Below are 114,284 nucleotides of genomic sequence, written 5' to 3'. Positions count from 1 at the left end.
ACACGGGTGATGAAGAGGACCGGCTCCCTGGCGGAGATCAACGTCGAGAGCGTCTTGCAGGTGGACAGGCCGAAAAACACGATGCCGAAATAGCTGAGCGCGATCTGGATCGTGGCGATGTCCTTGCCATAGTGCCAGCTGAATGCGAGCGCGCCGCACAGCAGCGTCGCCAGCAGGCCGGCTCCCAGCAACTTGAACAGCCGCGGAAGGGAATAGCCGATCGCAAGGTTGGGCAAGTTCTGACTTAGGGACATTTTGACCGCCACCAGTCATCTGCAACAACCAGGGGTGTACCGACACCCCTCCTTCCAAATTGTTAAAGCGGGAACCTTGCGCGAGGCTGCCCTCGAGGCATGCGGCCAGGAACGCTTGAACGCGACGCTTTCCGCCCGCGACTAACGGCCAATCGGCCCTGATCGTCCTGCCGCGGGCCGTCAACGGCTCACGCGTTCGGTGCGACCATGAAGCTTGCCCTCGTCCTGCCGCTTTTCCTTACCGCGTTCACCGGCGTCGCCCACGCCGATGAGGCCGATAAAGTCCGGGAAACCACAAAGGCCGAAGCCGACGCCTTCATGGGCCGCATCTATGCGGGGACGCCGGGGGACAAGGCCTATGCCTGCTTCGTTCGCCGCTACGATGCCGAGCATCTGGCGCGGCATCCCAAGCAAAAAGGTCGCGTCGATGAAGCTGCTGATCTCCGCGGAGACCGACAAGGAGGACAAGCAGCTGCACAATTCGTTCCGCCTGGGCTTCCGGTATCGCCATCGCAGCGGCGACTTCGACTCCAGCGGGTCGTGCGGCAGCCACGCGGTGCTTCTCAGTCAGGGCGACGAAGTCCGTCTCGGCTGCGGCGTGGACTGCGAAGGCGGCGGGATCGAAGTGGCGCTGTCCAAGGACAACAAGTCCGCCATCATTCGGCTCGAGCAGGTCAGGGTCTGGCAGAACAACAAGCCGGATGACGAGGCCGAGCAATCGCTGGTCGCCGGCGCCGACGACAAGATCTTCCGCCTCGACCGCACCGACAACAGCGAGTGCGCCTCGCTGGTGACCGACCGCAAGGAACTCGCCGCGCTGCGCCACAAGTGATATGGGTCCGGCAAATTCGGGCGCAGCCGAGGGAGATCGCCATGAACCGCCGGAACATCCTGTGGAGTGCCGCTTCAGCGCTAGGTGCGGCGCTCGGCGCCTCCCGCGCACAGGCCGCGACCGAGGCTCCGCCGTCGAACAAGCTCAAGGTCGTCTACCATCTCAGCGACGCCGAGAAGGTCAATTTCGTGCTCGGCAACATCCAGAACCACATCGACGGCGTCGGCCCCGAGCACGTCACGATCGCGCTGGTGATTCACGGGCCGGCGCTGAAGGCGTTTCACTGGGCGCAGGCCAACCCCGATATCAGCAAGCGCGTTGGCGACTTCTCCAAGGACGGCGTCGAGCTTGCCGCCTGCGGCAACACGATGAAGGCGCAGAACGTCACGCTGACGGATCTGCTGCCGGGCTTTGTCAGCGCGGAAAAAGGCGGCGTGGTCCGCCTGGCTGAGCTCCAGTCGCAGGGATATCTGTATCTGCGGCCTTGAGGCGCTACGGTTACCGCGAGATCGGTGCGCCCCCTCTCCCGCAAGCGGGAGAGCTTAAGCCCCAAGCCGCTTGACTTATCCATAACCCTGCGGTTATTGGTTATCCATAACTGAATGGTTATGGAAATCGCATGTCCGCCGCCCACGATCTCCTGTTCAGGACGCTCGCCGATCCGACCCGGCGGGCGATCTTCGAACGGTTGTGCCGCGAGGGCGAGCAGACGGTTGGGGCACTGACGGCACGGTCCGGCGTTTCCCAGCCGGCGGTCTCGAAACATCTCGGCGCGCTGAAGCAGGCCGGCCTCGTCCGCGACCGGCATGAAGGACGCCAGACCCATTACAGCGCGCAGCCCGGTGCGCTCAATCCGCTTGTCGACTGGACCAGCCAGATGGCCGGCTTCTGGCAGAACCGGCTCGACGCGCTCGACGATCTCCTGAAGAGGATGGACCAATGACCGAATCCTCAAGCGAGACCCGCTCCGTCGTCATCGAGCGCGAATTTGCCTTTCCGGCCGAGCGGATCTGGCGCGCGCTGACACAGCCGCATCTGATCGAGGAATGGCTGATGAAGAACGACTTCAAGCCGTCAGTCGGCCATCGCTTCAACCTTCGCGGCGAATGGGGCGGCGTGCTGGACTGCGAGGTGCTCACCATCGAGCCGCAGAAGACGCTCGCCTACACCTGGAATTTCGCGCATGAGGACGCGGCGTTCGACCTGAAAAGCGTCGTCACCTTCACGCTGACACCGACAAGTGCAGGCACGCATCTGCGCGTCGAGCAGGCGGGCTTCAGCCCGACGCAGAAACAGGCCTATGGCGGCGCGCATGCCGGCTGGAAGCAGTTTCTCACCAAGCTGGACGAGCTGCTGGCGCGACCGGATTGAGCCGGCGGCGCGCATCCATTCCGATCATTTCAGAGGAGGTCTCGTTGAACATGTGGATACGACAAATCCATCGCTGGCTGTCCATCGCCTTCACGCTCGCCGTCATCGCGAACATCGTCGCGATGACCATGCAGGTCCAGGCCGTGTGGATCGGCTTCCTGGCGCTCGTCCCGCTGATCCCGCTGCTTGCGACCGGGCTGTATTTGTTTGCGCTGCCCTATCTTGACCGGCGCGGCGGCATGCAGCGCGAGGCGAGGTCATGAAGAAGGCGGTCGCGGTGAAGAAGACCGGCGCGAGCGACGCGGACGGAGCGTCGGCGTCCAAGTTGATCGACGGCAGGATCAAGGAGCTCGGCGACTGGCGCGGCGAGATGCTCGGGCGGATTCGCGCCCTGATCAAGGACGCCGACCCCGACGTGGTCGAGGAATGGAAGTGGCGCGGCGTTCCGGTGTGGGAGCACGACGGCATCATCTGCACCGGCGAGACCTACAAGGCCGTCGTGAAGCTGACCTTTGCCAGGGGGGCGGCGCTCGACGACCCGGCCGGCCTGTTCAATTCCAGCCTCGACGGCAATGTGCGGCGCGCGATCGATATCCGCGAGGGCGAGAAGATCAACGAGAAAGCGCTGAAGGCGCTGATCCGCGCGGCGGTGGAGCTGAATATGTCGAAGACCAAGAAGAAGCCGGCCAAGCGTTCTGCATAGAACAGCAGTTGTGCAGGCACGGACCTCTTCCTTCTCCCCTTGTGGGAGAAGGTGGCGCGTAGCGCCGGATGAGGGGTATCTATCGACACGGGAAAGTGCGGAGAGATACCCCTCACCCCAGTGAGCTTGTGTCTGCCGGCGTCGCTGCCCTCTCCCACAAGGGGCGAGGGCACACCAACGCGCATCTCGCCGCATTGCTACACTTAGCCGGCGGCCTCAGGCCGCCGCCGGGATCGGGCGCGGGCTCACGACATATTCGCGCAGGACCTTGTCGTTGGCATCGACCTCGATCAGCGAGACGTCGTAGGTCCAGAGGTCCGCCAGATGCTGGAGCACGCGCTTGGCGTCGGTCTCGTTGAGCTGTGCGCCCTTGATGACGTGGTGATGCAGGATCAGCCGGCGGTCGCCGGAGAGATCGACGTCGACCACCTCGATATTGGCGTCGATGTAGCCGACATCGTGCTGCCGCGCCAGCTCGCGCCGGACGCGGCGGAAGCCGCGCTCGTCGTGGATGGCATCGACGCGGATGCCGGCACGCTCCTCGGGATCGTCGTGCAGGTGGAACATGCGCAGCTGCCGCATCAGCTTCGGGCTCAGGAACTGGCCGACGAAGCTCTCGTCGCGGTAATTGGCCCAGACGTCGCGCAGCACGCCCATCACGTCGTTCTTGCCGGCGATGTCAGGGAACCATTCGCGGTCCTCGTCCGACGGACTGGTGACGATGCGCTCGATGTCCTGCATCATGGCGAAGCCGAGCGCATAGGGATTGAAGCCGGAGAAGCGCGGATCGTCGAACTCGGGCTGGAACACCACGTTGGTGTGCGATCCCAGGAATTCGAGGAAGTTGCCGTCGGTGATGCGGCCCTGCTGGTGCAGCTTGGTCATGATGCGATAGTGGACGTAGGTCGCCGTCCCCTCGTTCATCACCTTGGTCTGGCTCTGCGGATAGAAATATTGCGCGATGTGGCGGACGATGCGCAGCAATTCACGCTGCCAGGGCGCCAGCCGCGGCGCGCTCTTCTCCAGGAAGTAGAGCAGGTTTTCCTGCGGCAGGCCGAGCAGCTTGCGGCGCCGCTCGACGCTGAGCGCGGAGCGGCTCTTGCTCTTTCCTGCCGGCACGGTGCGCCAGAGGTCGTTGAAGACCTCCTCCTCGTGCTGGCGGCGTCGCCCCGCCCGCTTCTCCTCGGCGCGCAGGTCGAGCTTCTTCTTGCCGGGATAGCGGTCGATGCCGTGCGACATCAGCGCGTGCGCGGCATCGAGCGTACGCTCGACCTCGGCGCGGCCGAAGCGCTCCTCGCATTGCATGACGTAGTTCTTGGCGAAATCGAGATAGTCCAGGATGCCGTCGGCGTCGGTCCACTGCTTGAACAGATAGTTGTTCTTGAAGAAGTGATTGTGGCCGAAGGCGGCGTGCGCGATCACCAGCGTCTGCATCGTCGCCGTGTTCTCCTCCATCAGGTAGGAGATGCAGGGCGAGGAGTTGATCACGATCTCATAGGCGAGGCCCATCAGGCCCTTGCGGTAGGAGGCCTCGTGATAGGCGAAGTGCTTGCCGAAGGACCAGTGCTTGTAGAACAGGGGCATGCCGACCGACGAGTAGGCATCCAGCATCTGCTCGGCGGTGATGACCTCGATCTGGTTCGGATAGACGTCGAGCCCGAGATCGTTCTTCGCCACCTCCTCACAGGCATCGGTGATGCGCTGCAAGGTGTGGAAGTCCCAATCCGCGCCCTCGAACAATCTTTCCGTCATGGAGCGGCTTTCTCCTGAGAGGTTTCGCGGCGCTGGAACAGGTCGTGGAACACCGGGAAGATCTCGCTGCGCTCGCTGACCTTGCGCATCGAGAGCGGTGCGCCGCTGTTACGCAGGCGCTCGTAGAGGGTCCAGAGCGAGGAGTCGGAGAGATCGAAGGCGCTGCCGCCGGACTCGCCGACCTCGAGATAGGCAAAGAACTGGCAGACCGGCAGGATCTTGTCGGTCAGCAGGAGCCCAGTGAGCTCGCCGTCGGAATAGGAATTGTCGCCGTCGGAGGCTTGCGCCGCGTAGATATTCCAGTCCGACGGATTGAAGCGCTCGCGCACGATCTCGTGCATCGCCTGGAGCGCGCTGGAGACCAGCGTGCCGCCGGAGGCCGGGCCGTAGAAGAAGGTCTGCTCGTCCACCTCCTCGGCGCGGTCGGTGTGGCGGATGAAGACGATCTCGACATGCTTGTAGCGACGCTTCAGGAACACGTAGAGCAGCATGTAGAAGCGCTTGGCGAGATCCTTCATGTGCTCGGACATCGAGCCGGAGACGTCCATCAGGCAGAACATCACCGCCTGCGCGACCGGCTTCGGCACCGTCTCGAAGCGGCGGTAGCGGATATCGAGCGGGTCGATGAACGGAATCCGCTTCGACCTCGCCTTCAGCTTTTCCAGCTCGGCGAGAAGCACCACGCGCTCGTCCTCGTCGGTGCACGCGGCGATTGCGGCTTCGAGCTCTTCGATCTCCTCCTTGCGGGGACGCTTGAGCGCAATGCGGCGGGCGAGCGCGAGCTTCACCGTCCGGCTCACCGAGATGTTGGCGGGCGAGCCCGACGTGGTGTAGCCGGCGCGCTGGATGCCCTCGCTCTCGGTCTGCGCGATCTTGCGCTTGGCAAGATCCGGCAGCTCGAGGTCGTCGAGGAAGAGATCGACGAATTCGTCGCGGCTCAGCACGAAGCGGAAGGCGTCCTCGCTGTCGCCTTCGCCGGGACCGGAATCCTTGGCGCTGCCCTGGCCGGAACGCTGGAGATAGTCGCCTTCGACGAACTTCTTGTTCCCGGGCAACACCATGTCGCGCGTTCCGCCTTCGCGGCGGAAACGCGGCTCATGCATCCCGTCGAGCGGAATCGTGACCTCACCACCCTCCAGGACGTCCTTGATGTCGCGTTCCTGCGAGGTCTTCTTGACGGCGCCCTGCACCAGGGATTTGGCCCGACGCAAGAACCGCTGGCGGTTCTCAAGACTCTTGCCGCCTGGATTCAGGCGCCTGTCAATAATGTGAATGGGCACTTTTCCATCCGCCTCAACCGGCCTGCTTCACACGCATGTACCATTCGACGAGCCGGCGAACCTGACGCTCGGTGTAGCCGCGCTCCACCATGCGTGCGACGAACTCGCCGTGCTTCTTCTCCGTCTCGCCGTCCTTCTTCGACCCGAAGGAGATGACCGGAAGCAGGTCCTCGACCTGAGAGAATATCCGCTTTTCGATCACATCGCGAATCTTCTCGTAGGAGGTCCAGGTCGGATTCTTGCCGCCATTCTGGGCCCGCGACCGTAACGAGAATTTGACCACCTCGTTGCGGAAGTCCTTGGGATTGGCGATGCCCGCCGGCTTCTCGATCTTGGTCAGCTCCTGGTTCAACAATTCGCGATCCAGGAGCTGTCCCGTATCGGGATCCTTGAAGTCCTGGTCCTCGATCCAGGCATCGGCATAGTCGACGTAGCGATCGAACAGGTTCTGGCCGTAATCCGAGTAGGATTCGAGATAGGCCTTCTGGATCTCGTTTCCGATGAACTCGGCATAGCGCGGCGCAAGGTCCGCCTTGATGAACTCGAGGTACCGCTTCTCGACCTCCTCCGGCAGCTGCTCGCGCTTGATCGACTGCTCCAGCGCGTACATCAGATGCACGGCGTCGGCAGCGACTTCCTGCGGATCGTGGTTGAACGTTGCGGCCAGGATCTTGAAGGCAAAGCGCGTGGAGACGCCGTCCATGCCCTCGTCGACGCCGGCGGCATCGCGATATTCCTGGACGCTGCGCGCCTTCGGATCGGATTCCTTCAGGCTCTCGCCGTCGTAGACCCGCATCTTGCCAAACACGGTGGAATTCTCGTGCTTGCGCAGGCGCGACATCACCGAGAACCGCGCCATCGTCTCCAGCGTCGACGGCGCACACGGCGCCGAGGCCAGCTCGGAGCCCTGGATCAGCTTCTCGTAGATCTTCTGCTCTTCCGTGACCCGCAGGACATAGGGCACCTTGATCACGCAGATGCGGTCGATGAAGGCCTCGTTGTTCTTGTTGGCCTTGAAGCTCGACCACTCGGCCTCGTTCGAGTGCGCGAGGATGATGCCGGTGAAGGGAATGGCGCCGATATTCTCGGTGCCGATGTAGTTTCCTTCCTGCGTCGCCGTCAGCAGCGGGTGCAGCATCTTGATCGGCGCCTTGAACATCTCGACGAACTCGAGGATGCCCTGGTTGGCGCGGTTGAGACCGCCCGAATAGCTGTAGGCGTCGGGGTCGTTCTGCGCGTAGGTCTCGAGCTTGCGGATATCGACCTTGCCGACCAGCGAGGAGATGTCCTGGTTGTTCTCGTCACCGGGCTCGGTCTTGGCAATCGCGATCTGGCGCAGCCGCGACGGCTGGATTTTTGCGACCCGGAACTGGGAAATGTCGCCGCCGAAGGCTTCGAGCCGCTTGTAGCACCACGGGCTCATCAACCCGGTGAGACGCCGGCGCGGAATGCCGTATTTCTCCTCCAGCATCGGCCCGAGCTGATCGGGATCGAACAGGCTGAGCGGGCTTTCGAACACCGGACTCAATTCGTCGCCGGCCTTGAGCACGTAGATCGGCTGCACTTCCATCAGCGACTTCAGCCGCTCGGCGAGCGATGATTTGCCGCCACCGACCGGGCCAAGCAGATAGAGGATCTGCTTGCGCTCTTCGAGGCCTTGCGCGGCGTGACGGAAGAAACCGACGATGCGCTCAATGGTTTCTTCCATGCCGTAGAAGCCGGCGAAGGCCGGATAGGTGCGGATCGTGCGGTTCAAAAAAATACGGCCAAGGCGGGAATCCTTGGCCGTGTCAATCGTCTGGGGTTCGCCGATCGCCGCTAGTAGTCGTTCGGCCGCATTCGCGTATTTCATGGGATCGCTTCGACACGATTCCAGGTATTCCGCCATCGACATGTCGTGCTGGCTTCTCGCCTCGAACGACCGAGCGAAAGCGTTGAATAGAGAATCGTTGTACATGATCCCTCTCCGCGTGAGTTCCGCTACAAGCTGAAACGAAAGCAGTTACCGGACCGTTCCTCAGGCCGTCTCGAATCAGCGTGAGCACATGACGATCATTGGACACCCGGGGGCCGACTTCACGCAACGCACAACGTAGGCAACCGGGTGAGTTACGAACAGGCACCTGCCTGTTCTTTATGCGAATCTATGTATATCTTCGCTCATTTCCAGCAAATGTCACTCGGCCGCAACATCCGGGCATTACCGGGGATCGGCCTATCCGGCGGTGCAGCATAGCCGTCAGCCGGCGGCAGCTTTATGACGCTTGTACGGCCAAGCCTTGCGAGAGCGGACCTGAGTCTGGCGCACCTTGATCGCGGTCCCGCCGCAATGCGGTGCGTGAGTAGCTGGCAGCATGACAGTCACGGCAGGCGCGCAGCAATGTGTCAAAATCGATCGCCAGTCCGTCGGACCGAATGATGATGCGATCGTCCTGCACACCGCGCGACGCCGACCGCACGCTGGCGTGGATACAGGAGAGCTGCCGCTGCAAGCCCGGCGTCAGCGTCAGCACGATCATCCTGCGGCCGCGCCGCTCCTCGGTCGAAACCTCCGCAATCGCCTCCCACAGCAGAAACTCATTGCCGATGCGGAGGTCACGGATGCCGTAGGGGGTGACGATCACCACCGGCCGGCGTTCGGCGGGGAGCATCCAGATCAGCCGGCTGGTGACCAGGCCAAACACCGCGACGCCGGCATAGCCGACCGTCGTGTCATAGTCGCCGAGGCCATCCCCCCACCAGCCGAAGGCAAGGCTGGCGCTGAGCAGGGTCATCGCAGAGCCCGCCGCGACCAGCAGCCGCAGAGACGTCGCGCATGGGTTGATTTCGAGATCGTGGGCCGCGTCGATGCTTACGGCCGGCGCAACCGATTGCGAACCATCGGTGACGGCGAGCGGTGGACCGTCAGGATGTGCGTGCATGCTTTCCCCCAGCATGGCCATTCGCGACCGGGCGACGAAGCACCAGGCGGATCTGAATCCGCCGATGGCACTCTGTGCAGCGGCCGGCAGACGTTACGCAACGAGACCTCGGCCGAACCTCCTCGGCCAACGCCTTTTTACGCAACACAGCCACAACCGCCTGGATCGCCATGATCGCGACGGAGTTACACTGGAGGGTATGACGCCCATACCCTTGATTGGTTCCCTCCCGGGAGCATGTACGCTAGAGGATAGCGCGTCAGGACCGGCGCGGAAACCCCTCGCCCGCAGGCTTGGAGATAAATAAGCATCATGAATCCCGTCAAAGAACTGGAAAAGCACGGACAAGCCGTCTGGCTGGACTTCCTGGCCCGTGGCTTCATCGCCAAGGGCGACCTCAAGCGGCTGATCGACACCGACGGCGTCAAGGGCGTCACCTCCAATCCGTCGATTTTCGAGAAGGCGATCGGCAGTTCGGACGAGTACGACGCTCCGATCGGCAAGGCGCTGAAGCGCGGCGACCGGAGCGTGGCCGACCTGTTCGAAGCCGTCGCGGTCGAGGACATCCAGAACGCCGCCGACGTGCTCCGCCCGGTCTATGACCGCCTCAAGGGAGGCGACGGCTATGTCAGCCTGGAGGTCTCGCCTTATCTCGCGATGGACACCGCCGGCACGGTCGCCGAGGCGCGGCGGCTCTGGAAGGACGTCAACCGCAAGAACCTGATGGTGAAGGTGCCGGCGACGCCGGAAGGCCTGCCGGCGATCGAGACGCTCATCGGCGAGGGCATCAGCATCAACATCACGCTGCTGTTCTCGAAGGCGGTCTACCTCCAGGTCGCGGAGGCCTATCTCGCCGGCCTCGAGAAGTACGTCGCAGGCGGCGGCGATCCCTCGCATGTCGCGAGCGTGGCGAGCTTCTTCGTCAGCCGCATCGATTCGGTGGTCGACAAGCAGCTCGACGAGAAGATCGCGCGCGCCAACGACCCCAGCGAGAAGGAACGGCTCGCCGCGCTGAAGGGCAAGGTCGCCATCGCCAACGCCAAGGTCGCCTACCAGGATTACAAGCGCCTGTTCTCCGGCCCCCGCTGGGACAAGCTCGCCGCCAGGGGCGCCAAGCCGCAGCGCATGCTGTGGGCCTCGACCGGCACCAAGAACAAGGACTACAGCGACGTCCTCTATGTCGAGGAGCTGATCGGCCCCGACACCATCAACACCGTGCCGCCGGCGACGCTGGATGCGTTCCGCGACCACGGCAAGCCGCGCGACAGCCTGGAAGAGAATGTCGACGACGCAAGGCGCGTGCTGGAAGAGCTGGAGCGCTCCGGCGTCTCGCTCGACGCGATCACCGAAGAGCTGGTCAAGGACGGCGTCAAGCTGTTCGCCGACGCCGCCGACAAGCTCTACGGCGCCGTCGCCCACAAGCGCGCCACCGTGCTCGGGCCTGCGATCGACCACCAGCAGCTCTCGCTCGGCGACGGGCTCGGCAAGGCGGTGGCGAAGAGCACCGAGGAATGGCGCGCGTCAGCCAAGATCCGCAGGCTGTGGCAGCGCGACAAGTCGGTCTGGACCGGTGCCGACGAGGACAAATGGCTCGGCTGGCTCGACAGCGCCGCCAAGGCTGACGTCGCCGACTACGAGGACTATGCCAGCCGCGTGAAGGGCCAGAAATTCTCCGATGCCGTCGTGCTCGGCATGGGCGGATCGAGCCTCGGGCCCGAGGTGCTGGCCGAGACCTTTGCGCGAAAATCAGGCTTCCCGAAGCTGCATGTGCTCGATTCCACCGATCCGGCGCAGGTGCGGGCGATGGAAGCGAAGATCGACATCGCCAACACGGTGTTCATCGTATCAAGCAAGTCCGGCGGCACCACCGAGCCGAATGCGATGAAGGACTATTTCCACGAACGCGTCGCGCAGGCGGTCGGCCCCAAGGTGACGACCGGCCACCGCTTCATCGCGGTGACCGATCCCGGCTCGTCGCTGGAGAAGTCGGCCAAGAAGCTGAACTACGCCCGCGTCTTCCATGGCGAGCCCTCGATCGGCGGCCGCTATTCGGTGCTCTCGCCATTCGGCCTGGTGCCGGCGGCAACCGCAGGCATCGACGTCAAGACCTTCGTCAAGCATGCGCTCGCCATGGCCCGCTCCTGCGGGCCGGACGTGCCGCCAAGTGAGAACCCCGGCGTGCAGCTCGGCCTCGCCATGGGCCTCGCCGGCCTCGAAGGCCGCGACAAGGTGACGATCCTGTCGTCGAAGAAGATCGCCGATTTCGGCGCCTGGGCCGAGCAGCTGATCGCGGAATCGACCGGCAAGGAAGGCAAGGGCCTGATCCCGATCGACGGCGAGCCGCTGGGCGAACCCGCGGCTTACGGCAACGACCGCTTCTTCATCGACATCCGCACCGAGGGCGAAGCGGACGCCGCCCATGACGAGAAGCTTGCCGCGATCGAAGCGGCCGGCCATCCCGTGGTACGCATCGTCATGAAGTCGATCGACCATCTCGGCCAGGAGTTCTTCCGCTTCGAGATGGCAACGGCGGTGGCGGGCAGCATCCTCGGCATCAACCCGTTCGACCAGCCGGACGTGGAAGCAGCCAAGATCAAGACCCGCGAGCTCACCGCGTCGTTCGAGAAGACCGGCGCGCTGCCGGCGGAGCAGCCGGTGGTCAGCACGGACGAGGCCGATCTCTACACCGACGAGGCCAACGCCACGGCGCTGCGCGCCGCCGGCGCCAACGGCGACCTCACCTCATGGCTGAAGGCGCATCTCTCCCGCTCCGGCCATGGCGATTATGTCGCCCTGCTCGGCTACATCGCGCGCGACAAGGCCACCATCGACGCGCTGCAGGCGATGCGGCTCGAAGTGCGCGAGAAACGCCATGTCGCGACCTGCGCCGAGTTCGGGCCGCGCTTCCTGCACTCGACCGGCCAAGCCTACAAGGGCGGGCCGGACAGCGGCGTGTTCCTCCAGATCACCGCAGATGATGCCAAGGACCTGGCCGTGCCGGGCCAGAAGGCCAGCTTCGGCGTGATCAAGGCGGCGCAGGCGCGCGGCGATTTCGACGTGCTGACCGAGCGGGGGCGGCGCGCATTGCGCGTCCACCTGAAGGGCGGGCTCAAGAAAGGTCTCGCGGCGCTCAATGCGGCGCTTAACGACGCGCTGAATTAAGGGAATCTCTCAGATGCAACTCGGCATGATCGGCCTCGGCCGGATGGGCGGCAACATCGTTCGCCGGCTGATGCGCCACGGCCATTCGACCGTGGTCTATGACAAGGACGCCAAGGCCGTCGCCGGCCTTGCCGCAGACGGCGCGGTGGGCTCGGCAACGCTGGAGGAGTTCATCGCGAAGCTCGAGCGGCCGCGCACGGCCTGGGTGATGCTGCCGGCGGGGCGCATCACCGAGACGACGATCGACACGATCGCGGGCGTGATGCAGGAAGGCGACGTCATCATCGACGGCGGCAACACCTTCTGGCAGGACGACGTCCGCCGCGGCAAGGCGCTGAAGGCACGCGGCATCCACTATGTCGACGTCGGCACCTCCGGCGGCGTCTGGGGTCTCGACCGCGGCTATTGCATGATGATCGGCGGCGAGAAGCAGGTGGTCGACCGGCTCGATCCGATCTTCGCCGCGCTCGCGCCCGGCGCCGGCGACATTCCGCGCACGGACGGACGGGAGGGGCGCGATCCCCGCATCGAGCAGGGCTACATCCACGCCGGTCCCGTCGGCGCCGGCCACTTCGTCAAGATGATCCACAACGGCATCGAATACGGCCTGATGCAGGCCTATGCCGAAGGGTTCGACATCCTCAAGAACGCCAACATCGAGGCCTTGCCGGCGGATCATCGCTACGATTTCGATCTCGCCGACATCGCAGAAGTCTGGCGGCGCGGCAGCGTGATCCCGTCCTGGCTGCTCGACCTCACCTCGACGGCACTCGCCGACAGCCCAGCGTTGGCCGAATATTCCGGCTTCGTCGAGGATTCCGGCGAGGGCCGCTGGACCGTGAATGCGGCGATCGACGAGGCGGTGCCGGCCGAGGTCCTGACCGCGGCGCTCTACACACGCTTCCGTTCCCGCAAGGAACACACCTTTGCCGAAAAAATTCTCTCCGCGATGCGCGCGGGTTTCGGCGGCCACAAGGAGCCGAAGCAGCCGGGCGCTTCGAAGCCCAAATAAGACGCCGAAACAAGCCTAACCAAGCGAAGGCCGATCATTCGTGACAAAAGACCCGCAAGCAAAGCGCAAGCCGGAAAATTGCGCCTTCGTCATCTTTGGCGTGACCGGAGACCTCACGCATCGCCTTGTGATGCCCTCGCTCTACAATCTGGCGGCCGAGCACCTGTTACCGGAAAAATTCTGTGTCGTCGGCGTGGCCCGCAAGGGCCAATCGGATGACCAGCTGCGCGACAGCCTGTTGAAGGGCCTGCGCCAGTTCGCGACCCGGCCCGTGGACGACGATATCGCCCAGAAGCTGCTGCAATGCCTGACCTTCGTCGAAGCCGACCCCAAGGACCCGCCGTCCTTCGACCGCTTGCGCGAGCATCTGGATTCGCTGGAATGCGCGCAGGACACCGGCGGCAACCGGCTGTTCTATCTGGCAACGCCGCCCGCCGCGTTCGCACCGACCGCGCGCGAGCTCGGCCGCACCGGCATGATGAAGGAGAACGGCGCCTGGCGACGCCTCGTGATCGAAAAGCCGTTCGGCACCGATCTCGTCTCGGCGCGCGCGCTGAACGCCGAGCTCCTGAAGATCATGGACGAGCACCAGATCTACCGGATCGATCACTATCTCGGCAAGGAGACGGTGCAGAACATCCTGGTGCTGCGCTTCGCCAACGGCATGTTCGAGCCGATCTGGAATCGCAACCATATCGACCACATCCAGATCACGGTGGAGGAGAAGCTCGGCGTCGGCCATCGCGGCGGCTTCTACGATGCCACCGGCGCGCTGCGCGACATGGTGCCGAACCACCTGTTCCAGCTGATGTCGCTGGTCGCGATGGAGCCCCCCGCCCGCTTCGACGCGCATTCCGTACGCTCCGAGAAGGCTGACGTGCTCACCTCGATCCAGCAGCCAAGCCGTGAAGAGGCGCTGAAAAATTCGGTGCGCGCGCAATATCTCGCCGGCCGCATCGGCGACGACGCGATCACGGACTATCGCAAGACCGAGGACGTCAAGCCCGGCAGCACCACCGAGACCTTTGTCGCACTCAAGCTGATGATCGACAATTGGCGCTGGGCCGGCGTGCCGTTTTACTTGCGCACCGGCAAGGCACTGGGCCACAAGCGCACCGAAGTCGCGATCAAGTTCAAGCAGGCGCCGCTGTCGATGTTTTCGGGCACGGACGTCGACCGCCTGTCGCAGAATTTCCTTACCATCGGCATCGCGCCGACCGAGACCATCGAGCTTCAGTTCAACGCCAAGATTCCGGGCCCGAGCATCACCATCGACGGCGTCGAGATGAAGTTCCGCTATGGCGACTATTTCCGCGTCGATCCCTCGACCGGCTACGAGACGCTGATCTACGACTGCATGATCGGCGACAACATCCTGTTCCAGCGCGCCGACGGCATCGAGGCCGGATGGCAGGCGGTGCAGCCGTTCCTGGACGCCTGGAAGAGCGAGGGCACCAACGGCATCGAGACCTATGAAGCCGGCAGCGACGGCCCGGCCTGCGCCGACGAACTGCTCAGGCGCGACGGACGAAGCTGGCGGAAGTTTTCGTGATGGCGGCCGCCGACAAGCCGGAGCTGATCGTCGCGGCCGACGCCGAGGCCCTTGCGCAAGCCGCGGCCGAACGGGTGATGGCGCGGATTGCGGCCAACGCGGGGCGAATCGCGATCTGCCTCACCGGCGGCTCCAGCCCGAAGAAGCTCTATCAGCTGCTCGGCGGCGATGCCTGGCGTGGAAAAATCCCGTGGGATCGCGTGCACTGGTTCATCGGCGACGAGCGCTTCGTGCCTGAGAGCGATCCCCTCAACAACATGGCGGTCGCGCGCGCGACCTTTCTCGATCGCAACGCGCCCTCCGGCCATATCCACCCGATCCCGACCGCGGCCGAAAGCCCGGACCAAAGCGCCGAGACCTATGCGCGCGAGCTGCAGGCCTTCTACGGTTCGGGAAGCCTCGATCCGGCCCGGCCGCTGTTCGACCTGATTCTGATGGGCGCCGGCCCGGACGGCCACACCGCTTCGCTGTTTCCCGGCTATCCCGAGATCGAGGAAATGCAGCGCTGGGTCGTCGGGGTGCCAAAGGCCAATGTGGCCCCCTTCGTGCCGCGGGTCTCCCTCACCCTGCCCGTCCTTGCATCCTGCCGCGAAATGCTGTTCGAGATTGCGGGACATGACAAGCAGCCGATCTTGACGCGCCTCCTCAATGGCGAGACTCTGCCGGCTGTACGCGCGCGCTCGAATGGTGAGACCGTCTGGCTGGTCGACCAGGCCGCGCTTCCGGAGGAAATTCGTGGGCCGCGTTGAAGCACCTTGTGCGTTGATCGTGATGGGCGTGTCGGGCTCGGGCAAGAGCACGGTCGCGGAGGCGCTCGGCGAGCGGCTCGGCTGGCGCTTCGAGGACGGCGATAGCTTTCATCCCGCCAGCAATGTCGAGAAGATGACGGCCGGCCATCCGCTCACCGACGAGGACCGCTGGCCCTGGCTCAATGCCATCGCCGACGAGATCGAACGGGTCTGCAGGAGCGGCAAGCACGTCATCATCGCCTGCTCGGCGCTGAAGCACACCTATCGTGACGTGCTGCTGCGGGGGCGCGACGACGTCCGCTTCGTCTTCCTGAAGGGCACGAAGGAGCTGATCGCCGAACGCCTCGCGCACCGCAAGGGCCACTTCATGCCGCCAGGGCTGCTGACGAGCCAATTCAACACGCTGGAAGCCCCGGAGGCGAGCGAGCACGTCATCACCGTCTCGATCGACGAAACCGTCGAGGCGATCGTGGACGGCGTCGTGCGGCAATTGAAACTGGGCGGCGCAATACCCAAGGTCCTGCCATGACGCAAATCTCTCTCGTGGTGTCCGACGTCGACGGCACGCTGCTGACCAAGGACAAGACGCTGACGGAACCTGCGAGGTCCGCGGTGCAGCGGCTGCACCAGGCCGGCATCGGCTTCACCATCACCTCCAGCCGTCCCGCCATCGGCATGCGCTTCCTGATCGAGCCGCTGGCGCTGTGGCTGCCGGTCGGCCCGTTCAACGGCTCCTCGATCGTCGATCCCGAGATGAAGCCGGTCGAGCAGCACCTCATCCCCGCAGCGGCCGCCGAACGGTCCTTGCAGATCCTCCGGGAGTTCCGCGCCGACATCTGGCTGTTCACCACCGACAAATGGCTGATCGACAACCCCAGCGGCAAATACGTCGCCCATGAGCAGCACACGATCCGCTCCGATCCGACCATCGTGACGGATTTCTCGCCGTACTTTGCGAGCGCCTGCAAGATCGTCGGCGCCAGCGCCGACGCCGCCGGGCTCGCCGCTTGCGAGAAGGCGATGCAGGAGGCGCTCGGCAGCGAGGCGACCGCGGTGCGCTCGCAGACCTATTATCTCGACATCACTCCGCCAGGCTTCAACAAGGGCACCTTCGTCGAGGCGATGGCCAAGCGGCTGGGGATCTCGACCGACGCCGTCGCCACCATCGGCGACATGCAGAACGACCTTGCGATGTTCCGCGTCAGCGGCGTCTCGATCGCCATGGGCAATGCCACCGACGACGTCAAGGACCAGGCCACCCACGTCACCGCCACCAACGAGCAGGACGGTTTTGCCGAGGCGATGGAGATGATTTTGAAGCTGAACGGGATGGGCTGAGCAATCGACTATCGGTGCGCAACCTTGGGACTTGAACAGCTAACTCTGGAGCATGATGGCGCGCAGCTGTTCCGGCAAGCGCTGACTTCTGACAAGTTGCATGAGCTCAAGGCAATCCTGTCCCATCTGCCGCCCGATCACGCCGGACTGAGACTGAGAGGCGTCGAGGGGCTCGCGCCCTTCCTTGCCGCGAGTGGACCTATCGGAAGCTGTGCCGCATCAGTGCTCGGAGAAGCCTGTCATCCAGTCAGAGCCATTTTGTTCGACAAGACGGCCGCGACGAACTGGTCTCTGGGTTGGCATCAGGATCGCACGATTGCCGTGAAGGGAAGTGTCGCCGTTGAAGGCTTCGAGACCTGGAGCGTCAAGGGCGGCATGCAGCATGTCGAGCCGCCCTTTGCTTTGCTTTCGCGCATGGTGACCCTGCGGGTTCACATCGATCCGGTCCCGGCAAGTAACGCGCCGCTGTTGATTGCGCCCGGGTCGCATAAGCTTGGGCGGATTCCCGAGGAGGACGTGCGAGACGTCGTCCAGCGTTGCGGCACTGCCGCATGCCTGGCGAAGGCCGGCGACGTCTGGCTCTATTCGACGCCGATTCTCCATGCGTCGGATGCCGCGACCGCTCCGATGCATCGCCGTGTCCTGCAAGCGGACTTTGCCGTCGGAGAACTCCCCGGCGGCCTGGAATGGCTCGGAGTCTAGCACCTAGGCAGCCGTCACTACTTCGACCGCTGTACCGCCGGCTTCTCGCTCTCCTGCCTTGCCGCCGACAGGTTGTGCGCGGTGTTGACCAGCGCGATGTGGGTCAGCGCCTGCGGGAAATTGCCGGTCTGGCGGCCCGCCACGGAGTCGTATTCCTCGGCCAATAGGCCGACGTCGTTGGCAAGGGCGGCCACGCGGTCGAACAGTGCCTGCGCCTTGTCGAGATTGCCCGACAGCACATGTGCATCGGCCAGCCACAGGCTGCAGGCGAGGAACGCGCCCTCGATCGGCTGCTTTTCCTCGGACATTTCGCGCGGATCGTGCCGCAGCACGAAGCCGTCGCGCATCATGTGCTTTTCGACGGCCGCGATGGTGCCGCGGATGCGCGGGTCTTCCGCCGGCAGGAAGCCGACCGCCGGCAGCAGCAGCACGCTGGCGTCGAGAAGCTTTGAGCCGTAGGATTCGACGAAGGCATTTTCCTCCGCGCCGAAGCCCTTGTTGCAGACGTCGCGATGAATGGCGTCGCGCAGCGCGCGCCAATGCAGCAGCGGCGCCCTGAAACCAAAGGTCTCGGCGCTCTTGATGCCGCGGTCGAAGGCGACCCAGGTCATCACCTTGGAGAAGACGTAGTGCCTCGGCTCGCCGCGCCGTTCCCAGATGCCGTTGTCGGGACGGTCCCAGACCTCGGCGAGATGGTTGAGCACGGCGCATTCCAGCGCCCAACTCTCGTCATCGAGCTTCAGCTTCGCCATGCGCGACTGGTGGAAGGCGTCGATCAGCTCGCCGTAGACGTCGAGCTGGAGCTCTGCATGCGCGGCATTGCCGGCGCGCACCGGCTTGGCGCCCTCATAGCCGTCGAGCCAGCCCGCCTCCCATTCCAGGAGCCGGCGCTGGCCCCAGATGCCGTACATGATCTGCATGTTCGCCGGCGAGCCGGCGGCGGCGCGCAAGAGCCAATTGTGCCAGGCCAGGGCTTCCTCGGTGTAGCCCGAGTTCATCAGCGCCAGCAGCGTGAAAGTGGCATCGCGCAGCCAGCAGAAGCGGTAGTCCCAGTTCCTGCTGCCGCCGAGCTTCTCGGGGAGCGAGGTCGTGGGCGCCGCGACGATGCCGCCGGTCGGGTCGAAGGTCAGCGCCTTCAGCGTGATCAGCGAGCGCATGATGAGATCGTGATACTCGCCGTCCCGCGTGCAGCGGCTGCACCAGTCCTGCCAGAATTTTTCGGTCTCCTGGAGCGCGATCTCCGGGTCGATCGGCGCGGGCGGGTCGAGGTGCGAGGGGCCGTAGGTCAGCACGAACGGCACGGTCTCGCCGGCCTTCACCTCGAATTCGGCGACCGTCGTCAGGTCCTCGCCCCGGGTCTCGACCGGCGTGCGCAGCACGGTCATGTCCTGGCCGGCGACCGCCAGCAGCGAACCATCCTTGCAACGGCGCACCCAGGGAATATCGACGCCGAAGCCGAAGCGGATCACGAGCTCCATCCGCAGCTTCACCGTGCCGCTGACCCCGCGCACCAGCCGCACGACGTCGGACGCCTTGCCGCGCGGCGGCATGAAGTCGATCAAGGCGACAATGCCGCTCCTGGTCTCAAACCGCGTCTCGAGGATGAGAGTGTTGCCGAGGTAGCGGCGCGATGTGCGGGTCGCGTCCTCGCCCGGCGTGATCAGCCAGCGGCCGTTCTTGCGCGTGCCGAGGATCGCGGCAAGGCAGGCATCGGAGTCGAACGCGGGCCAGCACAACCAGTCGATCGAGCCGTTGCGCCCCACCAGCGCAGCGGTCTCGCAATCGCCGATCAGCGCATAGTCCTCGATCCTCTGAGACAATGTTTCCGAGCCCGAGAAAATTCCGGCGCGTCAACTCCCGCCGGACAGTGAACGTTCCCGCGTCGCAGCCTTCAAAGCCGCAAGATTAACCTTGGCGGCGATCTTGTCGAGCGTAACCGGGAGGCGCTGGCGCCAATTCGGGTGTTCGTCGATCGTGCCGGGGATGTTTGGCTGGTCGATCACACCCAAGAGATCCTCCATGGACACCGCGAGCAGCCGCGAGGGCGTGCGCGACAGGAAGGCGAGCACCGAATAGAGATCGTTGGCGTTGATGCCGTTCTGGCGCAGGATCTCGTCGAGCCTGCCGAGCGCATCCCAGCGCGCCTGGTCGTTTTCGCCGGGATCGAGCCCGAGCGACAGCTTCATCTTGAGATCGCTGAAGGAGCGCCAACCCGCATAGGTGCAGAGGTCGTGCGTGTTCAGCGTCACCAGCGCGTTCGGCCGGTAATAGTCGATGTTGCGGAAGTGGCCGGCATCGTCGCGCTCGAACATCATGACGAGGTAGGACCAGATGCCGAAATCCTGCATGGTCTCGCGGAAACCTTCCGGCACCGTGCCAAGGTCCTCGCCGATCACGATGCATTTATGGGCCGCGCTCTCGCGCGCGACCGCGCCCAGCAGCGCCTCGAACGGCATCTGCACATAGGCGCCGTTGTCGGGCTTGAAGCCGCGCGGCACGAGATAGAGCCGCTTCAGCCCGAGCACGTGATCGATCCGGATGGCGCCGGCATGACGCATCGAGGCCGCCAGCATGTCGGCGAATGGCACGAAGGATTGCGCCTCCAAGCCGCCGGCGTTGAAGCCGGCAAGGCCCCAGTCCTGGCCGACGGTGTTGAGCACGTCCGGCGGCGCGCCGACCGCGAGATGGCGCGAAATCGCCGTCTGCTCGTTCCAGGCATCGAAGCCGTTGGACTGCACGCCGACGGCAACGTCGAGATAGAGCCCGACCCGCATGCCGAGCTGGCTGGCCAGCTCCTTGGCCGCATGCAATTGGCTATCGGCGGTCCACTGTACGAATTCGACGAACTCGACCTCGCGCTTGTCAGGCCCGTTGCGCAGCTCGGCGCATTTTGTCGCGTCCGGCTGCCGCCACTCGGGCGGCCATTCCCACCACGGCCCGGTGAAGCGATGCCGCAGCACCTCGAAGCAGGCAAAACGGGACAACAGCGGCGCGCGATCCGCGCGGAAGGCGTCGAACTGGTTGCGGCGGACACCGCTCGCGCTCGTCACGAAGCTGTTGAAGGCAGCGCGCAAGGCCAGCCATTTCAGCGCCGCCATATCCGCATATGGCACACGGTCGCCTTCGCGCAGCCGCGCGGCGGTCGCAGCCGCGTCGGGGACGAGGTCCGGGGAATATTCCGGGATCGCCTCGACGTCGATGTAGAGCGGATTGAGAAACAGCCGGCTGTTCGGCGAATAGGGGCTGCAATCGGCCGGGTGGTCGTCGAACAACACGTGCAGCGGATTGAGGCCGACGCCGTCGGCCCCCAGCTGTTTTGCGAGCCGGACGAGATCGGCGAGGTCGGTGAAATCGCCGATGCCCCAGTTGCGGTCCGACCGGACGCTGTAGAGCTGCACGGCGAGCACCCAGCCGCGGTCGAAATCGCCGCCGAAGGCGCGCTCGGGCGCCACGATCATCGGCACCTCTTCGGTCACGCCTTCGGCATCGGTCAGCGTCAAGCGGTGATAGCCGAGCGGCAGGCCGTCGGGCCAGGCGATGACAGGCTCGCGCGTCTCGCCTCGCGCGATCACATTGCCGTTGCCGGCGATCTTCCATTGCAGCGGCGGCGCGCCGATGGCCGCCAACTCCGTCCGCGGATGTCCCAGGGCGCGAACCACAACGGGCCCGCTGACGAAGCGATAGACCCGCTTCTCAGGCAGGGCGTCGAGGATGGATTTGAGAGCCACGGGATCGGTGACCCGCAGCTTTCCGAGGGCGTCGACGAATTCGGACTGAACACCCTTGATCTGGGCTTGAGCTAAAAGATCCATTCGGCACGCAGCTTGCAGGCCATTGTTTGGCCGGGGGCGGGGATTTTAACGAGGTGGCGGAAGACGTTAGTCAGGGGTAACTCACGAACCGGGCCTGCCGTTCCCAGGGGGAACTAATGACACACAAGCGGCTTTCTATATAGGTATCAAGCGTAGGTTCCCGGCAAGGGAAACGGGCCCTGCTTTCTTGTCAATGGCATCACCGTGAACAAGACAATTCAAACTGTCGAAAGTGCCGCAGCCGGCAGCGCTTTCCTCATCGAAGACGTCTATCCCTTGATCGACGGCGGCCGCTTCGCCGTGAAGCGGATCGCGGGCGAGCGCGTCGAGGTGTGGGCCGACATCTACCGCGATGGCGAGGCCGTGATCGGCGCTGCGCTGATCTGGCGTCGCGAGCAGGACCGGGAATGGCGGAGCGAGCCGATGATCCATCACGGCAATGACCGGTGGTCCGGCGCGTTCACGCCCGTCGAGCCCGGCCAATATGTCTACGCGATCGAAGCCTGGACCGACGAGTTCGCGACCTGGTCTCACGCGGTCGCGCGCAAGCAACTGTCCGGCGCCGATGTCAGCCTCGACGCCATCGAGGGCGCCGGGCTCCTGACCAAGGCGCATGGCGCGCCGCAAGACGCCGCGGCGGTGATCGTCAGACAATGCGAGGACTATCTTCAGACCGGCGATGTCACCCCGCTGCTTTCAACCGAGCTCGGCAACGCCATGGCCGAGAGCCAGTTGCGGCCCGACCTCACCCGCTCGCCGCCCTTCCCGCTGATCGCCGACCGCGACAAGGCGCGCTTTGGCGCCTGGTATCAGATGATGCCGCGCAGCCAGAGCCGGATCGCCGGCCGGCACGGCACGCTGCGCGACTGCATCGCGCGCGTGCCCGATATCGCCGCGATGGGCTTTGACGTGCTCTACTTCACGCCGGTCCACCCGATCGGGCATAACAGGCGCAAGGGCCGCAACAATTCACCGGTCGCCACCGAGGGCGAACCCGGCTCGCCCTATGCGATCGGCGCCGCCGAGGGCGGACACGACGCGCTGCATCCCGAGCTCGGCACCATCGAGGATTTCCGCGCGCTGGTCGCGACCTGCCTCGAATACGGCCTCGAGCTTGCGCTCGACTTCGCCGTGCAATGCTCGCCGGACCATCCCTGGCTGAGGCAGCATCCGGAATGGTTCAAATGGCGGCCCGACCGTTCGGTACGGACGGCGGATGACCCCTATTCGGACATCGTCATCCCCGATTTCGCCTCGGTCGACCGGGCCGGGCTGTGGAACGCGTTCCGCGACGCCATGCTGTTCTGGATCGACCATGGTGTCACCATGTTCGCCATCGACAATCACGATACCGCGCCGCTTCCGTTCTGGGAGTGGCTGATCCGCGATATCCGCCGCCGACATCCCGAGGTGATCCTGTTTTCCAAGACGTTTGCACGGCCGAAACTGATGAAAGGCCTCGCCAAGCTCGGCTTCGCGCAGTCCTTCACCTATTTCCCCTGGCGCACCTCGAGGTGGGAGCTGGAGCAATATCTCGGCGAGCTGACGCGTTATCCCAAACGCGACTTCTATCGCCCGAACCTGTTCGTGAACACGCCCGACCTGCTGCCCTATCATCTGCAGAGCGGCGAAGCCTGGGCCTTCAAGTCACGGCTCGCGCTGGCCGCGACGCTGTCGGGCAATTACGGAATCTATAGCGGCTTCGAATTGCTCGAGCACGAAGCCGTCCCCGGCCATGAGGAATATCTCGATTCCGAGAAGTACCAGATCAAGCAGCGCGACTGGGACAAGCCCGGCAACATCAAGCCTTACATCACCGGGCTCAACCGCATCCGCAACGACAATGCGGCGCTCCAGCAGACGGCGAACTTGCGGTTTCTCGGCATCGAGGACGGCGAGACAATCGCCTTCGTCAAGGAAGCGACCGACCCGGCCAACACCGTCGTTGCCGCCATCGCACTCTCGCGCCATGCGCGCGAATTCTGGTTGCCGCTCGGCGACCTCACCATCGACGTCGGCGGCGAGCGCCGCCACGTCACCGCCCTCGAAAATCTCCTCACCGGCGAACAGTCCCGCATCGAATGGGGCGGGATCAGGTTGCGTATCGATCCCGACCGCGATCCGGCATTGCTGTTCCGCTGCCTGGCGTAAAGGCTGAGCGCCATGAATGTTCTGTCTTCCGTCGACACCAAGAAGATTGAGGCTGCCGAGGTCGTGGATGAGCTCTGGTACAAGGACGCCATCATCTACCAGCTCCACGTCAAGGCGTTTGCCGACAGCAACAATGACGGCATCGGCGACTTCGCCGGCCTGACCGAGAAGCTGCCCTATCTCCAGGAGCTCGGCGTCACCGCGCTGTGGCTGCTGCCGTTCTATCCTTCGCCCGGGCGCGACGACGGCTACGACATCGCGGACTACGGCTCGGTCAATCCCGATTTCGGAACGATGAAGGACTTCAAGCGCTTCATCCAGGAAGCGCAGAAGCGCGGCTTGCGCGTCATCACCGAGCTCGTCGTCAACCACACCTCGGACCAGCACAAATGGTTCAAGCGCGCGCGCCGCAGCCATCCTGGCTCGAGCGCCCGCAACTGGTATGTCTGGAGCGACACCGACCAGAAATACCAGGGCACGCGCATCATCTTCACCGACACGGAAAAGTCGAACTGGACCTGGGATCACGAGGCCGGAGCGTTCTACTGGCACCGCTTCTTCTCACACCAGCCGGACCTCAATTTCGACAATCCGCGCGTGGTCAGCGCCCTCATCCAGGTGATGAAGCGCTGGCTGGACGCCGGCGTCGACGGCTTCCGGCTGGATGCCATTCCATATCTCTGCGAGCGCGAGGGCACCTCGAACGAGAACCTCCCGGAGACGCATGCAATCATCAAGCGTCTGCGCCAGGAGCTGGATTCCTACTCCAAGGGCAAGCTGCTGCTGGCCGAGGCCAATCAATGGCCGGAGGACGTGCAGGAATATTTCGGTCGTGGCGACGAGTGCCACATGGCCTACCACTTCCCGCTGATGCCGCGCATCTACATGGCGATCGCGCAGGAGGACCGCTTCCCGATCACCGACATCCTGCGCCAGACGCCGGACATTCCGGCAAGCTGCCAATGGGCGCTGTTCCTGCGCAACCACGACGAGCTGACGCTGGAAATGGTCACCGACGTCGAGCGCGACTATCTCTGGACCACCTACGCCAACGATCCGCGCGCCCGCATCAATGTCGGCATCCGCCGGCGCCTCGCGCCGCTGATGGACAACGACCGCCGCAAGATCGAGCTGATGAACTCGCTCCTGCTGTCGTTCCCCGGCACGCCGATCATCTATTACGGCGACGAGATCGGCATGGGCGACAACATCTATCTCGGCGACCGCAACGGCGTGCGCACGCCGATGCAGTGGAGCCCGGACCGCAACGGCGGATTCTCGCGCTGCGACCCGGCCCGTCTCTACGCGCCGTTGATCATGGATCCGGTCTACGGCTATGAATCGGTGAACGTGGAGGCGCAGTCGCGCAGCCTGTCGTCGCTGCTCAGCGCCACCAAGCGGCTGATCTCGGTGCGCAAATCGACGCTCGCCTTCGGCCGCGGCACCATGACCTTCATCCGCCCCGCCAACCGCGCCGTGCTGGCCTATGTCCGGCAATATGGCGACGAGGTGATCCTCTGCGTTGCCAACCTCTCGCGGGCGGCGCAGGCGACCGAGCTCGACCTGACGCCGTGGAAGGACCGCGTCCCGCAGGAGATGCTCGGCCGCACCCGCTTCCCGGCGATCGGCGAGCTGCCCTACATGATCACGCTGGGGCCGTACGGCTTCTACTGGTTCCAGCTCATGGAGCGCGACAAGTCCGAGCCGGTGACGTCGCGCGCGGTGCCGGAGTTCGAGACGCTGGTCGTACCGGTGAATTCGAACTGGGTTTCTCTCGCCCGCGAGCGCGGCGTGTTCGAACGCGACGTGCTGCCGGGATTCTTGTCACGGACGCGGTGGTATCCCGAGCACAATCCCAAGCAAATCAAGACCGCGCTGACCTCGGCGGTGCCGTTCTGCGACATCGGTGACAACCGGCCCTGGATCGCGTTCTTCGAGACCAAGGAGGACGTGGCGACACGCTACGTGATGCCGTTACAGATCGAGTGGGTGCGCTTCGACCGCGAGCGCTTCAATCCGAGGGCGCTCGCCGCCGTGCGCCAGGGTGCGCGCGAAGGCACGCTGCTCGACGTCGCGACCGACCAGATCTTCATTGGCCTGTTCCTGCGCAACCTGTCGCAGAACCTGGTGGTGGAAGAGAACAATCTGCGGCTCGAGTTCAAGGCGACCAGCCGGTTCGCCGATTACACCATCAAGGAGCCCGGACGCATCCGCGCGATCGAGCAGGCGAACAGCACCGCGCTGGTCGACAACCAATACGTCGCCAAGATCTATCGCCAGCTCGAAGGAGGCACCAATCCCGAGATCGAGATCGGCCGCTACCTCACCGAGACCGCCCGCTTTGCCAATACGCCGGCGCTGCTCGGCAGCGTCGAGCTGGTCGAGGGCGATCAGCGCAGCGCACTCGGCGTGCTGCACGCCTATGTCGAGAACCAGGGCGACGGCTGGGCGGTGACCACCGGCTATCTCGACCGCTATATCGATGAGCAGCGCGTCTGGTCGGCGGGCGAGGCGCCGCGCGAGACCCAGGAGCAGGCGCCCTACCTGCACTTCATCGCGCAGATCGGCCGGCGCCTCGCCGAGCTGCATGTCGCGCTGGCTGCGGCAACGCCCGATGAACTCGCTCCGGAGCCGATCGGCTCCGCCCACGTCAAACACTGGGTCTCCGACCTCAAGGCACGCGCCGAGCGGGTTTTCGAGCGACTGGCCGACAGCCGCGACGGCCTGCGGGAAGCGGACCGGCCGCTGATCGACCAGCTCACGGCGGTGCGCTCGAGCCTGCCGGACCGCCTGAATGCTCTCTTGCCATCCGACATCGACGGGTTGAACATCCGTCATCATGGCGACTTCCGGCTCGGGCAAATTCTGATCGTGAAGGACGATATTTTCATCATCGACTTCGACGGCGATCCGCGTCTGCCGGTGGCCGACAGGCGGCGCAAGGCGCCGGCCGCCCGCGACGTCGCCGGCCTGATCCGCTCGATCCATCTTTCGGTTAACGCGGCGCTTGGCCGAGCCCTTTCAGGAGGTACCGACGAGCAGAGCCGGCTTGTGGCCGCGCTCGCCGAATGGCGCGTGCGCGCCACCACGACCTTCCTGTCCGCCTATCGCGAGGCCGTGACCGATCGGCGATTGTGGCCGGAAGCTCCGCAGTCCGCGGAAGGCCTGTTAAGGTTTTTCCTGCTTGATCAAGCGTTCGACGAAGTAGAGTACGAGCTGTCCCACCGGCCTGAGGGGCTCCATGCGCCGCTGACCGGACTGCTTCGCATTCTGTCCAATGCCGAGAGCGAAGCCCATGCCTAAACTGCCAGCCGAGGCCTACGCGATCATCGAGGGCCGCCACGCCGACCCCTTCCACTATCTCGGGCTGCATCCCGAGGGCGGCAAGAGCGTGGTGCGCGCCTTTCTGCCCGAGGCCTCCAATGTCGAGGCGGTCGGCGAGCACGGCGAGGTCGCCCGGCTCGACCGCGTCCACGACGCAGGCCTGTTCGTCGGCGCCTTGCCGAACGGCTCGAAGCACTACCAGCTGCGCGCCAAATTCGGCGACGACGTCGTCGAGTTCGAGGACGCCTACCGCTTTCCGCCGATCCTGACCGATTTCGACCTCTATCTGCTCGGCGAAGGCACCCATCAACGCCTCTACGACAAGCTCGGCGCGCATCCGATGCGGCTCGAAGGCATCGACGGCATCGGCTTCGTCGTGCTGGCGCCGAATGCGCGTCGCGTGTCGGTGGTCGGCGACTTCAATTTCTGGGACGGTCGGCGCCATCCCATGCGGGTGCGCGGTGCCGGCTATTGGGAATTGTTCATTCCGCATGCGAAGAACGGCGATCACTACAAGTTCGAGGTCATCGGCCCGCATGGCCATCTGCTGCCGCTGAAATCCGATCCGCTGGCGTTTGCGAGCGAGGTGCGGCCGAAGACGGCCTCCATCGTGTTCGACGAGGCGCACCTGCCGCGGCCGCGCCCGGCGCCTGATGGCGTCAATGCGCTGTCGGCGCCGATGTCGATCTACGAGGTCCATCTCGGCTCGTGGCGGCGCAAGGGCGATAATGAATGGCTCACCTACCGTGAGCTGGCCGAGCAGCTGCCGGCCTATGCCCGCGACATGGGCTTCACCCATCTCGAATTCCTCCCCGTCAGCGAGCACCCGTTCGACGGCTCCTGGGGTTATCAGCCGACCGGCCTCTATGCGCCGACCAGCCGGTTCGGCACGCCGGAGGATTTTGCCGCGCTGGTCGACGCCTGCCATCGCGAAGGCGTCGCCGTGCTGCTCGACTGGGTGCCCGGTCACTTCCCGGACGATCCGCACGGGCTCGGCAGCTTCGACGGCACCTCGCTCTACGAGCACGCCAACCCGCTCCAGGGCCGGCACCTCGACTGGGGCACGCTGATCTACAATTACGGCCGCACCGAAGTGACGAACTTCCTGGTGTCGAACGCACTGTTCTGGCTGGAGCGCTACGCGATCGACGGCCTGCGTGTCGATGCCGTGGCGTCCATGCTCTATCTCGACTACAGCCGTCCGCCCGGCGCCTGGATTCCGAACCAGTATGGCGGACGGGAGAACATCGAGGCGATCGATTTCCTGCGCCGCTTCAACACCGAACTGTTCGCCCGCTTTCCGCAGGCGACCACGGCGGCAGAAGAATCCACGGCGTGGCCGCAGGTCTCGCGCCCGGTCGAATTCGGCGGGCTCGGCTTCGGCTACAAGTGGAACATGGGCTGGATGCACGACACGCTGAACTACATCAGCAAGGATCCCATTCACCGCAAGCATCATCACGGTGAGATCCTGTTCGGCCTGCACTACGCCTTCTCGGAAAACTTCATCCTGCCGCTGTCGCATGACGAGGTCGTGCACGGCAAGCGCTCGATCCTCGGCCGCATGCCCGGCGACGAATGGCAGCGCTTTGCGAATCTGCGCGCCTATTACAGCTTCATGTTCGGCCATCCCGGCAAGAAGCTGCTGTTCATGGGCGCCGAGATCGCGCAAAGCGGCGAATGGAATCACGACCAGTCGCTCGACTGGCACCTGCTCGAATACAAGTATCATTCCGGCATCCAGGCGCTGATCCGCGATCTCAACCGGCTCTATCGCGCGGTGCCGGCGCTGCATCAGATGGACTGCGACCAGGCCGGTTTCGAATGGCTGATCACCGATGACGCCAACCGCAACGTGTTCGCCTGGCTGCGCAAGGGGATCGACGCGCACGCGCGCTGTCTGGTGATCGTCAACTTCTCCCCCAACGTCTATCGCAACTATCGCGTTCGCGTGCCCTTTGCCGGCAAGTGGAAAGAGGTATTCAACTCGGACTCCGCCCATTATGGCGGCAGCAATGTCGGGAACATCGGCGAGGTTCATGCCGTTGACGGCAAGACGCCCGAGCTCCGCCTCACCATCCCGCCGCTCGCCGCGATCTTCCTCGTTCCGGAAAGCTGACCGATGCGCCTGACTGCTGGATCGCCCGCACGCCTCGGCGCAAGCTGGGACGGACGCGGCACCAACTTCGCGCTGTTCTCGGCCAACGCACAGAAGGTCGAGCTCTGCCTGTTCGACACGCAGGGCCGACGCGAGCTCGAGCGCATCGAATTGCCGGAAAGGACCGAGGACGTCTGGCACGGTTATCTCAACGACGTCTCGCCCGGCCAGCTCTACGGCTATCGCGTGCACGGCCCCTACGAGCCCGAGCACGGCCACCGCTTCAACGCCAACAAGCTGCTGCTCGATCCCTATGCCAAGCGGCTCGCCGGACGGCTGGTCTGGAGCGATGCGCATTTCGCCTACCGCACCGGCAGCCCGCGCGAGGACCTGTCCTTCGACCGGCGCGACAATGCGCGCGGCATGCCCAAGGCCGTCGTGGTCGACGAGACCTTCAACTGGGGCCGGCGCGAGATCCGCCCCAACATCGCCTGGGAAGACACGATCATCTATGAGGCCCACGTCAAGGGCCTGACGCAGAAGCGCGACGACGTTCCGCCGAATTTGCGCGGCACCTATGGCGGCCTGTCCTCGCCGGCGATGATCGAGCATCTGAAGAAGCTTGGCGTCACCACGGTCGAGCTGCTGCCGATCCACAGTTTCGTCGACGACCGCATATTGGTGGAGAAGAAGCTCGCCAATTACTGGGGCTACAACACGCTGTCCTTCTTCGCGCCCGAGCCGCGCTACGCCCAGGACAACGCACTCGATTCCTTCCGCACCACGGTCGCGCGCCTGCACGATGCCGGCATCGAGGTGATGCTCGACGTCGTCTACAACCACACCGCCGAAGGCAATCACCTCGGCCCGACGCTGTGCTATCGCGGCATCGACAACGCCTCCTATTACTGGCTGAACCGCGAGAACCCGCGCTATTACGACGATTTCACCGGCTGCGGCTCGTCGGTGAACCTCACCCATCCGCGCGTGCTGCAGATGGTGATGGATTCCCTGCGCTACTGGGTCGAGGTCTGTCATGTCGACGGCTTCCGCTTCGACCTCGCCACGACGCTCGCGCGCGGGCCGAACGGATTTGATCGCGGCAGCTCGCTCTTGACCGCGATCCGGCAGGATCCGGTGCTGGCCGCCGTCAAGCTCGTCGCCGAGCCGTGGGACCTCGGCCTCGGCGGCTACCAGGTCGGCGCGTTTCCCTCGCAATGGTCGGAGTGGAATGACCGCTATCGCAGCGCCATGCGCCGCTACTGGAGCGGCGAAGGCAGCCTGATCGGCGACATCTCCAGCCGCATGACGGCATCATCCGACCTGTTCAACCACGACGGCCGGCGGCCGCGCGCCAGCATCAACCACATCACCGTGCATGACGGTTTCACGCTGGCCGACCTCTTCAGCTACAACGAGAAGCACAACGAGGCCAATGGCGAGGACAATCGCGACGGCTCCAACGACAACCACAGCAACAATTGCGGTGTCGAAGGGCCGACCGACGATCCCGCGATTCTCGGCTTGCGCCGCCAGCTTCGCAAGAACGTGCTGGCCTGCCTGATGCTGGCGCAGGGCGTTCCCCTGCTTCTCGCCGGCGACGAGGTCGGCAATTCGCAGTCCGGCAACAACAACGCCTATTGCCAGGACAACGAGGTCGGATGGGTCGGCTGGGGCAATCTCGGCAAGGACGGCGACGACATGGTCGATTTCGTCGCCGATCTCGCCGACATCCGCCGCCGCTTCTCGCAGCTTCGCAGCCATCGCTGGCTCGACGGCCGGCCCAAGGACGGCCTCTCCTACGGCGCATTGTGGCTGACGCCTGCCGGGGAAGAGATGACGGAGAACGACTGGAAATTCCCGGAAGGGCGGTTCCTCTCCTATGTGATGGGGCCGATGGAACCGGGCGGGGCCGCGATCTTTATCGTACTGAACGCCGCCCCCGAAGAAATCGCATTCAAATTGCCCAAGATGACCGAATACAAGAGCTGGCAGCAGATCCTCAACACGACCAATGCCAAGCTGAACACGATCGACTTCCCGCCAGGGAGCGACAGCAAGGCGCCGCCGCGCTCCGTGCTCGCCTTCGCGGGGGCGCCATGAGGCCATCCTTCGGCGCGAGGCCGACGAAGGACGGCGTGTCGTTCCGCCTGTGGGCTCCCGGCGCACGTCGCGTCGATCTCCTGCTCGACCGAAGGCACGCGATGCAGCGCCGGCAGGACGGCTGGTATGTGGCCGAGATCGCCGGCCTGACCGCCGGCAGTCCCTACAAATTCAGGATCGACGACGAGATCGACGTGCCCGATCCGGCCTCCGCCTTCCAGCCCGAGGACGTGTTCGGCCCGAGCGAGGTGATCGATCATGACGCCTTCGCCTGGCGCGCGCGCGACTGGCGTGGCCGTCCATGGGAAGAGACGGTGTTGATCGAGAGCCATGTCGGCACCTTCACGCGGGAGGGTACCTACCGCGCCATGATCGACAGGCTCGATCATCTCACAGCAACCGGCATCACGGCGCTTGAACTGATGCCGCTGGCCGATTTCGCCGGCCGCCGTGGCTGGGGCTATGACGGCGTGTTGTGGTATGCGCCCGACAGCGCCTATGGCCGTCCCGAGGACCTGAAGACGCTGATCGACGAGGCGCATCTGCGCGGGCTGATGGTGTTCCTCGACGTCGTCTACAATCATTTCGGCCCCGAAGGGAATTACCTCGGCCGCTATGCGCCGAGCTTCTTCACCGACGCGCACACGCCCTGGGGCAGCGCCATCGACTATCGCGTGCCGCAGGCGCGAGCCTTTGCGGTCGAGAATGCGCTGTCCTGGCTCAGCGACTATCGTTTCGACGGCCTGCGGCTCGATGCCGCCAACCACATCATGGCAATGCCCGGCGAGCAGTCGATGCTGCAAGACCTCAGCGTCGCCGCCGGCGAGCTTGCCAAGGCCACGGGACGGCACATCCATCTCGTGCTGGAGAACGGCGACAACCGCGCCAGCCTGCTCGACGCCGCGCAGGAGCCGCCGAACGGCAAATATCGCGCGCAGTGGAACGACGACTATCACCACGTCTGGCATGTGATGCTGACCGGCGAGCTCGCCGGTTATTACGCCGACTACCAGACGCCGCGCATGGATCTCGCACGCGCGCTCGCCTCGGGCTTCGTCTACCAGGGCGAGATCTCGGAGTTCTGGGGCAAGAAGCCGCGCGGCGAGCCGAGCCGCGAGCTGCCGCCGGCGACCTTCGTCAACTTCCTGCAAAACCACGACCAGATCGGCAACCGTCCGCTCGGCGACCGGCTCGAAAGCCTGGCATCACCGCGGCAGATCGAAGCCGCGCTCGCGGTCACGCTGCTGGCGCCGATGGTGCCGATGCTGTTTCAGGGCGAGGAATGGGGCTCGAAGGTCCCCTTCCCGTTCTTCTGCGACTTCCAGGGCGGGCTGGCCGACGCCGTGCGCAAAGGACGCAGGCAGGAATATGCCTGGGCTTATGAGAAATACGGCGACGAGGTGCCCGACCCGCTCGATCCGGCAACGCCATTGTCGGCCGTGCTCGATTGGAGCGGCCGCACGCCTGAGCAGGACGCACGACTTGCGCTGGTCCGTGACCTGCTCGCGCTCCGCCGCAAGGAGATCATGCCGCGACTGAAAGGCGCGAGCTTCGGCGACGCCGAGGCGGCCGACAGCGGCCTGCTCCGTGCGCATTGGCGCATGGGTGACGGCACGACGTTGCGTCTCGTCGCCAATCTCTCGGATCACGAGATCATTGCCACTGACAGCGCGGGCACGCCGATCTGGGGCGGCGCGGCCGGCGATCGGCTTCCGCCCTGGTCGGTGGTCTGGCGCCTCGGAGGTTGACATGCCTCCGGCCATTCCTCTCGCGACCTACCGGCTTCAGCTCACCGCCGATTTCGACTTCGACAAGGCTGCCGCGGTGGTGCCTTATCTCAAATCGCTCGGAATCACGCACCTCTATGCCTCGCCGGTGATGAAGGCGCGCAAGGGCTCGACGCACGGCTACGACACCGTCGATCACAGCCAGTTCAATCCGGAGCTCGGCGGCGAGGCCGGCTTTGCGCGGCTGAGCGAGGCTCTCAGGCAGAACGACCTCGGCCTCATCATCGACTTCGTGCCGAACCATGTCGGCGTGCATTTTGCCGACAATCCCTGGTGGCTGGACGTGCTGGAATGGGGACCGACCTCGCCGCACGCGGTCGCCTTCGATATCGACTGGGATCTGCTGCCCCACCGCGCCCGCGGCGGCGTGCTGCTGCCGATCCTCGGCTCGTCCTATGGCGAGGCGCTGGAGCGCGGCGACATCGAGCTGCGCTACGATGCCGGGGAAGGCAGCCTTTCCGCCTGGTATTTCGAGCATCGCCTGCCGATCGCCCCGGAGCGCTATGGCGAAATGCTGCGGATGTTCGTGAAGGAAGCCGATGCCGCCGAGACGGAGGCCGGCAAGCGCCTGCTCGCGCTCGCGGCCCGCTACACCGGCCTGCGCCGGCCCAACCGCAAGGAAGCCCCCGGCTTCAAGGCGGAGCTGAAGGAGATCGCGGACGCGGCCATCATCGCGCGCGGCCTCGCCGCCTATCGTGCGGCCAAGGACCGTCCGGCGCAGACGCTGGCGCTGCATCATCTGCTGGAACGCCAGCACTACAAGCTCGGCCACTGGCGGCTCGCCTCCAGCGACATCAACTACCGCCGCTTCTTCGACGTCAACGGGCTCGCCGGCCTGCGCGTCGAGGACCCCGGCACGTTCGCTGCCACGCATCGGCTGGTGAAGCAGCTCGTTGCCGACGGCAAGCTGCACGGCATCCGTCTCGATCACGTCGACGGCCTGCGCGATCCCGCCCAGTACTGCCAGCGGCTGCGCCGGCTGGTGCGCGACGCGCAAGGCAACACCAAGCCGTTCTACACCGTGATCGAAAAGATCCTGTGCGAGCACGAGCGCCTGCCGCATTTCGCCGGCGTCCAGGGCACCACCGGCTATGAGTGGATGAACGTCATCACGCAAGTGCTGGTCGACGCCAAGGGGCTGGAAGCGCTGGACGAGACCTGGCGGCAAGTCAGCAATCGCCCACCGCGGCTTGCGCCTTACGTCAAGGAGGCCAAGCGGCGGGTGCTGGAGACGCTGCTCACCAGCGAATTCATCGTGCTGACGCGCCTGCTCGCGCGCATCGCCAACGGGCATTACTCGACCCGCGACTTCTCGGCTGACAGCCTGCGGCAGGCGCTCGAGCTCTACGTGCTGCATTTCCCGGTCTATCGTACCTATCTCACGACCAGCGCGCCGGCCGCGCACGATCGCAAGCTGATCGAGGACACCATCGCGCGTGCCCGTGCCGAGTGGTTCGCCGCCGACGAGGGCATTTTCGACTTCCTGCGCGATGCCCTGACCATGGACCTGCTCAAGCCCGGCCGGCCCCCGCACAGCGCCCCACGCGTGCGCCGCTTCGCGCTGAAGGTGCAGCAATTCACCGGGCCGGTGATGGCGAAATCGCTGGAGGACACCGCGTTCTACCAATTCCACCGGCTGCTTGCGCTGAACGAGGTCGGCGGCGATCCCGCCAGCACCGGCCTTACCATTCCCGCCTTCCACGAGGCCATGCGAGCGCGCGCCAGGGAGTGGCCGCAGGGGATGACGGCAACCGCCACCCACGATACCAAGCGCGGCGAGGACGCCCGCGCCAGGATCGCAGCACTCAGCGAAATCCCCGGCGAATGGACCAGCGCGGTTTCACGCTGGAAAGTGCTGAACGCACCGCACCTCGCGCTCCACGGCAATCTGCGCGCGCCGTCGGCAACGTTCGAATACATGCTCTACCAGACGCTGCTTGGCGCCTGGCCGCTTCAGAGCCCAGCGGATGCGGGTTTCGTCGAGCGCATCCAGGCCTACGCGCTGAAGGCCGCGCGCGAGGGCAAGGAAGAGACGAGCTGGCTCAATCCCCACGAGATCTACGAGACCGGACTACGAGACTTCGTCGCGAAGATCCTCGATCCTGCGCAGTCGGGCGAATTCCTGGGGGCACTGCAAACCCTGGCGCGCCGCGTCGCGCTGCTCGGCGCGTTGAACTCGCTGAGCCAGCTCACCCTCAAGGCAACGCTGCCGGGCGTCCCGGATTTCTACCAGGGCACCGAATTCTGGGATCTGTCGCTGGTCGATCCCGACAATCGCCGTCCGGTGGATTTTTCCGCGCGGGATACGGCGCTGGGTTCGCTGTCCGGTCCGGACTGGAGCAGCCTGATCAAGGCCTGGCCGGATGGCCGCATCAAGCTGGCCTGGACGCGGCACCTTCTCAAGCTGCGCAACGAGCTCGCCGGCGTTTTTGCGCAAGGCGACTACCAGTCGCTGGAGGTCCATGGCGCGCACGCCGATCATGTCATCGCTTTCGCCCGTCGCCACGACCGCGCTGCGGCGATCGTCGTGGTTGGGCGGCTGTTCGCGCCATTCACGCAAGGCGGCCGGGAATGGCCCGCACTCGACGATTTTGACGCCACCATCGACATCACCGGCTACACCGCACCGGGACTTGCGGGCAACGAACTGCTGGTCGCGCAGGCTTTCCGCGATTTTCCCGCGGCCGTCATCGAGGCCCGCACAGCGGGCGCCATCAGGCCTGCGCGGCAGCGCGTGCGCGCCTGAAACTCACTTTCCCTGGTCCTTGGTCAGCAGCAACTGCCCGCGCTTGCGGATAGTCGCCTGCGCCATCTCGGCAAAGCGCTGCAACAGCCAGGGCAGCACGACCTGCACCTTGACCTGGTCGTCGGCGACGTCGACCTGGCCGGTGGCAATCTGCCCGAGCGCACGGATGCGAAAACTCATGCTGTCGCCGCTCCAGCGCTCCTCCTCGACCTGCATCACGGGAATGCTCGCCGCCGCGCGGCCAAGCCCGGTCTTGAGCCGGCGCACCGCTTCCTCGCGGCCGAGACGATGGGGAATTGAAACGACAAGCGGTGCTGACATGGCCTTGCCCTGCGCTGATTGAATCTCACTTCATCATGCCGGCCCGAGCGGCAAAGGTTCCATGCAGCTTGCACCTGTCGCCCCGTTTCACAACCGGAACTTTAAAACCTGCGGCAAGTTGCCCCCGCACCAAGGGACAGGTGCAACGACCCTTTCAACAAAGGGCTGGAGGAGACTAGCATGTCTATCGGTACGATCATTCTGATCATTTTGGTCATCGCCCTGCTCGGCGGCTTCAGCGGCATCGGCGGCGGGCCGTTCTACGGTACCGGCTATTACGGCGGCGGCGGCCTCGGGCTCGTCATCGTCATCCTGCTGATCCTGCTGCTGTTGGGACGGATCTAGCCACTAACTTCGTAGGGTGGGCAAAGGCGCAATGCGCCGTGCCCACCCCTTCGTGGCGATGGAAAAAGATGGTGGGCACGCTTCGCTTTGCCCACCCTACTTCACTACTACTTCACCTTCCCCGCCAGCTTCTTCATCGCGGCCTTGATCGACGCGGCCGCATCGTCATAGCCCTCCCACGCTTTCGAACGCGCCAGCAGCCCCGGCACCGTCCGCACGGTATATCGCTTCGGATCGAGATCGCCCTTCACCTGCGCCCAGGTCACCGGCATCGACACTGTCGCGCCGTCGCGGGCACGGGGCGATAGCGGCGCCACCGCCGTCGACAGGCGATCGTTGCGCAGATAGTCCAGAAAGATCTTTCCGTTGCGCAGCTTCTTGGACATGTTGAGCAGATAGCGCTCGGGATCGTCATCCGCCATCCACTGGCAGACACCTTGCGCGAACGCCTTGGCCTCCTTCCAGCTGACCTTGTCGCGCGCGCCGTGGAGCAGCGGCACCACCACGTGAATGCCCTTGCCGCCGGTGGTCTTGCAGAAGCTGTCCATGCCGACGTCGGCGAGCCGCTGCCGCATCTCCTTCGCGGCCTCGACGACGTCGGCGAATTCGACATCCGGCGCAGGATCGAGATCGAACACCAGCCGGCCCGGCGTGTCATAGGCATCAGGCGCGCAATTCCAGGGATGCAGCTCGAGGCCGCCGATCTGCGCGACCGCGGCAAGTCCCTCGACGCGATCGATCTGCAAATACGGCTTGCGATCGCCGGAAACCTTGGCGAGCTCGAGCAGGTTCGAGGTACCCTGCATGGCATGGCGCTGGAAGAATGTCTCGCCGCCGATGCCGTCGGGCGCGCGCAGGATCGAGCAGGGGCGCCCTTTCAGGTGCGCGATCATCCAGCCGCCGACCGCCTCGAAATAGCGCGCGAGATCAAGCTTCGTAACGCCTTCGCCGTCGCCGCCATCCGGCCACAGCTCCTTGTCCGGCTTCGAAATCACGACGCCCATGACCTCGGCGGCGGCATCTTTCTTCTTTCCGGGCTTCACCGGAGCGCGCTTTCCGGCAGAAGGCCTGGCGAGCTCGGTTTTGGCGGGCGTTTCCGCCTCGACCTCCTCGGCCGGCTTGTCCTGCCGCAGCCCCTTGAAAGCGGCCTGACGAATGTTGCCGTCGGCGGTGAAGCCGGCGAACTCGATCTCCGCGACGAGTTCAGGCTTCAGCCAGTGCACGTCCCGCGTCTTCTTCGGCGCGTTCTTGCCGCCGAAGGGGCTGTCGTTCGACGCCGCCTCCTTCAGGAGCGGCATGATGCGCTTGACCTTATCGGCGCCAAAGCCTGTACCGACCATGCCGACGAAGGCGAGGTGATCGCCACGATGCACACCGGCCATCAGCGAGCGGAATTTCCCCGCCGTCGTCTTCCAGCCGCCGATCACGACCTCATGGCCGGCCCGGCATTTGGCCTTGGTCCAGCTCTCCGTCCGCCCCGACCGGTACGGCGCGTCCAGCTTCTTCGATACGATGCCTTCAAGCTCGAGCTTGCAGGCCGATTGCAGCACGGCGTCGCCGCCGCTCTCGAAATGCTCGACATAGCGGATCTGGTTCGATTTCTGCCTGCGCTGCTCCAGCAATTCCCTGAGCCGCGCCTTGCGCTCCCCGAGCGGAAGGCGACGATAGTCGTGGCCTTCGGCGAACAGGAGATCGAAGGCAAAGAAGGTGAGGTCCTCGGTCTTGCCATCCGACAGCGCGGCCTGGAGCGAAGAGAAGTTCGGCGCGTCGTTGTGGTCGAGCGCGACGATCTCGCCGTCGATCATGGCCTCCGGCAGCGCGTTCGCCTCCTTCGCAATGGAGGCGAACTTGTCGGTCCAGTCGAGACCCTTGCGAGTCTTCAGCGTCGCGTTGCCGTCCTCGATGCGGAGCTGCACGCGGTAGCCGTCGAACTTGATCTCGTGGCACCAGCCGTCGCCGGCCGGCGGATGCTCGACCGGCGTGCAGAGCTGCGGCGCAACGAAATCCGGCATCTCCGAGACCGTTTTGGCATTCGTAGCGGTCGTGGCTCTCTTCCTTGGGGCCTTGTTTACGACCTTGCCGCCCTTCAACGCCGCGCGTGGCGCCGGCGCGACGGTCCGCCCCTTCGTCTCCTCGACGCGGTTGGACTGCCACACCGCATCGGCCTTGCTCTTGGTACCCTTCGCCAGCATGAACGGCTTTGGCGCGCGGCCCTTGCCTTCGGCGATCTGCGCCATTGCGCGGCCGGAGGCGACCGACTTGTCCTCGGCAAGGATGTCCTCGCCCTCGCGGGCATATTCGTCGCGATGCTTGATCAGCAGCCAGTTGGTACGCTTGCCGCCATCGCGATCATTGCGCATGCGGACCAGCACCCAGCTTCCGTGCAGCTTCTCGCCGTGCAGCGTGAACTTCAGGTCACCTTTCTTGAAGCCACGTTCGGGGTCCTCGGCCTCCCAGGTACCGCGGTCCCACAACATGACCGTGCCGCCGCCATATTGCCCTTCCGGAATCGTTCCTTCGAAATCGCCATAGTCGAGCGGATGGTCCTCGACCTCGACCGCCAGCCGCTTGTCGTGCGGATCGAGCGAGGGCCCCTTCGTCACCGCCCAGGACTTGAAGACGCCGTCGAACTCGAGCCGGAAATCGTAATGCAGCCGGGTGGCGTCATGCTTCTGGATCACGAAGCGCCGCTGTTTCGAGGAGGCTACCGCGGCCTCGCCGGAGGGCTCGGGCGTTTTCTCGAAGTCCCGCTTCTGTCGATAGGTGGAGAGTTTTCGCAGCACGACCGGTCCCGCATCACTTTCGGCTTCAAGCCTATCACGTCAAAAGTCCCACCCGGAACCAAAACCCGACGGGCCGGTTGGAGTTCCAAAATGCCTTGAAAACGCTGGAGAATGGAATGGCCCCCCGCGCCTATTGGAAGGGAACGTTGAAGCTGTCGCTGGTCAGTTGCCCGGTCGTGCTCTATCCCGCAACGACCACCGCCGAGAAGACCCGGTTTCACATGATCAACCGCGAGACCCGCAATCGCCTCAAGCAGCAAATGATCGATTCGGAAACCGGCGACGTCGTCGAAGATGGCGAGAAGGCCCGCGGCTACGAGCTGCGCAAGGGCAAATATGTCGAGATCGAGAAGGATGAGCTCGAGGCGGTCCAGATCAAGAGCAACCACACCATCGATATCGAGAGCTTCGTCCCCCGGGACGAGATCGACAGGCGCTATCTCAATCACCCCTATTACGTCGCCCCTGACGGCAAGGCCGCGCTCGACGCCTTCGCCGTGATCCGCGATGCCATGAAGGACGAGGAGCGCGTGGCGCTCGCAAAAATCGTGCTTACCAACCGCGAGCACATCATCGCGATCGAGCCGCTCGGCAAGGGCCTGCTCGGCACCACGCTGCGCTTCCCTTATGAGCTCCGCGACGAGGACCAGTTCTTCGACGACATCAAGAGCCCGAAGATCACCAAGGACATGGTCGAGCTCGCCGGTCACATCCTGCACACCAAGGCTGCGCATTTCGATCCGAGCAAGTTCAAGGACGAGTACGAGACCGCGCTGAAGGCGCTGGTGAAGCGGAAGGCGAGCGGCAAGACAATCGAGCTGCCGGAGTCGGAGGAGCGGCCGAGCAATGTGGTCAGCCTGATGGATGCGCTGAAGCAGAGCCTGAAGGGGCGCGGCGGAGGACGGATGTCGGCCAAGCCGCATGGGCGGCGGACGACGGGACAGCATCGCAGCGCGAAGAAGACGCAGAGGTCCGCGGCGCGGCATCGCAAGGCGAGCTAATTGCTCGGTCATTGCGAGCGCAGCGAAGCAATCCAGAGCCTTGCCGCGGAGGCAGTCTGGATTGCTTCGCTGCGCTCGCAATGACGGTGTCGATGCAGGCTCGCGCCACAACCTCAGTCGTCATGCCCGAGCTTGACCCGCCTGCGCGGCCGAAGCCGCTTCGGCGAGGCGAAGGCCCGGGCATCCACGTTCTTCGTGCCCCGCGTCAAGGCGTGGATGGCCGGGTCAAGCCCGGCCATGACGAGTGTACCTCAAGCCAGCGCTCGATGCTGACGAGGCGACCGCCTAATCCCCCGCCTTCAAGCGGTACCCGATCCCCGTCTCCGTCAGCACATATTGCGGACGTTCCGGATCGGCTTCGATCTTCTGGCGGAGCTGGCGGACATACACGCGCAGATATTGCGCGTCGGTCAGCTCGTCCCAGAGCTCCTTGAGCAGGAAGCGGTGGGTCAGCACCTTGCCGGCGTGCTGGACCAGCACGCGCAAGAGATCGTACTCCTTCGGCGACAATTTCACCTCGCGCTCGCCGACCTTGACGATGCGGCGGACGAGATCAACGGAGAGGTCGCCGGTGCGAAACACCGGGCGCTCGCCCTGGACCTGGAGCTGGTGCCGCAGCGCGGCGCGAAGACGCGCCAACAGCTCGTCCATGCCGAACGGCTTGGTCAAATAGTCGTCGGCACCGAGATCGAGCGCCTGCACCTTGCCGGCCTCGTCGCCCCGGCTCGACAGCACCACGATCGGCACGGCCTCGTTGCGAGCCCGGATGGTGCGGAGCAGCTCGTGCCCCTGGATGTCGGGCAGGCCGAGGTCGAGGATGATCAGTGCCGGCTCTTCAGCAAGCTTTTCCAGCGCAATCTTGCCGTTTGACGCTTCCAGGATCTCATAGCCCTGCGTCGTCAGTCCCATCCGCAGCAATTTGCGGATCGGGGGTTCGTCGTCGATGACCAGAACCTTGATCGGGGCGGCACTCATGCGGCGGTGTCCAATGCGTGGGTCTGTGCCGGAACGGGCAGACGGATGGTGAGGACCGCGCCGCTCCGGTCGCTGCGGTTGGCGGCCGAGATCGTGCCGTGCATTGCCTCGACGAAACCACGGGAAATGGCGAGGCCGAGCCCGGTGCCGGGACGGACGTGATCGCCCTTCTGCACGCGATAGAACTTGTCGAACACGCTCTCGACCTCGTCCGGCGGAATACCGCTCCCCTCGTCGGCGATCTGGAGCACCACTTGATCCCGCTCGCGCTGGCTCTTGATGGAGATCGTCGTCTCTGCCGGCGAATACTTCGCGGCGTTGTCGAGCAGGTTGAACAGCACCTGCTCGAACAGTACGGCGTCGAGCTGGAGCATCGGCAGATCGGCGGCCAGCACCAGCTCCACCTTGTGCGCGGTCAGGATCTTGGCTGCCCGCCGGAGCGCGCTGCCGACGATCTCGCCGAGATCGTGCAGCGCCGTATTGGGCACGATGGCGCCGGATTCGAGTTTCGTCATGTCGAGCAGATTGGCGATGAAACGGTTGAGCCGCTCGGATTCGTCGATCACGGTCGCCAGCAGGTCGCGCTTCTCGGTGTCGGACAGCGCGCCGGCCAGATCGCGCATGGTGGAGGCCGCCCCCAACACGGAAGCTAGCGGCGTCTTCAAATCATGCGAGATCGACGTCAGCAGCGCCGAGCGCAGCCGCTCGGATTCGACGGTGCGCTTGACGCGGTCCATGTCCTCGACCAGCAGCACGCGCTCGATCGCGAGCGCGCCCTGGTCGACCAGCGCGTCGAACAGCCGGCGCTGGTCCGGCGTCAGCAGCGGGCCGGTGCGATCGTTGTCGATGCCGATCACCCCGATCGGGCCGCGTCCCGTGCGCATCGGCAGGAACAGGCGTTTTGCACCCGGCAGCGTATCCGAGCCGCGGCCGGCGGGTCGATCGTTGCTCCAGGCCCAGTTGGCGGCGGCGAGGTCGGCCTGGTCGATCTGGTCCTCGGGCGGATAGCCGGACTTCACCGTGAGCAGCCCTTCCTCCGGCAGCAGCAGGACCACGCGAACCTTCAGCATCAGGGCGGTCTGATAGGCGGTTGCCCAGAGCACGTCGTCCAGCGTGCCGGTGCCCGTGAGCTTGCGGCTGAACGCATATAGCTGTTCGGTGGTCCTGATGCGGCCGATCGCGGTGTCGGCCTGGCTCCGCACCCGCCCCGCAACGTTCGACACCACAAACGCAATCAGCATGAAGAAGAAGAACGCCGCAACGTTGGTTGGATCGGTGATGGTGAAGGTGTAGACCGGCGGCAGGAAGAAGAAGTTATACGCCAGCGACGCCGCGACGCTCGCTAGCAGCGACGGCCACAACCCATAGCGGACGGCCACGGCAACCACCGCGGTCAGGAACATCAGGTCGACGTTCTCTATGCCGAAATACGGCTTGATGGCCACCGCTGCGGCCAGGCCGAGCGCGGTGATCCCGAGCGCCTTCAGATAAGGAAGCACATCGAACGGCTCGGACCGTGCCGCGGTCTGCACCGCAGTCTTCGGCGCCGGCTCGTTCGCGAGCTCGTCACCGGGAATGACGTGAACGCTGATATTGCCGGCACTCCGCACGAGATCATGCACGACGGAGCCGCGCGTCAATTCGAACCACCGCGAGCGCGTCGACTTCCCGATCACGATCTGCGTGACGTTGTTGCCTTGTGCGAAATTGACGACGTCGTCGGCGATGCGGCGGCCGACGGCGGGAATGGTCAGCGCCTCGCCGCCGAGCGATTCCGCCAGCCGCAGCGTGTCCGCGAGCCGGTCGCGCTCGTCGTCGGAAAGCTGGAGCGAGCGCCGGGTCTCGATCGAGATCGCGGTGAACGGCGCGTGCAGCCGGTCGGCCAGCCGCTTGGTGTACCGCACGAGGCCAGCGGCGCGCGGATCCTCGCTGACGCAGACGAGAATTCGCTCGCCCGCGGCCCAGGGACCGGCGATGGCGTTCGCCTGCATGTGGGTGAGAAGCTGTTCGTCGACCCGCTCGGCCGTCCGGCGCAGCGCGAGCTCGCGCAGCGCGGTGAGATTGCCCGGCGAGAAGTAGTGCTCCAGCGCCCGCTCGGCCTGCTTCGGGACGTAGACCTTGCCCTCCCTCAGCCGCTGGATCAGATCGTCGGGCGTGAGGTCGATCAGCTCGATCGCATCGGCGCGGTCGAAGATCGAATCCGGCACCGTCTCGCGTACCCGGACATGGGTGATCTGGGCGACGACGTCGTTCAGGCTCTCGATGTGCTGGATGTTGACCGCAGTATAGACGTCGATGCCGTGGGAGAGCAGCTCTTCGACGTCGAGATAGCGCTTGGGATGGCGGCTACCGGCGGCGTTGGTGTGGGCGAGTTCGTCGACCAGCGCGATTTGCGGCCGGCGCGCGATCACGGCATCGAGGTCCATCTCCTCGATCGTCTGGCCGCGGTAGTCGAGCCTCTTGCGCGGGACCACTTCGAGCCCCCGCACCAGTGCCTCGGTCTCGGCGCGGCCATGGGTCTCGACGAAGCCGACCACGACGTCGATGCCGGCCTTGCGCTTGGCATGGGCGCTTTGCAGCATCTCGTAGGTCTTGCCGACGCCGGGCGCGGCGCCGACGAAGATCTTCAGCTTGCCGCTCGCGCCTTCCTCCCGGCGCGCTGCTTCGAGCAGCGCCTCGGGGGACGGACGTTGTTCGGGATCGCGGCGCTGCTGAACCATCAGGCCAATATAATCATCCTGATATTCCCGGCCTAGAGCGCTACTTCGCAGACGCACGATCCAGAGCGAGGTTCAGGGCAAGAACGTTAACCCGGGGTTCGCCGAGCAGGCCGAGCAGACGGCCCTGGGTGTTGGAGGCAACAAGCTGCCTGAGCTGATCCTCCGATATTTTCCGCGCCTTGGCCACGCGGGGCACCTGGAACTGCGCCGCTTCCGGGGAAATGTCGGGGTCGAGCCCGCTCGCCGAGGTGGTGACGAGGTCGACCGGCACCGCGGCGTTCGGGTTCTCGGCCTTCAGCTTGTCCACATCCTCCTTCAGCCGGTCGGCCAACGCCTTGCTGGTCGGGCCGAGATTGGAGCCGCCCGAGTTGGCGGCGTTGTAGGGAGCCGACACGGTCTTGGTTGAATCATTCGGGTCCGGCGCCAGTGTCGCCGAGGGGCGGCCGTGGAAGTACTTGTCGTCCTTGAACTCCTGCCCGATCAGGGCGGAGCCGACCACCTTGCCATCCTTTTCGATTAGGCTGCCCTGCGCCTGCGCGGGGAAGATCGCACCGGCAATGGCGGTCATGGCGAGCGGATAGGCCAGGCCCGTAATGGCGGTGAGCACCAGCAAAAGCACGATGGCGGGGCGGATTTCTCTGAGCATATGTTTTCTCCTATTTCTCCGTCATTGCGAGCGAAGCGAAGCAATCCGGACGCTAGACCCTCACCCTGAGGAGCCGCGCTTGCGCGGCGTCTCGAAGGGCGAGGCCACCAGCCGGGCCTTCATCCTTCGAGACGCGCGTTCCGCGCTCCTCAGGATGAGGGACTGGCAGTCCCGACCGCCTCGTCACTTGCGTTGACATTTCAAGCCAAATGCAGGGCAACAACGACGAGGTCGATCGCCTTGATGCCGATGAAGGGAATGACGATGCCACCGAGGCCGTAGATCAGCAGGTTGCGGCGGAGCAACGCGCCGGCTCCGACCGCGCGGTAGGCGACGCCCTTCAGCGCGAGCGGGATCAGCGCGATGATGACAAGCGCGTTGAAGATGATCGCCGACAGGATCGCGCTCTGCGGGCTCGACAGGTTCATGACGTTGAGAACGTTGAGCTGCGGGTAGAACGCCAAGAACATCGCCGGGATGATCGCAAAGTATTTTGCGACGTCGTTGGCGATCGAGAAGGTCGTCAGCGCACCGCGCGTCATCAGGAGCTGCTTGCCGATCTCGACCACCTCGATCAGCTTGGTCGGGTTGGAGTCGAGGTCGACCATGTTGCCGGCCTCGCGGGCGGCCTGGGTGCCGGTGTTCATGGCGACGCCGACATCGGCCTGCGCGAGCGCCGGCGCGTCATTGGTGCCGTCGCCACACATGGCGACCAGCTTGCCCTTGGCCTGCTCGTCGCGGATCAGCTTGAGCTTGTCCTCGGGGGTTGCCTGCGCCAGGAAGTCGTCGACGCCGGCCTCCGCCGCGATCGCCGCCGCCGTCATCGGATTGTCGCCGGTGATCATGATGGTGCGGATGCCCATGCGGCGCAGCTCGGCAAAACGCTCTCGGATGCCGCCCTTGACGATATCCTTGAGCTGGATGACGCCGAGCAGCTTGCCGTCCCTGGCGACCGCAAGCGGCGTACCGCCCGCCTTGGCAATGTCGTCCGCAATGGTCTGGACCTCGCGTCCGAGATCCGACAGCGCCGCCGGCTGGATGGCCCGGGCTGTGTTGCCCGAAGCAACCGCCAGCGGCGCACCGCCGCCGACATAGCTGAGCATGGCATCGACCGCGCCCTTGCGCACCGACGAGCCGCCGGCATCGACGCCGCTCATGCGGGTCTGCGCCGTGAACGGAATGAAAGTGGCCCCCAGCTCGGCCATGTCGCGGCCGCGAATGCCATACTTCTCCTTCGCCAGCACGACGATGGAACGGCCCTCCGGCGTCTCGTCGGCGAGCGAGGCGAGCTGGGCTGCGTCCGCCAGCTCCTGCTCGGTCACGCCGCGCACCGGACGGAACGCCGTGGCCTGGCGATTGCCGAGCGTGATCGTTCCGGTCTTGTCTAGCAGCAGCGTGTCGACGTCGCCGGCCGCCTCCACCGCGCGGCCCGACATCGCCAGCACGTTGAAGCGCACCAGGCGATCCATGCCCGCAATGCCGATCGCCGACAGCAGTGCACCGATCGTGGTCGGGATCAGCGTCACGAACAGTGCGACCAGTACGATCACCGAGATCGAGCCCCCGGCATAAGCCGCATAGCTCGGTATGGTGACGGTGGCGAACACGAAGATGATGGTGAGGCCGGCAAGCAGGATGTTGAGCGCGATCTCGTTCGGCGTCTTCTGCCGCTCGGCGCCCTCGACCAGCTTGATCATGCGATCGATGAAGGTCGAGCCCTGCGCGGCCGTGATGCGGACGCGGATCCAGTCGGACAGCACCTGCGTGCCGCCGGTGACCGCCGAGCGGTCGCCGCCGGACTCGCGAATGACGGGCGCGGATTCGCCGGTGATGGCGGCCTCGTTGACGGAGGCAACGCCCTCGATCACCTCGCCGTCGGAGGGAATGGTGTCGCCTGCTTCGACCAGCACGATATCGCCGACCTTCAGGCTGGTGCCCGGCACCAGCTTGAAGGCCTGGCCCGCGCCGGTGAGCAGCTTGGCCTGGCTCTCGGTGCGGGTCTTGCGCAGCGACTCGGCCTGCGCCTTGCCGCGGCCTTCGGCGACAGCTTCGGCGAAATTCGCAAACAGCACGGTGAACCAGAGCCAGAGGATGATCTGGAAGGTGAAGCCGAGATTCGCGCCACCCGTGACGAGGTCGCGCAGGAAGATCACGGTGGTGAGCGCGGCCACGATCTCGACCACGAACATCACGGGGTTCTTCACCATCAGCCGCGGGTTGAGCTTGGTGAAGGAGGCGCGGATCGCGGGCATCACGATCTTGGGATCGAGCATCGCCGACATCGGCGCACGTTTTTGCAGTTTCATCGTATCCATGGAGGTCACTCCAAACCAATCGGAAGATTGTCGATCAGAAGACTTTTCGATCAGAAGACTTGGCCGGCGTTCATCGCGAGGTGCTCGACGATGGGGCCGAGCGCAAGGGCCGGGAAGAACGTCAAGCCGCCAATGATCAGGATGACGCCGACGACGAGGCCGACGAACAGCCCGCCCGTGGTCGGGAAGGTGCCCGCCGACGGCGGGATCGATTTCTTGGCGGCGAGCGAGCCCGCGATCGCCATCGCCGGAACGATCATGAAGAAGCGGCCGACGAACATCGCGCTTGCCAGCGTGAGGTTGTAGAAGAGGGTGTTGCCGGTCAGGCCCGCGAAGGCCGAGCCGTTGTTACCGGTCGCCGACGTGAAGGCATAGAGCACCTCGGTGAAGCCGTGCGGACCGGCATTCGCCATGGAGGCGACCGCCGCCGGATAGACCACGCCGACCGCGGTCCAGCCGAGATACATCAGCGGCAGCACCAGGATCGCGAGCATCGCCATCTTGACCTCGCGCGCCTCGATCTTCTTGCCGACATATTCCGGCGTGCGGCCGACCATCAGGCCCGCCACGAAGATCGCAAGCACGACGAACAGCAGCATGCCGTAAAGGCCTGCGCCGACGCCGCCGACGATGATCTCGCCGAGCTGCATGTTGATCAGCGGAATCATGCCGCCGAGCGCGGTAAAGCTGTCATGCATGGCGTTGACCGCACCGCAGGAGGCGGCGGTGGTGATCACGGCAAACAGCGAGGACGCGACGATGCCGAAGCGGACTTCCTTGCCTTCCATGTTGCCGCCGGTCAGGCCCAGCGCGTGCATGATCGAGGTGCCGTTGGCTTCCGCCCAGTAGGTGACGGCGACGCCTGCGACGAACAGCACGCCCATCACGGCGAGGATCGCCCAGCCCTGGCGCTGGTTGCCGACCATCCGGCCGAACACATTGGTGAGCGCGGCACCGAGCGCGAAGATCGACAGCATCTGCACGAAGTTCGACAGTGCGGTCGGGTTCTCGAAGGGATGCGCGGCGTTGGCGTTGAAGAAGCCGCCGCCATTGGTGCCGAGCATCTTGATCGCGACCTGCGAGGCGACCGGGCCGACCGCGATGGTCTGCTTGGCGCCCTCGAGCGTGGTGACCTCGACGTAGTCGCCGAGCGTCTGCGGCATGCCCTGCCAGACCAGGAACAGCGTGTAGACGACGCAGATCGGCAGCAGCACGTAGAGCGTACAGCGCGTCACGTCGACCCAGAAATTGCCGACCGTGCGCACCGAGGCGCGCGAGAAGCCGCGGATCAGCGCCACCGCGAGCGCGATGCCGGTGGCCGCCGACAGGAAGTTCTGGTGCGTCAGGCCGAGCATCTGCACGAGATAGGACAGCGTGCTCTCGCCGCCGTAGTTCTGCCAGTTGGTGTTGGTGATGAAGGAGATCGCGGTATTGAAGGAGAGATCCTGCGCAACCGCCGACTGCCCGGCCGGATTGAACGGCAGCACGGCCTGGAGCCGCATCACCCCGTAGATGATCAGGAAGCCGCCGACATGGAACAGCAGCATGGCGACCGTGTAGGTCAGCCAGTGCTGCTCGCGCTTCTCGTCGACGCCGGAGAACCAGTAGATGCCGGCCTCGATGGGACGCAGCACCGGCGACAGAAACGTCCGTTCGCCGTTGAACACGCGCGTCATGTACCAGCCGAGCGGCTTGGTCAGCGCGACGATGATCGCGCAGAAAAGAATGATCTGGAGCCAACCGATCACAGTCATGGCATTAACCCTTCAGGCTTTGTGTCCGGCGCAAGAGCGGCAGGAGCATCGCGAGCAGGCCCGCGACGAGCGCAGCGTCAGCCAGCAGAAATTCGACAAGCAGCAGCACGGTCAGAATCGCTCGGGCCGCAGCAGCGCGTAGGTGAGATAGGCCAGCAGGCCGAACGAGACGGCACCGGCGAGCGCATAATCGAAGATCATGGTGTGCTCCGTCACAGCCGTTCACAGGCGTAAGTGTAACCGATCGCAAGGGCAAAGAAGACGAAGCCCAGCGCCAGCATCAGAATGTCCATCATGGCAATTCTCCTCGTTGCGCCCTTGTGTCCGGCGCAACCGCTTCTCAGACCTCCGGCGGGCGCGGGTGAGGAAACACAACGGATTTCCGCGGCACCAGCCGGAACTTTTGACCGTGCTGAAGTGCCAGCACGGGCATAGGTTTTCGAGATGAGGGCTATGGCGACGTTATAGGAATCTCATAAAGGCGCAGAAACTCCGGGATGACGGCGGAGGATGCGTCACGCATTGCGTCCCCGCCCGCCCCCGCACACTTATGAAATCCCTATATCTCTCGCCCGATCCCCATCTCGTTTTCAAATGCCCTTCCGGCCATCTTGGAGACGCCGGCCGACTGACCGACGCCAACTCCGGGAGGCCTGACATGACCGCCGCTCTCCGACGCCTCGACCCACCTTCCCTCAGCCAGCGGCTTCGCGCGGCACCGGCAATGACACGGCCGCTGATGCACGACGTCATCGATCACGCCTGCCGGCGCATCCCCTCGCTCGGCGAGAGCGAACGCACCACGCGCATCATGCGTCTGATCGACGTTGAAGCCTGGGCCGATGCGGCGCTGGCGCTGATCGAGCTCGAGCTGCCGCTATGGCAGGTCCGCCGCATCGCCTATGACGAGGGCGAGTGGCACTGCGCGCTCTCGCGCGAGCGCGAGCTGCCGGACTGGCTGGACGCTGCGGTCGAGGCACGCCACGCCGATCTCGCGCTGGCCTTGCTGTCGGCGTTCGTCGAGGTCCGGGCATTGGCCGTGGACGTGTCGCGGCCGAGCGTTCCCTCCGTTCGCCCTGCGCCGGATCCGCTTTACGAGCCGATCGGCTGCGAGAATTTCGGCTAGAGCAGCCTGACGGGTTCACACCTTGTCACAAGCTCCTGACATGCCGCGCAAGCTGAGCCCGGCGCGCGTGATTGCACGCTTCGCCGTCCGCGTCGCGCTGCTCGCCGCCTTTGCCGCATTCGGCAGCGTCGGTTTTGGCCGAAGCCTTGTCGTTCTGCTCTGGATGTCGATCATCCTGTGCGCGCTCGCCGGCCTCGTCAGGCGCGAACCGCTGTTCGGCGCCGCGCTCAATCATTGGGACGAAGCTGTCGCCTTCGGCGCGCTGTTCGCGCTGGTCCACATTGCCAATGACGTGACCTGAGCGGTCGGCTTTATGACCTTCCTATGAGATCGCCGCGCACCCGCCCTCGAAATCATATTCGCGAGACAGGATATTGAGCCCGCAGGCAGGGACATGCGTCCCGCGCCGGCGTCGTTCAGAAGGAATACATCCGTGAAATTCGTCGAACCTCCCTCGTGCAGCTCCACCTCAACCATCGTCCTCATCGGCCGCAACCGTCGGGGACAATGGGTGGCGCAGGAGCAGAATGGCCTCTATGGCGGCCTGTTCGTCAGCCGTGCCCAGGCCGTCAAGTATGCGCTGTTCGAGAACGGACAGCACCCTGAGACCATCGTCGAGCTGCCGCGCGAGATCGAGCTCGACAAGAGCCCCAGCGCCAACATCTCGCAACGCGCCGCCTGAGCCGGCGCCATCAAGCGAAGCACCATGTTCATTCCTCCCTCAGCCTGGTTCACGGGCTTCATTCCGGACCTGCCGACGCCGTTCGACGCGGCGGACGCAATCGATCTCAAGGCGTTCGACGCGCTCTGCGAGCGCCAGGTCGCGGCTGGCGTCCCCGCGATCGTGGTCTGCGAGACGGCGGGTGAGGCGCCGACGCTCTCCCCGGCCGAGCAGGAGCTGGTCATTCGCGCCGCAGTGGACGTCGCCCGCGGCCGGGTGCGGATCATCGCCGGCGCGATGTCGAACGCAACCAGCCAGGCTATCGCGCTCGCACGGCGCGCGGAGGCCGCCGGCGCCGATGCCGTGATGGCGGTGGTGCCGGCCTACAACAAGCCGATGCAGGAGGGCATGCTGGCGCATTTCCGGGCCATCGCCGGTGCGGCCGGCTTGCCCGTGATCCTGCACGATATTCCCTCCCGCACGCTTCGTCCGCTCGCCGATGAAACGCTGGTGCGTCTCGTCGAATCGCGCCAATTTGTCGGCCTGCGCGACGGAAGCTGCGACATCACCCGTCCGATGCGCCTCGCCCGGCTGCTCCCGGCCGGCTTTCGCCTGCTCTCCGGCGACGACGTCACCGCCTTCAGCTACATCGCGAGCGGCGGCGACGGCGCGATCTCCGAGGTCGCCAACATCGCGCCGGATCTCTGCCGAACGATCTTCTCACAGGTCAGGCAGGGACGCCTGCAATCGTCGCGCTACCTGCACAGGCGCCTCATGCCACTCATCACCTGTCTCTCCAAGGACAGCCCGGCCGCGCTCAAGGGCGCTCTCGGCGTGCTGGGTCTGATGTCACCGGCGACAAGGCTGCCGATCGTGCCGCTGGGCGTCGCCGCACAGGCGGAGGTCGCAAGAGCCTTCGCTGCGATCGCCGACGAGGAGCTGATCGACAGCGTCGGAGCCTAGGCCCCCGGCACTTATGACATTCCTATGCGACGGCCTCGGCGATCATCTCGAAATCCTACCCAGCGATGGCCATCATGGAAGACAGATTGGAGCGGCCGCAGCGCCGCACCACAGACAAGGACTTCCAGGATGTCGATGCTGACACATTGCTTTGATCGGCCCTTTGATGGAACCGAACGGCTGCGGATCGCGAAGGAGCGCAAGGCCCAGCTCAAGCGCTTCGCCCTGCGCGCACTGACCGTGCTTTCGATGGGCAGCGTGCTCACTGCGCTCATCGCGCTGAGGACGGCAATCTATGTCTGGCATCTCCACGCCTGACCGGCGGGGCGGGCATCATGACTTTGCAAATGTGTGAGGAGGCCGCCATGGCCGCAATCGCCCTTTCAAGCCCTCCATCGCCGACCGACATCGGCGGCCGGAAGCTATCCTTCCACGGCGCTCAGACCGCTCGATCCGGACGTCGTCAGCGCTTCGATTCCGGCCTTCTTCATCGGTCGCAACGAGGCCGGGCTCTGGGTCGCGCGCGAGGCATGCGGACGCGTCGGCGGCGTGTTCCTGTTCAAGAGCTCGGCGGTGGATTTCGCCAACCGTCAGTGCGCGCCGGCGCGGTGCGCGCTGGTGTTTCCTGTCGAGACCTTCGAGCTCGACATCGAGAACCGCGGCAATCCCCTGATCGTGCTGGTGGAAGGAGCCAAGCGGCTTCTTTCGCTCGTCGTAGCGAGGCGGCGGACATGATCGAGCTCAAGATCGCGATCCTGGTTGCGTTGATGGGGGCATTGCTGCTCGGCATGCGCATCGGCGCTGCGCCCGCCCCGGACAAATAGCGTGCAGCTCCTCAAGGGAAATATCGAGCACGCGGTCACCACGACGATCCTGACCATGACGCTGAGCCTGGTCTGGGGCGCGATCCTGACGATCGTGATCACGCTCGTCGCGCGGGGGTTCGGCGTCTAGCCCTCACCTCTCCGCTTCCACCTCGATCAGGCGCGCCAGTTCCGCCGCCGTGACCTCGATCGGCCGGCCGCTGAGCGTGAATTGACCATGGCTGCCTGCGAGGCAAGCAGCCGTGCCCGCAAGGAGGTCGCGATGCCGGCTTGAGGCCAGGTATCCCGCGGAAAATACCCGGCCGATCTGGCGCAATATCACGGAACCGTGTAGATCGGTTTCATGAGCACAAGCAGCGTCAATGTCGTCGCCCACCCTCTGGTCCAGCACAAGCTCTCCCTGATGCGGGAGAAGGACCGCTCGACCAAGAGCTTTCGCGAGATCCTGAACGAGATCGGGATGCTGCTCGGCTACGAGGTAACGCGCGACCTGCCGCTGGAGCTGGTCGAGATCGAGACGCCGATCGCATCGATGCAGGCGCCGAAGATCGCCGGCAAGAAGCTCACGCTGGCGCCGATCCTGCGCGCCGGCGTCGGCTTCCTCGACGGCATGCTGGCGCTGATGCCGTCGGCGCGCATCGCCCATATCGGGCTCTACCGCGACCCCGAAACATTGCAGGCCGTGGAATATTACTTCAAGGCGCCGCAGGACCTGTCCGACCGCACCGTGATCCTGATGGACCCGATGCTGGCGACCGGCAACTCGGCCTGCGCCGGCGCGACCCTGCTCAAGAACCGCGGCGCCCGCGACATCCGTTTCGTCTGCCTTCTGGCCGCGCCCGAGGGCATCGCGCAGTTCCAGAGCGAACATCCCGACGTGCCGATCTGGACCGCTGCGATCGACGAGCGGCTCAACGACCACGGCTATATCGTGCCGGGCCTGGGCGATGCCGGCGACCGGATGTTCGGCACCAAGTAGACAGTTTTGCGCGATCGGGTTACTCCGGAGCGCATGAGCCCCAACGAATTTTCCCTGCAATCGCTGACCCGGATCGAGACCTTCGCCGATCCCGCCTTCGTGTTCGACGGCACGCCGGTCTCGCGCGCGGAATTCTCGGAGAAGGTCGAGCAGACCGCCGCCTGGCTTGCGGCCCAAGGTGTAAGCAAGGGCGACGTCGTCGCGGTCTGGCTGGTCAACCGGATCGAATGGGTCGCGCTGCTGTTTGCCGCCGCCCGCGTCGGCGCGATCGTCGCCGCCGTCAATACGCGCTACCGTAGCGCGGAGGTCGCCCATCTGCTCCGCTTGTCCGGCGCCAAGCTGATGGTGGTCGAGGCCGCGTTCCGCTCGATCGACTTTGCCGCCATCCTCGCCGATATCGCCAAGGATGAGGTGCCCGCGCTGCGACAGCTTGCGGTGGTCGGCGCGGATGCGATCCCGGCGCACTGGCCCTGTGTGCGGTTCGATGCGTTCGACAAGTCCTATCCGCCGGCCCCGCCCGCCCAGGATGACGTCGACCTGCCCGTGCTGCTCTACACCACGTCAGGCACGACCAGGGGGCCAAAGCTGGTCGCGCATTCGCAGCGAACGCTGGCCGCGCACGCCGCCTCCATCGCCGCGGCGCTCCAACTCTCGCCGCAACGTCATGCGCTGCTGGCCATGCTGCCGTTCTGCGGCACCTTCGGCATGACGAGCCTGCTCGGCTTCATCGCAGCGGGCGCGACCATTCATGTGCTCGACGCCTTCGAAGCCGCGCCGGCGCTGAAGATCCTCGGCGACCATGAGATCACGCACGCCTTCGGCTCCGACGAGATGTTTCGCCGCATCCTCGCCCTCACCGACCTGGCCCGTCCCTTCCCCCGTGCCAAGGTGTTCGGCTTCGCCGCGTTCCAGCCCGGCTGGCGCGAGCTTGCCGCGGAGGCCGAAGCGCGCGGCATGCCGCTGCACGGCCTCTACGGTTCGAGCGAGGTGCAGGCCCTGTTCTCGATCGGCCGCGCCAGCGACGCGTTCGCCGACCGGATCGAGGGCGGCGGCCGGCCGATGTCGCCGGAAGCCAAGGTCCGCGTGCGCGACACCGAGACCGGCGAACTCGTGGCCCCCGGCGTCTCCGGCGAGATCGAGATCAGTGCACCGTCACGCTTCCTCGGCTACTTCAACAATCCCGACGCGACGCGCGATGCGATCACCGCGGACGGCTTCTTCCGTACCGGCGATATCGGCCGACTGCGCGGCGACGGCTCCTTCGTCTACGAGACCCGCGCGGGCGATGCGATGCGGCTCGGCGGCTTCCTGGTGGCGCCCGGCGAGATCGAGGACGAGCTCAAGTCCTGCACAGGTGTTGCCGATGCCCAGGTCGTCGCGGTCGATCTGAAGGGAAACGCCCGCTGCGTCGCCTTCGTGATCCCGGCCCAAGAACCCCACCATGAGCCGCCGCAGCAGGAAGCGCTGATCGCGCGCCTGCGCGAGCGGCTTGCCGGCTACAAGGTCCCGGCGCGGATCTACGTCGTGGACGCCTTCCCCGTCACCGACAGCGCCAACGGCGTCAAGATCCAGCGCGCAAGACTCCGCGCCATGGCGATGGACCGGATCGCTGCCGAACAGGCTTCGCCTCGTTAAGATAGCTCGCGAGATTCATGCTGAGGAATCCAGGACATCGCCGAATAGGACGCGGTGAGCTGCGCCTGATGGGTCGAGAGCTGTGCGGTGACGTCGACGCCGGGGATGTCATCCGACAGCGTCGCGGCAAATGGCCCTCGCTTCAGCCTAGTACGACTTCGCCAGCCCCAGCACCTTTTCCGCGATGAAGCTGAGCGCAAGCTGCGGGCTGACCGGGGCGATGCGCGGGATCAGGACTTCGCGCAGATAACGCTCGACGTGGAACTCCTTGGCGTAGCCGAAACCGCCATGGGTCATCACGGCCTGCTCGCAGGCATGGTAGCCGGCTTCGCCTGCGAAATACTTCGCGGCATTCGCCCCAGCGCCGCAGGGCAAGCCCTTGTCGTATTGCCAGGCCGCCTGCATCACCATCAGCCAGGCCGCCTCGAGCTCGACCCAGTTCACCGCGAGCGGATGCTGGATGCCCTGGTTCTTGCCGATCGGACGGTTGAAGACGACGCGGGTCTTGGCGTATTCGGTCGCGCGCGCCAGCGCGAGCTTGCCGAGGCCGACGGCTTCCGCCGCGATCAGGATGCGCTCGGGATTCATGCCCTCGAGGATGTACTGGAAGCCCTTGCCCTCTTCGCCGATGCGGTCCTCCATCGGAATCTCGAAATCCTCGAAGAACAGCTCGTTGGAATCGACGACCTTGCGGCCCATCTTCTCGATCTCGTGGACCTTGATCTTCTTGCGATCGAAATCGGTGTAGAACAGGCTCAGTCCATGGGTGGGCGAGCGCACCTCTTCCAGCGGCGTGGTGCGCGCGAGCAGCAGGATCTTGTGCGCGACCTGGGCGGTCGAGATCCACACCTTCTGGCCGTTGACGATATAGCGGTCGTTCTGCGCCACTGCGCGGGTCTTGAGCTGGGTGGTGTTGAGGCCGGTATTGGGCTCGGTGACGGCGAAGCACGCCTTCTCGCGGCCCTCCACCATCGGCGGCAGCATGCGCTTGCGCTGCGCCTCGGTGCCGAACACGACGACGGGATTGAGCCCGAACACGTTGATGTGCACCGCGGAGGCGCCCGACATGCCGGCGCCGGATTCGGCGATGGTGCGCATCATGATCGCAGCCTCCGTGATGCCGAGCCCCGAGCCGCCATAGGCCTCCGGCACGCAGATGCCGAGCCAGCCGGCGTCGGCCAGCGCCTTGTGGAAATCGTGCGGGAAGCCGCCGTCGTGGTCCTTCTTCAGCCAGTAGGCATCGGGAAAGCCTTCACAGATCTTGGCGATGGCGTCGCGAATGGCTTCCTGCTGATCGGTGAGCGCGAAATCCATGTTGTTGATCTCCTTAGCTGGCGGCGCAGCTTTGGCAGCTGGATCCTCGCACCATTTCCTGCTTGAGCTAAACGTACATATATGTGAATTTATCTGTCAAGGTTATGAATAATGTATGGGACGACGAGATCGCCGCCGCATGGCGATGATGCACAAGAGGCCGGTCTGATGCGTTCGATGCTGTTCGTGCCGGGGGATTCCCCGCGCAAATTCGAGAAGGCGAGCGAAGGCAAGGCCGACGCGCTGATCATCGATCTCGAGGATTCCGTCGTCCCCGAGAAGAAGGCGGAGGCGCGCGGGTTGACGCTCGCGATGCTGAAGGCGCGCAGCAAGCCGCATCAGCTCTATGTCCGCGTCAACGCGCTCGACACCGGCATGACGCTCGCCGATCTCGCCGTGGTGATGCCGGGCAGGCCCGACGGCATCGTGCTGCCGAAATCGCAAGGCGGCGACGACGTGCGGCAGGTCGCGACCTGGCTCGAAGCATTGGAAGCTGCGGCCGGCATCACGGTCGGCGCAACCCGCATCGTCTGCGTCGCGACCGAGACCGCCGGCTCGATCTTCGGGCTCGGCAGCTACAAGGGCTGCTCCCCTCGCCTCGCCGGCCTGATGTGGGGCGCGGAGGATCTTTCCGCCTCTTTGGGTGCCACAGAGAAGTCCTCGGGCGGCGTGTTCCACAGTCCCTATCGCCTCGCGCGCGATCTCTGCCTGATGGCAGCCGCCGCGGCCGAGGTCGCGCCGATCGACACCGTCTACACCGACATCGACAATTTGGCCGGCCTCGAGCAGGAAACGCGTGCCGCACGGCGCGACGGGTTTTCCGCGAAGGCGCTGATTCACCCCAAGCATGTCGATGTCGTCAATGCGGCGTTCGAGCCGACGGAAGCCGAGCGCATCTGGGCAGAGAAGGTGATCGCGGCGTTCGCGAGCAATCCCGATTCCGGCACGCTGCGCCTCGACGGCCAGATGATCGACAAGCCGCATCTTCGCGCGGCGAAGAAGATCCTCGGCCAGCCGTAGATCAAGGGCAACGCGTCGCGACAGACGGGACCGGGTCATGATCGTTCGCCAAGCCGCAAACGTCCTGGAGATCATGGAATTCTTCGCGCAAGTGAGGAAGCCGGCGACGCTTGCGGAGATCGCCGATCATTTCGGCTGGCCGCGCTCGTCGACCTTCAACCTGCTCGCGACGCTGTCGGAGAAGGGCTATCTCTATGAGCCGCGGCCGCGCGCCGGCTTCTATCCGACCCCGCGCTGGCTGGCGATGGCGCGGATGATCTCGGAGGTCGAGCCGCTGCCGCCATGGACGCATACGCTGATTGCCGATCTCTCGGCCGAGACCGGTGAGACTGCGTCGATCGTGGCGCCTGCGGGCGTGATGGCGGTGTTCATCGACGTCGTCGAGTCCCAGGCCGCGATCCGCTATTTCGCGACCATCGGCCACCGCGTGCCGATCCACGCGACCGCGAGCGGCCGCGCGCTGCTGCTGCAATATTCGCAGGAGGAGCGCGACTCCGTCTATCGCAAGATCGAGTTCAAGCAATACGGCCCGTCGACGCCCATCAGCATCGACGCGGTGGAAGCCGAGCTGCGCATCTCGATCGAGCGCGGCTATTGCCAGAGCTTCGGCGACTACAGCCGCGACCTCGCGGGCGCTGCGATTCCACTGCCGATCGGCGACCGCAGGCTCTCCGTCGTCGTCGCCGGGCCCGAATTCCGCATCGGCCCGAAAGTCGCCGAGGTGGCCGCGCTGATCGCGCGGACGGTCGATCGGCTGCGGCCGAAGACCACCGCGGCCTGAAGCCGAAGCTTCATTCGAATCCCTGAATGGGCGGCGCCGAAGTCTGCGCCGGCACAGCCGGAGCCGCTTCAACAGGCTGCGCCGCAGGCGCGGCCTGAGCCGGCGGATTGCCGGCAGCTCGCATTTGGCCGTTGGCATTCATCGCCTCACGCGCGCGCGGCGGAGCGCCGGTGGCGGCTGCGCGATACGCCTCGCGGCGCGGCGGCTGCCGATGCCTCGCCGAGCGTGAATCTCTCACGCCCCAGGACCGGGCGATTGCAGGTCCGGCGGTATAACCGATCGCCGCGCCTGCGACGGCACCGATTGGCCCCAGCACGACCGCCCCCGAGACCGCTCCCAGCGCCGCAGCACCGGCGCGCTCTTGCGCGGCGGCGCTTGCAGGCACGCCAGCCAGCAGAACGACGGCAGTGATCAAAGCTTTGTTCATCGGAGCGCCTCCCTCATGGGAGAGATCACTCTTACTGAAATATGGCTGCAGGACGTTAGTTCGTTGCCAAACACGGGGCAATCGCCGATGGAACTCCGGCAATTCAAAGGCCTCGCCTTCAAACCGCGGTTCCAGCAGAGGTCGCGCGGCGCAACTACGGCGCGACCTTGTCGCTGGTAGAGCCGTCGAGCGCGCGATGCGCATTGCATCTGACGATGCAATCCGGCCTCTCCCCGCACGCGGGGAGAGGCGAAGACGATCAGACGATCTTGATCGACATGTCCGGCAATCCCTCGAGCTTGCACAGCAGCACGTCGCCCTTCACCACCGGGCCGACATTCTCCGGCGTGCCGGAATAGATGATGTCGCCGGCCTTCAACTCGAACGCTTCCGAGAGCTTTGCGATCTGCTCGGCGACGCTCCAGATCATCTTGCTGAGATCCGAGCTCTGCTTCACGGTGCCGTTGATTGCGAGCGAGATCGCGCCCTTCTCGAAATGGCCGGTCTTGCTCGCGGGGTGGATCGGGCCGATCACCGCGGCGTGGTCAAAACTCTTTCCGATCTCCCAGGGCTTCTTCTCCGCGGCCATGCCGTTCTGGAGATCGCGCCGGGTCATGTCGAGGCCGAGCGCGTAGCCATAGACGTGGTCGAGCGCTTTCTCGGCCGGGATGTTGGTGCCGCCGGATTTCAGCGCGGCAACCAGCTCGACCTCGTGATGATAATTCTTGGTCAGGGACGGATAGGGATGGTCGGCGACCTCGCCGACCGCGACGTTCTGGATCGCGTCCGTCGGCTTCTGGAAGAAGAACGGCGGCTCGCGGTTCGGATCCGAGCCGCGCTCGATCGCATGCGCCGCATAGTTGCGCCCGATGCAATAGATGCGGCGAACCTGGAACACTTGGGTCTCGCCGACGATCGGGATCGCGACCATCGGCACTGGGAAGATCGGCTTCGGTCCGGCCTGCGCTGCGGCCGGCGCGACCTCCGCGATGGAAGCTGCGGTGACTGCGGCGGCCGTTGCGAGCAGATCCCGGCGCGTGGTCTTTTTCATCTTTTGTGCTCCCTTTTGCTTCGCAGGTCGGCGTTCATGCGCGCCGATCCGGCTGATTAGTCGATATTCAGTATGCCAGCAACGCTGGACGAGCGTGACGTGACATCGTCTTATTGATGAGACCTAGCCGTGCGCGCCGCCTGGACCCCAAGCCGGCTGGCGCAATCTGCTAGCATGGAACTTGCATAAATTCTGGGCGACATGGACGCCGCATGAACCTCATCAGTCTCGATATCCGCATGCTCCGGTCGCTGATCTCCGTGGTCGAGACCGGCAGCATCACCGAGACCGCACGACGGCTGGGCCGCACCCAGCCGGCGATCACCCTGCAATTGCAGCGGCTGGAGGAATTGACCGGCAAGCAGCTATTCGAGCATGCCGGCCGCCGGCTGACGCTGACCGACGACGGCACAACGGTTCTCACCTACGCCAAATCCATCCTGAGGTTGCATGACGAATTGATTTCGCAGCTGGCGTCGCAGGAGATCGAAGGCCAGGTGGTGCTCGGCACGCCCGACCTCTATGCGGCGTTCATGCTGCCCTCGATCCTCAGCGTGTTCCGAAAGTCCTTCCCGCGTGTGCAGGTCGAACTCAATTGCGCGCTGTCGACGCCGCTGGTCGGGCTCGTCAAGCGCGGCGATGTCGACATTGCGCTGGTCACCCGCATGAACGATTTCACCGGCGGCCAGGTGGTGCGGCGCGAGCAACTGGTCTGGATGACCGGCGAGCAATCCGCCGCACACCAGGAACGTCCGATTCCGCTGGCGCTTTTGCCGCCAGGCAACATCTATCGCGACTACGCCATCGACACGCTGGAGCGTGCGAATCTGCGCTGGCGCATCGCCTGCGTCAGCGAAAGCGTCGGCGGCCTGCAAGCCGCAGCCTTTGCCGGCATGGCCGTCACCGTGCTCGGCCGCAGCGCGCTGGTGCCGGCAATGCGCGAGATCGGCCCCAACGAGGGCCTGCCGCCGCTGCCGAAGATCGAGCTGCTGCTCTACAAATCCAGCGGCGCGACGTCGAAGGCGGCCACGGCGCTGCACGACTATCTCGCGCACTATCTGCGCCTCGACGAAGAGCTCAGCGGCCGCGGTGCGCCGATTGAGCTTTCCTGACGTGTATCGCAGAGGTGGTCAAAAATACCCCGAAGCCGACCCCAACTGCGCCCACCCATCACGCAGCAGGTCGGACATTGCTGGGCGTCTGCTTTGACCTTCGCTTTTGACCCATTTCACAAGTAGGCCCTAGTCCAGCAGCGGCCCGGTATGCTTTGATGCGTGGGGGAGGAACCGAGACGCAAGGGTGGCCTGATGTACATACTCATTCGAAAATATACCAAGGTTCGTTCGGTCGCGGATGCTGCCCGCCGCGCCAAAAGCGGCGTCGGTCAGATCCTGAGGGAGTCGCGCGGCTTCAAGTCTTACTATGTGCTGGATGGGGGCGACGGGGTTGGTGTCGCCGTGATGCTATTCGAGGACCGCGAATGCGCCAATGCGGCGAACGATAAGGTGATGGAGTTCATTCAAGCAAGCTTGCACGACCTCGATCTCGGGGATCCCGAGATCATCGCCGGAGAAGTCTTGGTGAATATAGACTCTGCTGCGTAGATGTTCGCAAGGCTCCTCACGCCTTGACATGCACCAGGCTTTGCTCGCCCAGCGCCAGCGACGGCCAGAATTTTGACCAAGGCTGCGCCTGCTCGAACGCCGCCGCGATCTTGAAGATCGTGGGCTCGTCGAGCCACGGCGCCACGATCTGAAGGCCGATCGGCAGGCCATCGCGGTCGAAGCCGCAGGGCAGCGTCGCGGCCGGAAGCCCGGCGAGATTGATCGGCCAGGTGAAGGGCGACCAACCGAGATGCGGATCGACCTTGCTGCCGTCGATCGTGCCGACACCGATCTGGCCGGCCTCGAACGCGGTCACAGCGACCGTCGGTGTCACCAGTGCATCGATGCGCTCGAACAGCTTCACGAAAGCACCACGCGCCTGGCCACGACGGTAGCCAGCCTCGATGTAGTCCGTGCCGCTGTAATGCCGGCCGGCGCTGACAACGTCGCGATAATCGGCTTCGGAGCTTTCGAGATCGGCAATGGTCTTGGTCGCAACCGCCGCCGCCTGCTCGGTAAACGCGATCGGCTTCAGCGTGTGTTCCAGAATGTCGGGATCGAGGCCCGGACCATCCATGGTGACCTGCGCGCCGCAGGAGTCGAGAATGGCGAGCGCCTTGTTGAACGCTGCGCGCACGTCGGGGCTGATCGCGGCATAGCCGAGATCGACACTGGCGCCAATGCGGATGCCGTTCAGCCGCGCGGCGTTGGTATCGAAGCGCCGCGGCGACACCGGCAGGCTCGCGGGGTCGCGCAGATCGTAAGCAGCGATGATCTCCAGCGTCAGCGCGGCATCCGCAACCGTGCGCGTGATCGGCCCGGTATGGGCGAGCGAGGCCCAGGACGGCGGTGAGAAGCCGGGCGAACGCGGCACCAGGCCGAAGGTCGGCTTCAGACCGAACACGCCGCAGAACGACGACGGCACGCGGATCGAACCGACGCCGTCGGTACCGATCGCGATCGGCCCGCAACCGGCGGCCACGCCCGCCGCCGCACCGCCACTCGACCCGCCGCTGGTGCGGCCAGGATTCCAGGGATTGCGCGTGGTGCCGGTAACGGGACTGTCCGCCGTGAGCTTGTAACCGGACTCGCAGGTCGTGGTCTTGCATGTGATGATCGCGCCGGAGGCCTTCAGCGCCGAGACCACCGCGGCATCGACCTCGGGCACGAACGTCCTGTTCATCGGCGAGCCGGCATAGGCCGGCACGCCTGCGACAAAGACGAGATCCTTGATCGTGACCGGCACGCCGGCGAGCGCCCCCTTGGCCTCGCCCGCACGCATCTCCCTGGTGAGACGGTCAGCATCCGCCCTCGCCTGCTCGTACATCGGCGTCACCACCGCGTTGCAGGCTTCGCTCGTCGCTTGAAGCGCGGCGATGGTGTCATCGACGACATCGCGCGGGGTGAACGCCTTGCGCCGGAAGCCGGCCATGATCTCGGTTGCAGAAAGCGCGCCAAGGCCAGTCGGCGCCGGCGGGAAGGCCGTTCGGCCGGAACCATCAGTCATCATCAACCCTGAAAGCTAGCTGAGCGCCGCGTCGACGGCGCGCTTGGCCATGACCGTGACGAGATGCGCCCGGTAATCGGCTTCGGCATGGATGTCGGAGGTGAGACCGTCGGTGTCGATCTTGATCGCCGCGATCGCGGATCGATCAAAATTCTCCGATAGCGCCGCCTCCATCGGCGGCACCCGAAACACGCCTGACCCAGCGCCGGTGACGGCGACGCGGACACCATCGGCGAATTTCGCGACGAAGACGCCGACCAGCGCATAGCGCGACGCCGGTGCCTTGAATTTCGCGTAGCCCGCCCTCAGCGGCACCGGGAAGCGGATCGCTGTGATGATTTCGCCGGGTTCAAGCGCCGTCTCGAACAGACCAAGGAAGAAATTGTCTGCCGCGATCTCGCGCGTGCTGGTGACGATGGTGGCGCCGAGACCAAGAACGCCGGCCGGATAGTCGGCCGCCGGATCGTTGTTGGCGACCGATCCGCCGATGGTGCCGCGGCTGCGCACGGCCGGATCGCCGATCATCGAAGCCAGCGCCGCGAGCCCCGGGACTTTCGTCTGCACGAGCTTCGAGGCAGCCACGACCGCATGCGGCGTCATGGCGCCGATGGTGATGGTGGCGCCGTCGTCGGCAATACCTTTCAGCGATCCGAGCTTCGACAGATCGACCAGCGCGACCGGGCTGGCCAGCCTCTGCTTCAGCGTCGGGATCAGCGTCATGCCGCCGGCGACGAGCTTGCTGTCCTCGATCGAGGTCAGCAGTTTTGCCGCCTCGGGGATCTGGGCAGGCTGATGATAGGCAAACGGCTTCATTGTTGTCCTCCCTATTCCGCGGCGACCGGCAGCGATGCATTCTGAAGCAGGCGCCAGATCCGGTTCGGCGTCGCCGGCATGTCGACATGGGTGACGCCAAGATGCGACAGCGCATCGACCACCGCATTGATGACGGCGGCCGGCGAGCCGATGGTGCCGACCTCGCCGCAGCCCTTCACGCCCATCGGCGTGTGCGTGCAGAGCGTAGAGTGGGTCGCGACCTTCATCATCGGCAGATGATCGGCGCGCGGCATGCAGTAGTCCATCAGCGAGCCCGACAGCAGCTGGCCCGAGCCTTCATCATAGACCGCGTTCTCGAACAGCGCCTGGCCGACACCCTGCACGATGCCGCCGTGCAACTGACCTTCCACGATCATCGGGTTGATGACCGTGCCGACGTCGTCCACCGCCGTGTAGTTCACGAGAGTCACCGTGCCCGTCTCCGGATCGACCTCGACCTCCGCGATGTGGCAGCCGCCGGGATAGGTGAAGTTGACGGGATCGTAATAGGCCTGCTCCTCCAGTCCCGGCTCCAGCACTTCGAGCGGATAATTGTGCGGCACATAGGCCGCGCCCGCGATCTCCTCGAACGTCTTGGCGCGGTCCGTGCCTGCCACCGAGAATTTGCCGGCCTCAAATTGAATGTCCGCCTCGGCCGCTTCGAGCAAATGGGAAGCGATCTTCTTGCCCTTGGCGATCACCTTGTCGGTCGCCTTCGACAGCGCGGCGCCGCCGACCACCAGGGAGCGCGAGCCGTAAGTGCCCATGCCGAACTGGACGCGATCGGTGTCGCCGAACACGATGTCGACATTCTCGAAGGATACGCCGAGCTTGTCCGAGACGATCTGCGCGAACGTCGTCTCGTGGCCCTGGCCGTGATTGTGCGTGCCGATCATGACCGTCACCTGGCCGGTCGGATGCACGCGCACCGTGGCGCTCTCATAGAGACCGCCGCGCGCACCAAGCCGTCCCGCGAAACGCGACGGCGCAAGGCCGCAGGCCTCGACATAGGTCGAGTAGCCGAGCCCGCGGAACTTGCCCTTGCGCGCCGATTCCGACTTGCGGATGCCAAAATTCTTGACGTCGGCTGCGACCAGCGCACCGTCGAGGCAGCCCATCGGATCGCCGGAATCGTACTGCACCAGAACCGGCGTCTGATACGGATAGGCCTCCTTCGGGATCATGTTGCGGCGGCGAATCTCGACGCGATCGATCCCCATCTCGCTGGCGGCGACATCGACGATACGCTCCAGCACGAAGGTCGCCTCGGGCCGGCCTGCGCCGCGGTAGGCATCAACAGGCACGGTGTTGGTGAAGACCACCTTCACGTTGCAGTAGATCGCGGGCGTGGTGTAGACGCCGCCGAGCAGGGGGCCGTAGAGATTGGTCGGGATGTTCGGCCCGAAGGTCGAGAGATAGCCGCCCATATTGGCCAGCGTGTTGACGCGAAAGGCGAGAAATTTTCCGGTTTCGTCCAGTGCGAGCTCGGCCTCGGTGACGTGATCGCGGCCGTGGCGGTCGGAGACGTAGCCCTCCGAGCGGCTCGCCACCCATTTGATCGGCCGCATCACGCGCTTGGCAGCCCAGGTGATCACGGCCTCTTCGCCGTAGTGGAACTGCTTGACGCCAAAGCCGCCGCCGACATCCGGCGCCACCACGCGCAGCTTGTGCTGCGGAATGTTCAGCACCAGCGCGCCCATCAGGAAGCGTACGACGTGCGGAAACTGACTGGTGGTCCACAGCGTGAATCGATCGGTGCCCGGCTCGTATTCGGCGATCGCCGCCCGCGGCTCCATCGGATTGCCGATCAGGCGGTTGTTGACGAGGCTGAGCTTTGCGACATGCGCAGCTTTCCGGAACGCGGCTTCGACCGCGGCCTTGTCGCCGAGCTCCCAATCGCAGCAGATATTGTTCGGCACGTCGTCGAACAATTGCGGCGCACCGGGCCGCACCGCTTCAAGCACGCCGACGACCGAAGGCAGCACCTCGTAATCGATCTTCAAAAGCTCCGCCGCCGCATTGGCCTGTTCCGGCGTCTCGGCTATGACGAAGGCGACCATGTCGCCGACGAAACGCACCTTGTCCTGCGCGAGCATCGGAAATGGCGGCTCTTTCATCGGGACGCCCTTGGCGTCCGTGATGCCCCAACCGCAGGGCAGCGAGCCAAGTCCATCGTCGGCGACGTCATCCCCGGTCAGGACCGCAATGACACCCGACGAGGCCAGTGCCGCGCTCTTGTCGATGCCGCGCAGGATCGCATGCCCATGCGGCGAGCGCACGAAAACGCCCGCGGTCATGCCGGGTCGCTTGATGTCGGAGACGTAATTGCCGCGCCCGGTCAGGAAGCGCTGGTCCTCCTTGCGCTTCGGTGAGGCGCCAATGCCGATCACATTGCCCATGGTCACTCTCCCTTGGCGGCGTTCATGGCGGCAGCGCCGGCCATAACCGAGACGACGATGTTCTGGTAGCCGGTGCAGCGGCAGATGTTGCCTTCGAGGCCGTGGCGGACGTCAGCCTCCGTCAGGTCCGGCTTCTCGGTGGCCAGTGCCACCGCGGTCATCAGCATGCCCGGCGTGCAGAAGCCGCATTGCAGGCCGTGATGCTCGCGAAATGCCTCCTGCATGGGATGCATCCGGTTCGAACCGGGGGCACCTTGCAGACCCTCGATGGTGAGCAGCGTCGCGCCGTCGAGGGCCGGCGCCAGCAGCGTGCAGCTCTTCACGGGAAGACCGTTGAGGTGCACTACGCAGGCGCCGCACTGACTGGTATCGCAGCCGATATGGGTGCCGGTGAGGTTGAGCTGCTCGCGCAGGAGCTCGGCGACGAGCGTCGCCGGTTCGACGTCCACGATGGTGGGCCGGCCGTTGAGTGTGAAGGATATCTGCACGGTCATACTCCTGTGCGCGACGGGTCTCTAGGCGAGTGGAAGGGCGCTGCCGGTGGCCCATGTGGCCATCACGACATCGCCGACGGTGAAGGGATCCGCGAAGAAGGTCTTTTCCGGCACATAGGCCACGAACTCGTCGTCCGGCACGGTGTCGAGCATGACCTTGACGAAGTAGCCCTGGTATTCGATCGCGAGCACCCGGCTCGGCAGCGACGTGGTGCAGCCCGGCGGCAAGTCCTTGCCGGGCCGAACCAGCGCGACATCGTCGCGGCGCACGGCGATTTCGACCTTGTCACCAACACTGACAGTGGATCGCGCCTGAAGCGGCACCTCGATGCCATCGGGCGCGGCCTGCGCCAGCGTGAAGCTCGCGCCATTGACCTTTTCGACCCGTCCCGACAGCACGTTCTGTCCGCCCATGAATTCGGCGACATAGCGGTCATGGGGGTGAGCGTAGACGTCGCGGGCGGCGCCTGCCTGCTTGATCTTGCCTTGCTCCATCACCACCACAAGGTCAGCGAGCGCGATCGCCTCGAGCTGGGTATGGGTGACGTGGATGAAGGTGATGCCGAGCTCCTGCTGCATCCGCCGCAACTCCTGGCGCATCTGCACGCGAAGCTGCTCATCGAGCGCCGAGAGCGGCTCGTCGAGCAGCAACACCCGCGGCTCGGTGATCGCCGCGCGCGCCAGCGCCACACGCTGCTGCTGGCCGCCGGAGAGCTGCGCCGGAAGGCGGTCGGCGAACTGCGTCAGCCGCACCTTCTCGATCATGGCATCCGCCGCACGCAGCCGGTCGGCCTTGGACATGCCGCGCACACGCAGCGCAAAGGCGATGTTCTCGCGTACCGTGAGGTGCGGGAACAGCGCGTAGGATTGGAACATCATCGCGGTGCGCCGCTGCACCGGCGCGAGGCCGACGACATTCTGTCCACCGATCACGATCTCGCCCGCGGTCGGGTCTTCATGCCCGGCGATCATCCGCAAGATCGTGGTCTTGCCGCAACCGGAGGGACCGATGAAGCAGCAATAGGCGCCGTCGGCAATCTTGAGGTTGACGCCGTCGACCACGTAGGTCGCGCCATCAAAGCTCTTGCAGACACCCGCCAGTTCGATATCGCCGCGATCGCTCTTCATTCCAAGCTCAACCTTTTGCGCTGCTGCTGCGCTTCTTCTGGATCAACACGATGCTGCCGAGGCTTGCACCGATCACGACAAAGGAGACCACGGTCGTCACCGTGCCGAGCGCGTAAAGTGAGGGCGAAGTGACGTTCAGCGTCATGCTCCAGATTTCCAGCGGCAGCGTGTTCAACGAACCCGCCGTCTGCAGGCTGCGTGCGAACTCGTCGTAAGACAGCGTGAAACCGAACAGCGCGACCGCGACGAGGCCGGGCGCGAGCACCGGAATCATCACCAGCCGGACCGACTGCCAGCGGCTGGCCCCCAAGTCGTAGGCCGCCTCCTCCCAGACACGGTTGAAGCGCGACATCACCGCGAACATCACGAGCACGCCGAACGGCAGCGTCCAGGACAGCTGCGCGCCGAGCGCCGAGGTGTACCAGCTCGCGTTCAGCTCGAGCGCCTGGAACAGGAGCCCGGTGCCGAGGCCGAGCACGAGGCCGGGCGCAACCAGGCTGCCGATCATCATGTAGAAGACGATGGTGTCGCCGCGAAAACGCTTGCGGAAGCCGAGGCCGGCCAGGAACGAGACCACCACCGTGATGATGGTGACGATGACCGCCAGCTTGATCGAACGGTCGAACGAGCCCTTGACGTCGCCGGTCCGCACCTGGGTGAAGAGATCGACGAACCAGTGCAGCGAGTGGCCCTTCATCGGAAACACAAGTCCGCCGCGAATGTCCTGGAACGACAGGATATAGATGCAGAACATCGGACCGTAGAGTGCGATCACGTAAAGCGCGAACAGCGTCGCCAGCACGTAGAACGTCCAGGGCCGCTGCCCGCGGCTCGGCGCGATTGCCTTGGTGGTCGCGGGCGCGACCGTCTCGGGCATGCCGGCGAGAACCGCGCTCATCGCGTGATCTCCTGCCTGATGTCCACGGTGCGCAGGATCAGGGAGACGATCGCGACCAGCACCAGCGTCAGCAACACGGCGCTCGCCGCGGCGGTCGGGTATTGCAGCACGCCGACGTCCTCGTAGAACGCGCTGACCACCGAGGCCGAGCCGCCGCCGGACATCACCTTGACCACGAAGAAGTCGCCCATCACGATCGACACCACGAAGATGGTACCGAGCGCGATGCCGCTCTTGGACATCGGCACCACGATCAGGCGCATGATGTCGAATCGGCTGGCGCCCGCATCGATGGCGGCCTCGATCAGCTTCTTGTCGATCCGCGCCATGGAATTGAAGATCGGCACGATCATGAAGATCGTGAGCTGGTGGACATAGGCGATGACCACCGCGAGGTCGGAGAACAGCAGCACTTCCAGCGGCTGCCGGATTACGCCCATTGCCAGCAGCGCCTGGTTGATCAGGCCTTCCTTGCCGAGCAACGGGATCCACGAAATCATCCGGATGATGTTCGAGGTCCAGAACGGCACCGTGCACAGCAGGAACAGGCCGATCGCCAGCAACGGGTTACGGACGTGGAACACCAGGAAATAGGCGACGAAGAAGCCGATGATCAGGGTGAAGATCCACGTCAGCACCGTGAACTTGATGGTCGCCAGATACAGCTTCAGCGTCAGCGCCGAATGCAGGACCTCGACATAGCTCGCGAGTGTGAAGCCCGGCGTCAGCCCACCGAAGCCGTCCGTCGCAAAGAAGCTCGCGGCCAGCACGACCAGGATCGGCGCCACGAAAAATGGCACGAGCACCAGAACCAGTGGTGAAACGTAGAGCCAGCCGGCGAGATTGGCGCGTGCCGGAGTTCGAGCTGGACTAAGACTTGGCTGCATATCGGCCTCGAAGTCGGTCTTCTCGCGCCGGCGCGGTTCGCGCGCCGGCGCCTCGCTGCATCAGGGAAAGCAGGTTTCAGGCCACCTTGAAGTCGTTCCAGCGCTTGTTCATGTAGGCCGCCTCGTCCATCAGCGTGTTCCAGCACGAGATGTTCTTGACGCGGTCGAGGAACGAGCCGCCGTCACGCTTGGTGCCGGCCTTCTCCATCGCGACGCCGTAGGGATCGTTGACAACCTCAGGCGCGGGCTGGCCCTCGTACCAGAATGCCCATTCGGCAGGGGTGAGGAATTTCTTCGCGGTCGACGGCACCGGGCTGTAATAGCCGTAGCGCGCGACGAAGCCGCCCTGCCAGCCCGACAGATACCAGTTGAGATATTCGTAGGCCGCATCGAGCTTCTTGCCGGAGAGATGCTTCATCAGGCCCATGCCGTTGCACCAGCCGCGATAGCCTTCCTTGCCGTTCTTGACGTTGACCGGCGCATAGACGCAGGGAATCTCCTTCACGCGAACCGCAGCGACCGCCGGCGACCACATCGACTGGATGACCACTTCGCCCGCCGCCATGAGCTGCACCGACTGGTCGAAGGTGGTCCAGGTCGCGCGGAACTGGCCCTGCTTCTTTAGCTCGATCAGCTTGTTGCAGGTGAAGTCGATCTCCTCCTTCGTCATGTTGCCTTTGTTGCCGTACTTGATCAGGCCCGCGCTTTCGAAGCAGAGCGCGGCGTCCATGATGCCGATCGCGGGCACGTCGAGGATCGCAGCCTTGCCCTTGAACTTCGGGTCGATCAGGTCCTTCCACTCGGTGACTTCATGGCCAACGAGATCGGGGCGATAGCCGATGGAATCGGCGTTGTAGACCTGGGGCAGGAAGGTCGCCCATTCGGTGACGCCGTCATGCAGATCGGTCGAGTCGGGCTTGGAGATGTACATGGCCTCGTAGGGCGAGATGCCCTGGCGCGGGATCTTGTGGCCGTCGATCTCGCCCTTGGTGAAGATCGGCAGGATGTTGTCGAATTCCTTGATCTTCTTGACCTCGATGCCCTGGATCACGGCACGCTTGGCGGCGAGCTTGGCCTGCCAGCCCTCGAGATCGGCAATATCGACCGTATTAGCCTGGCTTATGAAGCGATTGATGGCAGCGGAGGTGTCGAGGTTCTGCATCGTCACCTTGAAGCCGAGATCCTTGGCGGCCTGGTCACCGATCGCCTTCACCACCGAGTAGGAGACGCCGACATGGCGCAGTTCGATGTCCTTGATCTCCTGCGCCCAGATCGTCGGGAAGCCGCGGATCGCGTCCGATCCTGCGGCGGCGCCGGCGACCACGGCCGCCCCCTTCAACAGCGTGCGGCGGCTCAGCTTTTTCTGCCGTACGTCCCCGGTCTCCGACGGATCGGCCGCAGATGTTCCCTTGTCCCTGTCAAGCATGGCAACCCTCGTTGGCTACAATGAACGCTCGCACCGGTCGCCATTGACCGGCTGCGGAATTGATTAGTTGCGCGCGAGGCTATGGGCGGGATTTTGCGAAGTAAAATTGGAAGTAAAAATTCGCGTTATAAGGGGGGCTAATGGTTCGGGCGGCTGCATTTGCTTTTGGCAGCACGCATAAGAAGGCGTCAGGACGTGCATACAAGACGGCGAATTCAACGCGGCGGGCTTTGTCACGCGGCACGTGTGACAAGCCTTGCGCTGCTCGCTGCCGGAACATCGTGCGCGGCGCATGCCGGCGCGGTCTCGCTCGCGCCGGCAGGGCTGCAAGCGATCGGTACCATCGATCCCCGCTTTCAGTCCTACAACATCGAGATGGTGGAGGTGACCGGCGGGCGGTTCTGGAAGCCTTATCCGCAAACGATGCGCGCGCCGGCCGACAAGGATCGCTACAGCTACAGACCTCCGATCGATCTCGGAAACACGCGTCTGCGCAAGCTCGCGGCGGCGTTGGCGCCGGCGTATCTGCGCGTGAGCGGCACCTGGGCCAATGCGACATTCTTCGCCGACACCGAGAGTGCGCCAGCCGCGCCGCCATCGGGATTCAACGCGGTGCTAAGCCGCGCGCAGTGGCGCGGCGTCGTCGACTTTGCGCGCACGGTCGATGCGGAGATCGTCACCTCCTTTGCCATCAGCCCGGGCAGCCGCGATGCGGATGGCCTTTGGAGGCCGGATCAGGCGCAACGGCTGATCGACTATACGCGTTCGCTGAGCGGCCACATCGCCGCCGCCGAATTCATGAACGAGCCGACGCTCGCGGCGACGAACGGTGCGCCGCCTGGATACGATGCGAAGGCTTATGTCCGGGATGTCGGGATATTTCACGAGTGGATGCTACGCGCCGCGCCGGGGACGCTGATCGTCGGACCAGGCTCGGTCGGCGACACCGCTTCCGCCGACGCGTCCGGGCTCCGCACGCGCGACCTGCTCGCCGGCTCAGGCTCCGGTGTCGATCGCTTCGCCTATCATCACTACAACACGATCTCGCCGCGCTGCGGCGGCCGCGATGAGCCGTCAGGCGCGCTGTCCGAAGCGTGGCTTGCCCGCACCGATGCCGCGCTATCGACTTACAAATCGCTGCGCGACGAATTCGCGCCGGACAAGCCGATCTGGCTGACGGAAACCGCGGACGCCGCCTGCGGCGGCAATCGCTGGGACAAGACTTTCCTCGACACGTTCCGCTATCTCGACCAGCTCGGACGCCTGGCCAAGGCTGGCGTTCAAGTGGTGACGCACAACACGCTGGCCGCGAGCGATTACGGATTGCTGGACGAGAAGATGTTCCGCCCGCGGCCCAGTTATTGGGGCGCGCTGCTCTGGCATCGGTTGATGGGCACGACAGTGCTCGACGCGAACGCAGTCGCCGCGCCAGATCTCCATCTCTACGCGCATTGCCATCCGGGCATGCGGGGCGCCGTGTCCGTGCTCGCGATCAACGCGTCGCGGCAAGAACCATCCACCCTGACGCTGTCACACCCCGTCGAGAGTTACACGTTGCATGCGACGTGGCCGCAAGACGCGACCGTGCAGCTGAACGGCAAGACACTCGCGCTGAGTGCTGATGACGAACTGCCCCGACTTGAGCCGCGCGCAACGCCTGCGGGAGCGATCCGGCTTGCGCCGGCGACCATCACCTTCCTGGTGTTTCCAGCGGCCGCGAATCGTGCCTGTAGTTAGCCGCTCTCAGGATTTCAGCGCGTCGCGCGCCGTCTCCGGCGCCATCAGCGTCGCTATGATCGTGATGATCGACAGCGCGATGATGTAGACCGACACCGCCCAATACGAGCCGGCCCATGCGAGCAGCGCGGTTGCGATCAACGGCGAGAAGCCGCCGCTGAGCGCGGCCGCGACGTTGGCACCAAGCGATGCGCCGCTGTATCGCACCTGGGTGCGGAACAGTTCCGGCATGAACGCGGCCTTCGGTCCGAACAGCAGCGCATGCGTCAGCGTCATCGTGACCACGAGCGCGAGCGTGATCAGCGCCGGGTCCCTGGTGTCGAGGAACCAGAACAGCGGAAACGCCAGCGCCACCGAGAACACGCCGCCGGCGAGATACAGCGCCTTGCGGCCGAAGATATCGGAGAGCCAGCCGGCGAGCGGCAGCGTCGCGAACTCGACGATCGCAGCGTAAACGACGGCATTCAGGATCACTTGCCGCGGCAGGCCGAGCTTCGTCGTGGCGTAGAGCACAGTGAAGACGGTGAGGAGATAAGCCAGCCCGACCTCCGAGACCGTGATGCCGATCGCGAGCAGAAAACTGCGCCAGTCGCGGCGCAGCACTTCCAGTACCGGCTGCGCCAGCACCTCCTTGCGCTCGACCACCTCCTTGAAGTGCGGTGTCTCCGCAAGCCTTAGCCGCACGATGAAGCCGACGCCGACCAGCAGAATGCTGATCCAGAACGGCACGCGCCAGCCCCAGCTCAAAAAGTCGGCCTCGGGCAGTTGCGTCATCAGGGCGAAGATGCCGGTGGATGCAGCAACACCGACAGGAAAGCCGATCTGCACCAGGCTGCCGTAGAAGCCGCGGCGATTGCCGGCATGTTCGATCACCATGACGACCGCCCCGCTCCATTCGCCGCCGAGCCCGATGCCCTGGACGAAGCGCAGGATGATGAGCAGGATCGGCGCCCACACGCCGATCTGGCTGTAGGTCGGCAGGCAGCCGATCAGGAAGGTGCCGAGCCCCATCGCGATCATGGTCGCGACCAGCATCGTCTTGCGGCCGAGCCGGTCGCCATAGTGCCCGATGATCGCGCCGCCGATCGGCCGCGCCACGAAGCCGACCGCATAGGTCGAGAACGCCGCGAGCGTGCCGACGAACGGATCGAAGCTCGGAAAGAACAGCTTGTTGAGCACCAGCGCCGCCGCCGTGCCGTAGATCAGGAAGTCGTACCACTCGATCGCGGTGCCGAGCGCGCTCGCCCACACCACATGCGCCGTCGTCGATCTCTCCGTCGCGCCGGAGACCCCCGTTGCTGCCGTCATTCCATGCCCCAAAGATTCCTGGGCGGCATCATGGCCAATCGCGATGGCGGTTGCAACCTGCGGGGTGTTGCTTCTGGCGATGACCACAGCGGGAATGGTGGCGCACAACTGCATCAACACCGTCATTGCGAGGAGCCCTTGCGACGAAGCAATCCAGACTGCCTCCACGGAAAAAGTCTGGATTGCTTCGCTGCGCTCGCAATGACGGGTGTTGAGGCAGTTGCGGTTCCCGTCGTCCGCCAGCACAGCGGAACTTTCCGGGCTACAATTCGCCATTGACAAATTCATTCGCTAATATCTAATTTATCGCCAGGATAATCGGCCGCGCCAAGCGGCCCACCAAAGAGAGGGAACGACGATGAGAGGGTTTTTGGCCTGCGCCATGCTCGCGGCCATGACTTCGGCTGCCATGACGTCGACCGCGATCGCGCAGGTCTCCGACGATGCGGTGCGGATCGGCGTGCTGACGGATCTGTCGAGCTGGGGCCGCGACAACAGCGGGCCGGGATCGGTCGAAGCCGCGAAAATGGCGGTCGAGGAATTCGGACCGACCGTGCTCGGCAAGCCGATCGAGATCATCAGCGCCGACCACCAGATGAAGACCGACGTCGGCGTGCAGATCGTGCGCGGCTGGTTCGACAACGGCAAGGTCGACGCCGTCGTCGACATCCCCAATTCCGGCATCGCGATTGCCGTCCACAACATGGTACGGGAGCGCAACAAGATCGCCCTGCTCTCCGGTCCCGGCGCGAGCTCGCTGACGGACGAGCTGTGCAGCCCCAACACCGTGCATTTCACCTACGACACCTACGCCCTGTCGAAGGTGACCGCCTCCGCCGTGATCAAGGAGGGCGGAAAATCCTGGTACTTCGTCACCGCCGACTACGCCTTCGGCCAGCAGCTCGAGAAGGACGCCACGCGCTTCATCAACGAGATGGGCGGCAAGGTGCTTGGTGGCGTGAAGCACCCGACCAATACCGCGGACTTCTCGTCCTTCGCCCTCCAGGCACAGAGCTCGAAATCCGACGTCGTCGCCTTCGCCAAGGCCGGCCAGGACACCGACAACGCCATCAAGCAGTCCGGCGAGTTCGGCCTGGTCCAGGGCGGCCAGAAGCTCGTCGGCCTGTTGATGTTCGACACCGACGTGCACGCAATCGGCCTCAAGGCCGCGCAGGGCACCTACATGACCACGGCCGCGTACTGGAACATGGACGAGGCAACCCGCGCCTGGTCGAAGAAGTTCTACGAGCGCACCAAGGTGATGCCGACCATGATCCACACCGGCGTCTACGGCTCGGTGCTGCACTACCTGAAAGGCATCAAGGCGGCCGGCACCGACGATCCCGCCAAGGTGATGGCCAAGATGCGCGAGCTGCCGATCGAGGATATCTTCGTCCATGGCGGCAAGTTGCGCGAGGACGGCCGCGTCATCCGCGACATGTATCTGGCCAAGGTGAAGTCGCCCGAGCAGTCCAGGGAACCCTGGGATTACCTGGAGATCATCAAGACGGTGAAGGGCGAGGACGCCTTCCGTCCGGTCTCCGAGTCCAAATGTCCGCTGCTGAAGAAGTGAGGCCCGCATGACCGGCAACGAGCGCAACGCAATTGAGACTTACGAGTGCGATGTGCTCGTCGCCGGATCAGGCGCCTCCGGCATGTCGGCGGCGATCACGGCGCGCTATCGCGGCCTCGACGTGCTGATCGTCGAGAAGGAGCCGCGTTTCGGTGGCACCACCGCCCGTTCCGGCGGCTGGCTCTGGATCCCCGGCACCTCGCTAGCGAAGGCCTACGGCATCGAGGAGACGCCGGAGCAGGCCCGCACATATCTGCGGCACGAGGCCGGCAATAATTTCGACGCCGCGCGCGTCGATGCGTTCCTGAGCGCCGGTCCCGAGGCGGTGGATTTCTTCACCACCAAGACCGCCCTGCGCTTCGACATGCCGCTGGTGTTCCCGGACTATCACGCCGAAGCGCCCGGCGGCGCGCAGGGCGGCCGCTCCATGGTGACGCGCCCGTTCGACGGCCGCGAACTCGGCGAGCAGATCAAGACCCTCGGCATGCCGCTGCCCGAACTCACCGTGTTCGGCATGATGTTGGGCTCCGGCAAGGAGATCATCCATTTCATGCGGGTGACGAAATCGCTGACCTCCGCGGTCTATGTCGCAAAGCGCCTGTCGCGGCATCTGATGGACGTGCTGCGCTACGGCCGCGGCATGACGCTGACCAATGGCAACGCTCTGGCGGGACGGCTGGCCAAATCGGCGCTCGATCTCAAGATTCCGATGTGGTTGTCCTCTCCCGTGCGCGAGCTGACGGTCGAGAGTGGCACTGTCACCGGCGCCGTCGTCACCCGCGACGGGCGAGATATACGCATTCGCGCAAGACAAGGCGTCGTGCTCGCCTGCGGCGGCTTTCCGCATGACGTCGAACGCCGCAAGAAAATGTTTCCGCATGCGCCGACCGGCAATGAGCACTATTCGCCGGGCCCCACCGGCAACACCGGTGACGGCTTGCGCCTTGCGGAAAGCGCCGGCGGACATGTCGAGGACCGTCTGCCGAATGCCGCGGCCTGGGTGCCGGTGTCGCTCACTACGCGCAAGGACGGCTCGAAGGGCGTGATGCCGCATTTCATCGACCGCGCCAAGCCCGGCGTGATCGCGGTGATGCGCGACGGCAGGCGGTTTGCCAATGAAGGCAATTCCTACCACGACTTCGTCCAGGCCATGGTCAAGGCGGCCAAGCCCGGCGAGGAGATCGCGGCCTTCCTCGTCTGCGATCACAAGACGCTGCGGAAATACGGCCTCGGCTGCGTGCCGCCCTTCCCGATGCCGACCGGCCATCACCTCAAGACCGGCTACCTCATGCGCGGCGACACGTTAGAGGCGCTCGCGGCGCAAGCCGGCATCGACGCCACGGCCTTCGCCGCGACCGTCAGGCAGTTCAATGCGACCGCGCCGCTGGGACACGATGCCGCTTTCGGCAAGGGTTCGAAGGCCTACAACCGCTACCAGGGCGATGCGCTGCACGGCCCCAATCCGTGCGTCGCGCCGATCGAGAACGGCCCGTTCTACGCCATCAAGATGGTGATCGGCGACCTCGGCACCTATGCCGGCATCGTCACCGACGAGAACGCGCGGGCGCTCGACGCCGAAGGCCGGGCCATTCCCGGGCTCTACGCCGCCGGCAACGACATGGCGAGCATCATGGGCGGCAATTATCCCGGCGCCGGCATCACCCTTGGGCCGGCGCTGACCTTCGGCTACATTGCCGGCCGTCATCTCGCCGAAAGCGCCGCCAAGCGCAACGCGGCGTAATCGTACGCCAGGAGGCGCATGAAGAGAGAAAGCCGCGGCATCCAATCGATCGAGGTCGGCGGAGAACTGCTCCGCGCCCTCGCCCGCAGCGGCGAGCCGATGATGCTGCGCGACCTCGCGCGCGAGGCCGGCATGACGCCGGCCAAGGCGCACCCCTATCTCGCCAGTTTCTCGCGCATCGGGCTGATCGAGCAGGACGAGACCACCGGCCGCTACGAGATCGGCGCGCTGGCGCTGGAACTCGGCCTCATCAGCCTGCGCCGCCTCTCCGGCGTGCGCATCGCCGGACCAAAGATCGCGGCGCTTGCGAGCCAGATCGGCCACGCGGTCTCGCTGGCCGTCTGGGGCACGCATGGTCCGACCGTGGTGCAGTTAGAGGAGCCGGGCCAGCCGGTGCACATCGTGATGCGGGCCGGCTCTGTGATGGCGCTGCTGGAGACCGCGACCGGCCGTGCCTTCGCGGCCTTCCTGCCGGAGAAAACCATCAATGCCGCGCTCGACAGCGGCCTCGACCGTCACGGCGTCGGCTACAATCCGAAGCGGGCGGTGAAAGGCGCGAAGGTCGCCGACATGCTGGCTGAAGTCCGCAAGCACGGCCTCGCCCGCGCGCTCGGCGATCCCCTGCCCGGCGTCAATGCATTCTCTGCACCGGTGTTCGATCACGCCGGCCATGTCGCACTGGTCATCACCGCGATGGGACCGGAAGGCACGTTCGATGCGCGCTGGGACAGCCCGATCGCGCATGCCTTGCGCGACTGCGCCGGCGCCATCTCGAAGCGGCTGGGCTGCGGGATCACGGTTGCGGCGGAGTGAGGCCTCGCGTTGCCACGTTGCCCCACACAACCACCGCTGTCATGCTCCGCGAAAGCGGGGCATCCAGTACGCTGCAGCCCTTCGGTTCAATCGCAGACGTCACGGAGTACTGGATCGCCCGGTCAAGCCGGGCGATGACAGCGAGAATGGGCCGCCTTCCTACCTCTCCTTCACCGGCACCGTGTAGTTCAGGATCAGCCGGCCGCCGTCCGGATAGATCGTCTGCCCCGTGATGTAGGACGCATCGTCGCTGGCCAGGAACGCAACCACGGAGGCAACCTCGCTCGGCTCACCGCCGCGGCCGGCTGGCGTGCGTGACATCACGGTCTTGCGGGCATCCTCCGAGGTGTAGATGGAAGACGCCACCATGTCGGTCAGGATGGTGCCCGGCCCGACCGCCACGACGCGGATGTTGTGCGGGGCCAGCGCGACGGCAGCAACCGAGGTGAGCTGCTTCATGCCGCCCTTGGAGATGGCATAGGTCGCAAGCGTCGGGATCGCCAGCAGCGCATTGACCGAGGACATGTTGATGATGACCCCGCCACCGCTGCCTTGCGCGATCATTTGCTTCGACGCCGCCTGCACGCCGAAGAACGCGCCTTTCAGATTGATGGCGATGATTTCGTCAAAATCCTGCTCGGAGATATCAAGGATGTTCTGGTTGCGGGCGACGCCTGCATTGTTGACCATGATGTCGAGCCGGCCGAACTCTTTCACGGCGGTCGCAACGAGCTGGTCGACGTCGGCACGCTTGGCGACGTTGCCGGGGACGGTGCGCAAGGCATCCGGCCGCCCAAGCTCGGCAGCCGTCGCGGCGAGGCCCTCGGCATCGACGTCCGAGATGACGACCTTGACGCCGTCGTCCAGGAATCTCTTTGCGCAGGCCTTGCCGATGCCGCGCGCCGCGCCGGTGATGGCGGCGACCTTGCCGGATAGTTTCATAGTCTCACTCCAGAATAGCTGCTTAGACAGCAGGCCATCGCCGGGTGAGATACCCGGCTCAGGCCGCTGCAAATCCGAGATGAGCACGGAACCGGTTCTTGATAAAGACGGCATCGCGCGAGGGCAGCGAGCGCGGCGGATTTTCCGCCAGAACCTTGATGACGAAGAGTCGCGGCCCCTCGCCCGGGGTGGCGATCTGCGCTGCGAGACGTTCCGCCTCGGCGATCGTCCGCGCGATTCCGGTCGCGGCAAAGCCGCAGGCTGTGGCAATCGCGGTGAGATCGACGCCGCGCCCGGTATGGCTCGCCTGCATCCCGGTCTCGCCGAAATGCTGGTTGTCGATCACCACGATGTCGAGATTGCGCGGACGCGCAACGCCGATGGTGGCGAGACCGCCGAGCCCCATCAATTGCTCGCCGTCCCCGGTCAAGGCGAGGACGCGCTTGCCGGGCTGCGCCTGCGCAAGCCCAAGACCGATCAGCGCGGCGCCGCCCATCGCGCCCCAGAGATAAAAATTGCCGTCGTGATCCCCCACGGAATGGAGGTCGTAGGTGGGCGAGCCGAGACCGGAGACGACCAGCGTGTCCTTGCGGTCCTTCAGGAGCGCGGCGACAGCGGCGCGACGATCGAGTTGAGCTTGCATTGGCATCACCACTTCTTCTTGCCGATCAGGCGCTGCCCGATCAGCACTGCGATCTGCTGATCGGATTCATAGGCGAGCGCTGCGGCCGATTCGACCGTCTCGACCAGATCTTCCGGCGTCTCTGCGCGCATCACCTTCAGGCCGATCGCTTCCAGCGAGGGCTGCGTCGCCCGGCTCATCGGCACCTGCCAGGGATTGAACTCGGCCCATTCACCGCGCATCGTCACCAGCATCAAGAGCGGAAAGCGGCCGATCGCCGAGAGCGAGAGCATGTTGATGCAATTGCCGACCCCGCTCGACTGCATCAGCAGCACGCTGCGGTGGCCGCCGAGCCAGGCGCCCGCGGCAATGGCGATGCCCTCCTCTTCCGTCGTCAGCACGTTGGTGGTGACGTCGCGGTCGGCCGAAAACAGGCGGATCAGCTGGCTATGGCCGGCATCCGGCACATAGGACATCTGCCTGACGTCAGCGGCCTTCAGGACGCGATAGAGCTCGCTCGGCCAGTTGTCGCTCGAGCGCGTTTCAAGATTGGGTTGAGGGCTGTGCACCGCGAGGTCTCCGTGAGATTCGGAAGGACGTTAGCGATGTTCGCGCGCGATGGCTCTGACCGTCTGGCACGATCAGGTATCGACGGATTGTATAGCTGCCGTTGGCGGCAGGCAGCGGCGGTGCCTCTGCTCCCTCGCCCCGCTTGCGGGGAGAGGGTTGGGGTGAGGGGGAGTCTCCGCAGGGACGCTAGCAGTTGGACTCGCGGAGAGTCCCCCTCACCCGGATTGCATCTTCGATGCAATCCGACCTCTCCCCGCAAGCGGGGCGAGGTGAAGTCAATTCGCCGCCGACCTCGCGGCCGGCATGTAGATCTGCGCGTAGCCTTCCTTGATCGCGGACGTGATGCGGTCGAGGCGGCGGTCGATGTGCTTTTCCAGCACGGAAACGCAAGCCTCCTCATTGCGCGCCTTCAACCCTTCGACGACGGCGCGGTGCTCGGCCTGCGTGTTGGAGCGGTTGACGCGGTCCATGTCGATCCAGCGCACGAAGCGGATGCGGGCGTTGACGTTGCGCAGCACGCGCAGCATCTCGGCGTTGTTCGACATCGCCATCAGCCGCTCGTGAAAGGTCTCGTCGAGCTCGACCAGCTCGACCGAGGAGCGCTCGCCGGGATCGGGACCGGTCGCTTCGAGGAATTTCAAGAGCGCGTCGATGTCTTCATCTTTGGCACGCTTGACAGCGAGACGGACCGAGGCGACCTCGATCGACTTGCGCAACTCGTACAAATCGAAGATCTCGTGCGCGTCGAGCTCGCGGCAGAAGAAGCCCTTGCCCGGCGTGAAGCGCAGGAAGCCTTCGGTGTTGAGACGATTGAGCGCCTCGCGCAGCGGCGTACGGCTGACGCCGAGACGCTTTGCCAGCTCGCCTTCGTTGAGTCGTTCGCCCGGCTTGAACTCGTAGCTCACGGCCATCGCCTTGAGCTGTTCATAGACGCGATCGACGATGCTATCGGAAGCCAGTTCCACGTTGCTCTTCATAAGCTGCATTCATGCCCGAACACAGCCCAATATACCGGGGCCGTGAAGATGATTGCAATGCAAAGGACAGCTTGGCAGAGCTTGTTCAGAGCTTTGCGACACCTGGAATCAGGCAAAGACGCGCGGGCGCAGTCCAGCATGAAACCAGGTGATCATGGAATAGATATCGTAGACCGGCAGCCCGACCTCGGCCTGCAAGGCTGCCGCGTAAGGCGGCATGTTGGTGCATTCGAGCACGATGGCGCCGACGTCGGGGTTCTTTGCGACGAGCTGCTTGCCCGCCTCGACCACGTCGCGCTCGGCCAAGCCGACGTCCATGTCGTCCTTCTCGGCCTTGATCAGGACGCGGAAGAATTCCTTGCCATGCTCAGTGCCGACCAGCGGCGTGTCGAGCGGCACGCCGGCGCCTTCGAGATGGGCCGGCGTCAGGGTCGAGCCCGACACCGTGACGAGGCCGACGCGCTTGCCGGGCGGCAAGGTCGCCTGCACCCACGGCACCTGCATCAGCGATGAGGTCGCAACCGGCACGCCGACGGCCGCCGCGATCTCCCTCTGAAACAGCGAGAGGAAACCGCAATTGGTGGTGATGGCTTCCGCGCCAAGCCGCACCAGATCCTTCGCCGCATCGATGAAGTCAGGCAGCAGGCCGGCCGCGCCCTTCAGCACCACCTTCTCCGGCGAGGCGCCGCTCACCACGCGATAGAGCACGGGGAACGGCCAGGTCGTGCCGTTGCCCATGTCGCCGGGAATGCGGGGAAAGCGCGCCTCCAGCATCAGGATGCCGAGCGGCGCGCCATAGATGGCCTTGCCACCACGGGCGATGCGGGAGGACGAGCTGGCAGAAGTGGTCATGGTGCGACCTCAGAGGAAGCGGGTGGGCGAGAACGGCGCAAGCGGAATCTCGGGCTGCTTGCCGCTCAGAAGCTGGGCTACGAGACGGCCGGTGCGGGCCGAGCCGACCAGGCCGACATGGCCGTGGCCGAAAGCATAGACGATGTCGCGCGAGACGCGCGCGTAACCGATGCAGGGACGTCCGTCCGGCATGCTGGGCCGATGACCGAACCAGCTCTTGATGCGCGAGGCCGGAATGTCCCTCGGAAGTTTCGGGAACATGCTGAAGAGATGGTCGCGCAGGATCTCGGCGCGCTTCCAGTTGGGCGCGGCCTCGAGGCCGGCGATCTCGACGGTGCCGGCGGCGCGCAGGCCCTTGTCGGTCCAGTTCACCACCATCTTGGCATCCGATGCCATGATCGAGCTGCGCGGACCCGATTCCGGATTCTCGATCATGACGTGATAACCGCGCTCGGTTTCCAGCGGTAGCGGATCGCCGACGGACGCGGTGAGCTGCTTCGATCGGGCGCCGGCGGCGACCACCGCAGCATCGCAAGCAATCTCACCAGTCTCGGTGAGAACAGCGACGAGCCTGTCGCCGGAAAGCTTCAGCCCCGTCGCCTTGGAGCGCACGAGCTTGGCACCGCTTGCCAGCGCGTGATTGGCCAGTGCCGCAACATAAGCGCCGGGATCGCGGCAGCGCCCGGCTTCGTCCACCACCACGCCGAAGGTGTAGCGCGGATGCAGGTCCGGCTCGCGTTGCCGCATCTCGTCGGCATTGAGCTCCAGCCACTCGACCCCGACCTTCTTGCGCAGGCGCCAGCCAAGATCGTTGTCGAAATTGCCGCGCGACGGAAAGGCATGCATCACGCCGTTGCGCTCGATCAGTTCTGGGACGCCGGCTTCTTCCGCAAGCTTCCGGTGCAGCAGCGGTGCATCCTTCAGGAGATCGCGCAGCGCAAAGGCGGTCTTCTCGACGCGCGCCTCGGTCCAGCCCGAGAGCAGGTACTTGATCAGCCAGGGCAACGCCGTCGGCAAATACGACCAGCGGATCGCGAGCGGACCGAGCGGATCCATCAGATAGAACGGCACCTTCTTCCAGATGCCAGGCTCGGCCGGCGGGATCACCGAATGCGAGGAGAGCCAGCCGGCATTGCCGTAGCTCGCCGCCTGTTCGCCACCGGGCTCGCCCGCGTCGATCAGCGTGACGCGATGGCCCTCGCGCAGCGCCTCGATGGCGCTGATCACGCCGACCGCGCCGGCTCCGATGATGGCGACGTGGCGGCCTTCGGGCATCGCTTACGCCTTCACTGACGGCACAAAATCCTTGCCGACCGAGATCGCGCGCGGATCGATGATGCAATGGAGGATCGACGGCTTGCCCGACGCCAGTGCGCGCTCGAATGCCGGCGCAAACTCCTCGGTGCGCTCGACACGCTCGCCATGGCCGCCGAACGCCTTGGCGTACATCGCAAAGTCCGGGTTCTTGAGCTGGGTGCCGACGACGCGACCGGGATAGTCGCGCTCCTGGTGCATGCGGATGGTGCCGTATTGCGAATTGTCGACGACGATGACGACGAGCGGCGCGTCGTACTGCACGGCGGTCGCGAATTCCTGGCCGTTCATCAGGAAGCAGCCGTCGCCGGCAAAGGCAATGACGGTGCGATCCGGATATTGGCGCTTCGCGAGCACAGCCGCCGGCACGCCGTACCCCATCGAGCCCGAGGTCGGGGCGAGCTGGGACGCAAAGCTGTGAAAGCGATGGTGGCGATGGATCCAGCCGGCATAGTTGCCGGCACCGTTGCAGACGATCGCGTCCTTCGGCAGCCGGTCGCGCAGCCAGGTCATGACCTGGCCGTACTGGAACGTGCCGGGCAGCTCGCGCGCCTTCTCGGTCCAGGCAAGGTAATCGGCATGCGCCTTGGCGGCCTCGCCCTTCCAGGCCACCGCCCCGGAGGGCTTCAGCGTCTCGACTGCGGCGGCGAACGCGGCGGGCGTCGCCTGGATCGCGAGCGCCGGCTGGTAGACGCGGCCGAGCTCCTCGGAGCCCGGATGCACATGGATCAGCTTCTGCTGCGGGGTGGGAATGTCGAGCAGCGTGTAGGACGAGGACGGCATCTCCGACATGCGGCCGCCGATCAGCAGAACGACATCGGCGCCGTCAATGCGTGCCTTCAGGCCCGGGCTCGGCCCGATGCCGAGATCGCCGGCGTAATGCGAATGGTCGGCGTCGATCAGCGAGGCCCGGCGGAACGAGGTCGCCACCGGCAGGTCGAACCGCTCGGCAAAACGCGCGATGCTCCTGGTCGCCTCATCGGTCCAGCGCGAGCCGCCGAGAATGACGAGCGGCGCCTTGGCACTCGCGAGCATGGCGCCGACGCGCTCGATATCCGATGGCGCGGGCCAGCTCACCGCCGGCTCGATGCGCATGGCATCGGCGACGGCGGCGGTCTCGGTCAGCATGTTCTCCGGCAGCGAGATCACCACGGGGCCCGGACGGCCCTGCATCGCGACGCGGAAGGCGCGCGCGACCAGCTCCGGAATGCGGTCGGGGCGATCGATCTCGACCGTCCATTTCGTCATGGTGCCGAACACCGCCTTGTAGTCGAGCTCCTGGAACGCCTCGCGCTCGCGCATGCCGGTGTCGACCTGGCCGACGAACAGGATCATCGGCGTCGAATCCTGCATCGCGATGTGGACGCCATGGCTGGCATTGGTCGCGCCTGGGCCGCGGGTGACGAAGCAGACGCCCGGGCGCCCGGTGAGCTTGCCATAGGCCTCCGCCATCATCGCGGCGCCGCCTTCGGCGCGGCAGATCATGACGTCGATCGGGCTGTCATGCAGCGCGTCGAGCGCCGCCAGATAGCTCTCGCCCGGCACACAGGTGACGCGCTCGACGCCCTGGGCGACCAGCTGATCGATCAGGATCTGGCCCCCGGTGCGGGTGTTACGAATGGTCATGACGGCTCCCTGCAGGCTCTGGCGATGCGCTCGAGCGCGTCGCGAAAATTTCGTTCGGAGGTGGCGTAGGACAGGCCAACAGGAGGTGCAAGATCGAAAGGCTTCCCGCTCCCTGCGCATGCGTCATGCCCGCCCCTGCCGTTTGCACTACCGCCCATTCGCCATGATGCGGCGGCAATGATCGAGCGCCGCGCCGATCAGGTTGTCGCTCGCCTCCGGCGTGCGGAACGCCGAATGCGCCGACAGCGTCACGTTCGGCAGTTTCGTGAGCGGATGGCCCGGCGGCAGCGGCTCGACGGTGAAGACGTCGAGGCCGGCATGGGCGATGTGGCCGGAGCGCAGCGCATCACACATCGCGTCCTCGTCGACCACGGCGCCGCGCGCCGTGTTAATCAGGATGGCGCCGGGACGCATCTGCGTGATGCGCTCGCGTGACAGAAACCCCTTGGTCTCCTCGTTGAGGAGCAGATGCAGCGAGACGACGTGGCTGTCCGCGAGAAGCTTCTCCAGGGAGACGAATTCGACGCCGGCATGCGTCTTCGGCGATCTGTTCCAGGCAATCACCTTCATGCCGCAGCCAAGCGCCATGCGCGCGGCTTCCGCCGCGATGCCGCCGAACCCGATCAGGCCAAGCGTCTTGCCGGTGAGCTGCAGCGCGTCGCGGCGCAGCCAATTGCCCTCACGCATGCCGCGATCCATCTCTCCGAAGCTCTTTGCCGAGGCCCACATCAGGGCGATCGCGCATTCGGCGACGGCCGTGTCGCCATAGCCCTTGATGGTGTGAACGGAGATGCCGCGCTGGCCAAGCTCTTCCGGATTCATGTAGCTGCGCGCGCCGGTGCCGAGGAAGACGACGTGCTTCAAGGCAGGACATTTCGCGGCAATCGCCGTCGGCACCGCGGTATGGTCGACGATCATGATCTCCACACCGTCAAGAAGGCCTGGCAGGTCGCCCGGAGTGATTGCGGGGTTGCGATTGATGCCGACCGGAAGGCTGTCCGCGCGCAGCAGTTTCTCGGTGACTGCGGCAAGGGTGTCATTGGCATCGACGAAGAGAGCGCGCACGGGCCTGTCTTTCCTGTCCAGTTTAAAATACCGTATTGCATTTTAGTCTGAATACAGAAATAGTCCAGACGCCGGGTTCGAATGTCCTAAAGCGACTGCCCAGGAGAACTGCCATGAATCGCAGGGATGCACTCACCACTGTCGCCCTCGCCGGAGCTGCGATCGCCGCAACCGGTTCGGCCAAGGCCGACACCGCGCCGGGCTCGACGCTCGAACGGATCAAGAAGAGCGGTGTGCTGCGGATCGCCGTCATCGCCGGCCAGGATCCCTACTTCCACAAGGACCTCGCCACCAATCAATGGTCGGGCGCCTGCATCGACATGGCGAACGACATCGCCGGCAAGCTCGGTGCCAAGGTCGAGACGCTGGAATCGACCTGGGGCAACCAGATCCTGGATCTCCAGGCCGAGAAGATCGACCTTGCCTTCGCCGTGAACCCGACACCGGAGCGCTCGCTGGTCATCGATTTTTCCACGCCCATCCTGGTGCACTCCTTCACCGTCATCACCAAGAAGGGTTTTGCCAAGCCGCAAACCTGGGCCGAGCTGAACAAGCCCGAGGTCAAGATCGCCGTCGACATCGGCTCGACCCACGAGACGATCGCGCGCCGCTATTGCCCGAAGGCGACGATCCTCGGCTTCAAGGAGCGCAACGAGGCGATCCTCGCCGTCGCAACCGGACGCGCGGACTGCAACATTTCGCTGGCGGTGCTTTCGGTCGCGACCTTGAAGAAGAACCCGACGCTCGGCGAGCTCGCGGTGCCACGTCCGCTGCTCACGCTGCCGACCAACATGGGCATCCGCGCCGAAGGCGACCGGCGCTACAAGGACTTCCTCAGCGCCTGGGCCGACTACAACCGCTCGCTGGGCCAGACCCGCGAATGGATGTTGAAGGGTTTTGAAGCCGTCGGTCTCGGCGCGGACGACATTCCCGGCGAAGTGCAGTTCTGACACATTCGTCGTTCGGGTTGCCGCGCCCCCGGTTTCCATGGAAACTGGCGGGAGAAACAGTGATGCTCGAGCGCATGCCGCCCCCATCGAAGCGCACCAACGACCCCGAGCGCACCAAGCGCGACATCCTCGAAGTGGCGATGGCCGAATTCGCCTCGGAGGGCCTATTCCGGCGCCCGCGTCGATGCGATCGCCGCGCGAACGCGCACGTCGAAGCGGATGATCTATTACTATTTCGGCGGCAAGGAGCAGCTCTACCTCGCGGTTCTGGAGGAGGCCTATCGCAGCATCCGCGCGCTCGAGGATCAGCTCGACATCGAAAGCTGCGACGCGCGCGAGGGATTGCGCCGGCTGATCGAGGCGACCTTCGACCATGACGAGCGCAATCCGAACTTCATCCGCCTCGTCTCGATCGAGAACATCCACCACGGCAAGCACCTGAAGCAGAACCAGCAACTGCGCCAGCTCAACGCCAGCGTGATCGCGACGCTCGACGGCATCCTCAGGCGCGGCCGCACTGAGGGCGTCTTCCGCGACGACGTCGACGCCATCGACCTGCACCTGGCCATCAGCTCCTACTGCTTCTTCCGCGTCGCCAACCGCCACACCTTCGGCGCCCTGTTCGACCGCGACCTCAGCGAGCCCAGGGTGCTGGCGAAGAGCCGCACGCAGATCGTGGAGATGATTTTGGCGTGGCTGGCGGCGAAGGCCTAGCGACCGCTACACACGCGCTGTCATGCCCCGGCTTGACCGGGGCATCCAGTACGCCGCAGCCTATCGAGGAATCACTACCGTCTCTGGAATACTGGATCACCCACCTTCGCGGGTGATGACACCGAGAGCGGAGCAGCAGCCCCCTCACCCACTCCTCTTCTGCCGCGTGCTCGCCAGCAGCACCAGCATGAAGGACGCCGCCGTCATCAGCGTCGAGATCGCGGCAATCGTCGGGTCGATCTCGTCGCGGAGCGCGGTGAACATGCGCTTGGTCAGTGGCTGGTATTGGCCGCCGGAGATGAACAGCGCGACGATGGTCTCGTCCATCGCCGAGATGAAGGCGAAGATGCCGCCGGCGACCACGCTGGACTTGATCTGCGGCAGCGTCACCGCGAAGAAGCTGCGCAGGCGGTTCATGCCGAGGCTGCGCGCCACCATCTCCTGCGCCGGATCGAAGCTCTGGAGCCCCGCGAGCACGGAAATGACGACATATGGCAGGCCCAGCATCACGTTCGCCAGCACGAGGCCCGGCAGGGTCGCGACCAGGCCGACCTTGGCATAGACGAAGAAGATGCCGACCGCGGTGATGATGATCGGCACCACCAGCGGCAACAGCAGCGCCATGTGGATGATCCGCATGATGCGCAGCTTCGACTGGCTGATGGCATAGGCGGCGGCAACTCCGAGCGGCGTTGCGATGACCACGGTGAAAAACGCGACCGTCAGCGTCACCCGCGTCGCCTGCATCCAGGCCGGGTTGGCGAAATACTGCTGGTACCAGCGCAGCGAGAAGGACGGCGGCGGGAAGGTCAAAAAGCGCGCGCTGGAGAAGGAGATCGGCGCGATGATCAGCACCGGCAGGATCAGATAGACCAGCACCAGCGCGCTGATCACGTAGAGGACGATCCGGGCGGGGGACAACCGCGTCATTTCTGCCCCAACACGCGATCGAGCGAAATGAAGCGGCTGACGACGAGGAAGATCAGGAGCACGCTGACGAGCAGCACCACGGCGACGGCGCTCGCCGCGCCGAACTGGTTGTAGAGCTCGACATTGCGGCTCACCAGCATCGACACCATCACGGTGCGGCCGCCGCCGAGCAGTTCCGGCGTGATGTAGAAGCCGAGGCAGAGCACGAACACCATGGTGCAGCCCGCGAGCACGCCCGGCAACGACAGCGGCAGGAAGACGCGGACGAAGGTGAGCGACGGGCTGGCCCCCAGGCTGGCGCCGGCCTGCATCAGATCACCGGGGATCTTCTGCATGGTGGCATAGAGCGGCAGCACCATGAACGGCAGCAGGATGTGCACGGTCGCCACCACCGTGCCGAACGTGTTGTGGACCAGCGCGAGCGGCTCGGAGATCACATCGAGATAACGCAGGAACTGGTTGATCACGCCGGTGCGCTGGAGCAGCGCCAGCCACGCATAGGCGCGGACCAGCACGCTGGTCCAGAACGGCAGCACGACCAGCGAGAGGATGAGGATGCTCCATCCCTTCGGGACAGAGTTGGCAAGATAGGCCACGGGATAGCCGAGCAGCAGCGCGATTCCCGTGACCGCGAGGCTGATCTCGAAGGTCAGCGCGAAGCTGCGCCAGTAGATGTCCTCGGTGAAGACGCGGCGGTAGTTCTCCAGCGTGAAGCCGTCATGGTAGATCGACTGCCAGGCCAGCCAGCCGACCGGCAGCACGATCAGAGCCAGGATCACCAGCAGCGCCGGCGACACCAATGCCAGCATCAGGCCGTGCTCGCGGCGCTGATGCTTTTGGGAGGGATCTGGCACTGACATCGTCAACGCTGCCTCGCTTCGCTTAGCTCTACGCCTACTTCTGCATGAACGACGCCCAGCGCTTCTCGGCCGCCTCGCCGGCCGGCGACGACCACCAGGCGTAGGACATCAGCGCCTGCTTGGCCGCATTGGCGGGCTCGCTCGGCAATTGCGCCGCGCGCTCGGCCTTGATCACGTTGGTCTCGAACGCCTTGGGATTGCCCGGGCCGTAGTCGATATGCAGCGGCAGATTGGCCTGGTGCACGGGATCGACGGCCTCGTTGAGGAACTTCACCGCCGTCTCGAGATTTGGCGCGCCCTTGAGGATGCAGAGCGAGGTGCTCTGAAGGATGCCCTGGTTGTAGGTGAAGGACACCTTGGCGCCTTCCTTGGCCACCGCGCTGACGCGGCCGTTCCAGGCCATCTCCATGTCGACTTCGCCGTCGTTGAGAAGTTGCGCCGACTGCGCGCCTGACGTCCACCACACCGTGATGTGCGGCTTGATCTCCTCAAGCTTCTTGAATGCGCGGTCGACGTCGAGCGGGTAGAGCTTGTCGGGCGCGACACCGTCGGCCATCAGCGCGGCTTCCAGCGTGGCGATCGGGTGATTGCGCAGCGCGCGGCGGCCGGGGAATTTCTTGACGTCCCAGAAATCGCCCCAGCTGTTCGGCGCGTCCTTCGGGAAGGTCTTTTGGCTAAAGGCCAGCACGCTGGAATAGAACTCGTAGGATACCGAATAGGGGCTGCGATAGGCCTCCGGCATCGCCGCGGCGTTGGGGATTTTCGAGAAGTCGAGCTTTTCGATCAGCCCCTGCTCGCCGCCGCGCAGGCAATAGCCGGTGGGCGTGTCCACGACATCCCAGATCGGCTTGCCGCTGCCGACCTGGGTCTTGAGCGCGGGCCAGGCATCGGGAATGGAGTCCTGGTTGATGGTGATGCCGAGCTTCTTGGCGGAGGGATCGAGGATCGCCACCGTCTGCGCCTGCTGATAGGCGCCGCCTTGCGAGACGAAGGTGATCTGCTCGGCCGCGCTCGCCGCCGTGCCGCCAAACGCGATCGCGCCCAACAGGGCGTAGCCCAATGCAGAATTCTGTTTCGTCGTCATCCTCGCCTCCTCCATCGCCAAAGAGATCTCACTGACCAATCGCATCGAGAAACTGATACCAGCCGGCGACCATGCGCACGGCAGGCTCGCGCAGCGGATAGAATGGAATCGCCTTCATGCGCCGCGCGTCGAGCAGGCCCACGTCGGGCGCCTCGCCGCGCACGAAGGCGGCGAGATAGCGCCCCATCAGGCTCGACATCGCCACGCCCGCGCCATTGTAGCCCATCGAGAACAGCGTGCGGTCGTCAAGCCGGCCGATATGCGGCACCGAGTCCAGCGTCATGGCGACGAGGCCCGACCATTTGTAGGCGAGCGGCACCTCGGTGAGATCAGGGAAGATGCCGACCATCGCCTTGCGCAAGGCGTCGAACGCGGCTTCGGAGTCCTCTTTGCCGAAGGCGCCGCGGCCACCAAAAATGACGCGATTGTCGACCATGCGGAACCAGCGCATCATGCGCTTGGTCTCGGTATAGGTGCGCCCGGTCGGCATCAATTTTCCGGCGAGATTGCGCGGCAGTTTTTCCGTTGCGACCATGGCGCTGCGGAACGGGATCAGCGTGCGCTGCATCTGCGCGGTGGCGCTGGTGAGGTCCGAGTAGCTGTTGGTGGCGATGATGGCCTGCTTCGCGCGCACGGCGCCATTCGGCGTCTCCGCGACGATGCCGCCCTGCTCTCGCCTCAGCTTGAGCACCGGCGATCCCTGGAAAATGGAGACACCGCGGCGCGCCACGCCGTCGGCGAGGCCGCGCAGATAGTTCAGCGGATGAATGCCGCCCGAGCCGGGATTGAGCACGCCGCCGACGAAGATGTCCGAGCCGGTCTCCTCGCGCACCCCGCGCTTGTCGAGGATGCGGACCTCCACATCGCCCATCTCGCGCGTCATCCAATTGGCTTCGTCGATCGCGGCCCTCAAGGTCGTCTCGTTATGCGCGACCTTGACCTGGCCTGCGCGCGTCAACGCGGCGCTGGTGATGCCGAACTCGGACACCAGCTCCTCGACGATGTCGGTGGATTCATGCGCGATCTCGTACATGCGCCGCGCCATGGCGCGGCCGTGCACGGCGTCGATCTCGCGAAACGACAGGCGGAACTTTGCCGTGATCACCCCGCCATTGCGTCCGCTCGCGCCCCAGCCAGGGCGGTTGGCCTCGAGCACGACAGGGGCAAGCCCGCTTTTGGCGATGTGGTGCGCTGCGGAGAGGCCCGTATAGCCCGCACCGATGATCACCACGTCCGCTTGCAGCTCGCCCGACAGGACCGGAAACGCGCGCGCCGGCTCCGCCGTGGCTTCCCACAGCGAATTGGCCGATGGCAGCGCGCTCCAGTCTCGTGTCATGCCCGCGCTCATGCCTTACGCCGCCGGCCCGATCGCGGCGTCGGCGAGCGCCTTCAGCGTCGGATAATGGAAGTCCGGCTTGGTCAGCGTCTCCACCGCCGGCGTGCCACCGAAACCGGCGATGCCCTGGCGGCGCTCGATCCAGCAAACCTTGTAGCCGAGCTTCCGCGCGATGCCGATGTCGTGGTACTGGCTCTGCGCGACGTGGAGGATGTCGGACTGCTTGTAGCCAAAGGCGGACTGGCGGCCCTTGTTGTAGGCGAAGAATTCCGGGTTCGGCTTGGCAACGCCGGTGTCGTCAGCGCAGACAGTGTCGTCGAAGGGATTGCCGAGCGCGTGCGCGTAACAAGAGAGCGCGACGCGATCCGCATTGGTCATCGCAACCAGGCGGAATTTCGTGCGCAGACGCTTCAAGGCCTCGACCGAGTCCGGGAACGGCCCCCAGCGCAGCACGGCGAGCTGGAACACGTCGCAGGACGCATCATCCGCCGGCAGCCCGAGCTCCTTGGCGAGATGGCGGTAGACGTGGAACATCACCTCGCTCGAGCGCTCGTAGTGCTTGTCGCGGCCGCGCTTGTAGGATTCGAAGATCTTGTCGTCGCTGAGCTCGGCCGGCGACTTGCCCGAAATCCTGCGCACCGCGGAAAGCACGCCGGTCTCGAAATCGATCAAGGTGCCGACGACGTCGAACGTGAGAACCTTGAAATTGCTGAACGCGGCTTGGGACGACATTTTGGTCTCTTCTCTCGAGTTGGATTGGGCTTAAGTTCAGTCCCCCACCCTGGGGACGACGATGGTGTCCTCGGGGTGGAGGGTGACGGTGAGGCTGCCGCCGAGCGGCGGGATGCGGCTGTAGGCCTGGTGATAGCTCGGCTGGCGCAGGCTGAGCGCGACGCCGCCTTCGAGCGCCAGAAAGATGCGCAAGCTCTCGCCCTGGTAGACGATGTCGGTGACGGTGCCGCTGAGCCGGTTGCAGGCGGCATCCTGCGCGCCGTCGTCGATCAGCAGCTTCTCGCTGTGCACGGCCAGCATCAGGGCATCGCCGTCGGGAATGGCGCGGGCACTGCGCAACAGGGCGTTGCCGAGCGCAACGCTGGAGGCATCGACGCGGCGCACCGGCAACATCGTCGCCTCGCCGATGAAGCTTGCAACGAAGGAATCGGCGGGATGGTCGTGCAGGCGCGCCGGCTCGTCGATCTGGATCAGCCGGCCGTCTTTCATCACGGCGACGCGGTCGCTCATGGTCAGCGCCTCGCGCTGGTCGTGGGTGACGTAGATGATGGTGGCGCCGATGCGCCGGTGCAGCGCGCGCAGCTCGATCTGCATGGATTCGCGGAGCTGCTTGTCGAGCGCGGAGAGCGGCTCGTCCATCAGGATCAGCCGCGGCTCGAAGATCATGGCGCGTGCGAGCGCCACGCGCTGGCGCTGGCCGCCGGAGAGCTGCGCGATGCCGCGTTCCTCGTAGCCGGCAAGACCGACCATCGCCAGCGCGGCGCGCACCTTGTCGGGCCAACTCGCCTTCGGCAGGTGGCGCGCGCGCAAGGGGAAGGCGACGTTCTCGCCGACGCTCATGTGCGGGAACAGCGCGTAGTTCTGGAACACGACGCCGATGTCGCGCTTGTGCGGCGGCATGTAAGTGACGTCGCGGCCGCCGAAAAGGATGGTGCCTGACGATGGCAGGATGAAGCCGCCCAAAATGCCGAGCAGCGTGGTCTTGCCGGAACCGGAGGGGCCGAGCAGCGAGACGAACTCACCGGCGCCGACATTGAAGGACACGTCGTCGAGGGCGCGAACCGCGCCGTAAGCCTTGCTCGCGGACCTGATCTCGACGCTTTCCGCTCGTTTGTCCAACGATCGACCTCGCCATGTCCTCAGCCGGCGTGCCTCACTGCGCGCCATAAGCCTGCTTTATAGACAGGGATTTGGAGCACTCCTGGTTGTAGCGTGCACTGCAACCAATCCTTCGCTCGAAGCCCCTGTCTTTAGGCTGTCATGCCAATGACACCAGACTTGGCAAAACTCGGCAATTGCCAAATTCTCACCGCGCCCATAACATGGTGTTATGCCCGAGCTGCGCCGGATGCTGCCCTCCAGTAACGCCCTGTTCGTCTTCGACGCAGCGGCGCGCAATGGCAGTTTCACGGCTGCTGCCGCCGAACTGAACGTCACGCAACCGGCAGTGAGCCGGATGCTCGGACAGTTCGAGGAGCATCTCGGCGTCCGCCTGTTCGATCGCACGGCTGGCCGCGCGGTGCTCACCGAGGAGGGCGAGCTCTTGTATCGCCGCGTGCTCGAAGGCTTTCGCAGTATCGAAAGCGGCCTCGTCGAGATCGAGCGGCGCCGCAAGGGCACCGAGACGGTGACGCTGTCGGTCTCCTCCGCCTTCACAACGCATTGGCTGATGCCGCGCATCGACAAGCTGCAGCGGCAGTTTCCGCAGGTGGACCTGCGCTTCCAGCTTATTTCCGGCGCGCTGCGCGGGCCGGTAGAGAATGTCGATCTCGGCATGCGCTTTCGCGACCGCGACGAGCCGTCGTCCGGCGGCACGCTGGTGATGAAGGAAGTGATGCTGCCGATGTGCAGCCCAGCCTATCTCGGCGCGACCGATCCGGCCGAAGGCAACACCATCATCCGCCTCGCCGAGACGCCGGGCGACTGGGCCACGGACTACGCATCGCTTCTCACGGGGCGCCGCGGTGCGGCCAAGGCGCTGAGTTTCACCGACTATGCCGTCGTGATGCAGGCTGCGCTGCTCGGCCAGGGCATCGCGCTGGGCTGGCTAACGGTCGCCTCGCACTGGCTCTTGACCGGCGCGCTGGTGCCGGCCTCCGACACGCTCACCACCACGCGCCGCATCTGCGAATTCCTGCCGCCGCGCAACCGGCCGATGCGCCCCATCGCCACTGAGATCCGCGACTGGATCATCGCGCAGATGAAAAGCGAGATCGCCGCGATCGACAAGCTCTATCCCAAACTCGGCGCGATGGCGGCGTGCTATTGAGCGGCGAGTGAACTTCACGAGAGGTCGTCATGCCCGGGCATGTCCCGGGCATCCACGTTCTTCGTGCCGCGGGCCAAGGCGTGGATGGCCCGGACATAGGCGAGCGGAAGCGACGCCGTTCTTCGGACGGCTAGGCCCGGCCATGACGCTGTGAAACTTCGGCGCCTCTCCCTCCACGTCATTGCGAGCGCAGCGAAGCAATCCAGAGTCTTTCCGCGGAGGGATTCTGGATTGCTTCGCTGCGCTCGCAATGACGGTGCGGGTAGACTCCCGCCTCTCCCCGCATCCGCCTTCGCTAAAGCTTCGGCGGACCAGCGCGGGGAGAGGCGAAGCTTCCTTCAATGATGCTCGATTGCCCTGATCGCGCCGCGGAGCTCGGCGAGGCCGCGCAGGCGGCCGATCGCGGTATAGCCCGGATTGGTGCGCTTGGTGGCGGCGAGATCGTCGAGCATGCGGTGGCCGTGATCGGGACGGAAGACGATTCTCTTGTCGGGTGCGCGCCGCGCGTTCTCCTTCAGCAGCGCCTTCAGCACCGCGACCATGTCGACATCGCCGTCGAGATGGTCGGATTCGTAGAACGACAGGCCGTCGGCCTCGCGCTTGGTCGCGCGCAGATGCGCAAATGCAATGCGCGGGCCGAAGCGCTCGGCCATATCGGGCAGGTTGTTCTCAGGCCGCACGCCGAGCGAGCCCGTGCACAGGCAGATGCCGTTCGCCTTCGACGGCACCGCATCGAACAGCGCCTGATAGTCGTCGGCGCTCGAGGCGATGCGCGGCAGGCCGAACAGCGGGCGTGGCGGATCGTCCGGATGCAGCGTCAGCGACACCCCGAGCTGCTCGGCCACCGGCGTCACGCGCGCAAGGAATTCGGCGAGATGCTGCCGCAGGATCTTTGGCGTGATATCGCGGTAGGTCTCCAGCCGGTCGCGGAATTGCGGGATGGTCATCGGCTCGGTGGTCGAGCCGGGCAGCGCGCTGGCGATGACCATGACGAGGTAGTCGATGTCGGCCTGGCTCATCTGGTCGAACAGCTTTTTGGCGCGCGCCTGCTGCTCCGGTGAATATTCCTGCGCAGCGGCAGGACGCTTGAGGATGTGCAGCTCGAACGCAGCAAAGCGGTCCTGGTCGAAGCGCATGGCGCGGGCGCCGTTCGGCAGTTCCCATTCCAGATCGGTGCGGCACCAGTCGACGACCGGCATGAAATTGTAGCAGATGATCTTGATGCCGGAAGCGGCCACCGCCTCCAGGCTCGCGATCCACGCTTCGATGGACTTCGTCGCCTTGCCCCCGAGCCGCTTGACGTCGTCGGGGATCGGAATCGATTCCACCACCGACCAGGTCAGTTGCGAGCGGCCTGGCTGACCGTTCTCGATGAAGCTCTTGCGCTCCTCGACGGCCTTGCGTGTCCAGGCCTCCCCGATCGGCACCTGATGCAGCGCCGAGACGATATCACTCGCCCCGGCCTGCCTGACATCGTCGAGCGAGACCGGATCATCCGGCCCGTACCAGCGCCATCCCTCCAGCATCATGGGTCTCTCCGATCAGTTCGCGGTTAGCACGACCTTGACGCTCTGCGAGCGGTCGAGCGCCAGCCGCAGCGCATCGGGTGCGGTCGAGAGCGGTCGCTCGGCGGTGACGAGCGACAGCACGTCGACGCTGCCGGCGCCGATCAGTTCCACCGCCGTCATGAACTCGAAGCCGAAGCGGAACGAGCCACGCAGGTCGATCTCCTTCGCCATCACGGCGTTCGACGGCGTCGGGATCTGGCCACCCGGCAGATTGCCGATCTGCACCACAACGCCGCCACGCCTGATGATGCCGATCGCGCTGGCAAGGCCCGCGGCGGTGCCCGAGACCTCGAATGCGACATCGTAGGGACGCGCAGCAGCCTGGGCCTTCAGACCCTCCGCGCCGGCCGAGACGTTCTCGACATGCGAAGCGCCGAGCCGGGTCGCAAAGGCGAGCGGTGCCGTCGCGATGTCCGCCACCGTGATGTCGGCCATGCCGGCGCGGTGTGCGGCGAGCATGGTCAAAAGTCCGATCGGGCCGGCACCGAAGATGATGCCGCGCTTGCCCTCGATATTGCCGGCGCGCGCCACCGCATGCAGGCAAACCGCGAGCGGCTCGGCAAGCGCTGCCGCCTGATAAGACACGTGGTCGGGAATCTTCACGCATTGCGCGGGGATCGCGTCGAAGTAATTGGCAAAGCCGCCCTGCATGTGCGGCGTCTTCGACGCCGAGCCCATGAAATAGATGTTTTCGCAGAGGTTCGGCCGGCCCTCGCGGCAGGCGACGCAATGGCCGCACCAGCGCGACGGATTGACGGCGACGCGGTCACCGACCTTGAGGTTCGCGGCGGAACCGGAGATCTCCACGACTTCGCCCGAGATCTCGTGGCCAAGAACCAGCGGCGACTTCACAACGAAATCGCCGGTCCGCGCGTGGCGGAAGTAATGCATGTCCGAGCCGCAGATGCCGCCGGCGCCGAAGCGGATGCGCACCATGCCTGATGCGAGCTTGTCGAGCGGATGCTCGATCATGCGCAGATCTTCGGGGCCGAACAGGGTTGCGGCGAGAGCAGTGGAGGTCATTTGGAGAGTCCCATGTATTTAGGCAGCCAGAGGGTCAGTTCGGGGATGTAGGTGATCGCGATCAGCGCGAGCATCAGCGGCACCAGCCAGGGCAGGATCGCAACCGTCGTACGCTCGACCGAAAGCTTGGCCACGCGGGCGAGCACGAACAGCACCATGCCGAGCGGCGGATGCAGCAGGCCGATCATCAGGTTCAGCGTCATGATCAAGCCGAAATGGATCGGATCGATGCCGAGCTTGAGCACGATCGGCAACAGGATCGGCACCAGGATGGTGATCGCCGCCGTGGTGTCGATGAAGCAGCCGACGAACAGGATCAGGACGTTGGCAAGCGCCAGGAACACCCATTTGTTGTGGGTGATGCTGAGCATCCAGTCCGAGAGCATTTGCGCAGCCTGCGACACCGTCAGCAGCCAGGCGAAGATCGACGCAGCTGTCACGATGAACAGCACCGAGGCCGTGGTCTCGATGGTGTCGAAAGTCGCCTTCGCAACGGTCTTCAGCGTCATGGTGCGGTAGCGCACGAGCCCGAGGAACAGCGACCAGATCACGGCGGCGACCGCGGCTTCGGTCGGCGTGAACCAGCCGAGCGTCATGCCGCCGATCAGGATCACCGGCGCCATCAGCGCCATCACCGCCGAGAAGTCGAAGTACCAGTCGATCGCGAGCAGCGCGCCGAGCCCGATGACCACCGCCATGTTGGTTGACATGCCGGCAACGACCATCAGCCAGATCGCAAGCGGGAAAGCGAGCACAATGGCGATCTCGAGCCCGGCCGAACCGAGCTGCGGCCAGGAGAACGGCGTATCGCTGCCCCATTTGTTCTTGTGCGCGAAGTAGGTGACGGTGGCCATCATCAGAAGCGTCATGACGATGCCGGGAATGACGCCCCCGAGGAACAGCGCGCCGATCGAGACGTTCGCCATCATGCCGTAGATCACGAAGGGCAGCGACGGCGGGATGATCGGGCCGAGCGTTGCGGACGCCGCGGTGACGCCGACCGAGAACTCGGTCGAGTAGCCGTGGTCCTTCATCGCCTTGATCTCGATGGTGCCGAGACCGGCGGCATCCGCGATCGCGGTCCCGGACATGCCGGAGAAGATCACCGAGCCGATGATGTTGACGTGGCCGAGGCCGCCGCGCATCCAGCCGACCAGCGCGACCGCGAACTTGTAGATGCGGCCGGTGACGCCGGCGATGTTCATGAGATTGCCGGCCAGGATGAAGAACGGCACGGCGAGCAGCGGAAAGCTCTCGACGCCGGCGATCATGCGCTGCGCCAACGTGACGTCGGGCGTCACGCCGCTGACCAGGATGTAGAGCAGCGACGACGCAGCCATGGCAATCGCCACGGGCACACCGAGCAGCATCAGGAGGAGAAAACCACCAAGCAACAGCAGCATAACGTCACCCTTCAAAACCGTCGTAGGCGCCGGGACGTTCGAGGATCGAATAGCCCTGTCGCAAATGTTGCAGCGCCACCTGCACCGAGCGCACGAACATCAGCACGAAGCCGGCCAGCACGGCGTAATAGACGTAGTCCTTGGGAAGATTGATCGTGGTCATGGACTCGTCGCCGATGATCTGGATGTAGACCCAGACCAGCTTGATGGCGTAGCCGAAGAAGGCGATCCGGATCAGATCGATGACCGTCGACAGCGCGCGCGCCACGAGATGCGGCAAATAGCGATAGATGAGATCGACCTGGATGTGCCGCGACAGCCGCACGCACATCGAGGCGCCGATGAAGACCACGCCGATCAGGCAGTAGGTCGCAATCTCCTCGGTCCAGGCATAGCTGTCGTTGAGGACGTAGCGGGTGAAAAACTGCAGAAAGACGGCGAGCGCCATCACCCAGAAGATCGCCAGTGCCACCCAGTCCTCGAAAGCGTAGATGCCGAGATCGACCTTTGGCGCCGCCTCCTCCTCGAAGGTGTGGGCGATCTCGTCCGCGGTGATCTGCCGGTGTATTTCGGCGGTCGACATGGGGTTACTCCTCAAACAGGCTCACGTCGTTCCGGGATGGTGCGTTAGCACCAGACCCGGAACCTCGAGATTCCGGGTTCGGTCCTGTGGACCGCCCCGGAATGACGACTACGTCGTCACTTAACTTCCTGAATCCGTTCCCAATCCGCCTTGCGATAGCCGAACGTCTCGAACGCGACATTCTTCAGCACGGTGTCGCGGAACTCGTTCTTGTCGACCTCGGTCACGGTCAGGCCCTTCTCCTTGAAGAAGGCGACCAGCTTGGCCTCGTTCTGCTTGATCTCCGCGGTCGCCTTGGCGGCGGCCTCCTGCGCCACGTCGGTGAAGATCTTCTTGTCTTCGTCGCTCAGCTTCTTCCAGAGCGCACCCGCCACCACCGTATTGAGGTGGTCGACGATGTGGCCGGTCAGCACGATGTGCTTCTGCACCTCGTAGAACTTCTTGGCCTCGATCGTGGTCAGCGGATTCTCCTGCGCCTCGACCGTGCCGTTCTGCAGCGCGAGATAGACTTCGGCGAACGCGATCGGCGCGGTATTGGCGCCGCAGGCGCGCGGCATCGCGAGATAGGCCGGAACGTCGGGCACGCGCATCTTCAGGCCCTTGAGGTCGGCGCAGCTCTTGATCGGCTTGTTCGACGAGGTCTGGCGCACGCCGTAATAGGTCACGGCGACGATGTGGTGGCCGCTCTTGTCCTCATAACCCTTGGCGAGTTCCTTGAAGATGTCGCTCTTGGTGTAGGCCAGGAGATGATCGGCGTCGCGGAAGGTGTAGGGATAGTAGGTCACGCCGATCGGCGGGAAGCTCTTTGCCGCGAAGCTGGAGCCGGAGATGATGATGTCGACCGAGCCGAGCGAGAGGCCCTGGTTGATGTCGGCTTCCTTGCCGAGCTGGGACGCCGGATAGACGTCGATCGCATAACGCCCGTTGGTGCGCTTGCCGATCTCCTGCGCGGCCCAGACCGAAGCGGTATGGAACGGCTCAGAGGTCTCGTAGACATGGGCCCATTTGAGCTTGGTCTGCGCCATGCCGACATGGGTCGTCGCAAACATCGCCGCGGCCGAGACCGCGAGCATCATCGTCATCTTCTTCAACACTGACTTTTCCTCCATCGTTCAAGTCTGCTTCTTGTTCGCCCGCCTCCAAGGAATGCGGGCCGCCCAATCTCATCGCCGTCGCGCGCTGCCGCTCGTGGCTTGTTTCTTGGCTTGTTTCTTGGCTTGCTTCTTGGCTTGCTTCTTGGCCTGTCTTTCGGACTGCTTCTTCGGTGCCCGTTCTGGTTTTGCCGGCGCTGCCGGAGGTCGCGCCGAGGACGATCCTGACGCGGCCACGGCGCCGAAATTCTGCGCAAAGCGCGCCTGCGAGCGCGCCAGGTGATTGCGCATCGCCTCGCGCGCGGCGTCCGGGTCGTGCGCGGCGATCGCGTCGCGCACGGCGCGATGCTCGTCGAGCGCGGTGCGCCACGTGCCCGGGTTCTCGAAATAATGCGCAAGCTGCGCGAAATAGGGATTGAGGCGCTGGTCGAACAACTCGCCGACCACGCGCACTAGAACGGCATTGCCGAGACTTCCGGCGATCGCGACATGGAACGCGCGGTCGTGGACCATCGAGGCTTCGCCGGGATGCTCGACATTCTCCATCGCGAAAAGGGACGCGTCGATGCGGGCGAGATCGTCCTTGGTGGCGACGCGCGCGGCCTGCTCGGCGATCGCGCTTTCCAGGAATTCGCGGGCGCGCAACAGCTCGAACGGCCCCTCGATGACGGAAGCGGTTGCGGGCGCCGCAACGGCCGCCGGCTCGATCACATAGATGCCGGACCCGACGCGGATACGGAGGCGGCCTTCGACCTCGAGCGCGATCAGGGCTTCGCGCACCGTCGGCCGCGACACTTTCAGCTGCTCGGCGAGCTCGCGCTCGGTCGGCAAGCGGCTGCCGACCGCGTACTCGCCGCTGTCGATCAGGCTTCGCAATTGATCGGCGACCTGGCGATAGAGCCGTCTCGCCTCCACAGCTTCCAGCGGCACGCTGGCCTCCCCGAAAGGGTCTCGCAGGGAAGCATCGCCCCCGGCGGCCCGCCAATTTTTGGAAAATTGGTCTTACCAATTGACCGGAGCATTGACCGAGGACGGGCGCCATGTCAAGCAGCGGCAAAGCAAAGGGGAGACGTCCATGCGCCTTAATTCGACGCGCCTTGGCCGCGCCAATCTCGACCGGCTGCCACCTGGCATCCGCCGCCCGGCCTATGATCGTTCGCGCGTCACGCCCGGCATCGTGCATCTTGGCCTCGGGGCCTTTCATCGCGCGCATCAGGCCGTCGTCATCGACGATTGCCTTGCCAGCGGGACCGCATCCTGGGGCATCGTCGGCGCGAGCCTGCGCAGTCCCGATACGCGCGACGCCCTCGCCCCGCAGGATCATCTCTACACCGTTGCCGTGCGTGCTGCCGAAGGCACCGAGCACCGCGTCATCGGCGCGCTGCTCGACAGCGTCGTCGCACGCGAGAACCCGGCGCGGCTGATCGAGCGGATGGCCGATCCCGCCATTCGCATCGTCTCGCTCACCGTCACCGAGAAAGGCTATTGCCACACGCCGCAGACCGGCGATCTCGACGAGCGGCACCCGGACGTCGTGCACGATCTGAACAATTTTGATGCGCCGCGCTCGGCGCCCGGCTTCATCGTGGCTGCACTTGCGCGCCGCAGGGCGCAGGGGCTGGCGCCCTTCACCGTCCTGTGCTGCGACAACCTCGCCGCCAACGGCCACACCGTGCAGCGGATCGTGACGCAGTTCGCGGCGCTGCGCTCGACGGATCTCGGCAAGTGGATCGCGGATACCGCGGCGTTTCCCTCGACCATGGTCGACCGCATCGTGCCGGAGACGACGGGTGCCGACCGCGATGCGGTGTCATCGGCGCTGGGCTTTCGCGACGCCTGGCCCGTGATGACAGAGCCGTTCACGCAATGGGTGGTCGAGGACCGCTTCACGGCGGGCCGGCCCGATCTTGCCGCCGCGGGCGTCGAGCTCGTCACCGACGTCAAGCCGTTCGAGCTGATGAAGCTGCGGCTGCTCAACGCCAGCCATTCGGCGCTGGCCTATCTCGGCTATCTCGCCGGCTACGAGACCATCGCAGATACCATGCAGGATCCGCATTTCGCGCGTCTCGCCGCGCAGGTGATGGAAGAGGCCGCGGTGACGCTGACGATGCCGGCTGGCACTGATCTCGCCGCCTATCGCGCCTCGCTGCTCAAGCGCTTCGCCAATCCGGCGCTGCATCACCGCACCTGGCAGATCGCGATGGACGGCTCGCAAAAGCTGCCGCAGCGCCTGCTCGGCGCGATGCGGGATCGCCTGCTCAGGGAGCTGCCAATCGCGACCCATGCGCTCGCGGTCGCCGGCTGGATGCGCTACGTCACCGCCCGCGACGAGCAGGGCCGCGCCATCGACGTGCGCGACCCGCTCGCCGCCGAGTTCGCCGCGCTGGCGCGCGAGGCGGGCCCCGTCGCCGAACGGCTCGCCCCGGCACTGCTCGGGGTCGAGAAGGTGTTCGGGCCGCTGGGTGCCGAGCCGCGCCTGCGCGAGGCCGTGACCGCGGCGCTCGGCCGCCTCTATAAGGATGGCGCGCGGCGGGCGGTGGAGACGCACGTTTCCGCGTGACGGCAATCCCGAACGTCGATGCTGCACTGCGGTCAAAATCGACGGAAGTCTCGCTTGATTTTTGCCTGTCCTTGGCCCACCCGAGAGCCATGGCAAAGGACAGCAAGGTCATCGCCGCGAACGCGGCCTTCTACGCCGCCTTTTCAACGGGCGACTTCGCCGGCATGGAGCGGATGTGGGCGGATGACGACGCCATTTCCTGCATCCATCCCGGCTGGCCGGCGATCATCGGGCGGGCTACCGTGATCGGGAGCTGGCGCGACATCCTGCAAAATCCCGAGCGGCCGCAGATCGTCTGCGCCGAACCGCAGGCCATCGTCGACGGCGACAGCGCGCGCGTGCTCTGCATCGAGATCGTCGACGGCACCGCCTTGGCCGCGGCCAACCATTTTCGCCGCGTCGGCGACGACTGGCGCCTGGTTCACCATCAGTCGAGCCCGATTGCGCAGATTGTCGAACAGGCTGAAGACGATAGAACGAGTCACCGCGTTCACTGAAGGCGGCAGGGACGCAGGCCCGCTCTACTGTGCATGGGGTTGTTTTTCAGTTTTTTAGTTGGCGACCTCATCCCAGCCCCGACAGATCGTCCAGTACGACCCGCGCCGCACTGAAATCATCGTCCCAGAAGAACATGCTGCGCGTGATCAGAGCCGGGATGTTCGCCCGCGACGCCGCGATCAGCCCGTTGGCGGAATCCTCGATCGCGACGCAGTCGGAAGCCTCCAGCTTCAGCCGCGCCAGGACTTCGAGATAGACATCCGGCGCAGGCTTCTTGTCGCGGACGTCGTCACCGGCAACGATCGCATCGAAATCCGCGGCCCAGCGCTTTCCCAGCGCCCGCGACAGCAGCGCATCGATGTTGCCGTGTGAGGTGGTGGTCGCGATCGCAAGGCGCTGGCCGCGCGCCTTCGACGCGGCGAGAAGGTCCGTCACGCCCGGCCGCAGCGGGCAACAGCCTGTCTCGATCAGTTCGGCGTAATGCGCGGTCTTGACGCGGTGGAGTTCGGCGATGTCGGCATCCGATAATGGCGACGCGATCTCTTGCCTTCCATGGTAAGCGCGAATGCGCTCCTTGCCGCCTGTCACCCGCAGCAGGTCCTTGTAGACGGCACGGTCCCAATGCCAGTCGAGACCGTGGCGAACAAAGGCGTGGTTGAAGGCCTGCCGATGCAGTTCCTCCGTCTCGGCAAGGGTACCATCGACATCGAAGATCAGCGCGGCCGCGCGCCGGATCAGCTCCGCGGCGCCCGATGGCACTATCGTGGCCGCTTCTGCCTGCATGATCGACACTTCCCGCATGACGTCTCCGTGACGAGTGATCATCGCCTGCACTGGCAGGCGCGTAAAATTGCAATATCTTTTGCCGGACCCAAAAATCCCTTATGAGCGGAGGCGCGCCGGGGCGCGAACGGGAACTCCGACCTGCACGGGAGCGGCATGCGGCTCTTCATTCTAGGCTTCGGCTACAGCGCCAGGCATTTCGTCCGCAGATTCGGCGGCGCCTTCTCGCACATTGCCGGCACGGTACGCGATCCCGCGAAACGGGACGACCTTGCAGGCATCGAGGTGCATCCGTTTTCCGGGAGCCGTCCGGCCCGTGAGACGGTTGAACGCATCTGCGACGCCGATGTCCTTCTGGTATCGGTCCCGCCCGGCAGCGGCGGCGATCCCGCAATCGCGGCCTTCGCGGACGTGCTGGCCGCGGGCCGTCAGCGCAAGATCATCTACCTGTCCACGATCGGCGTATACGGCGATCACGCAGGCAGCTGGGTGGACGAGAGCACACCGCCGCAGGCCGCCCTCGACCGCACACGCATGCGGCTCGCAGCGGAGCAGGCCTGGACGGATGTGGGGCGCGGCGATGTCGCGATCCTGCGGCTTGCAGGCATCTACGGTCCCGGCCGCAACGCGCTGGTGACGCTGCGCACCGGAACGGCCCGGCGCATCATCAAGCCCGGACAGGTCTTCAACCGCATCCACACCGACGACATCGCAAGCGCAATCATGGCCGCGGTTCATCACCAGGGCAGCGGCACCTGGAACGTCTGCGACGACGAGCCCGCACCGCCGCAGGACGTGATCGCCTATGCCGCGGAGCTCGTGGGCGTTGCGCCGCCGCCCGAAGAAGCGTTCGAGACTGCCGAGATGTCCGCGATGGCGCGCAGCTTCTATGCCAGCAGCGCCCGTGTCTCCAACGCGAAATTGAAGCGCGAGCTCGGCGTCGCGCTCGCCCATCCGACCTACCGGCACGGCCTGGATGCGCTGTGGCGCGCCGGCGAAGGACGGTAGGTTCATCCATCTCCGGCGCGTCCCAGACATGCCCTGCCAGCGCTTGACTTCGCTCCGGTGCGATCGTGATCTACGCATTCAGCGAGCCACTGCATAACGAGCTCGCGCCTTGGGAGGATACAATGAAGAAGACGATCGCCATGATCGCGGCGGCGGCCGCCGTCATCACGTTCGGTGCGGCGCGCGCCGCACCGCTGCCCGAAGCCAACCCTGATGACGCCGGCTTCTCGAAGCAGGGTCTTGCGCGGCTCGACAGTTTCTTCGCGCGCGAGATTGCGGCCAAGCGTGTGCCGGGTGCAGTCGTCGCCGTGGCGCGGGACGGCAAGCTCGTGCACTACAAGGCCTACGGCATGCTCGATCCGGACAAGGGCACGCCGATGCCGGTTGACGCGATCTTCGCACTGGCTTCGATGACCAAGCCGATGGCAGCGGTCGCCGGCTTGACGCTGATGGAGCAGGGCCGGCTGCCGCTCCAGGCCAGGCTGTCCGATTACTATCCCGGCTTTGCCGACATGAAGGTCGGCGTGCCCCAGTCCGACGGCTCGCTCAAGCTCGAGCCACAGGCCTCGCCGATCTTCATCCACGATCTCTACCGGCATACGTCCGGATTGATGTATGGCGGCCGCCCGGACTCATCGAGCCCGGTGGCGCGGCAATACCCTGATGGCGTCGCGCCGGCGATCGAAGGCGAAACCCACGCCTTCATCGAGCGCATCACAAAGCTGCCGCTGGCGCATCAGCCCTCGACTGAGTTCGAATACGGGTTTTCGATCGACGTGCTCGGCGCCGTTGTCGAGAAGGTGAGCGAGCAGCGGCTCGGCGACTATCTCGCCGCCAATGTGTGGCAGCCGCTCGGCATGAAGGACGCGACCTTCCACCCGACCGACGCGCAACGCCCTCGCCTCGCCCGCCCGTTCGCCAACGATCCGCTGACGGGGAAGCCGCAAGCCATCAGGCTGCTGGACACTCCGACCAGGTTCGACTGCGGCGGCGCCTGTTCATTCGCGACCGTCGGCGACTACATCCGCTTCGGGCAGATGCTGCTCAACGGTGGCGAGCTCGACGGCCAGCGCATCCTCGGCCCGAAGACCGTGCATCACATGACGACCAACCATCTCGGCCCCGAGATCAAGAACAACGTGGCGAACGTCGAGCCGCATCGCGGCGGTTTCGGCTTTGGCCTCGCGGTTGCGGTCCGCACCAGCGAAGGGCTGTCGTCGGTCCCCGGCAATCCCGGCGAGTTCACCTGGAACGGCGCGTTCGGGACGCAGTTCTTCTGCGATCCCAAGGAGCGTCTCGTCGTGGTGGTGGGAACGGCGGCGCCCGGTGAACTCCGGAAATACTATCGCGAGCAGGTCCAGGACATCGTCTATGGCGCGATGGTAAAGTAGCGTTAGCGCACCTTGATAGAGAAAGGGCGGCCGATCGGCCGCCCTTTAGAATCCAGCGTCAGCCTAGGACGCCATATTTCTTGAACCAGGCCTCGGCCTGCTTCCAGGCATCTTCCGCGGCGTCCCTGCGGTAGCTGCCGCGGTAGTCGGCATGGAAGCCGTGCGGCGCTTCGGGGTAGATCTTGAATTCAGCCGTCTTCTTGTTCTGCTCGAGCGCCGCCTTGAGCTGCTCGACCTGGGCGACGGGAATGCCGGTATCGGCGCCGCCATAGAGGCCGAGCACGGGTGCCTTCATCTCGGGTGCGAGCTGGAGCGGGCTCTTCGGCCACAGCGGGTTGGCGGGGTCGACCACCGTCCCATAGAAGGCGACACCCGCCTTGAGAGTACCGCCGTGAGCGGCATATTCCCAGACGGTGCGCCCGCCGCGGCAGAAGCCGATGATGCCGAGCTTGGCGGTATCGCCGCCCTGCGATCCCGCCCACGCCACCGTCGCATCCAGATCGGACAGCAGCTCGGCGTCCGGCTTGACATTCACGACCGCCAGCAGATCCTTGATGTCGGTGACCTTGGTCAGGTCGACGCCCTTGCGGAAGTAATAGTCGGGCGCGATTGCGAATGCGCCGAGCTTGGCCAGGCGCCGCGTCACGTCCTTGATGTATTCGTGCAGGCCGAAGATCTCCATCGCCACGATGATCACCGGCGCCTTGGTGTTGCCGGCGGGGCGGGCGAAATAGGCGGGCATCTCCTCGGAGCCGACCTTGATCCTGGCGTCGCCGGCCTGGAGGCCGCTGGTGTCCGTCGTGATGATGTCGGCACGGACTGGACCTGCCGCGAGCGTGTAGCCGGCGGCGACGGCCGCGGTGGCGCTCATGAATCCGCGGCGCGAGACCGGAGCAACTTTCGTCAGCCCGACGACGTCGGATGTCATGGTCGTTTCGAAACTCATCAGTCTATCCTTCCTGCTGCCTGCAATGGTACCCCCGGGGGCGACGCATTCGCCAATAGTCGCCGGGGAAACGCAAATCACCAGCCTGCGAGCATGCGGTCTTCAAGCTTGTCCCTGACGCTGCTCCCCATGTCCCGCATGAGCTGGAAGGAGATGATGCCGCGGGCCGGCGATCGTCCGCGCGCAAGGCCACGCGCAAGCTTTGCGGATTTGATCGTGTGCCCGATTTAACCGCGTGGCCGCGTTGCGGCGCAACATCCGTTAACCGAAAACGGGGGTTCTTCCGCCGCACCTCACGCGGTCAGAGGCTGCAGACGCTCCGCCCCTTCGCGCAATTCGAAACGCTTCGCCGCAACAAATGGGCTCCATGGTGGCCGCAACGACACATCATGTTGCCCGGATGTTGCGCGCTATCGGAATCCCGCACGCGAGCCGCCGTCATTTGACTGAAATTTTCAGAAGAGTTGAGCCGCGCGGTTTACTCGAACTTTCTTTGTGACGCTCTAGTTCCACGGCCGGAAGTTCCATCTCCGGAAACGGAGAGACGTCTTCCAAGTGCGCCCCGCCGTCCGGGCCAAGGATCGCCCGAGAGTTTCATTCTCGTCCACCCAGATTGCGCTACCCGAAGGCTCAATTGAATAAAGCTTTATCCGACCTGGAAGTGAAATGAATTTGGCTCGCGAATCGATTGAACTGTTGGAGCAGGTCGCACGAATCCTCTGGTTCGAAGGCACCAAGCACGGCTTGCGCGACCGCGAGTGGATGGCGCTGCGCTTCCTCTCCCGCGCCAACCGGTTCTCCCGCACGCCCTCGGCGCTCGCGAGCTACGTCGGCACCACGCGCGGCACCGCCTCGTTCATCATCGGTGAGCTCGAGCGGCTCGGCTATCTCGAACGAAAGCGTTCGGCCAAGGACAAGCGGTCGGTGATGCTGAGCGTCACGCAGCAGGGCAAGAAGTTCCTGGCGCGCGACCCCGTCAGCGTTCTCGTCGAGGCGATTGCCGTCCTCGACGACGAGGCCAAGATCCGTTTCCGCGACGCGCTCCGCCACGTGCTCGACCAGTCGGACGCGGCCGAGCAGCGGCACCATACCGACGTCTGCAAGCGCTGCATCTTCCTCCGGGAAGATCGCACCACGGCGGACGCCAAGACGACGGTCGAGTTCAGCTGCCGCCTGTTTCGCGCGCCGATCGCGGAGCCGGAGGTCGATCTGCTATGCACCAGCTTCGAGCATCACCGCCAATAGAAGGCACCGTCGATCAGGGCGTTGCCTTGCGCGACGAATAGATCACGCCCCCGCTGGATTCGACCACCAGGCGCCCGTTCTCGTTCCGGATCTCCTCGATGCGGCCAAGGCCGGGCACCTGCTGCCCCAGCACGGCCTCGATGACGCCGTTCGGGCTTTGCAGGATCGCAATCCCCTCATAGGCCTGGCGCACCGACCAGCCCTTGACCACCTTCCGCGGCACCGATGCGCGCTCGGAGGGAGGCACCGAGCCCGTGACCTCGGGCGCTGCGAGCGAAGCCATCATCGGCGCGGCCTGCGACGACGGTTGCGATTGCGCCAAAGTCGGCGCCGGAGCCTGGGCTTGCGCCTGGGCGAGCTTGTCGAGCTTCACCGTCGAGGACGAGCTCACCCGCTCGATACGGTCCAGATTCTCGGCAAACCTGCCGAAGCGATCATTGGTCGCCTTGCTCGATTGATCGACCGCGGTGCGCAGGCCGTCGAGATTTTCGGACACGCCCGACACCTGCTTGCGCAACTGGGCGACCGTCTCGCGCAGATTCCTGATCTCCGTATTGGCCGCGACATTGTTCTGGGCGGGCTGCGTGGTGAGATAGGCGATCACGCCGGTGCAGGCGCAGACCACCAGCACGGCGGCGACCGCCAATGTCGCGAGCGGCGCGACCCAGGTCGGACGGGGCGGCGGCGGCTTGGCCACGATCACGGCCGGCTTCATCACGACCGGCGTAGGCTTGGGTATCGCCATCTTGTCGAGGCGCGCCTTGGCGCGAATACGCTTCAGCCCCTCGAGCGCCTCTTTCGCCAACGCTTCGTCGCTCGCCGCAGCCGACGCACGCTTCGCGCTCGCGGCGGGCTTGGCCGTTTGCGTCGCGTTGTCCCTTGTATTGCCTGGCGCCGGAGCCGGCTTCGCCGCCGCGGAAACGTCAGCAGTCTCGTTGGGACGAGCTTTTCCATCGGACAACATGCAAGAATGCTCCGTTCGGTTCGATCTATCGAACGACGAATTTATTTGTCGAAGCTTGCCCGAAACGTGCGCATCGAAAACTTTTCATCGCGCCCGACGCGACGTCGCATGAGTCGAAAGCGTCACGCACGTGGCGAGAGTGCGACTCGAAAGACACACCCTCGCCAAGATTTCGCCAAGCTGGAGTCGCCTCGCCGTACATGAGTCGAATTGTCGCATGTGGAAAAGCGGTGGAGAGAGTCAATCCGGGGTTGAAAACCACTCCATGCGCCTACCCCGCATCACCACCCAAAACAGCTGTGATTATACGGGGATGCGGAACTATAGAGCCGTCACGGTGCAAAACTAGTTCGGAATCCAAATCAACTGATACGATTGAATATATCAAGAAACAACTCGAAACAAACCAACAGCATCAAACACGCATAGCAATCGCTTTGTTGCGCGCGCTTGATCGGGAATCGGCAATTGTTACGGTCCTACTCAAGTGATTCTCGCCAGTTGGCGAGGAGATCAGCAAAGTTCGGTAGCGTTCGGACGTGATAAGCAACTTGACGCAACTGTTCTAGGTCGCTGTCTCAATCCGCTCCGCGAGGTGATCCGCAAGACACCCGCCGGGCCTCACGCAGTAAGCGTTCAGTATCGAGTCGAAGTAACAGGCCCGCGGAAAACGCAGGCACTGAGTGCGTAGGGCTGCCCGCGAATATCGAAACCATAACAACGGTTCGCGGGATGGAAATATCGTCAAACAGCATGGTCGCCGAGCCGGGCATCACAACAACCCACCGGCCGCGACAAATGCGAAACAGGGGCGAAAGACTGATGTATATTATCGTTGATGATCGCGAGAGCGTCGCGAACAGCTATGTTGGAGGGCTCGTTCGCGAAGGCGTATCGTCGATCGGCTTCTCCTCCGGAGAATTCTGGGACTGGCTGCAATCTGCGAGTGAATCCGACCTGGCAGCGGTCGACGCCTTCCTCCTCGGGGACTGCGACGCCCGCGGAAGCCTGCCGCGGGCGATGCGCAAGCGCTCCTCGGCTCCCATCATCGCCATGAGCGGCCAGAAGATGCTGAAGAGCACGCTGGAACTGTTCGAATCTGGCGTTGACGACGTCGTGTACGTGCCGATTCACCTGCGCGAGATACTCGCCCGAACGGCCGCGATCGCGCGCCGCCGGGTGGGCGAGCTACCGAGACCCTGCGAGACCAGGATCCAGGTCTTCTTCAACGGACGCGACCCCGAGATCGCGGGCCACGCTCTCACCCTGCCCCGCCGCGAATTGCGCATTCTCGAATATATGGTCAGCAACCACGGCAAGTGGATCACCAAGACGCAGATCTTCAACGCGGTCTACGGCATCTTCGAGTCGACCTTCGACGAGAGCGTGATCGAGAGCCACGTCAGCAAACTGCGCAAGAAGCTTCGCGACCGCCTCGGCTTCGACGCGATCGTGGCCCGGCGCTACGTCGGATACCGCCTCAACATCCCCGCCGGCGAGACCGTCGACGTGCCGATGCAGGATCTCGACGAGGTCGGCATCCTCCTCAACAGGGCGCATGCCGTCCCGGCGGCCTATCCAGCCGGAAACTGACGCGGCAGAGCGCTGCCGCGGAAAACGACAACGGCCTCTGCGGAGCACCTTCGCAGAGGCCGTGCACTTTCAGCGGCGGAGACGGCAGAACGCAAGCCTCGCGGCACGACGCGCCGCCATACCAAAGCGCGACGAGATCAGGCCCGCTTTGGAATCCTGGTCGAGCATGGTCCTCCCGGAAAGCCGCTTCGCGCCTGTCCGGACCACGCTCTAGGGCTTTTGCTGGAATTCTTCCTTCGAGACGTAGTTGAAGTCCTCGACCAGGACGTCCTGGACAACGTCGGCCTGCATCCGCTGGTTGACGCGCTGCTTGATGCCCGTCGTGAGGATCGAGAGGTCGTAACGGGCGAGCTTCCTGAAATCGAGGCGGTCGTCGGCATAGATCCTGCGGAAGGCCTCGTCGACGACGAACGGCTCCGGCGGAACGTTGAGCTGGTGCATGGTCCGCGCCTCCACGGTGTAGACGAAGCGCGCGACGATGTAGCCCTGCACATTGCCGTTCTCGACCATGGGCACGCTCAGCGCCCGCGTCTTCTGGTATTGGAGCCCGTCGAGATATGCGTCCTTTGCCGGCAGCAGGCTGCCGTTTTCCTTCCAATAGGCCACGGCGTAGCTCGTGCCTGCCGTGAGGATGCAGACCCAGAGCCCGGCAAGCACGAGTCTGATCATTTTCCGTCCTGCGCTTCGCGACCGGTGTAGGTGCCGTCCGAATCGGCATCCCTGATCGCCTTGACGATGATGGTCGCGACCTCGCGCACCGCGTCGTAGTGCATTTCGAGGATGGAACGATTCCGCTCGAGCTTCTCGCGCAACCGCTGGATCTCCTCGGTGATCTCAACCTCGCTGCCGAGATACATCCGCGCCCGCATCAGGCGGACGAACTCGAGCATGCTCCGGCTCTTGCGGGCGCTGAAGTCGTCGAAATCGATCTTCTTGCCCGTAGCGAGCGCAACCGTCTCTTCCTCGACGATAGCCTCGAGCCGGCGGATCGCCGCCAGAAGGCCGCGCACCTCGTCCGCTCTCGCCGCCTCGGTGCCGTCGACCACCGCCTCGCCGCCGACATTCGACAGCAGCACGGGCAACAGCGCATCGTCCGATGCTGCTTCAACCGTCATTGCCCCGGTGTCCACGACCGGCTGCTCCATCACCAGGGCTGCTGCGCCTTCTTGTGCCTGCATTGGAAATTCACCCCTCAACTTCTGTCACCCATTCCCGGATCATCATCCGGCCTTCGCCACAGCATCCGCGTTTGCGGCGGCTTCCGCCTTCGCCGCATTCGCGGCCTCAAGCTGCTTGGCAATGCCGATACCCTTACCCTTGGCCAGCTGCGCGCCGAGTTGCTCCGCCAGCATCGACTTCCAGACGCCGCCGGCCGTGCCCTTGCCAAAGATCTGCTCGGATTCCTTCGGCAGCATCGTTTCGACGAAGGTCTGCAGAATGAAAGCTTCGAACTTGCGGTAGACCTCGCCGGAGGCCGGCGCCTTGATCACCTTGACCGGCGCTCCGTTGATCGCTGTCGACTGGGTCTCGGCAAGCTTCGCCGCGGACTGATCGGCCGTTGCCGCCTTGGCCTTGCCGGCCTCCGCGTCCATCGTGGCGGCGAAATCGGCGTCCGACGATTTCAGCGCATCGAGCTTCGCGGTCGCCGCGCGTTGCGTCACGGGGTCGGCGGCCTCGAGAACGTCGAGGACGAGGTCGGGTGTCGCTGTCACGATCATGTCTTGTTCCGGTTGGCTGGCCGCGGCATCCACTCGCGCACGGTGAGGCTTGTTCCCGTCATCTCCTCGAGCGAGCGCTTTTCCGCCTCGCGAAGCTTGTCCGCGAGCGCCGCCTTGGCGACTTCCTCGAGCTGTTTCACACGCCGGCTCTCCGAGCGAACCTGGTCGAGCTGCCGCGAAGCCTGCTCCTTCACGGCGCGCGCACCGACGCTCGTCCTGTTGAGGCGCCGCGCGATCGAATCGCTCGACGATCCCACCGGCGGCCTCCCCTCGTTCAGCGCCCCGACCAGCCATTCCTGCTCGTCCTGCAAGCTGCGCTCCTGCTGCCGCAAGTGTGCGAGCTGCCATTCGGACAGCCGGAGCTGGAGCTTCACGAGCGAGACCATCCGACCGAGCTTGTCTGCGCGCGACCTCATGATGGTCATTCCGCCAGCCAGGACGAGACGCCGAGCATGAATTGCGTCAAGAGCTCGTCGCTGGTGAGATAGAGCAGCAGGAAGCCGCCGAACAGCACGAAAGGCACGGAGATGAAGTAGACGGGAATCGCCGGCGTCAGCTTGTTGATCAGGCCGACCGCCAGGTTGACGATGACCGAATAGACGATGAACGGGCTGGTGATCCGCAGTGTCAGCACGAACGCCTCCGACAGGCGGCCGACGAGCTGGTCGAGCGCCATGCTGCCGCCGAGCCTGCCGCCGGGATGCCAGACGTCGTAGGAGTTCATCAGCCCGCGCAGCACCTGCCAGTGCTGGTCGGTCATGAAGAACAGCGTGGTGACGGACGCCATGATCAGCGGCACCAGGGCCGGCGCCGGATCGGTGTCGGCGACCGGCGTGCCTGGGATGTTGCTCAGCCCGATCGCACTGGCCATCACGGTCGCCATGGTCTGAAGCGCGAGGAAGAACACGCGCCCGCCGAGGCCGATGACGCTGCCGACCAGGATCTCGGAGCCGATCAGGAGTGCCAGCGTCAGCGGCGCCGCGTTGTCCGTCAGAGGCTTCAGGACCGCGATCAGGATCGGCGTCAGTGCAAACGTCGTGACGAGCGCGATGAACAGGCGGACCTGGGCCGGAACGTTGACGCTGGAATAGCCGGGCACGAACATCAGGCAGGCGCCGATTCGGCAGAACACGATGAACGTCACCAGCACGCTGTCGGCGAGGCTGCTGATCACGATATGGCTCCGAGCGCCCTGATCTCGGCGCTGCGCGCAACCTCTACATGCGACAGGACCGGGAGTGTCGGGAACACCCGCTCCAGGATCATCCGGACATAGGGACGGGCTTCCGGGGTCACTGCCAGCACCACGCTGGTGCCGTTCTCGGTGAACTTGCGGATCGCGGCGCTGGCTTCCGTCGCGAACTGCTCGATCAGGCGCGGATCGGCGTCGAATTCGACGACGTCGCCCTTGGGGTCGCGCTTCAGGCTCTGGTGGAAGGCGAGATCCCA

Annotated in this window: 103 protein-coding genes and 3 pseudogenes (2 of these 106 only partly in view); 48 read left to right on the top strand and 58 right to left on the bottom strand. The window is 64.9% G+C overall.

Annotated elements, in window-relative coordinates; translation table 11 throughout:
* Window positions 1-254, bottom strand: partial view of an STM3941 family protein gene (locus XI08_RS40885; protein ID WP_027546885.1) — the 5' portion only. Its footprint begins 316 nt before the window's first position; only the first 254 of its 570 coding nucleotides appear in the window; its start codon is at window positions 252-254; its stop codon lies beyond the left edge, outside the window.
* Between the two features lie 207 nt (window positions 255-461).
* On the opposite strand from XI08_RS40885, the pseudogene XI08_RS40880 reads away from it, so the two are divergent.
* The 6 genes and pseudogenes from XI08_RS40880 (at window position 462) to XI08_RS40855 (ending at window position 3,160) form a co-directional block, all read left to right on the top strand.
* Window positions 462-1,086: pseudogene (locus XI08_RS40880) on the top strand (hypothetical protein).
* Window positions 1,087-1,127: 41 nt separating this feature from the next.
* The gene (locus tag XI08_RS40875) at window positions 1,128-1,574 is read left to right on the top strand and encodes a DsrE family protein (RefSeq protein ID WP_271578782.1); all 447 of its coding nucleotides are present in this window, start codon (window positions 1,128-1,130) and stop codon (window positions 1,572-1,574) included.
* 131 nt (window positions 1,575-1,705) lie between these two features.
* Entirely contained in the window at window positions 1,706-2,029 is a 324-nt protein-coding gene (locus XI08_RS40870) for an ArsR/SmtB family transcription factor (RefSeq protein WP_027546888.1), read from the top strand.
* Window positions 2,026-2,457 carry an SRPBCC family protein gene (locus XI08_RS40865; RefSeq protein ID WP_271578781.1) on the top strand — a complete coding sequence of 144 codons (432 nt, stop codon included), beginning with the start codon at window positions 2,026-2,028 and terminating at the stop codon, window positions 2,455-2,457. The genes XI08_RS40870 and XI08_RS40865 overlap by 4 nt, the downstream gene beginning before the upstream one ends.
* A 50-nt stretch (window positions 2,458-2,507) precedes the next feature.
* Window positions 2,508-2,720 carry a hypothetical protein gene (locus XI08_RS40860; RefSeq protein WP_049823728.1) on the top strand — a complete coding sequence of 71 codons (213 nt, stop codon included), beginning with the start codon at window positions 2,508-2,510 and terminating at the stop codon, window positions 2,718-2,720.
* A complete protein-coding gene (locus tag XI08_RS40855; RefSeq protein ID WP_271578780.1) occupies window positions 2,717-3,160 on the top strand; it encodes a DUF1801 domain-containing protein in 444 nt (147 codons plus the stop codon). The genes XI08_RS40860 and XI08_RS40855 overlap by 4 nt, the downstream gene beginning before the upstream one ends.
* 216 nt (window positions 3,161-3,376) lie before the next feature.
* Here the strand turns inward: XI08_RS40855 and XI08_RS40850 are convergent, their stop codons facing one another.
* The 4 genes from XI08_RS40850 to XI08_RS40835 all read right to left on the bottom strand — a co-directional run bounded on the left by XI08_RS40850 (window position 3,377) and on the right by XI08_RS40835 (window position 9,134).
* Window positions 3,377-4,912 carry a SpoVR family protein gene (locus XI08_RS40850; protein ID WP_027546892.1) on the bottom strand — a complete coding sequence of 512 codons (1,536 nt, stop codon included), beginning with the start codon at window positions 4,910-4,912 and terminating at the stop codon, window positions 3,377-3,379.
* Window positions 4,909-6,186, bottom strand: a complete 1,278-nt coding sequence (locus tag XI08_RS40845) for a YeaH/YhbH family protein (protein ID WP_027546893.1) — start codon at window positions 6,184-6,186, stop codon at window positions 4,909-4,911. Before XI08_RS40845 ends, XI08_RS40850 begins: the two co-directional genes overlap by 4 nt.
* A gap of 19 nt (window positions 6,187-6,205) precedes the next feature.
* Window positions 6,206-8,149: a PrkA family serine protein kinase gene (locus tag XI08_RS40840; protein ID WP_027546894.1), complete on the bottom strand. Its 1,944-nt coding sequence runs from the start codon at window positions 8,147-8,149 to the stop codon at window positions 6,206-6,208.
* Between the two features lie 298 nt (window positions 8,150-8,447).
* On the bottom strand, window positions 8,448-9,134 hold the full coding sequence (locus tag XI08_RS40835) for an STM3941 family protein (RefSeq protein ID WP_271578779.1): 687 nt from the start codon (window positions 9,132-9,134) through the stop codon (window positions 8,448-8,450).
* Window positions 9,135-9,425: 291 nt separating this feature from the next.
* Between XI08_RS40835 and XI08_RS40830 the strand changes: the two genes are divergently transcribed.
* The 7 genes from XI08_RS40830 to XI08_RS40800 are packed head-to-tail and all read left to right on the top strand — an operon-like array spanning window position 9,426 to window position 17,628.
* Window positions 9,426-12,275: a bifunctional transaldolase/phosoglucose isomerase gene (locus XI08_RS40830; protein ID WP_271578778.1), complete on the top strand. Its 2,850-nt coding sequence runs from the start codon at window positions 9,426-9,428 to the stop codon at window positions 12,273-12,275.
* 13 nt (window positions 12,276-12,288) lie between these two features.
* Complete coding sequence (gnd, locus tag XI08_RS40825; RefSeq protein WP_271578777.1) at window positions 12,289-13,287, top strand: phosphogluconate dehydrogenase (NAD(+)-dependent, decarboxylating); 999 nt, start codon at window positions 12,289-12,291, stop codon at window positions 13,285-13,287.
* 40 nt (window positions 13,288-13,327) lie between these two features.
* Window positions 13,328-14,839, top strand: a complete 1,512-nt coding sequence (gene zwf, locus XI08_RS40820) for a glucose-6-phosphate dehydrogenase (protein WP_271578776.1) — start codon at window positions 13,328-13,330, stop codon at window positions 14,837-14,839.
* Window positions 14,839-15,588 (top strand): 6-phosphogluconolactonase, encoded by a 750-nt coding sequence (gene pgl, locus XI08_RS40815; protein WP_271578875.1) that lies wholly within the window; start codon window positions 14,839-14,841, stop codon window positions 15,586-15,588. The genes zwf and pgl overlap by 1 nt, the downstream gene beginning before the upstream one ends.
* Window positions 15,575-16,117, top strand: a complete 543-nt coding sequence (locus XI08_RS40810) for a gluconokinase (RefSeq protein ID WP_271578775.1) — start codon at window positions 15,575-15,577, stop codon at window positions 16,115-16,117. The genes pgl and XI08_RS40810 overlap by 14 nt, the downstream gene beginning before the upstream one ends.
* A complete protein-coding gene (locus tag XI08_RS40805; RefSeq protein ID WP_271578774.1) occupies window positions 16,114-16,926 on the top strand; it encodes an HAD family hydrolase in 813 nt (270 codons plus the stop codon). The genes XI08_RS40810 and XI08_RS40805 overlap by 4 nt, the downstream gene beginning before the upstream one ends.
* 24 nt (window positions 16,927-16,950) lie before the next feature.
* On the top strand, window positions 16,951-17,628 hold the full coding sequence (locus XI08_RS40800; protein WP_271578773.1) for a phytanoyl-CoA dioxygenase family protein: 678 nt from the start codon (window positions 16,951-16,953) through the stop codon (window positions 17,626-17,628).
* A gap of 17 nt (window positions 17,629-17,645) precedes the next feature.
* On the opposite strand, the gene XI08_RS40795 is transcribed toward XI08_RS40800, so the two are convergent.
* Window positions 17,646-19,448 (bottom strand): glycoside hydrolase family 15 protein, encoded by a 1,803-nt coding sequence (locus XI08_RS40795; RefSeq protein ID WP_271578772.1) that lies wholly within the window; start codon window positions 19,446-19,448, stop codon window positions 17,646-17,648.
* A gap of 30 nt (window positions 19,449-19,478) precedes the next feature.
* The gene (malQ, locus tag XI08_RS40790) at window positions 19,479-21,440 is read right to left on the bottom strand and encodes a 4-alpha-glucanotransferase (protein WP_271578771.1); all 1,962 of its coding nucleotides are present in this window, start codon (window positions 21,438-21,440) and stop codon (window positions 19,479-19,481) included.
* Between the two features lie 204 nt (window positions 21,441-21,644).
* Between malQ and XI08_RS40785 the strand changes: the two genes are divergently transcribed.
* The 6 genes from XI08_RS40785 to treY are packed head-to-tail and all read left to right on the top strand — an operon-like array spanning window position 21,645 to window position 35,649.
* Complete coding sequence (locus tag XI08_RS40785) at window positions 21,645-23,591, top strand: maltotransferase domain-containing protein (protein ID WP_271578770.1); 1,947 nt, start codon at window positions 21,645-21,647, stop codon at window positions 23,589-23,591.
* A gap of 12 nt (window positions 23,592-23,603) precedes the next feature.
* On the top strand, window positions 23,604-26,894 hold the full coding sequence (treS, locus tag XI08_RS40780) for a maltose alpha-D-glucosyltransferase (RefSeq protein WP_271578769.1): 3,291 nt from the start codon (window positions 23,604-23,606) through the stop codon (window positions 26,892-26,894).
* Window positions 26,887-29,034: a 1,4-alpha-glucan branching protein GlgB gene (gene glgB, locus XI08_RS40775; RefSeq protein ID WP_271578768.1), complete on the top strand. Its 2,148-nt coding sequence runs from the start codon at window positions 26,887-26,889 to the stop codon at window positions 29,032-29,034. Before treS ends, glgB begins: the two co-directional genes overlap by 8 nt.
* Window positions 29,035-29,037: 3 nt before the next feature.
* A complete protein-coding gene (gene glgX, locus XI08_RS40770; RefSeq protein WP_271578767.1) occupies window positions 29,038-31,116 on the top strand; it encodes a glycogen debranching protein GlgX in 2,079 nt (692 codons plus the stop codon).
* On the top strand, window positions 31,113-32,864 hold the full coding sequence (treZ, locus tag XI08_RS40765; protein ID WP_271578766.1) for a malto-oligosyltrehalose trehalohydrolase: 1,752 nt from the start codon (window positions 31,113-31,115) through the stop codon (window positions 32,862-32,864). Before glgX ends, treZ begins: the two co-directional genes overlap by 4 nt.
* Before the next feature lies 1 nt (window position 32,865).
* Window positions 32,866-35,649: a malto-oligosyltrehalose synthase gene (gene treY / locus XI08_RS40760; protein WP_271578765.1), complete on the top strand. Its 2,784-nt coding sequence runs from the start codon at window positions 32,866-32,868 to the stop codon at window positions 35,647-35,649.
* Window positions 35,650-35,652: 3 nt separating this feature from the next.
* Here treY and XI08_RS40755 read toward each other — a convergent pair whose 3' ends face one another.
* Complete coding sequence (locus XI08_RS40755; RefSeq protein ID WP_271578764.1) at window positions 35,653-35,970, bottom strand: polyhydroxyalkanoic acid system family protein; 318 nt, start codon at window positions 35,968-35,970, stop codon at window positions 35,653-35,655.
* A gap of 180 nt (window positions 35,971-36,150) precedes the next feature.
* Between XI08_RS40755 and XI08_RS40750 the strand changes: the two genes are divergently transcribed.
* Window positions 36,151-36,315 carry a DUF3309 family protein gene (locus XI08_RS40750; RefSeq protein ID WP_007595743.1) on the top strand — a complete coding sequence of 55 codons (165 nt, stop codon included), beginning with the start codon at window positions 36,151-36,153 and terminating at the stop codon, window positions 36,313-36,315.
* Between the two features lie 107 nt (window positions 36,316-36,422).
* Here XI08_RS40750 and ligD read toward each other — a convergent pair whose 3' ends face one another.
* Window positions 36,423-39,098, bottom strand: a complete 2,676-nt coding sequence (gene ligD / locus XI08_RS40745) for a DNA ligase D (protein WP_271578763.1) — start codon at window positions 39,096-39,098, stop codon at window positions 36,423-36,425.
* Window positions 39,099-39,214: 116 nt separating this feature from the next.
* On the opposite strand from ligD, the gene ku reads away from it, so the two are divergent.
* Complete coding sequence (gene ku / locus XI08_RS40740; RefSeq protein WP_271578762.1) at window positions 39,215-40,099, top strand: non-homologous end joining protein Ku; 885 nt, start codon at window positions 39,215-39,217, stop codon at window positions 40,097-40,099.
* Window positions 40,100-40,384: 285 nt separating this feature from the next.
* Here the strand turns inward: ku and XI08_RS40735 are convergent, their stop codons facing one another.
* From XI08_RS40735 to XI08_RS40710, 6 genes are all read right to left on the bottom strand, one after another.
* A complete protein-coding gene (locus tag XI08_RS40735; protein ID WP_027546913.1) occupies window positions 40,385-41,074 on the bottom strand; it encodes a response regulator in 690 nt (229 codons plus the stop codon).
* Window positions 41,071-43,794, bottom strand: coding sequence for a sensor histidine kinase (locus XI08_RS40730; RefSeq protein WP_271578761.1), 2,724 nt, complete (start codon window positions 43,792-43,794; stop codon window positions 41,071-41,073). The genes XI08_RS40735 and XI08_RS40730 overlap by 4 nt, the downstream gene beginning before the upstream one ends.
* A 40-nt stretch (window positions 43,795-43,834) precedes the next feature.
* A complete protein-coding gene (locus XI08_RS40725; RefSeq protein ID WP_271578760.1) occupies window positions 43,835-44,440 on the bottom strand; it encodes a K(+)-transporting ATPase subunit C in 606 nt (201 codons plus the stop codon).
* Between the two features lie 200 nt (window positions 44,441-44,640).
* Window positions 44,641-46,755 carry a potassium-transporting ATPase subunit KdpB gene (kdpB, locus tag XI08_RS40720; protein WP_271578759.1) on the bottom strand — a complete coding sequence of 705 codons (2,115 nt, stop codon included), beginning with the start codon at window positions 46,753-46,755 and terminating at the stop codon, window positions 44,641-44,643.
* Between the two features lie 50 nt (window positions 46,756-46,805).
* Window positions 46,806-48,509 (bottom strand): potassium-transporting ATPase subunit KdpA, encoded by a 1,704-nt coding sequence (gene kdpA / locus XI08_RS40715; protein ID WP_271578758.1) that lies wholly within the window; start codon window positions 48,507-48,509, stop codon window positions 46,806-46,808.
* A gap of 111 nt (window positions 48,510-48,620) precedes the next feature.
* Window positions 48,621-48,710: a K(+)-transporting ATPase subunit F gene (locus XI08_RS40710; RefSeq protein ID WP_049823729.1), complete on the bottom strand. Its 90-nt coding sequence runs from the start codon at window positions 48,708-48,710 to the stop codon at window positions 48,621-48,623.
* A 457-nt stretch (window positions 48,711-49,167) separates the two neighbouring features.
* On the opposite strand from XI08_RS40710, the gene XI08_RS40705 reads away from it, so the two are divergent.
* From XI08_RS40705 to XI08_RS40675, 7 genes are all read left to right on the top strand, one after another.
* On the top strand, window positions 49,168-49,635 hold the full coding sequence (locus XI08_RS40705; protein ID WP_271578757.1) for a hypothetical protein: 468 nt from the start codon (window positions 49,168-49,170) through the stop codon (window positions 49,633-49,635).
* Between the two features lie 40 nt (window positions 49,636-49,675).
* Window positions 49,676-49,936, top strand: a complete 261-nt coding sequence (locus tag XI08_RS40700) for a hypothetical protein (protein WP_271578756.1) — start codon at window positions 49,676-49,678, stop codon at window positions 49,934-49,936.
* Window positions 49,937-50,068: 132 nt separating this feature from the next.
* Window positions 50,069-50,317: a hypothetical protein gene (locus XI08_RS40695; RefSeq protein WP_271578755.1), complete on the top strand. Its 249-nt coding sequence runs from the start codon at window positions 50,069-50,071 to the stop codon at window positions 50,315-50,317.
* 24 nt (window positions 50,318-50,341) lie between these two features.
* On the top strand, window positions 50,342-51,259 hold the full coding sequence (gene dapA, locus XI08_RS40690) for a 4-hydroxy-tetrahydrodipicolinate synthase (protein WP_271578754.1): 918 nt from the start codon (window positions 50,342-50,344) through the stop codon (window positions 51,257-51,259).
* 129 nt (window positions 51,260-51,388) lie between these two features.
* Window positions 51,389-51,577 (top strand): hypothetical protein, encoded by a 189-nt coding sequence (locus XI08_RS40685; RefSeq protein ID WP_271578753.1) that lies wholly within the window; start codon window positions 51,389-51,391, stop codon window positions 51,575-51,577.
* Window positions 51,578-51,610: 33 nt separating this feature from the next.
* Window positions 51,611-51,994, top strand: a complete 384-nt coding sequence (locus XI08_RS40680) for a hypothetical protein (protein ID WP_271578752.1) — start codon at window positions 51,611-51,613, stop codon at window positions 51,992-51,994.
* Window positions 51,995-52,084: 90 nt separating this feature from the next.
* A complete protein-coding gene (locus XI08_RS40675; protein WP_271578751.1) occupies window positions 52,085-52,213 on the top strand; it encodes a hypothetical protein in 129 nt (42 codons plus the stop codon).
* A 3-nt stretch (window positions 52,214-52,216) separates the two neighbouring features.
* Here XI08_RS40675 and XI08_RS40670 read toward each other — a convergent pair whose 3' ends face one another.
* A complete protein-coding gene (locus XI08_RS40670) occupies window positions 52,217-52,399 on the bottom strand; it encodes a hypothetical protein (RefSeq protein WP_271578750.1) in 183 nt (60 codons plus the stop codon).
* Window positions 52,400-52,426: 27 nt separating this feature from the next.
* Between XI08_RS40670 and upp the strand changes: the two genes are divergently transcribed.
* Window positions 52,427-53,062 carry a uracil phosphoribosyltransferase gene (upp, locus tag XI08_RS40665; RefSeq protein WP_271578749.1) on the top strand — a complete coding sequence of 212 codons (636 nt, stop codon included), beginning with the start codon at window positions 52,427-52,429 and terminating at the stop codon, window positions 53,060-53,062.
* Window positions 53,063-53,095: 33 nt separating this feature from the next.
* Window positions 53,096-54,697 (top strand): AMP-binding protein, encoded by a 1,602-nt coding sequence (locus tag XI08_RS40660; protein WP_271578748.1) that lies wholly within the window; start codon window positions 53,096-53,098, stop codon window positions 54,695-54,697.
* Here the strand turns inward: XI08_RS40660 and flgL are convergent.
* A pseudogene (gene flgL, locus XI08_RS40655) lies at window positions 54,696-54,795 on the bottom strand (flagellin); the annotation flags it as partial. The gene XI08_RS40660 and the pseudogene flgL overlap by 2 nt on opposite strands.
* Before the next feature lie 49 nt (window positions 54,796-54,844).
* Window positions 54,845-56,011 carry an acyl-CoA dehydrogenase family protein gene (locus XI08_RS40650; protein WP_271578747.1) on the bottom strand — a complete coding sequence of 389 codons (1,167 nt, stop codon included), beginning with the start codon at window positions 56,009-56,011 and terminating at the stop codon, window positions 54,845-54,847.
* A 168-nt stretch (window positions 56,012-56,179) separates the two neighbouring features.
* On the opposite strand from XI08_RS40650, the gene XI08_RS40645 reads away from it, so the two are divergent.
* Both XI08_RS40645 and XI08_RS40640 read left to right on the top strand, forming a co-directional pair.
* Complete coding sequence (locus tag XI08_RS40645) at window positions 56,180-57,031, top strand: HpcH/HpaI aldolase/citrate lyase family protein (RefSeq protein WP_271578746.1); 852 nt, start codon at window positions 56,180-56,182, stop codon at window positions 57,029-57,031.
* A 37-nt stretch (window positions 57,032-57,068) separates the two neighbouring features.
* Window positions 57,069-57,812: an IclR family transcriptional regulator gene (locus XI08_RS40640; protein WP_271578745.1), complete on the top strand. Its 744-nt coding sequence runs from the start codon at window positions 57,069-57,071 to the stop codon at window positions 57,810-57,812.
* A 10-nt stretch (window positions 57,813-57,822) separates the two neighbouring features.
* Here the strand turns inward: XI08_RS40640 and XI08_RS40635 are convergent, their stop codons facing one another.
* The gene (locus XI08_RS40635) at window positions 57,823-58,239 is read right to left on the bottom strand and encodes a hypothetical protein (RefSeq protein ID WP_027546929.1); all 417 of its coding nucleotides are present in this window, start codon (window positions 58,237-58,239) and stop codon (window positions 57,823-57,825) included.
* A 259-nt stretch (window positions 58,240-58,498) separates the two neighbouring features.
* On the bottom strand, window positions 58,499-59,290 hold the full coding sequence (locus XI08_RS40630; RefSeq protein ID WP_271578744.1) for a fumarylacetoacetate hydrolase family protein: 792 nt from the start codon (window positions 59,288-59,290) through the stop codon (window positions 58,499-58,501).
* A gap of 212 nt (window positions 59,291-59,502) precedes the next feature.
* Between XI08_RS40630 and XI08_RS40625 the strand changes: the two genes are divergently transcribed.
* Both XI08_RS40625 and XI08_RS40620 read left to right on the top strand, forming a co-directional pair.
* Window positions 59,503-60,402: a LysR substrate-binding domain-containing protein gene (locus XI08_RS40625; protein ID WP_027546931.1), complete on the top strand. Its 900-nt coding sequence runs from the start codon at window positions 59,503-59,505 to the stop codon at window positions 60,400-60,402.
* A gap of 195 nt (window positions 60,403-60,597) precedes the next feature.
* A complete protein-coding gene (locus XI08_RS40620) occupies window positions 60,598-60,894 on the top strand; it encodes a hypothetical protein (RefSeq protein ID WP_271578743.1) in 297 nt (98 codons plus the stop codon).
* A gap of 16 nt (window positions 60,895-60,910) precedes the next feature.
* Here XI08_RS40620 and XI08_RS40615 read toward each other — a convergent pair whose 3' ends face one another.
* The 8 genes from XI08_RS40615 to XI08_RS40580 all read right to left on the bottom strand — a co-directional run bounded on the left by XI08_RS40615 (window position 60,911) and on the right by XI08_RS40580 (window position 70,446).
* Window positions 60,911-62,401, bottom strand: a complete 1,491-nt coding sequence (locus XI08_RS40615) for an amidase (RefSeq protein WP_271578742.1) — start codon at window positions 62,399-62,401, stop codon at window positions 60,911-60,913.
* A gap of 15 nt (window positions 62,402-62,416) precedes the next feature.
* Window positions 62,417-63,214 carry an FAD binding domain-containing protein gene (locus XI08_RS40610; protein WP_271578741.1) on the bottom strand — a complete coding sequence of 266 codons (798 nt, stop codon included), beginning with the start codon at window positions 63,212-63,214 and terminating at the stop codon, window positions 62,417-62,419.
* Window positions 63,215-63,225: 11 nt separating this feature from the next.
* Window positions 63,226-65,613 (bottom strand): xanthine dehydrogenase family protein molybdopterin-binding subunit, encoded by a 2,388-nt coding sequence (locus XI08_RS40605; protein WP_135175688.1) that lies wholly within the window; start codon window positions 65,611-65,613, stop codon window positions 63,226-63,228.
* 2 nt (window positions 65,614-65,615) lie between these two features.
* Window positions 65,616-66,107, bottom strand: coding sequence for a (2Fe-2S)-binding protein (locus XI08_RS40600; RefSeq protein WP_271578740.1), 492 nt, complete (start codon window positions 66,105-66,107; stop codon window positions 65,616-65,618).
* A 21-nt stretch (window positions 66,108-66,128) separates the two neighbouring features.
* On the bottom strand, window positions 66,129-67,235 hold the full coding sequence (locus tag XI08_RS40595; RefSeq protein WP_271578739.1) for an ABC transporter ATP-binding protein: 1,107 nt from the start codon (window positions 67,233-67,235) through the stop codon (window positions 66,129-66,131).
* Window positions 67,236-67,242: 7 nt separating this feature from the next.
* Entirely contained in the window at window positions 67,243-68,133 is an 891-nt protein-coding gene (locus XI08_RS40590; RefSeq protein WP_271578738.1) for an ABC transporter permease, read from the bottom strand.
* Window positions 68,130-69,020 carry an ABC transporter permease gene (locus XI08_RS40585; protein WP_271578737.1) on the bottom strand — a complete coding sequence of 297 codons (891 nt, stop codon included), beginning with the start codon at window positions 69,018-69,020 and terminating at the stop codon, window positions 68,130-68,132. The genes XI08_RS40590 and XI08_RS40585 overlap by 4 nt, the downstream gene beginning before the upstream one ends.
* A 76-nt stretch (window positions 69,021-69,096) precedes the next feature.
* Complete coding sequence (locus tag XI08_RS40580; RefSeq protein ID WP_271578736.1) at window positions 69,097-70,446, bottom strand: ABC transporter substrate-binding protein; 1,350 nt, start codon at window positions 70,444-70,446, stop codon at window positions 69,097-69,099.
* A 246-nt stretch (window positions 70,447-70,692) separates the two neighbouring features.
* On the opposite strand from XI08_RS40580, the gene XI08_RS40575 reads away from it, so the two are divergent.
* On the top strand, window positions 70,693-72,183 hold the full coding sequence (locus XI08_RS40575; protein WP_271578735.1) for a hypothetical protein: 1,491 nt from the start codon (window positions 70,693-70,695) through the stop codon (window positions 72,181-72,183).
* 6 nt (window positions 72,184-72,189) lie between these two features.
* On the opposite strand, the gene XI08_RS40570 is transcribed toward XI08_RS40575, so the two are convergent.
* Window positions 72,190-73,491, bottom strand: a complete 1,302-nt coding sequence (locus tag XI08_RS40570; RefSeq protein WP_271578734.1) for an MFS transporter — start codon at window positions 73,489-73,491, stop codon at window positions 72,190-72,192.
* Window positions 73,492-73,534: 43 nt separating this feature from the next.
* Between XI08_RS40570 and XI08_RS40565 the strand changes: the two genes are divergently transcribed.
* The 4 genes from XI08_RS40565 to XI08_RS40550 all read left to right on the top strand — a co-directional run bounded on the left by XI08_RS40565 (window position 73,535) and on the right by XI08_RS40550 (window position 77,618).
* On the top strand, window positions 73,535-73,696 hold the full coding sequence (locus XI08_RS40565; RefSeq protein ID WP_271578733.1) for a hypothetical protein: 162 nt from the start codon (window positions 73,535-73,537) through the stop codon (window positions 73,694-73,696).
* Between the two features lie 153 nt (window positions 73,697-73,849).
* Window positions 73,850-75,064 (top strand): ABC transporter substrate-binding protein, encoded by a 1,215-nt coding sequence (locus XI08_RS40560; RefSeq protein WP_271578732.1) that lies wholly within the window; start codon window positions 73,850-73,852, stop codon window positions 75,062-75,064.
* 7 nt (window positions 75,065-75,071) lie between these two features.
* A complete protein-coding gene (locus XI08_RS40555; RefSeq protein WP_271578731.1) occupies window positions 75,072-76,805 on the top strand; it encodes an FAD-dependent oxidoreductase in 1,734 nt (577 codons plus the stop codon).
* A gap of 18 nt (window positions 76,806-76,823) precedes the next feature.
* Window positions 76,824-77,618: an IclR family transcriptional regulator gene (locus XI08_RS40550; RefSeq protein WP_271578730.1), complete on the top strand. Its 795-nt coding sequence runs from the start codon at window positions 76,824-76,826 to the stop codon at window positions 77,616-77,618.
* A gap of 159 nt (window positions 77,619-77,777) precedes the next feature.
* On the opposite strand, the gene XI08_RS40545 is transcribed toward XI08_RS40550, so the two are convergent.
* The 8 genes from XI08_RS40545 to XI08_RS40510 all read right to left on the bottom strand — a co-directional run bounded on the left by XI08_RS40545 (window position 77,778) and on the right by XI08_RS40510 (window position 85,586).
* The gene (locus tag XI08_RS40545; RefSeq protein ID WP_271578729.1) at window positions 77,778-78,560 is read right to left on the bottom strand and encodes an SDR family NAD(P)-dependent oxidoreductase; all 783 of its coding nucleotides are present in this window, start codon (window positions 78,558-78,560) and stop codon (window positions 77,778-77,780) included.
* A gap of 58 nt (window positions 78,561-78,618) precedes the next feature.
* Window positions 78,619-79,209 (bottom strand): thiamine pyrophosphate-dependent enzyme, encoded by a 591-nt coding sequence (locus XI08_RS40540; protein ID WP_271578728.1) that lies wholly within the window; start codon window positions 79,207-79,209, stop codon window positions 78,619-78,621.
* Window positions 79,209-79,751: a thiamine pyrophosphate-binding protein gene (locus XI08_RS40535; protein WP_271578727.1), complete on the bottom strand. Its 543-nt coding sequence runs from the start codon at window positions 79,749-79,751 to the stop codon at window positions 79,209-79,211. Before XI08_RS40535 ends, XI08_RS40540 begins: the two co-directional genes overlap by 1 nt.
* Window positions 79,752-80,027: 276 nt before the next feature.
* Window positions 80,028-80,729 carry a GntR family transcriptional regulator gene (locus tag XI08_RS40530; RefSeq protein ID WP_245284308.1) on the bottom strand — a complete coding sequence of 234 codons (702 nt, stop codon included), beginning with the start codon at window positions 80,727-80,729 and terminating at the stop codon, window positions 80,028-80,030.
* Window positions 80,730-80,837: 108 nt separating this feature from the next.
* The gene (locus tag XI08_RS40525; RefSeq protein ID WP_271578726.1) at window positions 80,838-81,581 is read right to left on the bottom strand and encodes an aspartate/glutamate racemase family protein; all 744 of its coding nucleotides are present in this window, start codon (window positions 81,579-81,581) and stop codon (window positions 80,838-80,840) included.
* 9 nt (window positions 81,582-81,590) lie between these two features.
* Window positions 81,591-82,856 carry an NAD(P)/FAD-dependent oxidoreductase gene (locus tag XI08_RS40520; RefSeq protein WP_271578725.1) on the bottom strand — a complete coding sequence of 422 codons (1,266 nt, stop codon included), beginning with the start codon at window positions 82,854-82,856 and terminating at the stop codon, window positions 81,591-81,593.
* Window positions 82,857-82,859: 3 nt separating this feature from the next.
* Window positions 82,860-84,521, bottom strand: coding sequence for a thiamine pyrophosphate-binding protein (locus tag XI08_RS40515; RefSeq protein ID WP_271578724.1), 1,662 nt, complete (start codon window positions 84,519-84,521; stop codon window positions 82,860-82,862).
* 147 nt (window positions 84,522-84,668) lie between these two features.
* Entirely contained in the window at window positions 84,669-85,586 is a 918-nt protein-coding gene (locus XI08_RS40510; protein WP_271578723.1) for an NAD(P)-dependent oxidoreductase, read from the bottom strand.
* Between the two features lie 113 nt (window positions 85,587-85,699).
* Between XI08_RS40510 and XI08_RS40505 the strand changes: the two genes are divergently transcribed.
* The gene (locus XI08_RS40505; protein ID WP_271578722.1) at window positions 85,700-86,536 is read left to right on the top strand and encodes a transporter substrate-binding domain-containing protein; all 837 of its coding nucleotides are present in this window, start codon (window positions 85,700-85,702) and stop codon (window positions 86,534-86,536) included.
* A gap of 62 nt (window positions 86,537-86,598) precedes the next feature.
* Window positions 86,599-87,250, top strand: a pseudogene (locus XI08_RS40500) (TetR family transcriptional regulator).
* Between the two features lie 144 nt (window positions 87,251-87,394).
* Here XI08_RS40500 and XI08_RS40495 read toward each other — a convergent pair.
* The 6 genes from XI08_RS40495 to XI08_RS40470 all read right to left on the bottom strand — a co-directional run bounded on the left by XI08_RS40495 (window position 87,395) and on the right by XI08_RS40470 (window position 93,311).
* Complete coding sequence (locus tag XI08_RS40495) at window positions 87,395-88,180, bottom strand: ABC transporter permease (protein ID WP_271578721.1); 786 nt, start codon at window positions 88,178-88,180, stop codon at window positions 87,395-87,397.
* Window positions 88,177-88,989 carry an ABC transporter permease gene (locus XI08_RS40490; protein ID WP_271578874.1) on the bottom strand — a complete coding sequence of 271 codons (813 nt, stop codon included), beginning with the start codon at window positions 88,987-88,989 and terminating at the stop codon, window positions 88,177-88,179. Before XI08_RS40490 ends, XI08_RS40495 begins: the two co-directional genes overlap by 4 nt.
* An 85-nt stretch (window positions 88,990-89,074) precedes the next feature.
* Window positions 89,075-90,124, bottom strand: a complete 1,050-nt coding sequence (locus tag XI08_RS40485; protein ID WP_271578720.1) for an ABC transporter substrate-binding protein — start codon at window positions 90,122-90,124, stop codon at window positions 89,075-89,077.
* 28 nt (window positions 90,125-90,152) lie between these two features.
* Window positions 90,153-91,460, bottom strand: a complete 1,308-nt coding sequence (locus XI08_RS40480; protein WP_271578719.1) for an NAD(P)/FAD-dependent oxidoreductase — start codon at window positions 91,458-91,460, stop codon at window positions 90,153-90,155.
* A 15-nt stretch (window positions 91,461-91,475) separates the two neighbouring features.
* Window positions 91,476-92,192, bottom strand: coding sequence for an HAD family hydrolase (locus XI08_RS40475; protein WP_271578718.1), 717 nt, complete (start codon window positions 92,190-92,192; stop codon window positions 91,476-91,478).
* A 36-nt stretch (window positions 92,193-92,228) separates the two neighbouring features.
* Window positions 92,229-93,311, bottom strand: coding sequence for an ABC transporter ATP-binding protein (locus tag XI08_RS40470; protein ID WP_271578717.1), 1,083 nt, complete (start codon window positions 93,309-93,311; stop codon window positions 92,229-92,231).
* A 211-nt stretch (window positions 93,312-93,522) separates the two neighbouring features.
* Between XI08_RS40470 and XI08_RS40465 the strand changes: the two genes are divergently transcribed.
* Window positions 93,523-94,461: a LysR family transcriptional regulator gene (locus XI08_RS40465; protein ID WP_271578716.1), complete on the top strand. Its 939-nt coding sequence runs from the start codon at window positions 93,523-93,525 to the stop codon at window positions 94,459-94,461.
* 338 nt (window positions 94,462-94,799) lie between these two features.
* Here the strand turns inward: XI08_RS40465 and uxuA are convergent, their stop codons facing one another.
* From uxuA to XI08_RS40435, 6 genes are all read right to left on the bottom strand, one after another.
* The gene (gene uxuA / locus XI08_RS40460) at window positions 94,800-95,990 is read right to left on the bottom strand and encodes a mannonate dehydratase (RefSeq protein WP_271578715.1); all 1,191 of its coding nucleotides are present in this window, start codon (window positions 95,988-95,990) and stop codon (window positions 94,800-94,802) included.
* 12 nt (window positions 95,991-96,002) lie between these two features.
* Complete coding sequence (locus XI08_RS40455) at window positions 96,003-97,052, bottom strand: L-idonate 5-dehydrogenase (RefSeq protein ID WP_271578714.1); 1,050 nt, start codon at window positions 97,050-97,052, stop codon at window positions 96,003-96,005.
* Window positions 97,049-98,455 carry a TRAP transporter large permease gene (locus XI08_RS40450; protein ID WP_027546146.1) on the bottom strand — a complete coding sequence of 469 codons (1,407 nt, stop codon included), beginning with the start codon at window positions 98,453-98,455 and terminating at the stop codon, window positions 97,049-97,051. The genes XI08_RS40455 and XI08_RS40450 overlap by 4 nt, the downstream gene beginning before the upstream one ends.
* A gap of 4 nt (window positions 98,456-98,459) precedes the next feature.
* Window positions 98,460-99,038, bottom strand: a complete 579-nt coding sequence (locus tag XI08_RS40445) for a TRAP transporter small permease (protein WP_135175716.1) — start codon at window positions 99,036-99,038, stop codon at window positions 98,460-98,462.
* A gap of 116 nt (window positions 99,039-99,154) precedes the next feature.
* A complete protein-coding gene (locus XI08_RS40440) occupies window positions 99,155-100,114 on the bottom strand; it encodes a sialic acid TRAP transporter substrate-binding protein SiaP (protein WP_271578873.1) in 960 nt (319 codons plus the stop codon).
* Between the two features lie 87 nt (window positions 100,115-100,201).
* Window positions 100,202-101,059: a FadR/GntR family transcriptional regulator gene (locus XI08_RS40435; RefSeq protein WP_271578713.1), complete on the bottom strand. Its 858-nt coding sequence runs from the start codon at window positions 101,057-101,059 to the stop codon at window positions 100,202-100,204.
* Window positions 101,060-101,204: 145 nt separating this feature from the next.
* On the opposite strand from XI08_RS40435, the gene XI08_RS40430 reads away from it, so the two are divergent.
* Window positions 101,205-102,689, top strand: a complete 1,485-nt coding sequence (locus XI08_RS40430) for a mannitol dehydrogenase family protein (RefSeq protein WP_271578712.1) — start codon at window positions 101,205-101,207, stop codon at window positions 102,687-102,689.
* Between the two features lie 89 nt (window positions 102,690-102,778).
* Window positions 102,779-103,186 (top strand): nuclear transport factor 2 family protein, encoded by a 408-nt coding sequence (locus XI08_RS40425; protein ID WP_027546142.1) that lies wholly within the window; start codon window positions 102,779-102,781, stop codon window positions 103,184-103,186.
* Between the two features lie 67 nt (window positions 103,187-103,253).
* Here the strand turns inward: XI08_RS40425 and XI08_RS40420 are convergent, their stop codons facing one another.
* Window positions 103,254-103,970, bottom strand: coding sequence for an HAD family hydrolase (locus XI08_RS40420; protein WP_271578872.1), 717 nt, complete (start codon window positions 103,968-103,970; stop codon window positions 103,254-103,256).
* Between the two features lie 156 nt (window positions 103,971-104,126).
* On the opposite strand from XI08_RS40420, the gene XI08_RS40415 reads away from it, so the two are divergent.
* Together XI08_RS40415 and XI08_RS40410 are read left to right on the top strand one after the other, a co-directional pair.
* Window positions 104,127-104,978 (top strand): SDR family oxidoreductase, encoded by an 852-nt coding sequence (locus XI08_RS40415; protein WP_271578711.1) that lies wholly within the window; start codon window positions 104,127-104,129, stop codon window positions 104,976-104,978.
* Between the two features lie 122 nt (window positions 104,979-105,100).
* Window positions 105,101-106,369, top strand: coding sequence for a serine hydrolase domain-containing protein (locus tag XI08_RS40410; protein ID WP_271578710.1), 1,269 nt, complete (start codon window positions 105,101-105,103; stop codon window positions 106,367-106,369).
* Between the two features lie 58 nt (window positions 106,370-106,427).
* On the opposite strand, the gene XI08_RS40405 is transcribed toward XI08_RS40410, so the two are convergent.
* Window positions 106,428-107,315: a dienelactone hydrolase family protein gene (locus tag XI08_RS40405; protein WP_271578709.1), complete on the bottom strand. Its 888-nt coding sequence runs from the start codon at window positions 107,313-107,315 to the stop codon at window positions 106,428-106,430.
* A gap of 666 nt (window positions 107,316-107,981) precedes the next feature.
* On the opposite strand from XI08_RS40405, the gene XI08_RS40400 reads away from it, so the two are divergent.
* Window positions 107,982-108,560, top strand: coding sequence for a MarR family winged helix-turn-helix transcriptional regulator (locus XI08_RS40400; RefSeq protein WP_271578708.1), 579 nt, complete (start codon window positions 107,982-107,984; stop codon window positions 108,558-108,560).
* A gap of 13 nt (window positions 108,561-108,573) precedes the next feature.
* On the opposite strand, the gene XI08_RS40395 is transcribed toward XI08_RS40400, so the two are convergent.
* The gene (locus XI08_RS40395; protein WP_271578707.1) at window positions 108,574-109,524 is read right to left on the bottom strand and encodes a hypothetical protein; all 951 of its coding nucleotides are present in this window, start codon (window positions 109,522-109,524) and stop codon (window positions 108,574-108,576) included.
* Window positions 109,525-110,346: 822 nt separating this feature from the next.
* On the opposite strand from XI08_RS40395, the gene XI08_RS40390 reads away from it, so the two are divergent.
* Window positions 110,347-111,117, top strand: a complete 771-nt coding sequence (locus XI08_RS40390; RefSeq protein ID WP_027546136.1) for a response regulator transcription factor — start codon at window positions 110,347-110,349, stop codon at window positions 111,115-111,117.
* Between the two features lie 210 nt (window positions 111,118-111,327).
* Here XI08_RS40390 and XI08_RS40385 read toward each other — a convergent pair whose 3' ends face one another.
* The 6 genes in view from XI08_RS40385 to flhA are tightly spaced (at most 42 nt apart) and all read right to left on the bottom strand, a layout consistent with a single transcriptional unit that may run on beyond the window.
* Complete coding sequence (locus XI08_RS40385; RefSeq protein ID WP_135175725.1) at window positions 111,328-111,786, bottom strand: hypothetical protein; 459 nt, start codon at window positions 111,784-111,786, stop codon at window positions 111,328-111,330.
* Window positions 111,783-112,295, bottom strand: a complete 513-nt coding sequence (locus XI08_RS40380; RefSeq protein WP_271578706.1) for a flagellar biosynthesis protein FlgN — start codon at window positions 112,293-112,295, stop codon at window positions 111,783-111,785. Before XI08_RS40380 ends, XI08_RS40385 begins: the two co-directional genes overlap by 4 nt.
* A gap of 42 nt (window positions 112,296-112,337) precedes the next feature.
* Window positions 112,338-112,835: a rod-binding protein gene (locus XI08_RS40375; protein WP_271578705.1), complete on the bottom strand. Its 498-nt coding sequence runs from the start codon at window positions 112,833-112,835 to the stop codon at window positions 112,338-112,340.
* On the bottom strand, window positions 112,832-113,251 hold the full coding sequence (locus tag XI08_RS40370) for a hypothetical protein (RefSeq protein WP_271578704.1): 420 nt from the start codon (window positions 113,249-113,251) through the stop codon (window positions 112,832-112,834). The genes XI08_RS40375 and XI08_RS40370 overlap by 4 nt, the downstream gene beginning before the upstream one ends.
* A gap of 5 nt (window positions 113,252-113,256) precedes the next feature.
* Window positions 113,257-114,009 (bottom strand): flagellar biosynthesis protein FliR, encoded by a 753-nt coding sequence (gene fliR, locus XI08_RS40365; protein ID WP_027546131.1) that lies wholly within the window; start codon window positions 114,007-114,009, stop codon window positions 113,257-113,259.
* A protein-coding gene (gene flhA, locus XI08_RS40360; RefSeq protein WP_271578703.1) for a flagellar biosynthesis protein FlhA crosses the window boundary here: on the bottom strand, window positions 114,006-114,284 show its end. 1,803 nt of this gene lie beyond the right edge of the window; only the last 279 of its 2,082 coding nucleotides appear in the window; the start codon falls outside the window, past its right edge; it ends in the stop codon at window positions 114,006-114,008. The genes fliR and flhA overlap by 4 nt, the downstream gene beginning before the upstream one ends.

Source organism: Bradyrhizobium sp. CCBAU 11361 (assembly GCF_028128935.1).
Classification (GTDB): domain Bacteria; phylum Pseudomonadota; class Alphaproteobacteria; order Rhizobiales; family Xanthobacteraceae; genus Bradyrhizobium; species Bradyrhizobium niftali.
Note: the sequence above shows the minus strand (reverse complement) of the source record. Positions and strands in the feature narration are given on the sequence as shown.

Excerpts from the sequence above, each read along its gene's own strand:
- XI08_RS40410 (WP_271578710.1), top strand. The coding sequence starts at position 105,101 with ATGAAGAAGACGATCGCCATGATCGCGGCGGCGGCCGCCGTCATCACG.
- XI08_RS40480 (WP_271578719.1), bottom strand. The coding sequence starts at position 91,460 with ATGACACGAGACTGGAGCGCGCTGCCATCGGCCAATTCGCTGTGGGAA.
- XI08_RS40515 (WP_271578724.1), bottom strand. The coding sequence starts at position 84,521 with ATGACCATTCGTAACACCCGCACCGGGGGCCAGATCCTGATCGATCAG.
- XI08_RS40705 (WP_271578757.1), top strand. The coding sequence starts at position 49,168 with ATGACCGCCGCTCTCCGACGCCTCGACCCACCTTCCCTCAGCCAGCGG.
- XI08_RS40375 (WP_271578705.1), bottom strand. The coding sequence starts at position 112,835 with ATGATCGTGACAGCGACACCCGACCTCGTCCTCGACGTTCTCGAGGCC.
- XI08_RS40725 (WP_271578760.1), bottom strand. The coding sequence starts at position 44,440 with ATGCTCAGAGAAATCCGCCCCGCCATCGTGCTTTTGCTGGTGCTCACC.
- XI08_RS40640 (WP_271578745.1), top strand. The coding sequence starts at position 57,069 with ATGATCGTTCGCCAAGCCGCAAACGTCCTGGAGATCATGGAATTCTTC.
- XI08_RS40370 (WP_271578704.1), bottom strand. The coding sequence starts at position 113,251 with ATGAGGTCGCGCGCAGACAAGCTCGGTCGGATGGTCTCGCTCGTGAAG.
- treY (WP_271578765.1), top strand. The coding sequence starts at position 32,866 with ATGCCTCCGGCCATTCCTCTCGCGACCTACCGGCTTCAGCTCACCGCC.
- XI08_RS40485 (WP_271578720.1), bottom strand. The coding sequence starts at position 90,124 with ATGACGACGAAACAGAATTCTGCATTGGGCTACGCCCTGTTGGGCGCG.
- XI08_RS40600 (WP_271578740.1), bottom strand. The coding sequence starts at position 66,107 with ATGACCGTGCAGATATCCTTCACACTCAACGGCCGGCCCACCATCGTG.
- XI08_RS40585 (WP_271578737.1), bottom strand. The coding sequence starts at position 69,020 with ATGCAGCCAAGTCTTAGTCCAGCTCGAACTCCGGCACGCGCCAATCTC.
- XI08_RS40830 (WP_271578778.1), top strand. The coding sequence starts at position 9,426 with ATGAATCCCGTCAAAGAACTGGAAAAGCACGGACAAGCCGTCTGGCTG.
- XI08_RS40385 (WP_135175725.1), bottom strand. The coding sequence starts at position 111,786 with ATGATCAGACTCGTGCTTGCCGGGCTCTGGGTCTGCATCCTCACGGCA.
- XI08_RS40490 (WP_271578874.1), bottom strand. The coding sequence starts at position 88,989 with ATGCTGGCATTGGTGTCGCCGGCGCTGCTGGTGATCCTGGCTCTGATC.
- XI08_RS40560 (WP_271578732.1), top strand. The coding sequence starts at position 73,850 with ATGAGAGGGTTTTTGGCCTGCGCCATGCTCGCGGCCATGACTTCGGCT.
- XI08_RS40420 (WP_271578872.1), bottom strand. The coding sequence starts at position 103,970 with ATGCAGGCAGAAGCGGCCACGATAGTGCCATCGGGCGCCGCGGAGCTG.
- XI08_RS40625 (WP_027546931.1), top strand. The coding sequence starts at position 59,503 with ATGAACCTCATCAGTCTCGATATCCGCATGCTCCGGTCGCTGATCTCC.
- XI08_RS40415 (WP_271578711.1), top strand. The coding sequence starts at position 104,127 with ATGCGGCTCTTCATTCTAGGCTTCGGCTACAGCGCCAGGCATTTCGTC.
- XI08_RS40710 (WP_049823729.1), bottom strand. The coding sequence starts at position 48,710 with ATGATCTTCGATTATGCGCTCGCCGGTGCCGTCTCGTTCGGCCTGCTG.
- XI08_RS40565 (WP_271578733.1), top strand. The coding sequence starts at position 73,535 with ATGGCGGTTGCAACCTGCGGGGTGTTGCTTCTGGCGATGACCACAGCG.
- XI08_RS40700 (WP_271578756.1), top strand. The coding sequence starts at position 49,676 with ATGCCGCGCAAGCTGAGCCCGGCGCGCGTGATTGCACGCTTCGCCGTC.
- XI08_RS40545 (WP_271578729.1), bottom strand. The coding sequence starts at position 78,560 with ATGAAACTATCCGGCAAGGTCGCCGCCATCACCGGCGCGGCGCGCGGC.
- glgB (WP_271578768.1), top strand. The coding sequence starts at position 26,887 with ATGCCTAAACTGCCAGCCGAGGCCTACGCGATCATCGAGGGCCGCCAC.
- kdpA (WP_271578758.1), bottom strand. The coding sequence starts at position 48,509 with ATGACTGTGATCGGTTGGCTCCAGATCATTCTTTTCTGCGCGATCATC.
- XI08_RS40620 (WP_271578743.1), top strand. The coding sequence starts at position 60,598 with ATGTACATACTCATTCGAAAATATACCAAGGTTCGTTCGGTCGCGGAT.
- glgX (WP_271578767.1), top strand. The coding sequence starts at position 29,038 with ATGCGCCTGACTGCTGGATCGCCCGCACGCCTCGGCGCAAGCTGGGAC.
- XI08_RS40445 (WP_135175716.1), bottom strand. The coding sequence starts at position 99,038 with ATGTCGACCGCCGAAATACACCGGCAGATCACCGCGGACGAGATCGCC.
- XI08_RS40610 (WP_271578741.1), bottom strand. The coding sequence starts at position 63,214 with ATGAAGCCGTTTGCCTATCATCAGCCTGCCCAGATCCCCGAGGCGGCA.
- XI08_RS40555 (WP_271578731.1), top strand. The coding sequence starts at position 75,072 with ATGACCGGCAACGAGCGCAACGCAATTGAGACTTACGAGTGCGATGTG.
- XI08_RS40850 (WP_027546892.1), bottom strand. The coding sequence starts at position 4,912 with ATGACGGAAAGATTGTTCGAGGGCGCGGATTGGGACTTCCACACCTTG.
- XI08_RS40430 (WP_271578712.1), top strand. The coding sequence starts at position 101,205 with ATGCGCCTTAATTCGACGCGCCTTGGCCGCGCCAATCTCGACCGGCTG.
- XI08_RS40530 (WP_245284308.1), bottom strand. The coding sequence starts at position 80,729 with ATGAAGAGCAACGTGGAACTGGCTTCCGATAGCATCGTCGATCGCGTC.
- XI08_RS40400 (WP_271578708.1), top strand. The coding sequence starts at position 107,982 with ATGAATTTGGCTCGCGAATCGATTGAACTGTTGGAGCAGGTCGCACGA.
- XI08_RS40520 (WP_271578725.1), bottom strand. The coding sequence starts at position 82,856 with ATGCCCGAAGGCCGCCACGTCGCCATCATCGGAGCCGGCGCGGTCGGC.
- XI08_RS40660 (WP_271578748.1), top strand. The coding sequence starts at position 53,096 with ATGAGCCCCAACGAATTTTCCCTGCAATCGCTGACCCGGATCGAGACC.
- XI08_RS40580 (WP_271578736.1), bottom strand. The coding sequence starts at position 70,446 with ATGCTTGACAGGGACAAGGGAACATCTGCGGCCGATCCGTCGGAGACC.
- XI08_RS40860 (WP_049823728.1), top strand. The coding sequence starts at position 2,508 with ATGTGGATACGACAAATCCATCGCTGGCTGTCCATCGCCTTCACGCTC.
- XI08_RS40395 (WP_271578707.1), bottom strand. The coding sequence starts at position 109,524 with ATGTTGTCCGATGGAAAAGCTCGTCCCAACGAGACTGCTGACGTTTCC.
- XI08_RS40685 (WP_271578753.1), top strand. The coding sequence starts at position 51,389 with ATGTCGATGCTGACACATTGCTTTGATCGGCCCTTTGATGGAACCGAA.
- XI08_RS40650 (WP_271578747.1), bottom strand. The coding sequence starts at position 56,011 with ATGGATTTCGCGCTCACCGATCAGCAGGAAGCCATTCGCGACGCCATC.
- XI08_RS40465 (WP_271578716.1), top strand. The coding sequence starts at position 93,523 with ATGCCCGAGCTGCGCCGGATGCTGCCCTCCAGTAACGCCCTGTTCGTC.
- XI08_RS40440 (WP_271578873.1), bottom strand. The coding sequence starts at position 100,114 with ATGATGCTCGCGGTCTCGGCCGCGGCGATGTTTGCGACGACCCATGTC.
- XI08_RS40750 (WP_007595743.1), top strand. The coding sequence starts at position 36,151 with ATGTCTATCGGTACGATCATTCTGATCATTTTGGTCATCGCCCTGCTC.
- XI08_RS40525 (WP_271578726.1), bottom strand. The coding sequence starts at position 81,581 with ATGACCACTTCTGCCAGCTCGTCCTCCCGCATCGCCCGTGGTGGCAAG.
- XI08_RS40870 (WP_027546888.1), top strand. The coding sequence starts at position 1,706 with ATGTCCGCCGCCCACGATCTCCTGTTCAGGACGCTCGCCGATCCGACC.
- XI08_RS40735 (WP_027546913.1), bottom strand. The coding sequence starts at position 41,074 with ATGAGTGCCGCCCCGATCAAGGTTCTGGTCATCGACGACGAACCCCCG.
- gnd (WP_271578777.1), top strand. The coding sequence starts at position 12,289 with ATGCAACTCGGCATGATCGGCCTCGGCCGGATGGGCGGCAACATCGTT.
- XI08_RS40550 (WP_271578730.1), top strand. The coding sequence starts at position 76,824 with ATGAAGAGAGAAAGCCGCGGCATCCAATCGATCGAGGTCGGCGGAGAA.
- treS (WP_271578769.1), top strand. The coding sequence starts at position 23,604 with ATGAATGTTCTGTCTTCCGTCGACACCAAGAAGATTGAGGCTGCCGAG.
- XI08_RS40390 (WP_027546136.1), top strand. The coding sequence starts at position 110,347 with ATGTATATTATCGTTGATGATCGCGAGAGCGTCGCGAACAGCTATGTT.
- uxuA (WP_271578715.1), bottom strand. The coding sequence starts at position 95,990 with ATGATGCTGGAGGGATGGCGCTGGTACGGGCCGGATGATCCGGTCTCG.
- XI08_RS40875 (WP_271578782.1), top strand. The coding sequence starts at position 1,128 with ATGAACCGCCGGAACATCCTGTGGAGTGCCGCTTCAGCGCTAGGTGCG.
- malQ (WP_271578771.1), bottom strand. The coding sequence starts at position 21,440 with ATGGATCTTTTAGCTCAAGCCCAGATCAAGGGTGTTCAGTCCGAATTC.
- kdpB (WP_271578759.1), bottom strand. The coding sequence starts at position 46,755 with ATGGATACGATGAAACTGCAAAAACGTGCGCCGATGTCGGCGATGCTC.
- treZ (WP_271578766.1), top strand. The coding sequence starts at position 31,113 with ATGAGGCCATCCTTCGGCGCGAGGCCGACGAAGGACGGCGTGTCGTTC.
- XI08_RS40645 (WP_271578746.1), top strand. The coding sequence starts at position 56,180 with ATGCGTTCGATGCTGTTCGTGCCGGGGGATTCCCCGCGCAAATTCGAG.
- XI08_RS40755 (WP_271578764.1), bottom strand. The coding sequence starts at position 35,970 with ATGTCAGCACCGCTTGTCGTTTCAATTCCCCATCGTCTCGGCCGCGAG.
- XI08_RS40590 (WP_271578738.1), bottom strand. The coding sequence starts at position 68,133 with ATGAGCGCGGTTCTCGCCGGCATGCCCGAGACGGTCGCGCCCGCGACC.
- XI08_RS40570 (WP_271578734.1), bottom strand. The coding sequence starts at position 73,491 with ATGACGGCAGCAACGGGGGTCTCCGGCGCGACGGAGAGATCGACGACG.
- XI08_RS40840 (WP_027546894.1), bottom strand. The coding sequence starts at position 8,149 with ATGTACAACGATTCTCTATTCAACGCTTTCGCTCGGTCGTTCGAGGCG.
- XI08_RS40605 (WP_135175688.1), bottom strand. The coding sequence starts at position 65,613 with ATGGGCAATGTGATCGGCATTGGCGCCTCACCGAAGCGCAAGGAGGAC.
- XI08_RS40595 (WP_271578739.1), bottom strand. The coding sequence starts at position 67,235 with ATGAAGAGCGATCGCGGCGATATCGAACTGGCGGGTGTCTGCAAGAGC.
- XI08_RS40380 (WP_271578706.1), bottom strand. The coding sequence starts at position 112,295 with ATGCAGGCACAAGAAGGCGCAGCAGCCCTGGTGATGGAGCAGCCGGTC.
- XI08_RS40540 (WP_271578728.1), bottom strand. The coding sequence starts at position 79,209 with ATGCCAATGCAAGCTCAACTCGATCGTCGCGCCGCTGTCGCCGCGCTC.
- pgl (WP_271578875.1), top strand. The coding sequence starts at position 14,839 with ATGGCGGCCGCCGACAAGCCGGAGCTGATCGTCGCGGCCGACGCCGAG.
- XI08_RS40865 (WP_271578781.1), top strand. The coding sequence starts at position 2,026 with ATGACCGAATCCTCAAGCGAGACCCGCTCCGTCGTCATCGAGCGCGAA.
- upp (WP_271578749.1), top strand. The coding sequence starts at position 52,427 with ATGAGCACAAGCAGCGTCAATGTCGTCGCCCACCCTCTGGTCCAGCAC.
- XI08_RS40455 (WP_271578714.1), bottom strand. The coding sequence starts at position 97,052 with ATGACCTCCACTGCTCTCGCCGCAACCCTGTTCGGCCCCGAAGATCTG.
- XI08_RS40425 (WP_027546142.1), top strand. The coding sequence starts at position 102,779 with ATGGCAAAGGACAGCAAGGTCATCGCCGCGAACGCGGCCTTCTACGCC.
- XI08_RS40475 (WP_271578718.1), bottom strand. The coding sequence starts at position 92,192 with ATGTCGTCCCAAGCCGCGTTCAGCAATTTCAAGGTTCTCACGTTCGAC.
- XI08_RS40615 (WP_271578742.1), bottom strand. The coding sequence starts at position 62,401 with ATGACTGATGGTTCCGGCCGAACGGCCTTCCCGCCGGCGCCGACTGGC.
- XI08_RS40630 (WP_271578744.1), bottom strand. The coding sequence starts at position 59,290 with ATGAAAAAGACCACGCGCCGGGATCTGCTCGCAACGGCCGCCGCAGTC.
- XI08_RS40405 (WP_271578709.1), bottom strand. The coding sequence starts at position 107,315 with ATGAGTTTCGAAACGACCATGACATCCGACGTCGTCGGGCTGACGAAA.
- XI08_RS40635 (WP_027546929.1), bottom strand. The coding sequence starts at position 58,239 with ATGAACAAAGCTTTGATCACTGCCGTCGTTCTGCTGGCTGGCGTGCCT.
- XI08_RS40835 (WP_271578779.1), bottom strand. The coding sequence starts at position 9,134 with ATGGCCATGCTGGGGGAAAGCATGCACGCACATCCTGACGGTCCACCG.
- XI08_RS40495 (WP_271578721.1), bottom strand. The coding sequence starts at position 88,180 with ATGACGCGGTTGTCCCCCGCCCGGATCGTCCTCTACGTGATCAGCGCG.
- XI08_RS40730 (WP_271578761.1), bottom strand. The coding sequence starts at position 43,794 with ATGGTTCAGCAGCGCCGCGATCCCGAACAACGTCCGTCCCCCGAGGCG.
- XI08_RS40505 (WP_271578722.1), top strand. The coding sequence starts at position 85,700 with ATGAATCGCAGGGATGCACTCACCACTGTCGCCCTCGCCGGAGCTGCG.
- ku (WP_271578762.1), top strand. The coding sequence starts at position 39,215 with ATGGCCCCCCGCGCCTATTGGAAGGGAACGTTGAAGCTGTCGCTGGTC.
- XI08_RS40855 (WP_271578780.1), top strand. The coding sequence starts at position 2,717 with ATGAAGAAGGCGGTCGCGGTGAAGAAGACCGGCGCGAGCGACGCGGAC.
- XI08_RS40805 (WP_271578774.1), top strand. The coding sequence starts at position 16,114 with ATGACGCAAATCTCTCTCGTGGTGTCCGACGTCGACGGCACGCTGCTG.
- XI08_RS40450 (WP_027546146.1), bottom strand. The coding sequence starts at position 98,455 with ATGCTGCTGTTGCTTGGTGGTTTTCTCCTCCTGATGCTGCTCGGTGTG.
- dapA (WP_271578754.1), top strand. The coding sequence starts at position 50,342 with ATGTTCATTCCTCCCTCAGCCTGGTTCACGGGCTTCATTCCGGACCTG.